The organism is Streptomyces sp. NPDC057099, from assembly GCF_042671245.1.
In the GTDB taxonomy this organism is placed as follows: domain Bacteria; phylum Actinomycetota; class Actinomycetes; order Streptomycetales; family Streptomycetaceae; genus Streptomyces; species Streptomyces purpurascens.
In genome coordinates this window covers 56889-151868 of record NZ_JBHUTX010000017.1, presented here as the reverse complement: position 1 = coordinate 151868, position 94980 = coordinate 56889, and the positions used below count along the sequence as shown (strand labels likewise).

The 94980-nt window shown below is 71.8% G+C and carries 86 protein-coding genes and 2 pseudogenes (1 of these 88 cut by a window edge); 43 read left to right on the top strand and 45 right to left on the bottom strand.

Annotated features, from left to right (window positions below):
* Positions 1-40 precede the first annotated feature (40 nt).
* Together ACFT4A_RS22515 and ACFT4A_RS22510 are read left to right on the top strand one after the other, a co-directional pair.
* Positions 41-805, top strand: coding sequence for an SDR family oxidoreductase (locus ACFT4A_RS22515; RefSeq protein ID WP_382832737.1), 765 nt, complete (start codon positions 41-43; stop codon positions 803-805).
* Positions 806-856: 51 nt separating this feature from the next.
* On the top strand, positions 857-1888 hold the full coding sequence (locus tag ACFT4A_RS22510) for an L-idonate 5-dehydrogenase (RefSeq protein ID WP_382832748.1): 1032 nt from the start codon (positions 857-859) through the stop codon (positions 1886-1888).
* Between the two features lie 60 nt (positions 1889-1948).
* On the opposite strand, the gene ACFT4A_RS22505 is transcribed toward ACFT4A_RS22510, so the two are convergent.
* The 4 genes from ACFT4A_RS22505 to ACFT4A_RS22490 form a co-directional block, all read right to left on the bottom strand.
* On the bottom strand, positions 1949-2566 hold the full coding sequence (locus ACFT4A_RS22505; RefSeq protein ID WP_382832736.1) for a cytochrome b/b6 domain-containing protein: 618 nt from the start codon (positions 2564-2566) through the stop codon (positions 1949-1951).
* Complete coding sequence (locus ACFT4A_RS22500) at positions 2550-3275, bottom strand: molybdopterin-dependent oxidoreductase (RefSeq protein ID WP_382832746.1); 726 nt, start codon at positions 3273-3275, stop codon at positions 2550-2552. Before ACFT4A_RS22500 ends, ACFT4A_RS22505 begins: the two co-directional genes overlap by 17 nt.
* A gap of 162 nt (positions 3276-3437) precedes the next feature.
* Complete coding sequence (locus ACFT4A_RS22495) at positions 3438-4976, bottom strand: APC family permease (RefSeq protein WP_382832735.1); 1539 nt, start codon at positions 4974-4976, stop codon at positions 3438-3440.
* A gap of 33 nt (positions 4977-5009) precedes the next feature.
* Positions 5010-5960 (bottom strand): hypothetical protein, encoded by a 951-nt coding sequence (locus tag ACFT4A_RS22490; protein WP_382832734.1) that lies wholly within the window; start codon positions 5958-5960, stop codon positions 5010-5012.
* A gap of 347 nt (positions 5961-6307) precedes the next feature.
* On the opposite strand from ACFT4A_RS22490, the gene ACFT4A_RS22485 reads away from it, so the two are divergent.
* Genes ACFT4A_RS22485 through ACFT4A_RS22470 form a run of 4 tightly spaced genes read left to right on the top strand, consistent with a single transcriptional unit; the run spans position 6308 to position 8550 of the window.
* Complete coding sequence (locus ACFT4A_RS22485; protein ID WP_382832732.1) at positions 6308-7231, top strand: DMT family transporter; 924 nt, start codon at positions 6308-6310, stop codon at positions 7229-7231.
* Between the two features lie 33 nt (positions 7232-7264).
* Positions 7265-7780 carry an NUDIX hydrolase gene (locus ACFT4A_RS22480; RefSeq protein ID WP_382832730.1) on the top strand — a complete coding sequence of 172 codons (516 nt, stop codon included), beginning with the start codon at positions 7265-7267 and terminating at the stop codon, positions 7778-7780.
* A gap of 45 nt (positions 7781-7825) precedes the next feature.
* The gene (locus ACFT4A_RS22475; protein WP_215122459.1) at positions 7826-8218 is read left to right on the top strand and encodes a YidH family protein; all 393 of its coding nucleotides are present in this window, start codon (positions 7826-7828) and stop codon (positions 8216-8218) included.
* Positions 8215-8550, top strand: coding sequence for a DUF202 domain-containing protein (locus ACFT4A_RS22470; RefSeq protein WP_382832728.1), 336 nt, complete (start codon positions 8215-8217; stop codon positions 8548-8550). The genes ACFT4A_RS22475 and ACFT4A_RS22470 overlap by 4 nt, the downstream gene beginning before the upstream one ends.
* Before the next feature lie 28 nt (positions 8551-8578).
* On the opposite strand, the gene ACFT4A_RS22465 is transcribed toward ACFT4A_RS22470, so the two are convergent.
* On the bottom strand, positions 8579-9523 hold the full coding sequence (locus ACFT4A_RS22465) for an NADP-dependent oxidoreductase (RefSeq protein ID WP_382832727.1): 945 nt from the start codon (positions 9521-9523) through the stop codon (positions 8579-8581).
* 200 nt (positions 9524-9723) lie between these two features.
* Here ACFT4A_RS22465 and ACFT4A_RS22460 point away from each other — a divergent pair, with 200 nt between their 5' ends.
* Together ACFT4A_RS22460 and ACFT4A_RS22455 are read left to right on the top strand one after the other, a co-directional pair.
* Positions 9724-10758, top strand: a complete 1035-nt coding sequence (locus ACFT4A_RS22460) for a phosphotransferase family protein (protein WP_382832725.1) — start codon at positions 9724-9726, stop codon at positions 10756-10758.
* A 5-nt stretch (positions 10759-10763) separates the two neighbouring features.
* Positions 10764-11978: an acyl-CoA dehydrogenase family protein gene (locus tag ACFT4A_RS22455; RefSeq protein WP_382832723.1), complete on the top strand. Its 1215-nt coding sequence runs from the start codon at positions 10764-10766 to the stop codon at positions 11976-11978.
* Positions 11979-12146: 168 nt separating this feature from the next.
* On the opposite strand, the gene ACFT4A_RS22450 is transcribed toward ACFT4A_RS22455, so the two are convergent.
* From ACFT4A_RS22450 to ACFT4A_RS22440, 3 genes are read right to left on the bottom strand one after another with little or no spacing between them, the layout of a single operon-like run.
* Positions 12147-12740 carry a TetR/AcrR family transcriptional regulator gene (locus ACFT4A_RS22450; protein ID WP_382832721.1) on the bottom strand — a complete coding sequence of 198 codons (594 nt, stop codon included), beginning with the start codon at positions 12738-12740 and terminating at the stop codon, positions 12147-12149.
* Between the two features lie 28 nt (positions 12741-12768).
* Positions 12769-14433, bottom strand: a complete 1665-nt coding sequence (locus ACFT4A_RS22445) for a class I adenylate-forming enzyme family protein (RefSeq protein ID WP_382832719.1) — start codon at positions 14431-14433, stop codon at positions 12769-12771.
* Positions 14430-15203, bottom strand: a complete 774-nt coding sequence (locus tag ACFT4A_RS22440; protein ID WP_382832717.1) for an SDR family oxidoreductase — start codon at positions 15201-15203, stop codon at positions 14430-14432. The genes ACFT4A_RS22445 and ACFT4A_RS22440 overlap by 4 nt, the downstream gene beginning before the upstream one ends.
* A 195-nt stretch (positions 15204-15398) precedes the next feature.
* Here ACFT4A_RS22440 and ACFT4A_RS22435 point away from each other — a divergent pair, with 195 nt between their 5' ends.
* Both ACFT4A_RS22435 and ACFT4A_RS22430 read left to right on the top strand, forming a co-directional pair.
* Positions 15399-16634 (top strand): exo-beta-N-acetylmuramidase NamZ domain-containing protein, encoded by a 1236-nt coding sequence (locus ACFT4A_RS22435; protein ID WP_382832716.1) that lies wholly within the window; start codon positions 15399-15401, stop codon positions 16632-16634.
* A 106-nt stretch (positions 16635-16740) separates the two neighbouring features.
* Positions 16741-18057 carry a serine-threonine protein kinase gene (locus ACFT4A_RS22430; RefSeq protein ID WP_382832714.1) on the top strand — a complete coding sequence of 439 codons (1317 nt, stop codon included), beginning with the start codon at positions 16741-16743 and terminating at the stop codon, positions 18055-18057.
* A 28-nt stretch (positions 18058-18085) separates the two neighbouring features.
* Here the strand turns inward: ACFT4A_RS22430 and ACFT4A_RS22425 are convergent, their stop codons facing one another.
* Positions 18086-20884 carry a penicillin acylase family protein gene (locus ACFT4A_RS22425; protein WP_382832712.1) on the bottom strand — a complete coding sequence of 933 codons (2799 nt, stop codon included), beginning with the start codon at positions 20882-20884 and terminating at the stop codon, positions 18086-18088.
* Positions 20885-21145: 261 nt separating this feature from the next.
* Here ACFT4A_RS22425 and ACFT4A_RS22420 point away from each other — a divergent pair, with 261 nt between their 5' ends.
* Positions 21146-21751 (top strand): hypothetical protein, encoded by a 606-nt coding sequence (locus ACFT4A_RS22420; protein ID WP_382832711.1) that lies wholly within the window; start codon positions 21146-21148, stop codon positions 21749-21751.
* Between the two features lie 93 nt (positions 21752-21844).
* On the top strand, positions 21845-22582 hold the full coding sequence (locus ACFT4A_RS22415; protein WP_382832709.1) for a 3-keto-5-aminohexanoate cleavage protein: 738 nt from the start codon (positions 21845-21847) through the stop codon (positions 22580-22582).
* A gap of 169 nt (positions 22583-22751) precedes the next feature.
* On the opposite strand, the gene soxR is transcribed toward ACFT4A_RS22415, so the two are convergent.
* Entirely contained in the window at positions 22752-23216 is a 465-nt protein-coding gene (gene soxR / locus ACFT4A_RS22410) for a redox-sensitive transcriptional activator SoxR (RefSeq protein WP_382832707.1), read from the bottom strand.
* Between the two features lie 101 nt (positions 23217-23317).
* Between soxR and ACFT4A_RS22405 the strand changes: the two genes are divergently transcribed.
* A complete protein-coding gene (locus ACFT4A_RS22405) occupies positions 23318-23779 on the top strand; it encodes a MaoC family dehydratase (protein ID WP_215122445.1) in 462 nt (153 codons plus the stop codon).
* Here the strand turns inward: ACFT4A_RS22405 and ACFT4A_RS22400 are convergent.
* From ACFT4A_RS22400 to ACFT4A_RS22390, 3 genes are all read right to left on the bottom strand, one after another.
* Complete coding sequence (locus tag ACFT4A_RS22400; RefSeq protein ID WP_382832705.1) at positions 23770-24414, bottom strand: TetR/AcrR family transcriptional regulator; 645 nt, start codon at positions 24412-24414, stop codon at positions 23770-23772. The two genes, ACFT4A_RS22405 and ACFT4A_RS22400, sit on opposite strands and share 10 nt — an antisense overlap.
* A 70-nt stretch (positions 24415-24484) precedes the next feature.
* Complete coding sequence (locus tag ACFT4A_RS22395) at positions 24485-24739, bottom strand: YiaA/YiaB family inner membrane protein (protein WP_382832704.1); 255 nt, start codon at positions 24737-24739, stop codon at positions 24485-24487.
* A 59-nt stretch (positions 24740-24798) separates the two neighbouring features.
* A complete protein-coding gene (locus ACFT4A_RS22390; protein ID WP_382832703.1) occupies positions 24799-25950 on the bottom strand; it encodes an acyl-CoA dehydrogenase family protein in 1152 nt (383 codons plus the stop codon).
* A gap of 93 nt (positions 25951-26043) precedes the next feature.
* Between ACFT4A_RS22390 and ACFT4A_RS22385 the strand changes: the two genes are divergently transcribed.
* From ACFT4A_RS22385 to ACFT4A_RS22375, 3 genes are all read left to right on the top strand, one after another.
* Entirely contained in the window at positions 26044-26685 is a 642-nt protein-coding gene (locus tag ACFT4A_RS22385; RefSeq protein ID WP_382832702.1) for a TetR/AcrR family transcriptional regulator, read from the top strand.
* Between the two features lie 46 nt (positions 26686-26731).
* Complete coding sequence (locus tag ACFT4A_RS22380; protein WP_382832701.1) at positions 26732-27445, top strand: ArsR/SmtB family transcription factor; 714 nt, start codon at positions 26732-26734, stop codon at positions 27443-27445.
* 106 nt (positions 27446-27551) lie between these two features.
* Positions 27552-28517: a DMT family transporter gene (locus ACFT4A_RS22375; protein WP_382832699.1), complete on the top strand. Its 966-nt coding sequence runs from the start codon at positions 27552-27554 to the stop codon at positions 28515-28517.
* Here ACFT4A_RS22375 and ACFT4A_RS22370 read toward each other — a convergent pair.
* The 11 genes and pseudogenes from ACFT4A_RS22370 to ACFT4A_RS22320 form a co-directional block, all read right to left on the bottom strand.
* Positions 28506-29879, bottom strand: a complete 1374-nt coding sequence (locus ACFT4A_RS22370; protein WP_382832698.1) for an MFS transporter — start codon at positions 29877-29879, stop codon at positions 28506-28508. The genes ACFT4A_RS22375 and ACFT4A_RS22370 overlap by 12 nt on opposite strands.
* A 191-nt stretch (positions 29880-30070) precedes the next feature.
* The gene (locus ACFT4A_RS22365; RefSeq protein ID WP_382832696.1) at positions 30071-31153 is read right to left on the bottom strand and encodes a Zn-dependent alcohol dehydrogenase; all 1083 of its coding nucleotides are present in this window, start codon (positions 31151-31153) and stop codon (positions 30071-30073) included.
* 22 nt (positions 31154-31175) lie between these two features.
* A complete protein-coding gene (locus ACFT4A_RS22360) occupies positions 31176-32564 on the bottom strand; it encodes an aldehyde dehydrogenase family protein (RefSeq protein WP_382832695.1) in 1389 nt (462 codons plus the stop codon).
* Between the two features lie 111 nt (positions 32565-32675).
* Positions 32676-33853 (bottom strand): annotated as a pseudogene (locus tag ACFT4A_RS22355) (ABC transporter ATP-binding protein).
* Positions 33854-34061: 208 nt separating this feature from the next.
* The gene (locus ACFT4A_RS22350) at positions 34062-34868 is read right to left on the bottom strand and encodes a class F sortase (protein ID WP_382832693.1); all 807 of its coding nucleotides are present in this window, start codon (positions 34866-34868) and stop codon (positions 34062-34064) included.
* Between the two features lie 841 nt (positions 34869-35709).
* Complete coding sequence (locus tag ACFT4A_RS22345; protein ID WP_382832691.1) at positions 35710-36291, bottom strand: hypothetical protein; 582 nt, start codon at positions 36289-36291, stop codon at positions 35710-35712.
* Between the two features lie 93 nt (positions 36292-36384).
* A complete protein-coding gene (locus tag ACFT4A_RS22340) occupies positions 36385-37626 on the bottom strand; it encodes an MFS transporter (RefSeq protein WP_382832690.1) in 1242 nt (413 codons plus the stop codon).
* Positions 37627-37654: 28 nt separating this feature from the next.
* A complete protein-coding gene (locus ACFT4A_RS22335) occupies positions 37655-39112 on the bottom strand; it encodes a CitMHS family transporter (RefSeq protein WP_382832688.1) in 1458 nt (485 codons plus the stop codon).
* A 135-nt stretch (positions 39113-39247) separates the two neighbouring features.
* Positions 39248-41491, bottom strand: a complete 2244-nt coding sequence (locus tag ACFT4A_RS22330; protein ID WP_382832687.1) for a molybdopterin oxidoreductase family protein — start codon at positions 41489-41491, stop codon at positions 39248-39250.
* A gap of 112 nt (positions 41492-41603) precedes the next feature.
* Entirely contained in the window at positions 41604-42221 is a 618-nt protein-coding gene (locus ACFT4A_RS22325; RefSeq protein ID WP_382832685.1) for a TetR family transcriptional regulator, read from the bottom strand.
* Complete coding sequence (locus ACFT4A_RS22320; protein WP_382832683.1) at positions 42218-42829, bottom strand: hypothetical protein; 612 nt, start codon at positions 42827-42829, stop codon at positions 42218-42220. The genes ACFT4A_RS22325 and ACFT4A_RS22320 overlap by 4 nt, the downstream gene beginning before the upstream one ends.
* 153 nt (positions 42830-42982) lie before the next feature.
* On the opposite strand from ACFT4A_RS22320, the gene hmgA reads away from it, so the two are divergent.
* From hmgA to ACFT4A_RS22305, 3 genes are read left to right on the top strand one after another with little or no spacing between them, the layout of a single operon-like run.
* Positions 42983-44299, top strand: a complete 1317-nt coding sequence (hmgA, locus tag ACFT4A_RS22315) for a homogentisate 1,2-dioxygenase (RefSeq protein WP_382832682.1) — start codon at positions 42983-42985, stop codon at positions 44297-44299.
* A gap of 26 nt (positions 44300-44325) precedes the next feature.
* Positions 44326-45072 carry a GntR family transcriptional regulator gene (locus ACFT4A_RS22310; protein WP_382832680.1) on the top strand — a complete coding sequence of 249 codons (747 nt, stop codon included), beginning with the start codon at positions 44326-44328 and terminating at the stop codon, positions 45070-45072.
* Between the two features lie 10 nt (positions 45073-45082).
* Positions 45083-46249 carry a type ISP restriction/modification enzyme gene (locus ACFT4A_RS22305; RefSeq protein ID WP_382832678.1) on the top strand — a complete coding sequence of 389 codons (1167 nt, stop codon included), beginning with the start codon at positions 45083-45085 and terminating at the stop codon, positions 46247-46249.
* Positions 46250-46260: 11 nt separating this feature from the next.
* Here ACFT4A_RS22305 and ACFT4A_RS22300 read toward each other — a convergent pair whose 3' ends face one another.
* Positions 46261-46992, bottom strand: coding sequence for a TetR/AcrR family transcriptional regulator (locus tag ACFT4A_RS22300; protein ID WP_382832676.1), 732 nt, complete (start codon positions 46990-46992; stop codon positions 46261-46263).
* Between the two features lie 63 nt (positions 46993-47055).
* Between ACFT4A_RS22300 and ACFT4A_RS22295 the strand changes: the two genes are divergently transcribed.
* Together ACFT4A_RS22295 and ACFT4A_RS22290 are read left to right on the top strand one after the other, a co-directional pair.
* Positions 47056-48012: an ATP-binding cassette domain-containing protein gene (locus ACFT4A_RS22295; protein ID WP_382832674.1), complete on the top strand. Its 957-nt coding sequence runs from the start codon at positions 47056-47058 to the stop codon at positions 48010-48012.
* Positions 48009-48791, top strand: a complete 783-nt coding sequence (locus ACFT4A_RS22290) for an ABC transporter permease (protein WP_382832672.1) — start codon at positions 48009-48011, stop codon at positions 48789-48791. Before ACFT4A_RS22295 ends, ACFT4A_RS22290 begins: the two co-directional genes overlap by 4 nt.
* 117 nt (positions 48792-48908) lie before the next feature.
* Here the strand turns inward: ACFT4A_RS22290 and ACFT4A_RS22285 are convergent, their stop codons facing one another.
* The 3 genes from ACFT4A_RS22285 to ACFT4A_RS22275 all read right to left on the bottom strand — a co-directional run bounded on the left by ACFT4A_RS22285 (position 48909) and on the right by ACFT4A_RS22275 (position 50659).
* A complete protein-coding gene (locus ACFT4A_RS22285) occupies positions 48909-49175 on the bottom strand; it encodes a hypothetical protein (RefSeq protein ID WP_184562045.1) in 267 nt (88 codons plus the stop codon).
* 126 nt (positions 49176-49301) lie between these two features.
* On the bottom strand, positions 49302-50120 hold the full coding sequence (locus tag ACFT4A_RS22280; protein WP_382832670.1) for an anti-sigma factor domain-containing protein: 819 nt from the start codon (positions 50118-50120) through the stop codon (positions 49302-49304).
* Positions 50117-50659, bottom strand: coding sequence for a sigma-70 family RNA polymerase sigma factor (locus ACFT4A_RS22275; RefSeq protein WP_184597574.1), 543 nt, complete (start codon positions 50657-50659; stop codon positions 50117-50119). Before ACFT4A_RS22275 ends, ACFT4A_RS22280 begins: the two co-directional genes overlap by 4 nt.
* A 227-nt stretch (positions 50660-50886) precedes the next feature.
* Between ACFT4A_RS22275 and ACFT4A_RS22270 the strand changes: the two genes are divergently transcribed.
* The 4 genes from ACFT4A_RS22270 (at position 50887) to ACFT4A_RS22255 (ending at position 57494) form a co-directional block, all read left to right on the top strand.
* Complete coding sequence (locus ACFT4A_RS22270) at positions 50887-52419, top strand: DUF4331 domain-containing protein (RefSeq protein WP_382832668.1); 1533 nt, start codon at positions 50887-50889, stop codon at positions 52417-52419.
* Positions 52420-52527: 108 nt separating this feature from the next.
* Positions 52528-54135 carry a tetratricopeptide repeat protein gene (locus tag ACFT4A_RS22265; RefSeq protein WP_382832666.1) on the top strand — a complete coding sequence of 536 codons (1608 nt, stop codon included), beginning with the start codon at positions 52528-52530 and terminating at the stop codon, positions 54133-54135.
* Complete coding sequence (locus ACFT4A_RS22260) at positions 54132-55730, top strand: nickel transporter (protein ID WP_382832664.1); 1599 nt, start codon at positions 54132-54134, stop codon at positions 55728-55730. The genes ACFT4A_RS22265 and ACFT4A_RS22260 overlap by 4 nt, the downstream gene beginning before the upstream one ends.
* A 114-nt stretch (positions 55731-55844) precedes the next feature.
* A complete protein-coding gene (locus ACFT4A_RS22255) occupies positions 55845-57494 on the top strand; it encodes a serine/threonine-protein kinase (RefSeq protein ID WP_382832663.1) in 1650 nt (549 codons plus the stop codon).
* 4 nt (positions 57495-57498) lie between these two features.
* On the opposite strand, the gene ACFT4A_RS22250 is transcribed toward ACFT4A_RS22255, so the two are convergent.
* On the bottom strand, positions 57499-58305 hold the full coding sequence (locus ACFT4A_RS22250) for an SGNH/GDSL hydrolase family protein (RefSeq protein ID WP_382832661.1): 807 nt from the start codon (positions 58303-58305) through the stop codon (positions 57499-57501).
* Positions 58306-58583: 278 nt separating this feature from the next.
* Here ACFT4A_RS22250 and ACFT4A_RS22245 point away from each other — a divergent pair, with 278 nt between their 5' ends.
* The 6 genes from ACFT4A_RS22245 (at position 58584) to ACFT4A_RS22220 (ending at position 64901) form a co-directional block, all read left to right on the top strand.
* Positions 58584-59789, top strand: a complete 1206-nt coding sequence (locus ACFT4A_RS22245) for a S8 family peptidase (RefSeq protein ID WP_382832659.1) — start codon at positions 58584-58586, stop codon at positions 59787-59789.
* Positions 59790-60282: 493 nt separating this feature from the next.
* Positions 60283-61104, top strand: a complete 822-nt coding sequence (locus ACFT4A_RS22240) for a glycosyltransferase family 2 protein (protein WP_382832657.1) — start codon at positions 60283-60285, stop codon at positions 61102-61104.
* Positions 61101-62108, top strand: coding sequence for a glycosyltransferase family 2 protein (locus ACFT4A_RS22235; RefSeq protein ID WP_382832656.1), 1008 nt, complete (start codon positions 61101-61103; stop codon positions 62106-62108). The genes ACFT4A_RS22240 and ACFT4A_RS22235 overlap by 4 nt, the downstream gene beginning before the upstream one ends.
* Positions 62101-62901 carry a polysaccharide deacetylase family protein gene (locus ACFT4A_RS22230; protein ID WP_382832654.1) on the top strand — a complete coding sequence of 267 codons (801 nt, stop codon included), beginning with the start codon at positions 62101-62103 and terminating at the stop codon, positions 62899-62901. Before ACFT4A_RS22235 ends, ACFT4A_RS22230 begins: the two co-directional genes overlap by 8 nt.
* Before the next feature lie 98 nt (positions 62902-62999).
* Positions 63000-64094 carry a DUF5925 domain-containing protein gene (locus tag ACFT4A_RS22225; RefSeq protein ID WP_382832652.1) on the top strand — a complete coding sequence of 365 codons (1095 nt, stop codon included), beginning with the start codon at positions 63000-63002 and terminating at the stop codon, positions 64092-64094.
* A gap of 33 nt (positions 64095-64127) precedes the next feature.
* On the top strand, positions 64128-64901 hold the full coding sequence (locus tag ACFT4A_RS22220; protein ID WP_382832650.1) for a DUF72 domain-containing protein: 774 nt from the start codon (positions 64128-64130) through the stop codon (positions 64899-64901).
* Between the two features lie 107 nt (positions 64902-65008).
* On the opposite strand, the gene ACFT4A_RS22215 is transcribed toward ACFT4A_RS22220, so the two are convergent.
* Positions 65009-65377, bottom strand: a complete 369-nt coding sequence (locus ACFT4A_RS22215; RefSeq protein WP_382832648.1) for a GntR family transcriptional regulator — start codon at positions 65375-65377, stop codon at positions 65009-65011.
* 71 nt (positions 65378-65448) lie between these two features.
* Between ACFT4A_RS22215 and ACFT4A_RS22210 the strand changes: the two genes are divergently transcribed.
* Both ACFT4A_RS22210 and ACFT4A_RS22205 read left to right on the top strand, forming a co-directional pair.
* Positions 65449-66375 carry a GNAT family N-acetyltransferase gene (locus ACFT4A_RS22210; RefSeq protein ID WP_382832646.1) on the top strand — a complete coding sequence of 309 codons (927 nt, stop codon included), beginning with the start codon at positions 65449-65451 and terminating at the stop codon, positions 66373-66375.
* Positions 66356-66856, top strand: a complete 501-nt coding sequence (locus ACFT4A_RS22205; protein ID WP_382832644.1) for a DUF402 domain-containing protein — start codon at positions 66356-66358, stop codon at positions 66854-66856. The genes ACFT4A_RS22210 and ACFT4A_RS22205 overlap by 20 nt, the downstream gene beginning before the upstream one ends.
* A gap of 19 nt (positions 66857-66875) precedes the next feature.
* Here the strand turns inward: ACFT4A_RS22205 and ACFT4A_RS22200 are convergent, their stop codons facing one another.
* Positions 66876-67508 carry a class I SAM-dependent methyltransferase gene (locus tag ACFT4A_RS22200; RefSeq protein ID WP_382832643.1) on the bottom strand — a complete coding sequence of 211 codons (633 nt, stop codon included), beginning with the start codon at positions 67506-67508 and terminating at the stop codon, positions 66876-66878.
* A 138-nt stretch (positions 67509-67646) separates the two neighbouring features.
* On the opposite strand from ACFT4A_RS22200, the gene ACFT4A_RS22195 reads away from it, so the two are divergent.
* Entirely contained in the window at positions 67647-67784 is a 138-nt protein-coding gene (locus ACFT4A_RS22195; protein ID WP_382832641.1) for a hypothetical protein, read from the top strand.
* Between the two features lie 27 nt (positions 67785-67811).
* Here the strand turns inward: ACFT4A_RS22195 and ACFT4A_RS22190 are convergent, their stop codons facing one another.
* Positions 67812-68261 carry a GNAT family N-acetyltransferase gene (locus ACFT4A_RS22190; protein WP_382832639.1) on the bottom strand — a complete coding sequence of 150 codons (450 nt, stop codon included), beginning with the start codon at positions 68259-68261 and terminating at the stop codon, positions 67812-67814.
* Between the two features lie 196 nt (positions 68262-68457).
* Between ACFT4A_RS22190 and ACFT4A_RS22185 the strand changes: the two genes are divergently transcribed.
* Entirely contained in the window at positions 68458-69477 is a 1020-nt protein-coding gene (locus ACFT4A_RS22185) for a lytic polysaccharide monooxygenase (protein WP_382832745.1), read from the top strand.
* 120 nt (positions 69478-69597) lie between these two features.
* Here the strand turns inward: ACFT4A_RS22185 and ACFT4A_RS22180 are convergent, their stop codons facing one another.
* Positions 69598-70458, bottom strand: coding sequence for an esterase/lipase family protein (locus ACFT4A_RS22180; protein WP_382832637.1), 861 nt, complete (start codon positions 70456-70458; stop codon positions 69598-69600).
* 174 nt (positions 70459-70632) lie between these two features.
* Positions 70633-71079, bottom strand: coding sequence for a MarR family winged helix-turn-helix transcriptional regulator (locus ACFT4A_RS22175; RefSeq protein ID WP_382832636.1), 447 nt, complete (start codon positions 71077-71079; stop codon positions 70633-70635).
* Between the two features lie 97 nt (positions 71080-71176).
* On the opposite strand from ACFT4A_RS22175, the gene ACFT4A_RS22170 reads away from it, so the two are divergent.
* Positions 71177-71551: a cupin domain-containing protein gene (locus ACFT4A_RS22170; RefSeq protein WP_382832634.1), complete on the top strand. Its 375-nt coding sequence runs from the start codon at positions 71177-71179 to the stop codon at positions 71549-71551.
* A gap of 16 nt (positions 71552-71567) precedes the next feature.
* Here the strand turns inward: ACFT4A_RS22170 and ACFT4A_RS22165 are convergent, their stop codons facing one another.
* A complete protein-coding gene (locus ACFT4A_RS22165; RefSeq protein ID WP_382832633.1) occupies positions 71568-72542 on the bottom strand; it encodes a hypothetical protein in 975 nt (324 codons plus the stop codon).
* The gene (locus tag ACFT4A_RS22160) at positions 72539-75997 is read right to left on the bottom strand and encodes a DNA polymerase III subunit alpha (RefSeq protein ID WP_382832743.1); all 3459 of its coding nucleotides are present in this window, start codon (positions 75995-75997) and stop codon (positions 72539-72541) included. The genes ACFT4A_RS22165 and ACFT4A_RS22160 overlap by 4 nt, the downstream gene beginning before the upstream one ends.
* 154 nt (positions 75998-76151) lie before the next feature.
* Here ACFT4A_RS22160 and ACFT4A_RS22155 point away from each other — a divergent pair, with 154 nt between their 5' ends.
* Positions 76152-77180, top strand: a complete 1029-nt coding sequence (locus ACFT4A_RS22155; protein WP_382832630.1) for a DUF3533 domain-containing protein — start codon at positions 76152-76154, stop codon at positions 77178-77180.
* A 57-nt stretch (positions 77181-77237) separates the two neighbouring features.
* Here the strand turns inward: ACFT4A_RS22155 and ACFT4A_RS22150 are convergent, their stop codons facing one another.
* The 3 genes from ACFT4A_RS22150 to ACFT4A_RS22140 all read right to left on the bottom strand — a co-directional run bounded on the left by ACFT4A_RS22150 (position 77238) and on the right by ACFT4A_RS22140 (position 81064).
* Positions 77238-78320 carry a S1 family peptidase gene (locus ACFT4A_RS22150; protein ID WP_382832628.1) on the bottom strand — a complete coding sequence of 361 codons (1083 nt, stop codon included), beginning with the start codon at positions 78318-78320 and terminating at the stop codon, positions 77238-77240.
* A 448-nt stretch (positions 78321-78768) separates the two neighbouring features.
* Positions 78769-79674 carry a S1 family peptidase gene (locus tag ACFT4A_RS22145; RefSeq protein ID WP_215122398.1) on the bottom strand — a complete coding sequence of 302 codons (906 nt, stop codon included), beginning with the start codon at positions 79672-79674 and terminating at the stop codon, positions 78769-78771.
* A gap of 187 nt (positions 79675-79861) precedes the next feature.
* Positions 79862-81064: a DUF5685 family protein gene (locus ACFT4A_RS22140; protein WP_382832626.1), complete on the bottom strand. Its 1203-nt coding sequence runs from the start codon at positions 81062-81064 to the stop codon at positions 79862-79864.
* A gap of 289 nt (positions 81065-81353) precedes the next feature.
* Here ACFT4A_RS22140 and ACFT4A_RS22135 point away from each other — a divergent pair, with 289 nt between their 5' ends.
* Positions 81354-81791, top strand: coding sequence for a cell division protein SepF (locus ACFT4A_RS22135; protein WP_184597617.1), 438 nt, complete (start codon positions 81354-81356; stop codon positions 81789-81791).
* A 51-nt stretch (positions 81792-81842) separates the two neighbouring features.
* Here ACFT4A_RS22135 and ACFT4A_RS22130 read toward each other — a convergent pair whose 3' ends face one another.
* Both ACFT4A_RS22130 and ACFT4A_RS22125 read right to left on the bottom strand, forming a co-directional pair.
* On the bottom strand, positions 81843-83033 hold the full coding sequence (locus ACFT4A_RS22130) for an acyl-CoA dehydrogenase family protein (RefSeq protein ID WP_382832624.1): 1191 nt from the start codon (positions 83031-83033) through the stop codon (positions 81843-81845).
* A 641-nt stretch (positions 83034-83674) separates the two neighbouring features.
* Positions 83675-85282, bottom strand: a complete 1608-nt coding sequence (locus tag ACFT4A_RS22125) for an MFS transporter (protein WP_382832623.1) — start codon at positions 85280-85282, stop codon at positions 83675-83677.
* Between the two features lie 273 nt (positions 85283-85555).
* On the opposite strand from ACFT4A_RS22125, the gene ACFT4A_RS22120 reads away from it, so the two are divergent.
* Positions 85556-86794, top strand: coding sequence for a glycosyltransferase family 39 protein (locus ACFT4A_RS22120; RefSeq protein WP_382832621.1), 1239 nt, complete (start codon positions 85556-85558; stop codon positions 86792-86794).
* Between the two features lie 227 nt (positions 86795-87021).
* The gene (locus tag ACFT4A_RS22115; RefSeq protein WP_382832619.1) at positions 87022-88005 is read left to right on the top strand and encodes a phosphatase PAP2 family protein; all 984 of its coding nucleotides are present in this window, start codon (positions 87022-87024) and stop codon (positions 88003-88005) included.
* Between the two features lie 52 nt (positions 88006-88057).
* Here ACFT4A_RS22115 and ACFT4A_RS22110 read toward each other — a convergent pair whose 3' ends face one another.
* Positions 88058-88273: an I78 family peptidase inhibitor gene (locus ACFT4A_RS22110; RefSeq protein WP_184597626.1), complete on the bottom strand. Its 216-nt coding sequence runs from the start codon at positions 88271-88273 to the stop codon at positions 88058-88060.
* Positions 88274-88677: 404 nt separating this feature from the next.
* Here ACFT4A_RS22110 and ctaD point away from each other — a divergent pair.
* Positions 88678-90204, top strand: a pseudogene (gene ctaD, locus ACFT4A_RS22105) (cytochrome c oxidase subunit I); the annotation flags it as partial.
* Positions 90205-90247: 43 nt separating this feature from the next.
* On the opposite strand, the gene ACFT4A_RS22100 reads toward ctaD, so the two are convergent.
* The 3 genes from ACFT4A_RS22100 to ACFT4A_RS22090 form a co-directional block, all read right to left on the bottom strand.
* Entirely contained in the window at positions 90248-91288 is a 1041-nt protein-coding gene (locus ACFT4A_RS22100; protein ID WP_382832617.1) for a helix-turn-helix transcriptional regulator, read from the bottom strand.
* Positions 91289-91377: 89 nt separating this feature from the next.
* On the bottom strand, positions 91378-92664 hold the full coding sequence (locus tag ACFT4A_RS22095; RefSeq protein WP_382832616.1) for an ABC transporter substrate-binding protein: 1287 nt from the start codon (positions 92662-92664) through the stop codon (positions 91378-91380).
* On the bottom strand, positions 92639-93202 hold the full coding sequence (locus tag ACFT4A_RS22090; protein WP_382832614.1) for a hypothetical protein: 564 nt from the start codon (positions 93200-93202) through the stop codon (positions 92639-92641). Before ACFT4A_RS22090 ends, ACFT4A_RS22095 begins: the two co-directional genes overlap by 26 nt.
* Positions 93203-93341: 139 nt before the next feature.
* Between ACFT4A_RS22090 and ACFT4A_RS22085 the strand changes: the two genes are divergently transcribed.
* Both ACFT4A_RS22085 and ACFT4A_RS22080 read left to right on the top strand, forming a co-directional pair.
* A complete protein-coding gene (locus tag ACFT4A_RS22085) occupies positions 93342-93827 on the top strand; it encodes a hypothetical protein (protein WP_382832612.1) in 486 nt (161 codons plus the stop codon).
* A 9-nt stretch (positions 93828-93836) separates the two neighbouring features.
* A protein-coding gene (locus ACFT4A_RS22080) for an ATP-binding cassette domain-containing protein (protein WP_382832610.1) crosses the window boundary here: on the top strand, positions 93837-94980 show its 5' portion. The gene runs 1538 nt beyond the window's last position; the window shows 1144 of its 2682 coding nt (coding positions 1-1144); it begins with the start codon at positions 93837-93839; the stop codon falls past the right edge of the window.

Sequence of the window (94980 nt, the reverse complement as noted above, 5' to 3'; positions counted from 1 at the left end):
GTCCTGCTGTTGTCCTTGGTGATCTAGGAGAGGTACGGCCATGACTGCTCACCCCCTGTTCGACATCGGCGGCCGCACGGCCCTGGTGACCGGCTCCAGCCGGGGCATCGGACTCGCCCTCGCCCGTGGTCTGGCGGAAGCCGGCTGCACGGTCGTCCTCAACGGACGCGACAAGGACCGCCTCGCCGAGGCCGCCGCCGGGCTGCCCGGCGACAAGGTGCACACGGCCTCGTTCGACGTGACCGACGGACCGTCCGTGGCGGACGGGATCGCCGACGTCGAGGAGCGGGTGGGCCCGCTCGACATCCTCGTCAACAACGCGGGCATGCAACTGCGCGCCCCGCTGCTGGAGTTCACCGACTCCGACTGGCACCGGATCCTGGACACCAACCTGACCAGTGCCTTCCTGACCGGCCGCGAGGCCGCGCGCCGGATGACGGAACGCGGCCACGGCAAGATCATCAACATCTGCTCGCTGCAGAGCGAGGTCGTACGGCCCGGGATCGCGCCGTACGCCGCCACCAAGGGCGCGCTGAAGATGCTCACCAAGGGCATGTGCGCGGACTGGGGCCCGAGCGGAGTGCAGGTCAACGGGCTCGGCCCGGGCTACATCGAGACCGAGCTGACCAAGCCCCTCGTCGACGACGAGGAGTTCAGCGCCTGGGTGCGGCGGCGTACCCCGGCCGGGCGCTGGGGCCGTACCGAGGACCTGGTGGGCGGGGTGCTGTTCCTCGCCTCCCCGGCCGCCGACTTCATCAGCGGGCAGGTGCTGTACGTCGACGGCGGTATGACGAGCGTGCTCTGACATCGCTGTGCCATCGCTGTCGCCATTGCTGTGACGATTCAGGAGGTTTTGATGCTGGGTTGTGTGATTCACGGTCAGGACGACCTCCGGGTCGCGCAGTTGCCGGTGCCGGAGCCCGGGCCGGGGCAGGCGCTGGTCGCCGTCCGGTACGGCGGGGTGTGCGGGTCCGATCTGCACTACTGGCGGCACGGCGGTGTGGGTGACTTCCGGCTCCGCGAGCCGATGGTGCTCGGGCACGAGGTCGTCGGGACGGTCCTCGGGTACGGGGACGGCGCCTCCGGTCCGGCTCCGGGTACGGCCGTGGCCGTGCACCCGGCGACCCCGTGCGGGGTGTGCCCGGAGTGCTCGGCCGGGCGGCGGAACGTGTGCCGGGACACCAGCTATCTGGGCAGTGCGGCACGTTTCCCGCATGTGCAGGGCGGGTTCGCGGCGCAGGTGGTCGTGCCGTGTGAGCAGTTGCGGGCGCTGCCGGAGGGTCTGGAGCTGCGCCGGGCCGCGCTCGCCGAGCCGCTGTCCGTCGCGCTGCACGCGGTGCGGCGGGCCGGGGACGTGGCCGGGCGGCATGTTCTGGTGACCGGGGCCGGGCCCATCGGGTGTCTGGTGGTCGCCGCGGCGAAGGCGGCGGGGGCGGCGCAGGTCACTGTGACGGATCTGCTGCCCGAGGCGTTGGAGTATGCCCGGGTCGCCGGTGCGAGCACTGTTGTCCGGGCCGACGATCCCGACGATGCCGGGTGGCCCGACGAGGTGGATGTGGCGATCGAGGCGTCCGGGGTGGCCGCGGGGCTCGACGCGTGTCTGCGGCGGGTGCGGCGGGGTGGGGTCGTCGTGCAGTTGGGGATGTTGCCGCCGGGGCAGAGTCCGTTTGCGGGGAACCTTGTGGTGAGCCGGGAGATCGAGCTTCGGGGGGCGTTCCGGTTCGATACGGAGTTTGATGCGGCGTTGGAGTTGTTGGCTGTGGAGCCGGCGTTTGATGGGCTGGTGAGTGCGGTGGTTCCTGTGGGGGATGCCGAGGTTGCTTTTGCCCTGGCCGCTGATCGGAGTCGGTCTTGCAAGGTGCTGTTGGATTTTGACGTCGCGCCGTAGGGGTGATGTCGGCGGGCGGCCAGCGGTGGTTCGTGGCTGGTCGCGCAGTTCCCCGCGCCCCTAAAAGCGCCGCCACAAAGGGTGCTGACGGTCCGACCACTCTCTGCTCACCCTGCCCGTTCTCATTCCCCTGCGCGCTTCCGGGTCCGCCATTGCCATGCCGATGTGGCCGGCCAGGACGATGCCGATGGTGAGGGCCAGCCAGTCGTGGACGAAAGTCGCGCTGGTGCGCCAGAGCAGGGGGGTGAGGTGGGTGAACCACATCATCAGGCCGGTGGCGAGCATGACGAGGGTGGCGCCTGCGATCCAGGCCGCGTAGATCTTCTGGCCGGCGTTGAACTTGGCGGCCGGGCGGGAGTCGGGGCGTTTGTCGCGGTGCAGGGCGGCGCGCAGCCAGGTGCGGTCGTGGGGGCCGAAGCGGTTGAGGTGGCCGAGGTCGGCTCGGAAGCCTCGGGAGGCGAGGCCTGCCAGGACCGGGAGGGGCAGGGCCAGGCCTGACCACTGGTGCAGGGTGACGACCAGGGCGCGGCGGCCTACGAGTTCGGCGAGCTGGGGGACGTAGAGGCAGGCCGCCGTCAGGACGCAGACGCCCATCAGGGCGGCCGTCGTGCGGTGGATCCAGCGCTCGGTCCGGGTGAAGCGGCTGACCTCGGCCGCGGTGTCAGCTCGTGGGGGCATCGTCGCGTCCGTTCGAGCGGCCCACCCAGGCGTCGATGTCGTAGCCGCGCTCCTCCCAGTAGCCCGGGTCGACCTCGTCGGTCAGGGTGATGCCGGAGAGCCACTTGGCGGACTTGTAGAAGTACATGGGCGCCACGTAGAGGCGGACCGGGCCGCCGTGGGAGTGGCCGAGGTCCTTGTCCTGCATGCGCAGGGCGACCAGGACGTCCGCGCGGCGGGCCTGGGCGAGGGTGAGGCTCTCGGTGTACGTGCCGTCGAAGCAGGTGAAGCGGATCGCCTTCGCGGTGGGGCGTACGCCGGCCGCGTCGAGGAGCCGGGAGAGGCGTACGCCTTCGAACGGTGTGTCCGGGACCCGCCAGCCGGTGACGCACTGGACGTCGCGGACCATGCGGGTCTGCGGCAGGGCCTTCAACGCGTCCAGCGTGTAGCTCGTGGGGCGGTCGACCAGACCGTCGATCTTGAGGCGGTAGGTGTCGGCGTTCTTGCGTGGGACGGACGAGGCGACCGAGTAGTAGCGGAAGCCGCCGCCGTTCGGGAGCAGTCCGGTCAGGCCGGTGGGGTCCTTGTCGGCGGCGCCGCCGAGGAAGCCCTCCAGGCCGCTCTGCAGCTTGGGCGCGGCGACGACACCCAGGGCGCCCGCGGCGAGGGTGCCGAGGAAGACACGGCGGCCGACCGGGGTGCCCCGCTCCTCGGGGTGTCCGTCGTTCACGCCGTCTTGTACGTCCTCGCGCACGCCCCCACTCACATCCTCGTCGCCCCTCTTCGCGTTCACGTTCTCATTCGAACACCCGCGGCCCCGGCAGGACAGGGATCGCGGGTGCTCGTCAGACTTCCGTAACCACTTCTTAGGCGGGTTCCTACGCGGGCCGCCTCAGGACGAGGCCGCCTTCTCCAGCTGGAACGCCTCGTTGCCGAGGCCGATCCGGGCGTGCTTCTCGGGGGCGCGGGCGCGCAGCACCAGGCCCAGGAGCAGGCCGGCGACCAGGGCGAGCCCGATGACGCCGGGCAGCACCCAGCTCAGCGAGGAGTCCGGGCCGGCGCCGACCAGCACCTCGAAGTCCTTCACCGTGTAGCCGGCGATCACGAGCAGGGCGAGGCCCGACAGCGCGGAGGTGACCAGCCGCCAGGCCTGGGCGCCGGCGGCGCCGCGGCGGACGAAGAAGACGACGACCGACAGGGAGGCCGCCGCCATCAGCAGGATCACGCCGAGGGCGCCGATGTTGCCGAGCCAGGTGAACAGCTGCAGGACGGGCGCGGTCGGGTCGCCGACCGGCTTGTCGTCGGCGATCGCGAAGGCGGCCACGACCACCAGGGCGATGACGGTCTGGAGCAGCGAGCCGGTGCCGGGGGCGCCGCTGGTGCCGCTGGTGCGGCCGAAGGCGGCGGGCAGCAGGCCCTCGCGGCCCATGGCGAAGGCGTACCGGGCGACGACGTTGTGGAAGCTGAGCAGGGCGGCGAACATGCCGGTGACGAACAGGACGTGCAGGACGTCGGTGAAGGTGCCGCCGAGGCGGGACTCGGTGAGGAAGAACAGCAGTCCGGCGCTCTGCTTCTGGGATGTGCCGACGATCGCGGAGGGGCCGGTGGCGACGGTCAGGGCCCAGCTGCTCAGCGCGAAGAAGACGGCGACCCCGCCGACGGCGAAGAACATCACGCGCGGCACCAGGACGTGCGGCCGGCTGGTCTCCTCGGCGTAGACGGGGGCCTGCTCGAAGCCGAGGAACGCGGCGATGCAGAAGCACAGCGCGGTGCCGACCCCCGCGCCGGTGAGCGTGTCGGGGTTGAAGGCGTGCAGCGACAGGCCTTCCTTGCCGGGGTCGGCGAGGGCGGCGATGTCGAAGATGACGACGAGGAGCACCTCGATGACCAGCAGCACACCGAGCACGCGCGCGTTGACGTCGATCTTCAGCCAGCCGAGCAGTCCGACGGCGAGTGCGGCCACCAGGGCCGGTATCCACCAGGCGATCTCCACGTCGGCGTAGGTGGCGAGGAGGCCGGAGACCTCGAAGCCGAAGATGCCGTAGATGCCGATCTGGAGCGCGTTGTAGGCGACGAGGGCGACCAGGGCGGCGCCCGCGCCGGCGGTACCGCCGAGGCCGCGGGAGATGTAGGCGTAGAAGGCGCCGGCGTTGTGGACGTGGCGGCTCATCTCGGCGTAGCCCACGCTGAACAGGATCAGGACGACGCCGAGGACCACGAAGAGCAGCGGCTGGCCGACGATGCCCATCACCGCGAATGTGGTGGGCATGACACCCGCGACCACCATGAGCGGGGCGGTCGCCGCGAGGACGGAGAGCAGCAGTCCCCCGGTGCCGAGGCGGTCGGCGCGCAGGGCGCGCTCCTGCCCCTTGAACGTGCTGATGCCGCCGCCTGCGGCGGACGTGCTCGTGCTCGAACTGTCCGTGGTCATCGGGAGAGCGTCCTCACTTCTGGGATGCGGGGGTCAGGCGGTGCCGAGCGCGCCGGCGCGGGCGGCGGCGAACGCGGTGTGCGGGTCGCGGTCCGGGTACGACCAGGGCGCCGGGGTGGCGTACCGGCCGATCCGGTGGAACAGGGCGGCGGCCTCGGCGCCCCGCCCCTCGCAGAACTTGGCGTGGGCGAGGAAGTTCAGGTCGATCAGCCGGCGCGGGTGGCCCTCCAGCTCCCACTCCAGCCACCAGTCGAAGGCGGTCTTCATCACCTGCCGGGCGCGGCGGCCGGCCCAGTGGCCCGAGACGGACGGGTCGGCGGGCTCGTACCCGGCGGCCGCCAGCACGCGGTAGCGCTCGGTGTGGGCGATGACGGGCAGGATCGCGAGCGGGGAGTCGGCCGGTGCCTGTTCGGCGGCCCAGTTGGCGAAGTCGTAGACCTCGTGCAGCGGGTCCGGGCCGGCCTCGGTGCGGCGTGCGGCGAGCCGGGCGACCATCAGGTGGTGGGCGTGGTGGTGGTCGGCGTACCGGCCGCGGACCGCCTCGAAGCGCCGGACCACATCCAGGTCGGTGCCGGTCGCGCACTCCAGCATGAGCAGGCCGAGCCAGGGGGTGGGGTCGGCCGGGGCGCGGGTGACGGCTCTCTCGCAGGCCTCGCGGGCGCGGACCGGCTTGCCCTTGCCGCGCAGCACCCGCCGGACCTCGGCGAGGGCGAGCAGGACGGAGGCGTCGGCGGACTCGGGTTCGGCGAGCAGCCACTCACGGGCCCAGGCGGCGCTGTAGGACTCCCCCGCGAGGACCGTGATCCGGTGGCCGCGGCGGTCCCAGTCGTCTCCGGTCCGCACCAGCAGGGAACGGACGTGCTGCCAGCGGCCCTGCGCCAGCGCGGCGCGCGCGGCCACGAGGTCGGCGTCGTCGAGGGCCTCGTCGAAGGCCTGTGCCGCACGTCTGCGGCCACGGCCGAGGGGAGGCGGGGGTGGGGACACCGCGGGACTTCCTCACGCGCTCTTCTGGTGTTTCGGCTCACGGCGGTCGATGGGGCGCGAGTGTGCGCAATGCCATGAACTGATCACGCACAGCCAACCCCCCGCCAACGGTTGACGTCAAGGGCCGTCTTCGCGTTACACGCGTCAAGTGGTGTTACTTGTGAGGTACTTGTGACCAGAGGGGAGCGGGAGGAGCGCGTGACCGGCATCCGATTTTCCCGTTTCACCCTTTGTGACGTACGTCATAGCGTTGGCCGGTTTTGACCCGGACCATGGCAGGACGTACGGGCGCGCCGGGCGGAGCCGGCCGGTACAGTCGGCCCCTACGCAACCGTGAACCCGACCTGATGATCGAGGTACACCGCGTGTCGGTTCTAGTTCTCGTGCTCGCCCTGAGTGCCGCCTGCTGTCTTGGCTTCGGCTTCGTTCTGCAGCAGAACGCGGCCCAGCGGGCCCCGCTGAGCGACTTCCTCTCCTTCCGCCTGCTGATCGACCTGGTGAAGGTGCCGCGCTGGCTCGGCGGCATCGCGCTGATGGTGGTCGGCATGGCGCTGGGCGCCGCCGCCCTGGGGCAGGGCGAGCTGTCACTGGTGGAGCCGCTGCTGGCGACGAACCTGCTGTTCGCGCTGGCGCTGTCCCGCAAGCAGACCAAGCAGCCACTGGGCCGCCAGGGCTGGGCGGGCCTCCTGCTGCTGGCCGGCGGCGTGACCGCGTTCATCGTGGCGGGCCAGCCGCAGGGCGGAGCCGCCACGGCCGATCCGGTGCGGCAGTGGCTGATCATCGGGGTCATGGTCGGGCTCGCGCTGCTGCTCACCACGCACGCCAAGCGCTCGCGGCTCAGCTCCGGGCCCGTGCTGCTGGCCCTGGCCGCCGGGCTGCTCTACGGCGTGCAGGACGCGCTGACCCGGGTGAGCGGGCAGAAGTTCTCCGAGGGCGGCTTCGCCGAGCTGCTGACCGGCTGGCAGCCGTACGCGGTCCTCGCGCTGGGCGTCACGGGGCTGGTCCTCGTGCAGAGCGCCTTCGAGACCGCCTCCCTGCGCAAGTCGCTGCCCGCCCTGACCGCGGCCCAGCCGCTCGCCGGGATCATCTGCGGCGTCGGCTTCCTGGGCGACCGGCTGCGCACCGACGCGGTGGCCCTGAGCTGGGAGGCCGGTGGTCTGCTGGCCGTGGTCGCCGGGATCGTGCTGCTCGGGCTGCATCCGGCGATGCCGCACGGATTGGCGGAGCGGGCCCGCGTGGGCAAGCTGCAGGCACAGCCGCAGCCGCAGTGATTCCGGCGCCGCCCCCCCTGCTTGGATGAGGGCATGAGCGCTGCTGACGAGATCCTCGACATCGTCGACGAGAACGACCAGGTCATCGGGCAGTTGCCCCGAGGCGAGGTCTACGCCGAGGGCCTGCGGCACCGCTGCGTGTTCATCCAGGCCCGGGACGCCGGGGGACGGATCTTCGTGCACCGGCGGACCCCGGCCAAGCTGGTCTTCCCTTCCCTCTACGACATGTTCGTCGGCGGTGTGGTCGGCGCGGGCGAGGCGTACGACACGGCGGCCCTGCGCGAGGCCGAGGAGGAGCTGGGCGTGACCGGCCTGCCGGAGCCGCGGTACCTCTTCAAGTTCCTCTACGACGACGGCGCCGGCCGGAGCTGGTGGTCGGCGGTGTACGAGGTCCGCTGCGAGCTTCCCGTGCGGCCGCAGGTCGAGGAGGTGGCCTGGCACGACTTCCTGCCCGAGGACGAGGTGGAGCGGCGCCTCGGGGACTGGGAGTGGGTGCCGGACGGGCTGGCGGCGTACGAACGCCTCAAGGCGTTTCGGTCGAGGCCCTAGCGGGCGACGGCGACCGTCGAGCAGCTCCCGGGTAGGGTCGCGCAGATGATCGAGTTCGTACGGAACGTCCGTTTGTGGTTCGCGCCCGCGGAGGTCCGGCAGGACGGCGAGACGCCCGACTACCGGTTCTCGCTGGCGAACGAACGCACCTTCCTGGCCTGGCTGCGCACCGCGCTGGCGCTGATCGGCGGCGGCTTCGCCGTGGACCAGTTCCTGCCGGACCTGCGCTGGGGCTGGCGGGTCGGGCTGGCCCTCGCGCTGCTCGCCGCGGGGGTGCTGTGCTCGCTGCGGGCGGTCAACCACTGGGTGCGCTGCGAACGGGCCATGCGCCGGGGCGAGGATCTGCCGGTGTCCCGGTTCCCGGCGTTGCTGAGCCTCGTCGTCGCGGTCGTCGCCGTGGCGATGGTGCTGGTGGTGCTCGTGGGGTGGGAGGGGTGAGCGCGGCTCACAGCGCGCCTCGGACCCCCGACCGCGACCCCGGGCTCCAGCCCGAGCGGACCCGGCTCGCGTGGCGGCGTACGACGCTCTCGGGCACGGTCGCCGCCGTGCTCGCCGTGAAGACCGCGCTGCACGGCGGCGCGTCGGTGGCCGGGGTCGTCGGATGCGCCCTGTGCTGTGTCCTGTGGCTGGGCTTCCTCGGCGTCGCCCACCGCCGTATCCGCACGCTCTCCGCCCCCGGCAGCCCCGCGGCGTTCGCACCCCGGCACGCCACGGCCGCCGTGCTGTGCACGGTGGCGATGGCGGTGTGCGGGGCAGCTCTCGTTCTCTAGTCCTCCGGGCGGAGCGCGAGGACGGCGGCTACGCGCCCTCCGTCTCCCAGTCCACCGTCACGACGATCTTGCCTCGGGTCCGGCCCTCCTGGTTCAGCAGGTGCGCGTCCGCCGCCCGCTCCAGCGGGAACGTCTCGGAGACGTGCACGCTCACCACGCCCTGTTCGGCCAGGTCGGTCAGCCGCTGGAGGTCCTCGGCGTCGGGGCGTACGAAGTAGTAGCGGCCGCCGTAGTTCACGACGTCGCCGTCGGCGATCGACACCAGGCGGCCCTCGGGGGCCAGCAGGTTCGCCGAGGCCTTCAGCGCGTCACCGCCGACCGTGTCGAACACCGCGTCCACACCCTCGGGCGCCAGCCCCCGCACCCGCTCGCCCAGGCCCTCGCCGTACGTCACCGGCTCGCCGCCGAGGCCCCGCACGAAGTCGTGGTTGGGCTCGCTCGCCGTGCCGATCACCCGGGCGCCGAGGTGGGTGCCGAGCTGGACGGCGATCGAGCCGACGCCGCCGGCCGCCGCGTGCACCAGGACGGTCTCGCCCCGCTTCACCTGGAGCACCTTGAGCAGCACCTGGTAGGCGGTGAGCCCGACCAGCGGCAGCCCGGCCGCCTCCTCGAAGGAGAAGTTGCGCGGCTTGCGGGCGAGGGTGCGCAGGGGCGCGGCCACGTACTCGGCGAAGGTGCCCCGGGAGAGGAAGTCCTCGCGTACGTACCCGATGACCTCGTCCCCGACGTCGAACTCCGAGACGGCCACGCCGGGCCGTACGACGACGCCCGAGACGTCCCAGCCGGGCACCACGGGGAAGACGGGTTCGAGGATGGCGTCGAGGTAGCCCTCACGGGCCTTCCAGTCGACGGGGTTCACGGACGCCGCCCGCACCTTCACCAGCACCGCGTCCGGGCCGACCTTGGGATCGCGGACCTCCCCGAACGCCAGCGCCTCGGGTCCGCCGTACCGTGAGTAGCTGATGGCCTTCATGGCTCCGACCTTCCGGGCTCCCCGCGCGGCACGCAAGCCGGATTCGCCTGAACGAAGCGGGCCGTGGCCTCCCCGGCGTCTCGCGCGAGGGGCCGTCGGCCTATCGTGGCTCCGATCACGTTTCGGCCCCCCTCTGGACGACATACCGACCGGTCGGCATCATGAGTCGGGAACCGTCCATCTCCCCGTAGGAGCGACGCATGAGCCCCGACCACCCGCCCGGACTCGATCTCGACCGGCTGCGCGGCCTGCTCGACCGGGAGCGCCCCGGCCTGGTGAACGGCCCGCTGTCCGGCCGGCTGATCGAGGGCGGACGGTCGAACCTCACGTACGCCGTGTCCGACGGCACCGCGCGCTGGGTCGTCCGGCGGCCTCCGCTCGGCCATGTGCTGGCCACCGCGCACGACATGAAGCGCGAACACCGGGTGATCAGCGGTCTGTACCCGACCGCCGTGCCGGTTCCGCGGCCGGTGCTGCTGTGCGAGGACGAGGAGGTGCTCGGGTCGCCCTTCTACGTCATGGAGTTCGTCGAGGGCACCCCCTACCGCACCGCCGACCAGCTGGTGCCGCTCGGTCCTGAGCGGACCCGGGGCGCGGTGCTGAACCTGGTGGACACGCTGGTGGAGCTGCACGCGGTGGACCCGGGCGAGGCGGGTCTCGCCGACTTCGGCCGGCCCGAGGGCTTCCTGGACCGGCAGCTGCGGCGCTGGGGCAAGCAGCTGGACGCCTCCCGCAACCGCGACCTGGACGGCATCGACGAACTGCACGCCGCCCTCGGCCGCGACCTGCCCCGCTCCCCCGCCCCGGCCGTCGTGCACGGCGACTACCGGCTCGACAACGTGCTGATCGGCGAGGACGACACCATCCGGGCGATCCTCGACTGGGAGATGTCGACGCTGGGCGACCCGCTCACCGACCTCGGCCTGCTGGTCATGTACAGCATGCCGCTGGGCATGCCCGACTCCCCCGTCTCCACCACCGCCGAGGCCCCCGGGCATCCGGCACCGTCCGAACTCATCGAGCGGTACGCCGCGCGCTCGGGGCGCGACGTCTCCGCGGTCTCCTGGTACACGGCGTTCGCCTGGTTCAAGCTCGCCGTGATCCTCGAGGGCATCCACTACCGCTACACGCTCGGCCAGACGGTCGGGCGCGGGTTCGACCGTATCGGCGACCTCGTGCCCGTCTTCGTCCGGCACGGGCTGACCACGCTTCACGAGGGCCTTCAGGAGGGCTGATCCGTATGGACTTCGCGTTCGACGCACGCACCGAGGAGCTGCGCGCCAAGCTGCTCACCTTCATGGACGAGTACGTCTATCCGGCCGAGGCGGTGGCGGAGGAGCAGCGCGCCCTGCTCGCCTCTCCGTGGGACACGCCGGCGGTGGTGGAGGAGCTGAAGGCCGAGGCCCGCAGGCAGGGGCTGTGGAACCTCTTCCTGCCGGACTCCGAGTACGGGGCCGGGCTCACCAACCTCCAGTACGCGCCGCTCGCCGAGATCATGGGCCGGTCCCCGCAGCTGGCGCCGACGGCGACGAACTGCGCGGCGCCCGACACCGGGAACATGGAGGTGCTGACCCAGTTCGGTGACGAGCAGCAGCGCAAGCAGTGGCTGGAGCCGCTGCTGGCGGGCGAGATCCGCTCGGCGTTCGCGATGACCGAGCCGGAGGTGGCCTCCTCTGACGCCACCAACATCACCACGCACATCCGGCGGGATGGTGACGAGTACGTCGTCACCGGCCGCAAGTGGTACATCTCCGGGGCGATGAACCCCGACTGCAAGATCTTCATCGTGATGGGCAAGACGGACCCGGACGGGGACGACATCCGCCGTCAGCAGTCCATGGTGCTGGTCCCCCGCGACACGCCGGGTGTGACCGTCAAGCGCGCGATGCGGGTGTTCGGCTACGAGGACCACTCCCACGGCGGCCACGCCGAGGTGATCTTCGACGACGCGCGCGTTCCTGCGTCGAACCTGATCGGCGAGGAGGGCGGTGGCTTCGCCATCGCGCAGGCGCGGCTCGGTCCCGGCCGGATCCACCACTGCATGCGGCTGATCGGCATGGCGGAGCGGGCGATCGAGCTGATGTGCCGGCGGGCCGTGGACCGTACGGCGTTCGGCAAGGCGCTGGCCCAGCAGGGTGTGGTGCACAACTGGATCGCGGACGCGCGGGTGACGGTGGAGCAGTTGCGGCTGCTGGTGCTGAAGACGGCGTGGCTGATGGACACGGTGGGGAACAAGGGGGCGCACACCGAGATCCAGTCGATCAAGATCGCTACGCCTCGGGCGGTGGTGGACATTCTCGACCGGGCGATCCAGTTGCACGGGGCGGGGGGTGTCAGTCAGGACTTCCCGTTGGCGGAGCTGTATGCGGGGGCGCGGACGCTGATGATCGCGGACGGGCCTGATGAGGTGCATCAGCGGTCGCTGGCTCGGCGGGAGTTGAAGAAGTACCTGTAGGTGAGGCCGGCGGTGGGGGTTTCCTCGCCCCCGCCGCCCCTACCCGTCCCATCTCCAGGGGCTCCGCCCCTTCGACCCCGCTGGGGGCTGCGCCCCCGGACCCCGCTTCGGCCTGGACGGCCTCGTCCTCAATCGCCGGCCGGGGATCCAGGGGACGGAGCACCTGGGTCAGGGGCGCAGGGCCCGCATCAGGAGGTCGGCCAGGTGGTCGGCTACCTGTTGGGGGCTCATCGGCCCATCCGGGCGGTACCACGTCGACAGGTGGTGGACCGAGCCGAAGTGGTAGTCGACGACCAGGTCCGCCGGGGTCGCCTTGGAGAAGATGCCCGACTCCTGGCCCTCCTCGACCAGCGCGCGGAAGCGCTCGTGGTAGCGGCGGCGCTCGGAGCGGACCTGCTTGTTCTTCTCGGGGCTGAGATGGTGCATCGACCGCCAGAAGATCATCGCGTCGTCGAGGTTCTCGATGGTCGTCACCACGACGTCCGCGGCCGCGGACCGCAGTCTCTTCTCGACCGGCTCGTCCGCGTCCGCGACGGCGTCCAGCCGCTCCTGCTGGATGCGCAGCACGCGCGCGTACACCTCGTGCAGAAGGTCGTCCTTGGAGCCGAAGTAGTGGTACAGCGCCCCCTTGGTGACGCCTGCCGCCTCGACGATCTCCTGCACCGAGGTGCGGTCGTAGCCCCGCTCGGCGAAGAGCCGGGTGGCGGCGGCCAGGAGCCGCTGAGGCACGGGGGTGCCGTCCGAGTCCGTCGTCCTGGGCACTGCCGCCACCTGCCTTTCCGTACTGCTGTCAGTTGTCTTGCGTACGGGAACGAAGTTCCCGACGGAGGATCTTCCCACTGGCCGTCTTCGGCAAGTCGGGCAGGATCTCCACTTGGCGCGGGTATTTGTAGGCGGCCAGTCTCTCCTTGCAGTAGGCGGCGAGTGCATCCGGGTCCGTCTCTGCGTCCGGACGCAGGCTGATGTACGCCTTGACGGTCTCCCCGCGATAGCCGTCGGGCACCCCGACGACGGCGGCCTCGCGCACCGCCGGGTGCGTGTAGAGCACGTCCTCGACCTCGCGCGGCCACACCTTGAAGCCGGACGCGTTGATCATGTCCTTCTTGCGGTCGACGACGTACAGCCAGCCCTGCTCGTCCATGAAGCCGATGTCGCCGGTGCGCAGTTCGGCGCCGGGGAACGTCTCGGCGGTGGCGTCGGCGCGCCGCCAGTAGCCGGGCACGACCTGCGGGCCGCGTACGGCGATCTCGCCCTGCTCACCGAAGGGCACCTCGTCGCCGTTGTCGTCGACGATCCGTACGACCGTGTCGGGGCCGGGCAGGCCCACGGCGAGCGTCCCGGAGGCCGGGTCGACGGGCGCCTCAAGACCGGGCGGCACGGAGGCGCAGGGCGCGGTGCACTCGGTCAGTCCGTAGCCGTTGCGGATGTACGGCCCGAAGCCCGCCCGGAACTTCTCCACCAGCGCGGGCGGCAGCGGGGCGCCGCCGGAGGAGATCACCCGGAAGGAGGAGAAGTGGTCGCGGGTGACCGAGGGGTGGGCGGCCAGCGCCATGAAGGCCGTGGAGGGGCCGACGGTGTAGTGCGGCGCGTGCTCGGCGAACGCGTCCAGCACCGTGCCCGCCTCGAAGCGGTAGGCCAGCACGAGCGTGCCCCCGCTGTTCAGACAGGCGCCGAACTGGCAGACCATGCCCGTGATGTGGAACAGCGGCGCCATCGCGAAGTACACGGGCCGCTCGGGCAGCCCCAGGCCGGTCCGCTGCCGCTCGGCGTTGTACATGATGTTGCCGTGCGTGTTGGTGGCGCCCTTGGGCGTGCCGCTCGTGCCGGAGGTGTAGCTGATCAGCGCGATGTCGGAGGGCCCGGGCACACGGTCCGCCGGCGCCTTGTTCCCGGCTCGCGCCGCCGTCACCAGGTCATCGGCGTCCGGGGCCTGCGGCAGCCGCTCGAAGGTCAGCACGCGCGCGTCGTCACGCGTCTGGAAGTCCAGCTCGCACCCGGTGAGCGCGATCCGCACGGGCGAGTCGGCGGCCGTCTCGCGCAGATACGACTCCCACGCCCGGTCCGAGCAGATCAGCGCGGCGACCTCGCCGTCCCGCAGGACGTGGGCCACCTCGCCCGACTTGTACATCGGGTTGACCGGCACGACGACCGCGCCCGCCTTCCACGCGCCGAGCACGGCGAGCACGAAGTACGGGGAGTTCTGGAGCAGCACCGCGACCCGGTCACCGCGCTCGAGGCCGCGCGCCACGAGATGCCCGGCGACGGAGTCGCTGAGCTCGTCGACCTCCCCGTAGGTCAGCCGGCCGTCGAAGTAGGCCAGGAAGTCGCTGTCCGGCGTCTCGGCCACCACCCGGCGCAGGGCGTGCACGAGGGAGCCGGCGGGGCTGATCGGGCCCTTCTGGGCCTCGCCGAGCAGGGCGAGCCAGGGTTTGGCCGCGTAGCGGGACTCGGTCACCGGGTCTCCTCCCACTGCTGCTGGATGCGGTTCATTCCGGTCAGCCACCGGTCGGGATCACCTGCCCGGGCCTGGTAGTAGGCGGCGACCTCCGGGTGCGGCAGGATCAGGAAACGGTCCTCCTCGATGCCCTTGAGCAGGGCGTCCGCGACGGCCTCCGGCTCGATCGCGGTCGGCTGCAGCACCAGGTCGCCCGCGCTGCCGGTGGCGGCGAGCATGTCGGTGCGGACGCCCTGCGGGCAGATCGCGTGGACCTTCACGCCCCGGTGCCGGTACGTCAGCGACAGCCACTCGGCGTAGGCGAGGGCGCCGTGCTTGGTGACGGCGTAGGGCGCGGCGCCGATCATGGTGAGCAGCCCGGCGGCGGACACGGTGGAGACGAACCGGCCGCTGCCGCGCTCCAGCCAGGCCGGCAGCAGCTGCTCGGCGGCCCGGACATGGGCCATGACGTTCACGTCCCAGGACGTCGACCACGCCTTCTCGTCCAGCGCCCGACCGGAATCGACGCCGTCGAAGGCGACACCGGCGTTGGCGCAGTACACGTCGACGGTCCCGCCGAGCGCGTCCCGGGCGTCCCCGACGATCGCCGAGGCGTCACCGGGCACGGCGATCCCCCCGACCTCGTCCGCGACGTGCTTGGCCCGCTCGGCATCCAGGTCGTTGACGACGACCCGGGCCCCCTCGGCGGCGAAGCGCCGGGCCAGCGCGGCCCCGATCCCGCCACCGGCCCCCGTGACAACGACTCCGGCCCCTTGAAAGGCTCCCACCATCGGTCTCCTTAGACGCGGCTCAGCAATGGCGCCAGACTAACCGGTCGGTATGTACCACGGAAGGGGTATCAGCAACGCCCCTCAAGGGGCGCGGGGAACTGCGCGATCGACCACAGACGGCCCGCAGCCTCCCCACAGCCCGCGGGAGCGCATACCGTGCCCATGCCGACCGTCCCCGCTCAAGGAGGTCACCGCATGCGCCCTTCCAGACGAGCCGTACTCACCACCGCCACGGCGGCAGCCGTAACAGCCACCTCCACCGCAGCCGCCGCCCAGCGCCGCAGGCAACTACGCACCGGCTTCGAACGACTCGCCCAGGACGGCTACGCCCTGCTCGACGGCCAAAGGGTCGGCATCGTCACCAACCCCACCGGCATCACCCGCGACGTCCGCCACATCGTCGACGTCATGCACGAGGACGACCGCGTCGACCTCACCGCCGTCTTCGGCCCCGAGCACGGCTTCCGGGGCACCGCCCAGGCCGGCGGCTCCGAGGGCCGCTACGACGACCCGGCGACCGGCCTGCCCGTCTACGACACGTACCTCAAGAGCGGCCGGCCTCTCGCCGACATCTTCACCGCGTCCGGCGTGGACACGGTCGTCTTCGACATCCAGGACGTCGGCGCCCGCTTCTACACGTACATCTGGACCCTGTACGACTGCATGGAGGCCGCACAGCTCGCCGGCAAGCGGTTCGTGGTGCTGGACCGGCCCAACCCGGTGACCGGCCGGACGGCACTGGGGCCCGTGCTGCACAAGGAGTTCGCCACGTTCGTCGGGCGGCAGCCCATCTCCCAGGCCCACGGGATGACCGTCGCGGAGCTGGCGCGGCTGTTCAACGGCGAGTTCCTGACCGCGCCCGTGCCGCTGGAGACCGTGCCGATGTCGGGCTGGAAGCGCTCGGAGTTCTACGACGCCTCCGGACTGCCCTGGGTGCCGCCGAGCCCGAACATGCCGACGCCGGAGACGGCCCTGGTGTACTCGGGGACGTGTCTGTTCGAGGGCACGAACCTGTCGGAGGGGCGCGGCACGACCCGGCCGTTCGAGCTGCTGGGCGCGGAGGGCGTCGACCGGCGCTGGGCGGCCGAGGCGAACGGACTCGGGCTGCCCGGCGTGCGGTTCAGGGAGGCGTACTTCGCGCCCACCTTCTCGAAGTTCCAGGGCAAGACGATCGGCGGCGTACAGCTCCATGTGCACGACCGGGCCGCGTTCGACCCCGTGCGCACGGGAATCGCCTTGCTCGTGACGGCCAAGCGGGTCTGGAGCGGTTTCGCCTGGCGCCCCGACCACTGGATCGACAAGCTCACCGGCTCCACGCGCGTGCGCACGATGATCGACGCGGGCGCGGACACCGACGAGGTCGTGGCGGGGTGGCAGAGCGAGCTGGCGGTGTTCCGGCGGACGCGGCGGGAGTACCTCGTCTACCGCTGAGCACGGCATACGGCCCCCAATGCGCCCGTGACGTATGGCCAATCGGCCCCGTTGGCGGGACGATGCGCCCAGATCGTGGCGTCACCCGGGGGCTAGGGGGCCTGTCATGGCGGATCCGGCGATGAGTGTGACTCCCTACTGGGAGCTGACCTTCGACGCGGACGGGGACCCGGCGGGCCGCCAGCGGGACCGGTTGCTCGCCGGGGTGGCGGAACGGAAGGTGCGCGACCTCATCGTCTTCGCCCACGGCTGGAACAACGACCGCTCGGGCGCGACCCGGCTCTACGACCGTTTCTTCGCGCCCTTCCCGCGACTGGCCCCGGCGGCCCGGATCGGGTACGTCGGGGTGCTGTGGCCGGCGATGCGGTTCTCCGACGAGCCGATCCCGGACCTGCCACGGGCCGTGGCGGCCGAGGCCCGCGGGCGTCCCGTGCTCGACAAGGACACGCGGCACGCGCTGCTGGAGACCTTCCCGGGCCGGGCGATCCTGGTCGACCAGATCGCGCGGCTGCTGGAGCAGCAGCCGCCGGAGGAGGCCGAGCTGGAGGAGTTCGGGCGGCTGGTGCGGCTGCTGGTGGAGGTGGTGGCACCCGGGCCGCAGGAGCTGTTCGCGGCGGACACGGTGGCGGAGGGCGTGCCGCAGAGCGAGCCGGAGATGTTCACCGGAGCCTCGGCGGCGGCCTGCGAGGAGTACGCGCAGGCGCTCGCGGAGCTCGAAGCGTCGGGCACGCGGCGGGACTTCAGGCTCCCGAACCCCTGGGACGGCGCGCACGAACTGCTGCGGCAGGCGACGTACTACGCGATGAAGCGGCGCGCCGGAACCGTCGGTGAGCGCGGTCTCGGCCGGGTCGTCGGGCAGCTCGCGGCGGCGGCGCCGGGCGTGCGCGTGCACCTGGTGGGGCACAGTTTCGGCGCGCGGCTGGTGTCGTTCGCGCTGCGCGGACTGCCCGAGGGCGTGCGCACGGTGAAGTCCGTGACGCTGCTCCAAGGGGCGTTCTCGCACTACGCGTTCGCGGCCCGGCTGCCGCACGACGCCCGCGCCGGAGGGGTGCTTCAGGGGCAGCAGAACCGTGTCGACGGTCCTGTGGTGTGCTGCCACTCCCGGCACGACACGGCCCTCGGCACGATCTATCCGCTGGCGTCACGGATGGCGGGCGACAGCCGCTCGGTCGCCGGCCTCGACCTGAGCCGGGTCCTGGGCGAGAAGTGGGGCGCCATGGGCTGCGGCGGGGTGCGGGCGGTGCCGGGCACGCGCGCGTACACCCTCACCAAGGCCCTCGCGGCGAAACTGCCCGCCTCGGGGTGCGTGAACGTCGACGTGGCGGCGGTGGTCAGACGCGGCGGGCCGCCGGCCGGGGCGCACAGCGACATCCTGCACGAGGAGCTGGCGCGGCTGGTGCTGGCGGCGGGCCGCGTGCGCTGACCCGCCGCCGGTTCTCGGAGCTGCCGGGTCACCGGTGCGAGGTGAACTCCACGACCTGCTGGTAGGTCGGCCGGTTCTGCCAGCTGATCTTGCCGTGCTTGATGCCGCCGAGGGTGCGATGGATGACCGAGTCGGCGCACCACTGGTCGCCCGCCGCGCACTGGTCGTCGCCGGGGTAGACCTGGGCGGCGGTCTTGCCGGCCGCCTCCTTCAGGGTGCTGACGAGGGTGTCGCGGCAGGCGCCGAGGCTGCCGTCGCCGCAGTACTTCCTGGCGAGCGGGCCCCGCACCTGCTCGCCGAGCACGGCCCGGATGTCCTTGTCGACATAGCTCCACCAGCCGTACTGGAAGGAGCTTCCGGCGTGCGAGCCGGTCGGTCCGTGGGCGGCCGACGGGGACTCGTCCACGGGCAGGTTGGCGGTCATGGCCTCGTACAGCTCGCTGCCGAGGCCCGGTTCGAACTCGGCCTTGACCAGTTGCGGCCACCAGGCGTCCAGGATGCGGATCGCGTCGGCGTCGGCGTACTTCTTGGAGCCGGCCGAGGTCTCCGTGCGCTTGCCGCCGGCCGCGACCCAGGCCTGGAGCTTGCCGACGGCGGCTGCGGTGGCGGGGTCGGTGACCGGTGAACTCGTGACGACCTTCAGCAGCTTGGGCAGGACGTCCTCCGCCCGCAGATCGGCCGTCGCCGCGTCGGCCATGGCCTTCACCAGCGAGGCCCGGGTCACCCCGCCCTGCTGGACCAGCTTCTTCACCCGGTCCTCCAGGAGGTTGCCGCGGTGCACGGACCCGTTGCCCCAGGGCGCGGTCGTGTAGTCCTTGGCCTGCTTGTTGTTCCAGGAGATGTAGTAGTCCTGGTCGATCGAGTTCGGGTGGGCGGAGGCCGGGGTGTAGTCGGCCGTGTTGGCCGCCGGGTCCCAGCCCCGCCACTCGTAGGCCGGCCGCGCCCACACCGGGAACTCGGCGTCGACGCCGTTCGCGCGCACCGGGTTGTCGCCGCTGTTGTAGTACGCGGTGTGCTCGGAGTCGGCGTAGAACCAGTTGAAGGTGTAGTTGATGTGCTGCACCGCCTTCTGGAAGGACTCCGGGCCCTTGACGTAGCCGGGGTCGTTCAGCATCTGGAAGCCGATGATGGAGTCGGCCTCGTGCATGAACGACGAGCGCAGGGTGGTGTAGGCGACCTTCTTGCCGCCGACCGTCGCGCGGTATTCGACGGGGCCGTACTTCGTGCGCCAGACGCGCATCGTGTACGAGCCGGCCGCGGTGCCGTCGGCGGTGGTGGGCTTCCACGCGTTCTTCTGCTCGATCTTCTCCATCGGCGTGCAGGTGCCGCGGTACAGGTAGTGGTGGTCGTCCTGGCACAGCTCGACGGCGTAGGTGTCGATGATGTCCTGGCCTGAGGTCGTGGCGCTCCAGGCGTAGTCCTGGCCGCGGCCGAGTTCCACGTACATGCTCAGGCCCGCGAAGGAGGCGCCGCGGGCGCTGATGCCCGGGCCCTGGATCTCCTGGAGCAGCAGCAACTGGGGGGCGAAGTAGCCGGTCTGGGGGCCGAACACGGCGACGGGGTGGCCGCTGGCGGTGTGCTCGCCGCCGACCACGAGGGCATTGGACATGCCACGCTTGGCGGACGACAGGGCCGTCTTCGCCGCCTCGCCGGAGGCTCCGGTGGCACCGGCCGTCGTGGCGCTGCCGGTGCGGTCGTACACGAGCGGCTCGGGCTGCACGGAACCGGCGTCGGGCAGGGCCGTGCCCTGCGGGTCGTCGGGCTTGGTCGCGTACGGGAAGCTGCCGTCGTGGACGGTGAGGACGGCCTCCGGGTCGTTGCGCTCACGGAAGGACTCCCAGACCTTGGTGCCCTCCGCCACGCCGTACTTCTCCTGGGCGGCGAGCAGCGACAGCGCGTTGTTGACCTCGCCGCCCCCGCCGGAACCGAACAGCGCGCCGATGACCGAGCCCAGCGCGACCAGGTCGGTGATCTTGAAGTGCTCGATCGTCCCGGCGTTGGTGACGGAGTCCTTGTGGCCGGTGAGGACGTACTCGCCGGGGAAGTAGCGGCCGCTGTCGGAGGCGTCGATGTAGGAGTTGATGCCGTCGAGATAGGCCGTGGCGTCGGCGAGGGCCTGCTTGCCGCGCTCGCCGTTGGTGGCGACGGCGTTGTCGATCTGCGCCTGCAGATCGGCCTCGGTGTACGGGGCGTGCCGCCAGAACTGCTGCTCCAGGCCCTGGTTGGAGGGCGCGCCGCCGGCGAAGGAGGTCAGCTGCCCGCGCCCGACGTGCCGGAAGACGTCCATCAGCCACAGCCGGTCCTGGGCGGCCGCGTAGCCGGCCCCGAACTCGGTGCCGTACCGCGTGGTGCCGGTGATGTGCGGCACGCCCGTCTTCTTGTCACGGACGATCGTCACGTCGCCGCGCCCGGCGGGCTTGACGGTGGAGGCGACCTGGTCCGCCGGAACTCCGAAGGACGCGTCGTTGAAGAAGTTGTTGATCTTGTCGTTGGTGAGGCCGGCGTAGCCCTTGGCGAGGTTCGCATAGGGCCCGAGCTGGTCCTCGGCGTGCTCGGGCTGGGTGCCGAAGGCCTGGTTGAGGAGGATCTGGGCGAGGGTGGCGTTGCCGTTCTGGCCGGGCGGGAGGATGTCCGAACACTGGTTGCCGCAGTAGTCGTTCGCCGCGGCCGCGACCTGCGCGGCCGGTGTTTCCGCGGCGGCCGCCGGGGCAAGCGGCGACAAAAGTCCTGCGATCAGGGCGCATACCGAAGCCGTCTTCAGGAACCCGGGGATTCCCCGGGGAGTTCTCATTCTGCCGAGAGCGGTGCGTGGGGTACGCCGTGGCATGGGGGCTCCTCGCGAGGGGGTGGCCGGATGTTACCGCCGGTATCCCCGGGTTTGAAGATGAACAAGCGTCACTTCTTGGAGTCAGCACAACAGGCACACGGACCACGGCAGTCGACTCGCGAGCCTCTTAGGACGGCTTATGGAGGGCATTTGAAATCGGATGGAGCCGATTCGCTTGTCGATACGTCTATTCGGCGACGTCCGTACGACGACGCCGAAGTGACCGGATTACAGGTGCAGGTGTGACGGAGGTGCAGGACGATGGCCGGTTTCCGGAGTCTGGCGAGACAGGTCCGCGATCCGCGGTGCGATCTGGCATTGCGGCGCTATTCGCTGCGCAAGTGCCTTGAGAGGTTCGCCCCTTACGGGCACAGGGCGACCTGGGACCATTTGTGCTCCCGGGCAGGGTTCGGTCCCGAGGACCGGTCCCCCGATCCAGTGCGGCTCGTGGCCGCACTGGACGAGCTGGAGGAGGCGCGGGCGGTCTGGCTGGCCTATGAGGTCGAGTTCGCCGAGCGCCGCAAGAAGGAGAAGCACGACGGACTGCGCCGGCCGGGCAGCGTGGACGACTGGCACCGGCTGACCTGGGGCGGCTTCGGCGTGGCGTGGTGCGACGATCCGGCGGTCCATCCCCGTGAACCGCTGGCCGAGGTGCTGCGCCGGCTGATCGCCGCGCTGGAGCGCGAACCGGGCTCGGCGTGCCCGGTGTGCGGCGGGGGGCAACTCGCCTGGAAGTACGACCTGGACCACGAACCATCGGCGGGTCCGGTCTGCACGGACTGCGGAATCCTGGTACCGCGTCCCGTGCTCTCGCCCGAGTCCCTGGCGTTCGCCAGGCGGACGAGGCCACTGTTGATGTCGGCTTGACGAACGCGGGTGCGCGGGGGGTGCGCCGGGGATGCCGCACCCCCACTGGCGTCGCGGGGACCGGCTGTCAGTGGTGACTGGCACCATCGGGACATGGTGCAGGTGTGTCTGAACGGGACGCGGGGAGCCGCCGACGGTGCGGCGGTGCCGCTGACGCCCGAGGCGATGGCCCAGTCGGCGGCGGAGGCCGTCACGGCCGGGGCCACGGATGTCCATGTCCATCCCAAGACGCCGTGCGGGCGGGACACGTTGTCGCCGCGGGTGCTCGCGATGACGCTGGAGGAGATTCGGGCGCGGGTGTCGGTGCCGGTCGGGGTGACGACGGGGGCGTGGGCGGAGCCGGATCCCGCCGCCAGGGTGGAGCGCGTCCGGGCGTGGACCGCGCTGCCCGACCACGCTTCGGTCAACTGGCATGAGCCGGGGGCGGAGGAGGTGGCCGCCGCGCTCCTCGATCTCGGGGTGGGGGTGGAGGCGGGGATCTGGTCGGGGACGGACGGGGCGGAGCGGTTTGCCGCGTCTTCGCTGGGGCCGAGGGTTTTGCGGGTGCTGGCCGAGGTGACGGACACGGATGCGGGGAGTGCCGTTTCCTCTGCGCGGGCGTTGTTGTCCGAGATCGGTTCCGCCCATGGTCGTCCTGTGTTGTTGCACGGGGAGGACGGGGGTGCTTGGCCTGTGCTGCGGCTTGCGGGGCGGTTGGGGGTGGGTGCGCGGGTCGGGTTGGAGGATGTGCTGGTGCTGCCGGATGGGAGGCGGGCCCGGTCCAATGCGGAGTTGGTTTTGGCGGGGTTGGGTGAGTACGCGCTTGGTCAGGCGGGGGGTACTCGGCGTTGATGCTGAGGCCGGGTGGGTGCGCAACCCGGCGGAGCGGGGTGCCTCCCCCACTCTCGGCTTCGCTCGAGCGGGGGGACCCCCACCGCCCACCCGTGCCGCCCTGGGGGCACCTCCCAGGCCCTTGAGGCACTGGGGGAGGCACGCATGCCCGCAGCTAGGCGGCTAGCGGCTACGCGCGGTTCTTGTCCACCATCAGGCGGGAGCCCGTGCGGCGTTCGCCGAAGGCGTCGTCCGGGTTGGAGAGGACGCAGCCTTCGAGGGAGAGGCAGCCGCAGCCGATGCAGTCGGTGAGGTGGTCGCGCAGGCGGTTCAGTTGCGCGATGCGTTCGTCCAGTTCGGAGCGCCAGGCCTCCGAGAGGTGCGCCCAGTCCTCCCTCGTCGGCGTCCGCTCCTCGGGGAGTTCCGCCAGCGCCTCGCGGATCGTCGCCAGCGGGATGCCGACCCGCTGCGCGGCCCTGATGAAGGCGACCCGGCGGAGCGTGTCACGGGAGTAGCGGCGCTGGTTGCCCGAGGTCCGGCGGCTGCCGATCAGGCCCCTGGACTCGTAGAAGTGCAGCGCGGAGACGGCCGCGCCGCTCCTAGCCGCGAGCTGGCCGACCGTGAGCTCATGGATCTGCTCTGGAATCTGGGGCACTCATCGAACCCTACCCAGTCCGTTGACACGACCCCCCGGGGCCGACCATGCTAAGCAGTCGCTTAGAGAAACAGCTTCCCTGACATGCGAGAGGCCGGGACATGGCAGAGCCGAGGATCTTCACGTCCGTCGACGACCTGAAGTCGGCGGTGGGCGAGCAGCTGGGGTACACCGACTGGCTCGACATCGACCAGAAGCGGGTCGACCTCTTCGCGGAGGCCACCGGTGACCACCAGTGGATCCACGTCGACCCCGAGAAGGCCGCCGCGGGCCCCTTCGGCACGACCATCGCGCACGGCTATCTGACCCTGTCGCTGCTCCCCCTCTTCGGGCCGCAGCTGATCGCCGTCGAGGGCGTGAAGATGGGCGTCAACTACGGGACGAACAAGGTGCGTTTCCCCGCGCCCGTGCCGGTCGGTTCCCGACTGCGCGCGACCGCCACGATCACCGGCGTCGAGGACGTGACCGGCGGTGTCCAGGTCACCGTCGCCTTCACCCTGGAGCGCGAGGGCGGCGACAAGCCCGTCTGCGTCGCCGAGTCCGTGGCGCGCTACTACTTCTGAGCCGGCGCCGGCTCCCCGGCTCCGACCATCCGCAGCACGAGGTCGGCGTACAGCGCGCCGACCTCGTCCGGGGTCCACGGCCCGTCGACGTTGAACCAGCGGGCCACGTCGATGCAGAGGGAGAGCACCGCGAGGGTGGTCCCCTTGACGTCGAGCACGTCGAACTCGCCCGACGCCACGCCGTCCACGATGACCGCGTGCACCTCGTCGTCGCACTGCCGGCGCAGCGCGAGGATCTCGGCCCGGGCGTCCGGCCCGAGCGAGTCCAGCTCGTACTGGACGACGCGGGCCGTGGTGCGCCCGCCGGCGTGCCAGCGGACGAAGGAGCTGACCGCGTCGGCCAGGCGCTCGCGGGCGCTGCCCTCGCGCCGGGACGCCGTCCGCAGGATCTCCAGGGCCTTCGTGTGCCCGATCCTGCTGATGCGGTGCAGCAGCTCTTCCTTGGTCTTGTAGTGGATGTAGAGCGCCGCCGGGCTCATCCCGGCGCGACCCGCGATGTCACGGGTCGTCGTGGCGTGGTACCCGCGCTCGGCGAAGGCCTCCACCGCGGCGATCAGCAGCCGCCGCGCCGCGTCGGGCGTGACCTCGCCCCACGCCTGCGCCTCGCCGCCGGCCGTATCCTCCGCCGTACCCATCACGTGCCCCTCTCCACTGGCAGGTGCACCACCATACCGCCGAAGGTGAGCGGTCGCTTAGTGCGGCCGCTCAGCGCTTCTCGAAGGGGGCGTACGCGGGCGCGGACGCGGACGCCCCGTCCTGCCGGTCCCGGATCACCTTGGCCAGCGTGAAGGCGGAGGTGACCAGGTACAGGACGGCGATGGCGAGGAAGCCCCGGACCCAGGCGTCGGCGCTCAGCTGGTAGATGCCGATGGCGGTGGCCGCCATGGCGACGGCGAAGGAGGCGACGGCCTGGCCGTAGAAGGCGGCCGTGTTCTGCTGCTTGCCCGGTGTGTCACTCATGAGGGCAAGCTTCGGCCGAAGTGGCCCGTACCACATCCGCCGACGTACTCAGAAGGTACTCAGAATGCCGAAACGCCCGTCAGCGCACGCCCGATGACCAGCTTCTGGATCTGGCTGGTGCCCTCGTAGAGGGTCATCACTCGGGCGTCCCGCAGCAGCTTGCCCGCCGGGTACTCGTCGATGTAGCCGTACCCGCCGAAGACCTGGAGCGCGTTGTTCGCGGCGCGGACGGCCGCCTCCGAGGCGAACAGCTTGGCCTTGGACGACTCGACGGCGAACGGCTGCCCCCGGTCGATCAGATCGGCGACCCGCCACGTCAGCAGCCGGGCGGCGTCGACGTCCACGGCGATGTCGCTGATGAGTTCCTGGACCAGCTGGTGCCCGGCGATGGGCTTCCCGAACTGCTCGCGTTCGCCCGCGTAGCGCACCGCCGCGTCCAGCGCGGCCTGGGCTATGCCGACACAGCCCGCGGCGACCGACATCCGGCCCTTGGCGAGGGCGGACATGGCGACGGAGAAACCCTTGCCCTCCTCCCCCAGCAGCGCCGAGGCGGGCACGCGTACGTCCTCCAGCACCAGTTCGGCCGTGGCCTGGCCGCGCAGCCCCAGCTTCCCGTGGATCGTGCGGCGCGTCAGGCCGGGAGTGTCGGTGGGGACGAGGAAGGCGGAGACGCCCTTGTGGCCCGGGGCGTCCACGGAGCGGGCGAAGAGCAGGACGACATCGGCCCAGGTGCCGTTGGTGATGAACATCTTGGTGCCGTTGATGACGTAGTCGTCGCCGTCCCGTACGGCCCGGGTCGCGAGGTTGCCCGCGTCCGAGCCCGTGCCCGGCTCGGTCAGGCCGAAGCAGCCGACCGCCTCGCCGGACGTGAGCCCCGGCAGCCAGCGGCGCTTCTGCGCCTCGCTCCCCCAGGCGGCGACGGTCTTGGCGACGAGCCCCAGCGAGACGGAGACGATGCCGCGCACGGACGAGTCGCCCCGGCCCAGTTCCTCCGTGACCAGGCAGTACGCGAGGTGGTCGCCGCCGGAGCCGCCGTACTCCTCGTCGATCGTCAGGCCCAGGAAGCCGACCTCGCCGAGCTTCTTGACGATCGCGCGGTCGACTTCCTCGGCGCGGTCCCAGGCGATGACGTTCGGGGTGATCTCCCGCTCCACGAAGTCCCGCGCGAGCCGCCGGACCGCGATCTGCTCCTCGCCGAGTTCCAGGTTCACCACACGTCACCCCAGGGAAAGCCGTACGCCGTTGAAAGCCGCACCTTTAAATTAGCAGTGCTAGTTTAAGGGCGCAGCCCTACTATGTGCGCCATGGCCCGACCGCGCAAGCCCTTGCTCTCCACCGACCGGATCGTCGAGACGGCCCGCGCGCTCGTGGACGCGGAGGGCCTGGCGGCCGTCTCCACCCGCCGGCTCGCCGCCGAACTCGGGGTCAGCGGGCCCTCGCTCTACAACCACTTCCGCACCAAGGACGAGATCCTGGAGGCGGTCGCCGACTCGGTGAGCGGTCAGGTGGACCTGACGATGTTCGAGGACGGCCGCGACTGGCGGACCGCGCTGCACGACTGGGCCGTCTCCTACCGGGCCGCGCTGCGCGACCACCCGAACATCGTCCCGGTGCTGGCCTGCGGCCCCGGCCGCCGCCCGGCGGGGCTGCGCCTCGCGGACGCGGTCTACGGCGCGATGGTCGCCGCGGGCTGGCCGCCGGCGCAGGCCACGTCCATCGGCGCGCTGATGCGGTACTTCGTGATGGGCTCCGCGCTCGGCTCCTTCGCCGGGGGCTTCGTGGACGACGCGAGCGCCTACGACCCCGCCGACTACCCCCATCTCCAGCAGGCCCATCTCCTCGCCGAGCAGCAGGAGAAGATCGACGAGCGGGCCTTCGAGACGGGGCTGACGGCCCTGCTGGACGGGCTTGCAGGGCAGTACGAGCAGGTGCGGCGGACCGCGTAGGGACACTTCGGCCGCGGCCGAACGGTCCGTGTCCCATGCTGGGGCCATGACGACGAGGGATCCGCGGGCCACGGGCCTGGCACGGCTCGCCGGGCTGTTCGCGGACGAGACCCGGGCCGCGTGTCTGCTGGCGCTGCTCGACGGGCGGGCCTGGACCGCGAGCGAGCTGGCGCGGCACGCGGGGGTCGCCGCGTCGACGCTGAGCGAGCACCTGAGCAGGCTCGTCGCGGGCGGGCTGCTCACCGAGGAGCGGCAGGGCCGGCACCGGTACGTCCGGCTGGCCGACGCGCGGGTCGCGCAGCTGCTGGAGGACCTGGCCGCGCAGGTCGCGCCGGGCACGGCCGCCGTACGGCCGCGGAGCCTTCGGGAGTCGAGCGCGGGTTCGGCGATGGCCCGGGGGCGCACCTGCTACGACCATCTCGCCGGGCGGCTCGGCATCGCGGTCACCGACGCGTTGACGGCGCGCGGGCTGCTGGAACAGGAGGCCGGGTTCGCGCTCACCGATACGGGACTGGCGTGGTTCGCGTCGGCCGGTATCGGCCTCGAACGGCGTGGCCGGCGTCCCCTGGCACGCGCCTGCCTGGACTGGACCGAACGCCGCCCCCATCTCGCGGGCGTCGCGGGCGCGGCCCTGTGCCGGCACGCCCTCGACACGGGCTGGTGCGTGCGCATCGGCTCCGAGCGGGCCGTGAAGGTGACGGCGGCCGGCGAACGGGCCCTCTTCGAGCTGCTGGGCGTGCAAGCGGCGGCGCTGCGCTGACCTCGAGGCCTGGCCGGACAACCCCTGACACACCGCCCGAAAGACCTCAACGCCCGGTCCGAAAACCGCGAGCGTCCGTCCCTCCGTCCCTTCTAGCCTCTGGAGCATGATGAACTCCCCCTCCCCGCCCGCCCGCCGGGCGGAGCTGCTGGCCGCTGGTGCTGCCGCGGTCACCGTCGTCTTGTGGGCGTCGGCCTTCGTCTCGATCCGCAGTGCGGGGGACGCGTACTCGCCGGGTGCGCTGGCGCTGGGGCGGCTGCTGGCCGGGGTGCTGGCGCTGGGGGTGATCTGTCTGGTGCGGCGGGAGGGCTGGCCGCCGCGCCCGGCCTGGCGCGGGATCGCGATATCGGGGGTGCTCTGGTTCGGCTTCTACATGGTCGCCCTCAACTGGGGCGAGCAGCAGGTCGACGCGGGCACGGCCGCCCTGGTCGTGAACACCGGGCCGATCCTGATCGCGCTGCTCGGTGCCCGGCTGCTCGGGGACCCGATGCCGCCGCGGCTGCTGGCGGGGATGGCGGTGTCGTTCGCCGGCGCGGTGACGGTGGGGCTGTCGATGTCGGGCGAGGGCGGATCCTCCGTGCTCGGGGTGGTGTTGTGCCTGCTGGCGGCGGTCGCGTACGCCGGTGGTGTCGTGGCGCAGAAGCCGGCGCTGGGCTCGGCGAGTCCCTTGCAGGTGACGACGTTCGGCTGCCTGGTCGGCGCGGTGCTGTGTCTGCCGTTCGCCGGGCAGCTGGTCCAGGAGGCCGCCGCCGCACCGGCCTCCGCGACGCTCAACATGGTGTACCTGGGCGTCTTCCCGACCGCCCTCGCCTTCACGACCTGGGCGTACGCCCTGTCCCGGACGACCGCGAGCAGGATGGGCGCGACGACGTACGCGGCGCCCGCGCTGGTCGTCCTGATGTCCTGGCTCTTCCTCGGCGAGGTGCCGGGGCTGCTCACCCTGGTCGGCGGTGTGCTGTGCCTGGCGGGTGTCGCGGTGTCCCGGTCGCGGTCGCGGGCGGCGGCTCGGGCCGGGGCTCCGGGAGCGGCTCCGGAGCCCCGGCCCGAGGAGGCCGCGGACTCAGCCCGCTGACTCGGCCTCCGTCGCCGGCTCGGTGGCGGGTTCCGCCGCTTTTTCCGCCGCACGCGCCCGGTCCGCGAGGACCTTGATCGAGACCAGCGCGATCACCGAGAGCACGATGATGTAGCCGGACACGGCCATCGACGTGCCCGTGGCCTCCAGCAGCAGCACCATGACGAAGGGCGCGAGCCCGCCGCCGGCGACGGCCGCGATCTGGTAGCCGAGGGAGGCGCCGGTGTAGCGCATCTCGGGGGTGAACAGCTCGGCGAACAGGGCGGCCTGGGGGCCGTACATGATGCTCAGGAAACAGCTGGCGACGAACGTGCCGACCGCGAGCCACAGCAGCGAGCCGGTGTCGATCAGCAGGAAGAGCGGTACGGCCCACAGCGCGATGCCGACCGCGCCGAGGGCGTAGATCCGGATGCGGCCGACACGGTCGGAGAGCGCGGCGGCGGCCGGGATCAGCACGAGCTGGGTGAGGCTGACGCAGAGCGAGACGGTGAGCACCGCGCTCTTCTTCATGTCCAGCTCGCGGGTGGTGTAGTCGAGGACGCCGGTGATCAGGATGTAGAAGGTCGCGGTGTTGACGGCGAAGGAGCCGCCGGCGAGGAGCACCGTGCCGAGGTGACCGCGCAGGATCGTGCGCAGCGGCGAGCTCTGCTCGGTCTTTTCCTTCTCCGCGAGGGCGCGTTCGGCCTCCCGGAACGCGGGGGTCTCCTCGACCTTGGTGTGGATGTACCAGGCGAGTCCGAGCACCAGCAGGCCGACCAGGAACGGCACGCGCCAGCCCCAGGCGGCGAACGCCGAGTCGGTGGTGAGGGCGCCGGCGGCCAGGAAGACCGTGTTGGCGGTCACCACGCCGATGGGGACGCCGAGCTGGACGACGCTGCCGTAGACACCGCGCTTGCCCTCCGGGGCGTACTCGGTGGCCAGGAGCATCGCGCCGCCCCACTGGGCGCCGACGGCGACGCCCTGGGCGACGCGGAGCAGGACCAGCAGGATCGGGGCCGCGACGCCGATCGTGTCGTACGTCGGCAGCAGGCCGATACCGGTGGTGGCCACGCCCATCAGGGTGAGGGCGAGGACCAGCATCGGCTTGCGGCCGCGCTTGTCGCCGAGGTGGCCGGCGACGATGCCGCCGATGGGGCGGGCGAGGAAGCCGACGGCGAAGGTGGCGAACGAGGCCAGGACGCCGGCGGTGGGGCTGCCCGCGGGGAAGTAGAGGTCGCCGAGGACGAGGGCGGCGGCGATGCCGAAGACGAAGTAGTCGTACCACTCGACGGCGGAGGCGAGCGCTGCCGCGGTGGCGACCCGGCGGCGGTTGCCGGCGGCCGGGGTGGTGGAGGCGGGCTGAGCGGAAGGTGCCGTGTCCATGCGGTGCACGCTCCGGTGGGTGCGGGGACGGAACGGGGGATGGCTCGGGTCCCGGGAACGTACTGACCGGACGGTATGTACGTCAACGGGTCGCGCACCAGGACTTTTACCTGTACTTGGCACCGACTGTGCGTGCGGGCATGCCTGAGGCCCCGGCCTCGCGCGGAGGCCGGGGTGGCGGGAGAGCCGGGCTAGAAGACGACCAGGGCCCGGCCGCCCTTGCCCGCCAGCATGTTCTCGAACGCGGCCGGGATGCCCTCCAGGGAGATCCGCTCCGTCACCAGCGCGCTCAGGTCGAGGCGGCCCGCCCGGATGTGTTCGGCGAGCACCGGGAGGTCCTCGGCCGGGTCGGAGTTGCCGTAGACGCAGCCGGAGAGGGTGCGGCCCCAGTGGAAGATCTCCAGGGCGTTGAAGGTGACCTGCTGGTCCTTGCCGCCGATGCCGACGACCGTGGTGCGGCCGCCGCGCCGGGTGGAGTCCCAGGCGGTGCGGATGGTGACCGCGCGGCCGGCGCACTCCACGGCGACGTCGACGCCCTGTTTGGCGGTGAGGGCGCGGATCTCGCGTGCGGTGTTCTCGGAGGCGATGACGTAGTCGGTGGCGCCGGCCGCCCGGGCCAGTTCCTCCTTCTCGGCGGAGACATCGACCGCGACGATCTTCGAGGCGCCCGCGATCCGGGCCGCCTGGAGGGCGGAGAGGCCCACTCCCCCGACGCCGAACACCGCGACCGTCTCGCCCGGCCGGACCTGGGCCGAGTGGTGGACGGCGCCGTAGCCGGTGAGGACGGCGCAGCCGAGGAGGGCGGCGTCGGTGAGCGGGACACCGTCGGGCACGGGCAGGACGCATGCGGCGGACACGACCGTCTCCTCGGCGAACGCGGCGACGTTCAGGCCGGGGTGGAGGTCGGTGCCCCCGGTGGTGCGGGCATAGACGTCGCCGGTGCCCTTCAGGGCGTTGGCGCACAGCCAGACCTCGCCGAGCGAGCAGGCGTGGCAGGCGCCGCAGGACGGGGCCCAGTTGAGGACGACCCCGTCGCCGGGCGCGAGGTGACCGACGCCCTCGCCGACGGCGACGACCGTTCCGGCGCCCTCGTGGCCGAGGACGGCGGGGACGGGGACGCGCATGGTCCCGTCGGACAGGGAGAGGTCGGAGTGGCAGACCCCGGCGGCGGCGAGCCGGACGCGGACCTGTCCGGGTCCGGGGTCCGGCAGGTCGATGCCGGTGATCTCCAGCGGGGAGCCGACGGCGGGCAGAACGGCGGCGCGGACAGCCATGGCGGTAGGGACTCCCCTGGTTCTAGAACTGGAGGGACTTGGTCTGGAGGTACTCGGCCAGGCCGTGCACGCCGAGTTCGCGGCCGACGCCCGACTGCTTGTAACCGCCGAAGGGCGCGAGGGGGTTGAACCGGCCGCCGTTGATGTCGACCTGGCCGGTCTCCATCCGGCGCGCGAAGGCCACCGCCTCGGACTCGTCACCGGCCCAGACGGCGCCGGCCAGGCCGTAGACCGTGCCGTTGGCGATGCGCAGGGCGTCCTCCTCGTCGTCGTAGGGGAGGATCGACAGGACCGGGCCGAAGATCTCCTCCTGGGCGATGGTCATGTCCTCGGTGACGTCGGCGAAGACGGTCGGGCTGACGAAGTAGCCCGTCTCGCGCGGGGATTCGGGGCCGCCGGCGACCAGGCGGGCGCCTTCCGCGACGCCCTTCTCGATGTAGCCGCGCACCCGTGCCCGCTGCTTGGCGTTGACGACCGGGCCGATGCGGTCGCCGTACTTGGCGGCGGCCGCGGCGGCGAGTTCCACGGCCTCGTCGTACCGGTCGCGGTGGACGAGCATGCGGGTCCAGGCGCTGCACGTCTGCCCGGAGTTGGACATCACGTTGGCGACCCCGACGTTGACCGCCTTGGCCAGGTCGGCGCTCGGGAGGATGACGTTGGCGGACTTGCCGCCGAGTTCGAGGGCGACCTTCTTGACCTGCCCGGCGGCGATCGCGGCGATCTGCCGGCCGACGGCGGTGGAGCCGGTGAAGGAGACCAGGTCGACGCCGGGGTGTTCGGCGAGGGCCTGGCCGGCGACCGGGCCGAGGCCGGTGACCAGGTTGAAGACGCCTGCCGGGATCCCGGCCTCGTGCACCGCGTCGGCGAAGAGACGGGCGACCAGCGGGGTGTCCTCGGCGGGCTTCACGACGACCGTGCAGCCCGCCGCGAGGGCCGGGGCGACCTTGGCGACGATCTGGTGCAGGGGGTAGTTCCAGGGGGTGATGGCGCCGACGACGCCGACCGGCTCGTGGTGCACGACCGAGTTGCCGGTCTTCTCCTCGAAGGCGTACGTCGCCGCCAGCTCGGCATAGGAGCCCGCGACCGCGATCGGCACGCCCGCGTGGACGGCCTGCGAGAACTTCTGGGGCGAACCGAGTTCGGCCGTCACCGTCTCGGCGATCTCGTCGGCACGGGCCACGAGCACGTCCCGGAGGGCGGCCAGGCGCGCCGCACGCTCGGCGGGCGGGGTCGCGGCCCAGTCCGCGAGGGAGGCGCGGGCGGCCCGTACGGCGGTGTCGACGTCCTCGGCGGTGCCCGCCGGGACCGTGCCGATGACCTGCTCGTCGACCGGGTTCACGACCTCGATCACGTCCTGGCCGGCGGCCGGGCGCCAGGCGCCCCCGATGTACATGCCGTCGTATGCCTTCATCGCGCTTCCTCCGGGGGCGGGGCGTCGTCGTCCGGCACATAAACTAGCGACGATAGTTTTCTGACGCCAGACGTCCCGGTCGCGGGTACCCGGTCATGGGTGTGCGGCTGCTCACCTTTCCAGGTCGGGCAGGCGCGCCGGATGCGGACAGATGCGGTCGCCGTTCTGGTCGAAGACGAACAGGTGGGCGAGGTCGACGAGGAGCGGCACCTGCATGCCGTGGCGGAGGGCCAGGTCCGGGGTGGTGCGGACGATGAGGTCCCCGGGCAGGCGGGGTTCGGCGGGGGCGGGGGCCGCGGCCTCGGGGTGGTCCAGAGCGACCACGGGTCCGGCCCGGCGGGGCGGGAGCCGGTGGTGAAGTGGACGAGGATCTCGTGCCCCTGGAACTCCATATGCTCGACCAGGCCGGTGATCGGCACCTCGCCGGGGCGGGCCGAGGAGTGCGATGGGGGTCCCCCCTGTTCGAGCGAAGCCGAGAACTTGGGGGAGATCCGGACGGCTTCGGAGCGCAGGCCCACGATGACCTCGCGGCCCTGCTGGACCCGCAGCAACTGGTGGTCCGGGGAGAGCGGTTCGGGCAGGCGCAGGAACTGCTTGCCCAGGCTGATGGTCATCGCGCCGTCCAGCGGGGCACGCACCAGGCCGCGCAGGAGGTTGATGCGCGGGGTGCCGATGAACGCGGCGACGAAGACGTTGCTGGGCAGCGCGTACACGACGCGCGGGCTGTCGGCCTGCAGGAGCACACCGCCGCGCAGCACGGCGACCCGGTCGCCGAGCGACATGGCCTCGGCCTGGTCGTGGGTGACGTAGACCGTGGTGACGCCCAGCTCCCCGGTGAGCTGGGCTATCTCGGCGCGCAGGTGGGTGCGGAGCTTGGCGTCGAGGTTGGACAGCGGCTCGTCCATCAGGAAGGCGGAGGGGTGGCGGGCGATGGCCCGGCCCATGGCGACCCTCCCCCAGTGCCTGAACGGCCTGGGGGCACCCCCAGGCGTTCGCCGCCGGAGAGCTGGGCGGGCAGGCGGTCGAGGAGGTCCTCGATGCCCAGCATGCGGGCGGTGGCGTACACACGGGGGCGGGGGTCCGTGCCGGCCGGGCGGCGGCAGGTCGTTGGCGTACTCGCCGTCGAGCAGCAGCTCGCCCTCGTCGATCTCCTCCAGCCCGGCGATCATCCTGAGCACGGTCGACTTGCCGCAGCCGGACGGGCCGAGCAGCACGAGGAACTCGCCCGGGGTGATGTCCAGCGACAGCCGGTCCACCACGCGGGAGCCGCGCGTGTAGGCCTTGCTCACGTCGTGCAGGGAGATGGCGCGTGTCCTGCGTGCCCCCGAGGGGTCTACCGGGCGCTGGTGCTCCGCGGGTCGGAAGCCCCGTGCGGGTCGTACGGGGCTGTGGGTCACGGGAGTTAACGGAATGTGTGCGGCCGGGGGAAGACACCGGGCGGGATCGGGGGCTCCGGTCCAGTTGGTGAGAAGGCGGACGGCCTGATTCGGCCAGGGGTCAGCGGACGGCGGTGAGGTGGGCGAAGACCACGACGTTCCCGGAGTAGCCCTTCCTGCGGTCGTAGGCGCCGCCGCAGGTGATCAGGCGCAGCTCGGGGCGGCCCCGGGAGCCGTAGACCTCCTGGCTCGGGAATCGCGACTTCTCGTACGACTTGATCGCGTCGATCGTGTAGACGGCGATCCGCCCGTCGGCGCGGCGGGCCTTGAGGACCCGGCCGCGCTCCAGCTCCGTCAGCCCCGCGAAGACGGCGGGACCGCGGTCCGTGTCGAGATGCCCGACGGCGACGGCGGTGCCCTGCTCGCCGGGTGAGGCGCCGTGCCGGTACCAGCCGACCAGTTTCGGCTTGTCCTCCGGGGGCGCGGTGAGACGGCGTTCGCGGTCGAGGCCCAGGGGCATGATCGGGGCGTCGATGCGGAGGTAGGGGATGAGGAGGCGGGTGGCTCGGGAGGGGGGCAGGGGGTCGGGGGCCGGGGGTCGGGTGCGGGTCGGCTCGGGGGTGCCGGCTGTGGGGCTCTGGGGCGGTGCGGTACGGCTGGCGGTACGGGATGCGGCTCGAGAGGGGCCGGGCCGGGCGGACGGGGAGGCGGAGGAGGTGCCCGGGAGGGCAGAGGACGCGGCGGAGTTCTTGGGCCGGGCAGTGGTGGTGCCGGCGTCGCCCGAGGGGGTGGCCGGGGCGGTGCCGAAGTCGCTCGGCAGGGCTGCCGCGGCGGCTCCGGCGGAGCCGGTCGGGAGGGCCGTGACCGTACGGCCGGGCACGTCGCCCGGGTCCCAGCAGACACCGAGCAACAGCAACGAGAAGGCCACGGCGATCGTCCGCGTCAGCCGATAGGCACGCGTCCGGTACCAGGGCCTGCGCGGCCGCCGGGGCCATCCCGCATGGCCGCTCCCGGCCCCGCCCCGGCCTCCGGCGCCACCGGCCCCACGCCGACCCCTCGGCTCGCCCCTTCGCAGGCCCACCGGCATGGGGGCAGCACCAGCCCCGGCCCCACGCCGGGCAGAGGTGGCGACGGATCCGGAACCAGCCCCACGCCGAACCCCTGGAGCGGCAACGGATCCAGACCCGCTCCCACGCCGGGACACCGAGGAGGCCGCAGCCCCCGGCCCAGCACCACGCCACCCCACCGGCCCAGCACCGGAACCGGACCGTCGAACCCCCGGCTCAGCCGACCCCGCCCCGGCCCCACGCCGCCGCCCCGCCGAGCCCGCACCATCGCCCGCCCCGGCCCCACGCCGCCGCGCCACCGAGCCCGCACCATCGCCCGCCCCGGCCCCACGCCGCCCCACCGGAGCACCGCCGGAACGGGAACCGGCCCCACGCCGTACCCCGGGCTCAACCACAGACCTCGCCCCAGCCCCGCGCCGAACCTCCGAGGCAGCCCCAGACCCCGACCCCGCTCCACGCCGAACCCCGGGCTCAGCCACAGACTTCACCCCAGCCCCGCGCCGAACCTCCGAAGCAGCCTCAGGCCTCGCCCCAGCCCCGCGCCCAACCCCCGACTCAGCCACAGACCCCGACCCAGCCCTCCGCCGAGCCCCGGGGGCGGCCCCAGGCCCACCCCCGCCCCGCCCCACCGAACCCGCACCACCGCCCGCCCCGGACTCGCGCCGCCCCGCAGAAGGGGCGGCGCGATACGCGGAAGGTGTCCTACGCCGCGCCATCAGTGCGGCGGCGGAGGCGGAACCAGACCGCTCCGGCGACGGCGGCCAGGCCGACGGCGGCGGCGCCGGCGACCGGGGTGAAGGCCTCGGCACGGGCGATGCCGCCACCGCCCGCCGGCGCACCGCCGTTCGGGGTGATGGTGGCCTTGGAGTCCGGGCAGGAGACCTGGAACACCTTGAACTTGCCCGCGCCGTGGGCCCGGTCGGTGAGCCACGTCAGCTTGTACTGCCCGTTGGGCAGGTCGATGAGCGGGCTGCGGCCCGCGCCGGCCGCGTCGAGGGTGACCGAGCCGCTCTTGGCCGGTACCTCGGGCAGCGCCTGGATGGTCCAGTTGACCGTCTCGCCCGCCTCGAAGTCGAACGCGGCGAGGTAGAAGTCGCAGACCTTCGGATCGTTGCGCCGATCACCGGCGGCCGTCTCGGTGGCGTGGATCTTGACGTCCCCGTTGTCCCCCGGAGCGGCGACAGCGGGCACCCCGCTCAGGGTGGTCCCGGCGAGGGTGAGAGCGGCGAGGACGGCGGTGCGGGTGCCGGCACGGCGTGCGAGGGGTACGACGGGCATGAACATGCCTCCAAGTCAGATGATTTTCATACAAACACCTCGTCACCTGACTATCTGCCACATGTCACCCGGAAACGCCGGAGCAGCGCCCACGACGCGTCAGATGTCGCTCTTCCGGCCCAACGGCATCCCGTTCCGGCGGGATTCGGAATCCTCCCCGCCAACCTCCTCCGGCTCCCGCGGCGACCGCACCGCGACCCCCGCCGACAGCAGCAACAGCACCCCCAGCATCACGAACGGCGCCGCCACCCCCGCGACCCCGGCGATCAGCCCGGCCGCGGCGGGCGCGGCGACCTGGCCGAGCCGGTTGCCGGTCAGTCGCAGGGCGAGGGCCGTGGAACGGGCCTCGTCGGGTGCGGCCTGGACGACCGTCGTCATGGACAGCGGCTGCCCGACGCCCAGGCAGAAGCCGAGCAGCACGAGCAGCAGGCCGAGCGCCCACACCGGCACCGGCAGGGCGATGCCCGCGCACAGCAGGGCCGCCAGCAGACACGTCACGGTGAGCAGCATGGTCCGGCCGAGCAGCCGCAGCAGGGGCGTCAGCACCATGCGGCAGGCGATGGTGGCCGCCGCGCGCAGGCTGAGCAGGACGCCGATCACGGACGGCGCGATGCCCCGGTGCTCGCCGACCACCGGGAGGTACGCGGTGAGGATGTCGGTCGCGGACAGCACGGCGAGGCTGATGAGGATGCCCGCGGGCACGCCCCGGGTGCGCAGGATGCTCCGGACCGGGACGCGGTCGCCCTTGTCCGCGCGGGACGTGGCCGACGTAGGGCGGTGCTCGATGCGCCACAGCGAGGTGAACGAGACGGCCGCGACCCCGCCCGCCACGACCAGGGCGAGCGCGCTGGTGCCCGCCATGTCCCCGCCGCCGATCAGCGCGCCCGCCGCGATGGGCCCGACCAGTTGGCCGAGCGCGGCGCCGATGGTGAAGTGCCCGAAGTTGCGGTCCTGCTCGTGCGGCGCGGACTGGCGGGCGACCAGGGACTGGGAGCCGATGACGAAGCAGAGGTGGCCGAGGCCCATCACCCCGCTCCACAGGGCCATCGTCCCCAGGGAGTCGGCGACGCCGCTGAGGGCGCAGCCGCCGGAGATGAGGACCACGCCGAAGGGCAGCAGGGGCGCGCAGCGGCCGTGGTCGGTACGGCGGCCCAGGGGGACGGCGGCGAACAGCGGAAGCAGCGCGTACACACCGGCGATCACACCGACGGCGCGTTCGTCCGCGCCCAGCGCGAGGGCCCGGTAGGAGACGGCGGGCCGGGCCATCGACACCGCCGCCTGCGCGAAGCTGAAGGCGATGACGAGGCGGAGCAGCCAGCCGCGGTTCCCACCGGGCCTCACGATGTACTCCAACGGGGATCGGACAAGGTCAGATGATCCCGAACAGGATGCCCGCCCCGAGGATGACCAGGCAGGTGAGGGCGGCCCACTTCACGACGAACTTGGTGTGGTCGCCGAACTCGACCTTGGCCATGCCGACCAGGACGTAGACGGCCGGGACGAGCGGGCTCGACATGTGCAGCGGCTGGCCGACCAGCGAGGCGCGGGCCATCTCCACCGGGGAGACGCCGTGCGCGGCACCGGCCTCGGCGAGGACCGGCAGGACACCGAAGTAGAAGCCGTCGTTCGACATGAAGTACGTCAGCGGCAGGCTCAGCACACCGGTGACGATGGCCATGTGCGGGCCCATGCCCGCGGGGATGACGTCCACCATCCACTTGGCCATGTTGTCGACCATGCCGGTGCCCTGGAGGACGCCGGTGAAGACGGCGGCGGCGAAGACCATGCCGGAGACGTTCAGGACGTTGTCGGCATGGGCGGCGAGGCGCGCCTTCTGGTCGGGGATGTGCGGGAAGTTCACGGTGAGGGCCAGCGCGGCACCGATCAGGAACAGCACCGGGATCGGCAGCCACTCCATGATCATGGCGGTGAGCAGGGCGACCGTGAGCAGCGCGTTGAACCAGTAGAGCTTGGGGCGCAGGGTGGCCCGGTCGGGGTCGAGCCCCTGGAAGCCGTCGTCCTCGGAGTCGTCCTCGGTGTCGTCCTCGGCGTCGGCGCCACTGCCGGAGCCCGCGCCCGCGTCGGTGCCGGCACCCGAGCCGCCGCCCTTGCGCATGGAGACCTTGCCGTCGCCGGAGTCACCGGAACCGCCGGAGCCCACGAGGACCGTCTCGCTCTCCTTCTCCTCCTCCAGCACCTCGTCCAGCGTCAGCATGCCGAGCCGCCGGCGCTCACGGACACCGAGCACATAGGAGAGGCCGAAGACGAAGAGCAGGCCCACCAGGAGCGCCGGGATCATCGGGACGAAGATCTCGCTGGCGTCGAGCTTGAGCGCGGTCGCGGCGCGGGCGGTCGGGCCGCCCCAGGGGAGGGTGTTCATCACGCCGTTGGCCATCGCGGCGACACCGGTCATCACGACCAGGCTCATCTTCAGGCGCTTGTACAGCGGGTACATCGCCGAGACGGTGATCATGAAGGTGGTGGACCCGTCGCCGTCCAGCGAGACGATCGCCGCGAGCAGGGCGGTGCCCACGACGATCCGCATCGGGTCCGCTTTACAGAATTTGAGGATCCCGCGGACGATCGGGTCGAAGAGACCGACGTCGATCATCACACCGAAGTAGACGATCGCGAACATGAGCATCGCCGCGGTGGGGGCGAGGTCGGTCACGCCGTCGAGGACGTAGTCGCCGAGCTTGGCGCCCTTGCCGACGAACACGCAGAAGAGAGCGGGAATCAGCACGAGCGCCGCGATCGGCGACATCTTCTTCATCATGATCAGGACCAGGAAGGTCGCGATCATGGCGAAGCCGAGGATGGTCAGCATGAGTGGGTACCTAACGTTCGCCCTTGAACATTCCACCAGGGCCGGCGGTTCCCGAGACGTTAGGGCCCGTCAAGCAGCGTTAACAAGACGTTGACGTGCGAGCAATAAGCGCAGAACTGCTGGTCACAGCTTTGCTCAGGTCAGCGGCATGAGCTTTTCGGCCGCCGGGGCGCATTCGACGGGCACTCCGTTGAGGACCGCGTTGCCCGACAGCGGGTCGAGCAGACGGCCGTCGAGAAGCTGGTTGACGTTGACGCCGGGGTCGGTCGAGGCGTGCCCGAGGCGGGTGCCGGGCCGGTCGTGACCCCAGCCGTGCGGGAGGCTCACCACGCCCTTGCGGACGGCGTCCGTGACCTCGGCGGGTGCGGTGACCTCTCCCCCGGCGCCCTTCACCCGTACCGGCGCCCCGTCCTCGACGCCCAGCCGTTCGGCGTCCTCGGGGTGGATGTGCAGGGTGCAGCGGTTGGAGCCGCCGGTGAGGGCGGGCACGTTGTGCATCCAGCTGTTGTTGGAGCGCAGATGACGACGGCCGACCAGGACGAGTCCCTCGGGGCGTTCGGCCAGGGCCGCGCGAAGGCGGGGCAGGTCCCGCGCGATCGGCTCCGGCAGCAGCTCCACCAGGCCGCTGCGGGTCTTCAGCGGCTGCGGGAGCCGGGACCGCAGCGGGCCGAGGTCGATGCCGTGCGGATGCGCGAGCAGCTTCTCCAGGGAGAGCCCGTCCGGTCGTACGCCGAAGCCGTCGCCGTAGGGGCCGAGGCGCAGCATCATGTCCAGCCGCCGTTCGGGGCCGGTGTCGCCGGTGAGCTGTGCGGCGAGTTCGCGGGGGTCACGGCCGTATACGGGCGAGTGGGGTTCCGTGACCGCCTTGCCGAGGGTCTGGTCGATGACCATCCGGTCCACGGCGGCGGGGTCGGCCCCGTGCATGCCCGTCGCGGCGAGGATCAGCCGGGCCAGGATCTCCGTCTCCGCCATCCGGCCGGGTTCCAGCGGGACCGCGGGGCGGGTGTAGCGGACCTGGTTGCGGACGGCGAGGGTGTTGAAGGCGAAGTCGTGGTGCGGGCTCTGGGAGGGCGGGGGCGGGGGCAGCACGACATGGGCGTGGCGTGAGGTCTCGTTGAGGTACGGGTCGACGCTGACCATGAAGTCGAGCGAGTCGAGCGCCTTGTCGAGCCGGTCGCCGTCGGGCGCGGACAGCACGGGGTTGGCGGCGACGGCGACGATCGCGCGGACCGGCTCGCCTTCCTCGGTGGCGGTGTCGATCTCCTCGGCGAGGGCCGACAGGGGCAGCTCGCCCTTCGCTTCGGGGTGCCTGCTCACCCGGGAGAGCCAGCGCCCGAGGGCGAAGCCCCGGCCCGGTCCCGCGGGGCGCGGGGTCTTGTCGGTGGCGGCCTGCGGGAAGAGCGCGCCGCCCGGCCGGTCGAGGTTGCCGGTGAGGATGTTCAGGACGTCGACGAGCCAGCTGGCCAGGGTGCCGTGCGGGACGGTGCAGCTGCCGATGCGGCCGTACACGGCGGCGGTGGGGGCGCCGGCGAGTTCACGGGCGAGGGTGCGGATGAGGCCGGCGTCGACGTCACAGGCCGGTGCCACGGCCTCGGGGGTGAACTCCCGCAGGGCGTCGGCCAGTTCCTCGACGCCCTGGACGTGCGGGGTGGGCTCGACGAGGCCCTCGGCGTAGAGCACCTGCGCCATCGCCGCCAGCAGCAGCGCGTCGGTGCCGGGCCGCACGGCGATGTGCCGGTCGGCGAGCTTGGCGGTCCGGGTGCGCCGCGGGTCGATCACGACGAGGGTGCCGCCACGGGCCTTGAGCGCCTTGAGCCTGCCCGGGAAGTCGGGGGCGGTGCACAGACTGCCGTTGGACTCCAGCGGGTTGGCACCGATGAGGAGCAGATGGTCGGTGTGGTCGAGGTCGGGCACGGGGATGGCGTTCGCGTCGCCGTAGAGCAGTCCGCTGGAGACGTGCTTGGGCATCTGGTCGACCGTGGAGGCGGTGAAGACGCTGCGGGTGCCGAGCCCGGCGAGCAGCAGCGTCGGGTAGAGGGCGCCGGCCATGGTGTGCACATTGGGGTTGCCGAGGACGACGCCGACGGAGTTCGGGCCGTACCGCTCGACGACCGGGCGGATACCGGCGGCGACGGCGTCGAAGGCCTCCTCCCAGGTGGCCTCGCACAGCTCGCCGTCCCGGCGCACCAGCGGGGTGCGCAGCCGGTCGGGGTCGGAGTCGACGGCTCCGAAGGAGGCGCCCTTGGGGCAGACGAACCCCTCGCTGAACACGTCGTCGCGATCACCTCGGGCACGGGTGACGCGCGTCCCCTCGATGGTGAGGGTCAGGCCACAGGTGGCCTCGCACAGGGGACAGATACGCAGGGCGGTGCGGGACACGGGTCCTCCCGGGGGCGGCGGCTACGGTGACGCGCGAACCCGCCCGAGCATACCGACCGGTATGCATGGTGGGGAGGGTCTGACGGCACCGGATCACCCGACGGCACGGGGGTCAGTCGAGCACCCGGGACAGATACGCCCGCAGCATCTCCCGCATCTCCTCGATGATCTTCGGGTCCCCTTCCGGCGCGACCCGGAACGCCAGGTGCACGAGCGTGTCGGCGGTCTCCACGGCGATGAGGAACACCCGGCTCAGCTCCTCGTCGGGCTCGCGGTCGAGGTAGCCGGAGAGGAGTTCGGTGAGGCGGTCGGCGACGCGGTGGTTGGGTTCGCTGTGGCGGGCGCCGACCGGGATCTGGTTGCCGAAGTCGACGAGGGAGAAGCCGGGCGCGGTGCGCTTCATCTCCAGGTACTCGTCGAGCACGACGTCCATGGCCACGCGCCAGCCCCCGTCGCCCGTCTCCCCCAGTCGCTCGGTGACACGGGCGGAGTACCGCTCGAGGTTGCGCTGGGCCAGGGCGTCGGCCATCTGGCGTTTGTTGCCGAAGAAGCGGTAGACCGAGCCGATGGGGACACCGGCCCGCTGGGCGACGGCGCGGGTGCTCAGGTCGTCGTAGCCGACCTCGTCGAGGAGGTCGGCGCAGGCGTCGAGGATCCTGGTCAGGCGTTCGGCACTGCGCCGCTGCACGGGCGCACGACGGAGCGATGTCGCGTGGGGCACGGGCTTCATGATGCCTTTCCGGCGCGGTCGGGTGAACCTCGCCCCCCGATCCGGGACCGGGTGTCCGTCGCATGCGTCCGCGCTTCCCCCGGGGCGCTCGCACTCGGCTTCGCGCCCGGGCCGGGCTCCGACGCGGTGATGTCGGCCGTGCTCTCCACGGGTCTGCCGTCCACCGCCCAGGCGGTGCCGTCGTCGGCGTAGAGGCGGGCCGTGACGTGGTGCGTGCCGCGCGGTACGAGGTGGGCGGCCAGCCGGTACCCGGAGGTGCGGAGCCTGGCGACGAGGCGGCCGTCCACATAGAGGTGCGCGAGGCCGTGCCCGGCCACCGCCGCACCGGCCGCACCGGCCCGCGAGAAGCGGAACTTGCGGACGGCCAGACGGACGTCCCAGCCGCCGGCCGCGTCCGGCTGCACCTCGATGCCGACATCGGGGGCGTCCCGCCGGGCCACCTGCCGATAGGGCCGCCCCTCCGTGTCCCGGTCCTCCAGGAGCGTCCCCACCGGCGTGGGCGAGGCGCCGCTCCCCCGCTCCCGCGCGTCATCGGAGCCGCAGCCCGCGGCTCCGGCCAGCAGAACGCAGACCGCGAGCAGGGTGAAAGGTCCACGTGTCCACGACATGTCCGCGAGCGTAGAACGCGCGTACGGCCCGGCGGATCGTCCTCAAGTCGGGTTCAGGTCATCCGCCAAGAGGAGGGCGCGTGTCCCTCTTGCGCCGGGGAAAACGCAATCCTACGGTGTTACATAGGAATCGGACGCAAGGAGCAGTGATCCATGGGTGCGGACACGCGGAAGACCGCCGAAGGGCTGACCTATCTCTCCGGCTTCGGCAACGAGCACAGCTCCGAGGCCGTCCCGGGCGCGCTGCCCGAGGGCCGCAACTCGCCGCAGCGGGCTCCGCTCGGGCTGTACGCGGAGCAGCTGAGCGGCACGGCCTTCACCGAGCCGCGGTCCCACAACCGCCGCTCCTGGCTGTACCGGATCCGCCCGTCGGCCGCGCACCCGGCGTTCACCCGGACCCACAACGGCTCGGTGGGTACCGCTCCCTTCACCCAGACCGCGCCCGACCCGAACCGTCTGCGCTGGAACCCGCTTCCCGACCCGGCCCCCGAGACCGACTTCCTGGCCGGACTGTGGACGCTGGGCGGTAACGGCGACGCCGCCCAGCGCACCGGCGTCGCCGTGCACCTCTATGCCGCCAACGCCTCGATGGAGCGGGTGTTCAGCGACGCCGACGGCGAGCTGCTGATCGTCCCGGAGCGCGGCGGGCTGCTGCTGCGCACCGAGTTCGGTCTGCTCCATGTGGAGCCGGGCCATGTCGCGCTCGTCCCCCGTGGGGTCCGCTTCCGTGTGGAGCTGCTGGACGGATCCGCCCGCGGATATGTGTGCGAGAACTACGGCGCGCCCTTCCGCCTCCCCGACCTGGGCCCGATCGGCGCCAACGGGCTCGCCCATCCCCGGGACTTCCGCGCCCCGGTCGCCGCGTACGAGGACGTCGAGGGCCCGGTGGAGGTGGTGAACAAGTTCTGCGGCAACCTCTGGACGGCCACCTACGACCACTCCCCGCTCGATGTGGTCGCCTGGCACGGCAACCATGTGCCGTACGTCTACGACCTGCGCCGTTTCAACGCGCTCGGCACCATCACGTACGACCACCCGGACCCGTCGATCTTCACGGTGCTGACGTCCCCGTCGGACACCCCGGGCCTGGCCGGTGTCGACTTCGTGGTGTTCGCGCCGCGCTGGCTGGTGGGTGAGGACACCTTCCGGCCGCCGTACTTCCACCGGAACGTGATGAGCGAGTACATGGGCCTGATCGAGGGCGCGTACGACGCGAAAGCGGAAGGCTTCGTACCGGGCGGCGGTTCGCTGCACAACATGATGTCGGCGCACGGCCCGGACCGGGAGACCTTCGACCGGGCGAGCGCCGCCGAGCTGAAGCCGCAGAAGATCGACGACGGACTGGCGTTCATGTTCGAGACCCGCTGGCCGCTGACCCTCACACCGCACGCGGCCCGGGCGGAACACCTCCAACAGCGTTACGACGATGTCTGGCAGGGCCTGGAGCGGCACTTCCGTCCCTTGCACTGAACCCCCCTGACCGGTACGGATGGCCCGTGACCTCCTTCGCTCCGGACTCGATCGTCCTGAACCGCAAGCTGCCGCTCTGGTACCAGGTGTCGCAGTCCCTGCGCGCCTCGATCCTCGGCCGCTCGCCCCGGGACCCGCTGCGCCTGCCCACCGAGGAGCAGCTGGCCGGGCATTACGGCGTGAGCGTGCTGACCATGCGGCAGGCGCTGAAGGAGCTGGAGGACGAGGGGCTGATCACCCGCCACCGCCGGCGGGGCACCTTCATCGAGCCGCACGCGCGCAGGGGTTCCCCGGTCCGTCTGCTCGGCTCGGTGGACGCGATCGTGGCCCAGCAGTCCGGCATGACGTCCGAACTGCTGGACCACGGCACGATCCCCGTGCCGGGCGAACTCGCCGAGTTCTTCGGGGAGGTGCGGGAGGTCTCGACGTACCACCGGCTGCGCAGCGACGAGAAGACGGGTGAGCCGACGAATCACGCCCGGAACTACGTCCGTCCCGAACTGGCCGCGCGGATCGACCTGGACGACCTCGTCCGGTGGCCCATGACCAAGGTGCTGCGGGATGTCGTCGGGGTGGACATCAGCCGCATCACGGACACGGTGGAGGCCCGGCTGGCCGACCCCGAGACGGCGAAGCTGCTCCAAGTGCCGCTGCTCAGCCCGATCCTGCACTACACGGGCATCACGTACGGCACCGACGGCCGGCCGCTGGACGTGGCCGTCATCCAGTACCGGGGCGACCGGTTCTCCTTCACGGTGACCCTGGACGCATAGCGGTCGTACGATGCCCTGCGTGACGCACGACGACGCTCCGCCGCTGGCGGACCTCATGCCGTGGTCCGTCGCACCGCCCCGGCTCGGCCGGGGCTGGCCGGCGGCCCCCGACGCGGCGTCCCTGAAGGCCCGCTGGGACGCCTTGGTGAAGGCCGAGGGACCCGACCGCGAGACCCTGTTCGAGCCGACCCGCTCGCGCACGCTGCACTCGGCGGTCGGCCAGTTGCCCGGCCGGACGGGCGGCACGGAGAAGCTGCTCCGCGCCTCGGGCCCGTGCCCGGAGCCGGTGCGCGTGCTGCAGGCGCCCTTCGACGAGCAGTGGCTGATTCCCGACCAGCGGCTGATCGACGCGGCCCGCCCGGAGCTGTGGCGGGTGGCGGACGAACGGCAGGTCTTCGTGGTGGAGGCGCCCGGGGCCCTCGCCCCTCCCCTCCTCGCCACCTCACTGGTCCCGCTGCTCCGCCCCGGCCGTGTCCGCCCGCTGTTCCGCCGGCCGGGCGGGCGGGAACCCAACCTGGCCCCCGGCCTGCTGGAGCACCTCGGCACCCGCCTGGGCGACACCCCCGCACCACTGGACGTGCTGGCCTGGATCACGGCCACGGCGCGCCCGGACCTCACCGTCCCGCTCACCGGTGACGCCGACGCGTGGGCGCGGGGCGTGGAGCTGGGCCACCGCCTGCTGTGGCTGATGCGCCGCGACGGCGCCCGCCCGAAGCTCCCCGGCGGCCGCCGCCCCTACGTCCGCGCCCCGCTGCCCTCGCGGCCCCTGACCCTGGACTACGACAGGGACGAGGAGGCCCTGCTGCTGGGCGAGGGCCGCATCTCCCCGGTGCCGCCGGAGGCCTGGGACTTCGAGGCGGGCGGGGTCCGCGTCCTGGACCAGTGGTTCGCGGCGCGCGTCACCGAGGCCGAGCCGGGCACGCTCGCGGCGATCCGCCCCGCGACCTGGACGCAGACCTGGACGTCGGAGCTGCTCGAACTGATCACGGTCCTCGCCCTGCTGGCCGAACTGCGCCCCCTGGACGAGCCGGCCGATGAGCCGGCGCTCCCCGACCCGATCACGACGGCCGAACTCCGCGCGGCGGGCCTCCTCCCGGTGCCGGCGACGGCCCGCCGGCCGGCCTCGGTGCTGGACGGCCCCGAGGAGGGCCCGGAGGGCCAGCTCGCACTGCTCTAGCTCGCACTGCTCTAGCGCGCGCCGCTCTGGCGCGGCTCGGGGTCGTAGGCGTCCAGTACGCGCTCCAGCGCCCGCTTGAACACCGCGTCCAGATCGACCGGCCCGCTCTGCTCCATGAAGGCCGCCGCCAGTCGCGGATACGCCCCGGTGGCCACCTGGCCGCCCAGATAGGCCATGCGCACCGCGTTCTCCTCCTCATCGGACCACGGCATGGAGCGAGCGCGTTCGACGGTCGCGATGTCGTTCGCGGTGTAGGTCGTCACGATGCCGTTGAGCAGCGCGATCAGCTCCGTCTTCGTGCCGGCCGGGGCGTCGAGGGGTTCGAGGCAGGCCAGGCAGTGCTCCAGATAGCGCAGGGTGTTGGGGCTGAAGCCGTAGACGCCCGACATCAGGCGCGGCACCCAGGTGTGGCGGTACATGATGGCCCGCGTCTCCTCCGCGTTGCGGAGCATGTCGGCGCGCCAGTCGCCCGTGGGCTCGAAGATCTCGTGCTCGGCACCGACGGCGTCCACCATCAGCTCGTACAGATCCTCCTTTCGGGGGACGTAGTTGTACAGCGACATCGTGCCGCAGCCCAACTCCGCGGCGACATGCCGCATGGACACCCCGTCGAGCCCCTCCGCGTCGGCGATCCGCACCGCCGCCGCCGCGATGCCGGCGCGGGTGAACGCCGGTTTCGGCCCACGGCCGGTGCGCTCGGGGCGCGCCCAGATCACTTCGGGTACGGCCGCTCGGCCCGCCATCGATCATCACCTCGGCCACCATCCTAGTTACGTACAGCGTACGTAGTGCGCTATGGTCGAGCCATGACTTCTACGTACGCTGTACTTAGTGAGGGTCTGGAGAAGCGATTCGGGGAGGTCCGTGCCGTGCGCGGACTGGACCTCGCGGTGGCCGAGGGCACGGTGTGCGGGGTCCTCGGGCCGAACGGGGCGGGCAAGACCACGGCCGTGCGGCTGCTGACCACACTGCTGCGGCCGGACGCGGGCTCCGCGCGGGTCGCCGGGCACGACCTCGTCCGCGAGGCCGCCGCCGTACGGAGCCGGATCGGTGTCACGGGGCAGGACACCTCGATCGACGGGGACCTGACCGGGCGCCAGAACCTCCAGCTCTTCGGCCGGCTGCACCGGGTGCGCGGTCCGGCCGGCCGGACCGCGGAACTCCTCGACCGCTTCGGCCTGACGGAGGCCGCCGACCGGCCCGCGTCCACCTACTCCGGCGGCATGCGCCGCCGCCTGGACCTGGCGGCGAGCCTGATCCGCCGCCCCGACGTGCTGTTCCTGGACGAGCCGACCACCGGCCTCGACCCGGCCAGCCGCAACCTCATCTGGGACGCCGTGCGCGAGCTGACCGCCGAGGGCACGACCGTGCTCCTCACCACCCAGTACCTGGAGGAGGCCGACCAGCTCGCCGACGACATCGCCCTGGTGGACCGGGGCCGGGTCGCGCACACCGGGTCGCCGGCACAGCTCAAGGCGCTCGTCGGGGCGCACGCCGAGGTCGTCGTGACGGACGCGGACGTGCTCGTGAGGGCGGCGGGCGTGCTCGACCGGCTCACGGGAGCGCAGCCGTCGTTCGACCACGAGCGCAACGCCGTCGGCGCGGTCAGCAAGGACCCGACCCTCACCCTCCCGCTGCTGGTACGCGCCCTGGACACGGCGGGCGTACCGCTGCTCGACGTGAGCCTGCGGCCACCGACGCTGGACGACGTGTTCCTGCGCCTGACCGAGACCACCGGCGAGGAAAGGAAGGCTGCCGCATGAGCATGCTGGCGTACGACGGGACCGCGATGCTGGGCCGCCAGTTGCTGCGGATGCGGAACAACCCGGGGCTGCTGATCCTCACCCAGACGATGCCGATCAGCATGCTGCTGTTCTTCGGCTACGTCTTCGGCAGCGCGCTGGCGGTGCCGGGCGAGGCGTACCGGTCGTTCCTCGTGCCGGGTCTGCTGGTGGCGACCGCCGCGGGCGGCCTCATGACCGGCATGTTCCAGGCAGCCCAGGACACGCACCGGGGCGTGACGAACCGCTTCCGTACGCTGCCGATGAGCCGGGCTGCCGTACCGCTCGGACAGGCCGCGGCGGACGTGGTGGTCACGGCCGTCGGGACGGTGCCGTTCCTGCTGGTGGGGCTCGCGGTGGGCTGGCGGATCGAGGGCGGCCCGCTCGAAGCGGCGGGGGCCGTCGGACTGTTGTTGCTGTTCCGCTTCGCGTGCACCTGGGCCGGGATCTACCTCGGCCTGCTCACCCGGAACGAGGAGGCGGCCGGTCAGCTGGGCGGGGCGACCTTCCTGCTGCCGCTGCTGTCCAGCGCGTACATCCCGACGACGGGACTGCCCGGGTGGCTGCGGACGGTCGCCGAGTGGAATCCGATCAGCGCGGTGGCGACGGCCCTGCGGGACCTGTTCGGCAACGCGCCCGTGCCCGACGAAGCGGCCTGGCCGGTGGCCCACCCCGTCGCGGGGTCGCTCATGTGGTGCGCGGTACTGCTGGGGATCTTCGTGCCGCTGGCCGTGCGTCAGTACGCGCACGGGGAGAGGTGAACGGGGGGACGTACCGCGCTCGGGAACACACCTGGCGTTGCTGCGTGCCGTGGGGATGACGGACGACGAGTGCGCAGCGTGACGCCGGGGGCGGTGTGACCGCCCGAGCGCGGGCCCCTACCTGCCGCCGAACAGCGAGCGGCGCAGTCGGCGCAGCGGTGCGAAGAGCGAGACGCGGCGTACGCGTGCTCCCCTGCCACTGCGGTCGTGCGGCTGACGCGCGGTCAGTTCACGCATCAGCGAGGTCGCCTCGACCGTCTCCCGCTGCGGGACGGCAGGACCGCCCAGCACCGACAGATGGCGGTCGAGGCGCGAACTGGTCGCGCTGCTCCCGCAGGTGATCGCAGGGACCCTCGCCCTGCTGCGCACTGTTATCTGTTCCATGTCACTCCCCACCCGTACGAGTCCACCCGGCCCGGGCAGGTTAACCCTATCGCCCCGCCCGGGCACTCGTGTATCGCGGTCACAGGATTCACCTTCCCCGTAAGGGGGTTGACGATGTATCTCCGATTACTCTCCGAATCCAACAGATTTCAGGGCGAGTTGGACGATGGGCTGGGTGGTGGGCTGCGGTGAGCCGCCGGCGGGCTCGACGGTCACGGCCAGTGACGTCGCCGAGGAGCCGAGACGGGTCGCGACCAGGGGCGTGTCGCCTTTGAGGAGCCCCAGGGAGCGCGGTTGCGCGCCCGGGCGCATGAGCCACAACTGGTGCACGCGGCCGCCCGGCGGGGTGCTGTATCCGCCGAGGGTGACCACCGCACTCCCCTCCGTCGCGGAAGCGATCACTCCGATGGTGCGGCCCCGCCCGTCCCGGCCGCTGCTCGCACGGGCGTCCGGAGCCGACAGAACGTGGGCGATCTCACGCGACCGGTCCCGCTCGGCGGTCAGTTCGCCCTGGGTCCGGTTCGCCTGGACGGCGAACAGCGCGGCGACGACGAGGGCCGCGGCGGCGGTGGCCGTGGCGAAGGGCACGAACAGCGGGATCCGGCGCCGCACCCGCTGTCTCGGCGGCGGCTGGGTGCCCCACACATGTGGCGGCAGCTGGGTCGCACGCGCGCGTGCCGGCTCACGCGCCGCCTCCTGGGGCGCCGGGTCCTGCGGAGTCGTCCGTACGGCGGCCATGACCCGGTCGCGCAGGGCGGCCGGGGCCGGGGCGGCCGTGGACCAGGCGAGCCGGACGGCGTCCTCGGACAGGGCGCGCACCTCGGCGGCGCAGCGGTCGCAGTCCTTCATATGCCTCTCGAAGCGGACCCGCTCCGGGGGTTCCAGGGCGTCGAGCGCGTAGGGCGCGGCGAGCGAGTGCGGGTCCTCGCGGCGGAAGAGGCTCATGCCACGCCTCCCAGGCACTCGCGCATCCGGGTCAGCCCGTCGCGCATACGCGTCTTGACGGTGCCCAGCGGCAGGGAGAGCCGCTCGGCCACTTCACGGTAGGTGTAGCCCTCGTAGTAGGCGAGGGTGACGGACTGGCGCTGGAGGTCGGTGAGGCGGTCCAGGCAGCGGCGTACCCACTCGCGTTCGAGTCCCGCCTCGACCTCCTCGGTGACCTGGTCGAAGGCCGGGAAGTGGGCGCGCCAGGCCTCGCGCTGCTCGCGCTCCCCCGCCGCGCGGGCGCTGCGCACCCGGTCGACGGCACGGCGGTGGGCGAGGGTGAGGATCCAGGACAGCGCGCTCCCCCGGCCCGGGTCGAACTTCGCGGCGGACCGCCACAGTTCGAGCAGCACCTCCTGAGCCACCTCCTCCGACTGCGCCGGGTCGCGCACCACACGCCGTACCAGACCGAACACCGGGCCGGACACCAGTCCGTACAGCTCCTCGAAGGCCTGGTGGTTCCCGCCCGCCACGAGCAGCAGCAGCTCGTCCGCCTCCACTCGTTCCCCCTCTCCGAGGCCGCATCGGGCCTGTCCCCTCACACGAGGTATTCGCAACGCACACACCTCCGGATGGGGTTACGGATCAACTCGCCGAAAACGCGGGTCGCCTGGCGATGAAACAACTTTTCAATCGCTCCGTAAGAACGTTTGAGATTCGACCAATCCGCTCTGCCGGCCGCTCCGAATGGCGTGTGTCAGGCAAGTTGGCACTGAGGACGGACGGCATGACACCTATCTCCAGGACCGGTGCGGGACGCACCAGCATCGCGACCGTGGTCTGTGGTGCACTGGCCGCCGGCGGGCTCGCAGCCGCTGGTGTGACCGCGCTGGAACCTGAGGCGGCCTCCGCCTCCAGTCACCGCGAGGCCCCGCTGATCTCGGGGACACCGCAGTACGACAACACCGACGTGTACGCGTTCGTCAGCCCGGACAAGCCGGACACGACGACCATCATCGCGAACTGGATCCCGTTCGAGGAACCGGCCGGCGGGCCCAACTTCTTCACGTTCGCCGAGGACGCCCAGTACGACCTGCGCATCGACAACAACGGTGACGCGCAGGAGGACCTGCTGTTCCGGTACACGTTCAAGACGCACACCAAGAACGACAAGACGTTCCTCTACAACACGGGTCCGGTCGAGAGCCTGGACGACCCCGACCTCAACATCACGCAGACGTACGACCTCGAGCTGATCAAGCTGCGCGATCTGAAGGCGGTGTCGAAGACCAAGGTCGCCGACGACGTGCCGGTGGCGCCGTCGAACGTCGGCAAGGCATCGATGCCGGACTACAACACCCTGCGCAAGCAGGCGGTCCACAAGCTCGCCGGGGGTGCCCAGACGTTCGCCGGGCAGGCCGACGACCCGTTCTTCCTGGACCTCAGGGTCTTCGACCTGCTGTACGGCGGGAACCTCTCCGAGGTCGGCAACGACACCCTCAAGGGCTACAACGTCAACTCGGTCGCCCTCCAGGTCCCCAACAGCTTCCTCGCCGAGTCGCACGAGCAGCCGGTCGTCGGCATCTGGTCGACGACGCAGCGCGAGAACGCCAAGGGCTACTACTCGCAGGTCTCGCGCCTCGGCATGCCGCTGGTGAACGAGGTCGTCAACCCGCTGAAGGACAAGGACAAGTTCAACGCGTCCACGCCGCGGGACGACGCCCAGTTCCTGGAGAACGTCACCAACCCGGAGCTGCCCAAGCTCATCGAGGGGATCTACAAGATCCCGGCGCCCGACGAGCCGCGCAACGACCTGGTCGACGTGTTCCTCAAGGGGGTCAAGGACCTCAACCAGCCGCCGCATGTGACGCCGTCGGAGCAGCTGCGGCTCAACACGTCCATCAAGCCGGCCGCCAAGCCCAAGCGGCTGGGTGTCCTGGACGGTGACACCGCGGGCTTCCCGAACGGACGGCGGCTGACCGACGACGTGATCGACGCGTCGCTCCAGGTCGTCGAGGGTGAGCTGCTCGGCGCCAAGAACGACCTCGGCGACGCGGTGAACGAGAACGACAAGAAGTTCGGCAAGTCCTTCCCGTACCTGGCCAACCCGACCGAGGGCTCGCGCGGCCCGCTCGCCAAGGGCGTGGACGGCGGCAACGACGTCCGCAGCCAGCTGGGCGACGCGCTGCAGCCGGCCGAGGCGCAGAGCTCGGACGACATGCGCCTGATCGCCGCGTCCGCCGGGGCCGGCGCGGGCGGCATAGTCCTGATCGGCGCGGCCCTGATGTGGTGGCGCCGTATGCGGAACCGGGCGTACTGACCCGTTCCGCTCCCCCTACTGGCGCGGCCCGTTCCCACCCATCCCCCACGGCACGGGCCGCGCCTTCTGTTCCCGCACCCGCACCCGCACAGCCGACTGAGGAGACCCATGCCTCCGCGTACGACGGACAGCGCACCGGAGAGGCGCGACGACGACCGCCCACGCCCGGACAACGAGCCGGCCACAGAGCCTGAGGCCGATGCCGCGGCCGGGCGTGACGGGGAGGCCGACGAGGCACGGGCTGATGAGACACAGGCCGAAGAGGCACAGGCCGATGCGGAGGGCGCCCGGCCGGACAGCGACAGCACACCTTCCGCAGGCAAGGACGTCGCCCAGCGCGTGGCCGCGATGCGGCGGACCGCCGACGGCGCGCGGCGCTGGCGGGCGGCTCATCTGGCCGGGTGCGCCGCGCTGCTGGCTGTCGCGCTGACCGGTGGGGCCATCGCCTTCGGGGGTGCGGGAAACGGCCGGGCAGGCGGCGACGTCGCCGCCGTGTCCGCGGCCGGGGCGTTGTCGCCGGGCGCGCTGGCCCGGGGGGATCTCGACGCGGGGATCGCCTCCCTGCAGAAACATCTCCGCGCCCAGCCGAGGGACTACGGCAGTTGGGCCACCCTCGGTGTCGCCTACGTCGAACAGGCCCGGACGAAGGGCGACCCCTCGCGCTATCCGCAGGCCGAGCGCGCGCTGAAGCGGTCGCTGGAACTGGAGCCCGGCAACGACCCGGCCCTGGCCGGCCGGGCCGCCCTCGCCGCGGCCCGGCATGACTTCCCCGGCGCCCTGAAGTACGCCGACCGGGCCCTGAAGCAGAACCCCTACAACGAACGTGCCCTGTGCACCCGTGTCGACGCCCTCGTCGAACTCGGCCGGTACGACGAAGCCGAGAAGGCCGCCGACACCGCCGACACCAAGCGTCCCGGCGTACCCGTCTTCACGCGGTACGCGTATGTGCGGGAGCTGCGCGGCGACGTCCGCACGGCCCGTGAGGTGCTGGAACGCGCCCTGGACGCCGCCGACTCGCCCGCCGACGTCGCGTACGTCGCCACCGCTCTCGGGCAACTCGCCTGGAACCAGGGCGACTACGAGGCGGCCCTCGGCCACTACGCCCGCGCGCTCGCCGCCGACGACTCCTATCTGCCCGCCCTGGAGGGCCGCGCCCGTGCGCAGGCGGCGGACGGTGACCGTGCGGCCGCGGTGAAGGGACTGGAGCAGGTCGTCGCCCGCTTCCCGCTGCCCGGCCCGCTCGTCGCCCTCGGCGAGCTGTACGAGGACCGCGGCGCCGACGGCGACCGGGCGAAGGCCGGCGACCAGTACGCCCTGGTCGACGCCTGGACGGCTCTGGCCCGGGCCGGCGGTGTCAACGCCGACCTCGACTCGGCCATGGCCGCCGCCGACCACGGCGACAAGAAGGAGGCCCTGCGCGCCGCCCGTGCCGAGTGGGACCGCCGCCACAGCGTGCACACGGCCGACGCCCTCGCCTGGGCCCTGCACGTCAACGGCCGCGACGAGGAGGCCCTGCCGTACGCGCGCCGGGCCACCGCCACCGGCTACCGCAACGCCGCCTTCCTCTTCCACCGCGGGATCATCGAGCGTGCCACCGGTGACGAGCGCGAGGCCCGCGACCACCTGAAGGCCGCGCTCGACCTGAACCCCGGCTTCTCGCCCCTCGGCGCCCGCGAGGCCCGTACCGCGCTCAAGGACCTGGAGAAGAACCGGTGACCCTGCGCCGACTGTTCGCGTCCGGCGCCGCCGTCCTCACGGCCGCCTGCGCGCTCACTCTGCTGCCCGCCGCCACGGCGAGCGCCCACCCGCTGGGCAACTTCACCGTCAACCGCTACGACGGTCTCGTCGCCGCGCCCGGCGAACTCCGGGTCCAGCACGTCGAGGACCTCGCCGAGATCCCGGCGACCCAGGCGAAGCCGGACGTCGAGCGGCTGGGCATCGCCCTGTGGGCCCGCGAGCGGTGCGCCGCGGCCGCCGCGGACAGCAGGGTGACCGTCGACGGCCGTACCGCCGCCCTCACCGCCGAGCGCAGCCGCGCCCGCGTGCGGCCCGGGCAGGCGGGGCTCGACACCCTCCGCGTGGAGTGCGAGCTGACCGCTCCCCTCCCGTCGGACAAGGAGAGCGTGTCCCTCGGCTTCCGCGGCGCGGGCGCGTCCTCCGGCCCGGGCTGGCGGGAGGTCACGGCCCGTGGCGACCGTATGACGCTCACCGCGTCGGACGTGCCCGAGAAGTCGATATCGGCCGAACTGACCAAGTACCCCGAGGAGTTGCTCTCCTCTCCGGCCGACACCGCGTCGGCCGCCCTGCGGGTGCGCCCCGGCGGGGCGGCTCTGGCCGAGGAGGAGTCGGACGCCCCGGCCGCCTCCGTGCTGCCGCGCGGCGCCGACCGGTGGACGCGCGCCCTGGACGAACTGGTCGCCCGGCACGACCTCACCGCGGGGTTCGCCGCGCTGGCGCTCGGCATCGCCGTCGTCCTCGGCGCGATGCACGCGATCGCCCCGGGCCACGGCAAGACCATCATGGCCGCGACGGCGGCGGCCCGGGGCGGCCAGGCCCGGATGAAGGACGTCCTGCCGATGGCCGCCTCGGTGACGGTCACCCACACCCTGGGCGTGGTCGCCCTGGGCCTCCTGGTCACGGCCGGTTCGGCGGCGGCCCCGTCGGTGATCGCCTGGCTCGGCGTCGCCAGTGGCCTGCTGGTGACCCTGGCCGGCGCGAGCCTGGTCCGCCGCGCGCTGCGCAGCCGCGCGCCGCACCCCCACCCCCATCGCCACCCCCACCCGCACAAACACGACCACGATCACGACCACGACCACGACCACCCGCACGAGCACACCGGCCACAGCCACACGCACGACCACCACCATCACGACCACGACCACCCGCACGACCACGCCCACCCCCACTCCCATCCGCACACGGTCGTGCACACCCACGGCGGCTTCACCCACTCGCACCCCGTCGCCCCCACCCTCCGCGGCACGATCCTCATGGGCTTCGCGGGCGGACTCGTGCCCAGCCCGTCCGCCGTGGTGGTGCTCGTGGGGGCCGCGGCCCTCGGGCAGGCCTGGTTCGGTCTGCTGCTCGTCGTCGCGTACGGCGTCGGGCTGGCGCTCACCCTGACGGCCTGCGGGTACGCCGTCGTCAAGGCGGGCAGCGGGATGACGCGGCTCCTGGACCGGCGCCCCCGCTGGACGGCGGGCCCGATGGCGGCCCTGATACGCCGCACCGCGCCGCTCGGTTCGGCCTTCGCCGTGGTGGTACTCGGCGCCGGACTGGTGTTCAAGGGGGCGGCATCCGCACTCGGCTGAGTTACGTTCGTGAGAAAACAGGCGTCAAAGGGAAAGCGGACGTCGTGAGGAAAACCGACCCCGTGGGGAAAACAGACCTCGTGGAGATTTCGCCCGGCTGCGAATGGGGGCTCCGTGTCCGAAGAACCGGGCCATGAGCGTGTGATCGCGGGCCGCTACCGGCTCCTGGCGCCGCTGGGCGAGGGCGGCATGGGGACGGTGTGGCGCGCCCGCGACGAGGTGCTGCACCGCGAGGTAGCCGTCAAGGAGGTGCGCGCCCCTGCCGGGCTGGCCGGCGACGACGTGCAGCGGATGTACGCCCGGCTGGAGCGGGAGGCGTGGGCGGCCGCCCGGGTCGCCAGCGGGAACGTGGTGACGGTCTACGACGTGGCGACGGACGGGGGCCGGCCGTGGATCGTCATGGAGCTGGTCCGCGGGCTCTCGCTGGCGGAGGTGCTGGACGCCGAGGGCCCGATGCCCCCGCAGCGGGCCGCGCACATCGGCGCCGAGGTGCTGGCCGCGCTGCGGGTCGCGCACGAGGCCGGGGTGCTGCACCGGGACGTGAAACCGGCCAACGTGCTGATCTCGAACGACGGCCGGATCGTGCTCACCGACTTCGGGATCGCCATGGTCGAGGGCAGCTCCGCGCTGACCATGACCGGGGAGGTCATCGGCTCGCCCGAGTTCCTCTCCCCGGAGCGGGCGCTCGGCCGCACGCCGGGTCCGGAGTCCGACCTGTGGTCGCTCGGGGTGCTGCTGTACGCGGCGGTCGAGGGCCACTCCCCCTTCCGCCACGACACGCCGCTGAGCACGCTGCGCGCGATCGTCGACGAGGAGTTGCCGCCGCCGTACCGGGCCGGGCCGCTCGCCCCGGTCATCGAGGGACTGCTGCGCAAGGATGCCGAGCAGCGGCTGCCGGCCGAGCGGGCCGAGCAGGACCTGCGGGTCATCGCCGCGGGTGGCGCGCCGGACGCGGACACCACCCGGGCGGTCCCGTACCCGCCGATGGCCGCGGCCCGCGAGCCCGCCGCCACGCCCCCGATGCCCTTCCCGGGGCAGTCGGCGCCCTCCGGCTCGGGCGGGACGACGACGGCCACCCGTCAGCGCGGCGACCGCCGGACCGGCCGGGTGCTGGTCGCGGGCGTGGTCGCCCTGGCCCTCGCGGTGGGCGGGCTGACGTACGCGCTGCTGAACCTCGGGGGCGGCGACGGCTCCGGGGACAACGACCGGGGTGCCGGGGCGAGCACTCCGGCTGAGACCGGCCCGAAGGAGAACACCGGGAGCGGGAAGTCGAGCCCCTCCCCGACGCCGAGCGAGAGCGAGACCGAGAAGAGCAGTCCGCCGCCGCAGTCGGTACGGGTGGCTCTGGAGGGCAGGCGCACGGACTACTCGGGCCCCTGCCCGCCGCAGAACGCCCAGGCGCCGCAGTTCACGGCGACGTTCACGGTGGGCAGGCTGCCGGCCGAGGTGCGCTACCGCTGGCTGACGCAGGACGGCTCCGAGCTCGACGGGGGCTGGAAGACGCTGTCGTTCCCGGAGGGCGGCGGGCGTACGAAGCAGGACGCGGTGACCGTGACGACGGACGCGGAGAGCGGGGCGTTCGAGAACGAGATCAGCGTCGAGGTACGGGAGCCGGTGCGGACGACGTCCGAGGGGGTGCCGTTCTCGGTGACGTGCGAGACGGAGACCCCGACGGACGGGGCCTCCCCTTCTCCTTCGGGCACGGACACGGACACGGGTTCGGACTCGGGTTCGGGTTCGGACTCCGACTCCGACTCCGGGTGACCGGTCAGTCGTTGGCGTTGAGCACCGGCAGATAGCCACCCGACTGGCCGGGGGCCTTCGGGTGGTAGGACTCGCCGATGTTGAGCCAGCTGACGCTGTGCAGCCAGGAGTCGCCGGAGCAGATCTCGTGGCCGGTGAAGGTGGTGCGTACGTCGCCGAAGGTGAAGCCGTGGTCGGCGGCGCGCTTGGCGACGGCGGTGTTGAGGTGGTCGGATGCGTCGTTGATGGCCTTGCGCTTGGTCTCGGAGAGGCCGAGACAGGTCGTGCCGAGCTGGTAGAAGCGGGGGTAGCCGAGGACGACGACGCGTGCGTCGGGTGCCTTGGAGCGGATCGCCGAGTACACGCCGTCGAGCTTGCCGGGCAGCGTGGAGTCGACGTACGCGCGGGCGGTGTTGATACGGGAGACGCAGGAGCTGTCGGACTGGGTCACACAGGTCGTCATGACGTCGGCGAATCCGGCGTCGTTGCCGCCGACGCTGAGGGAGACGAGGGCGGTGGCACTGTTGAGCGGGCCGAGCTGACCGGACAGAACATCACCCGTTCGGGCACCCGAGCAGGCCGTGAAGTCGAACGTCGAGGGTGAGTGGGCGGCTGCCCAGAGGTAGGGGAATGCCTTCGTGCTGCGCTTGCAGTCGCCGCTGGAGCCGATGTAGCTGCCGGCGCCCACTCCGGAGGAGTAGGAGTCACCGAGCGCCACATAGCCGCCAGTTGCTGCGAGTGAGGACGCCTGCGCCGTCGCGGCCCCGGTGAGGGCGGTGCCGACGGCGAGGAGGAGCGAGCTCACGAGGACGATAAGTCGGGAACGTCTCATGGAACCTCCCTTTAGTAGGATCTCTGCCATAACCGTCGTAGCAGCTACGCGTGTTGACAGGAAGTGTCCATGCCAAGTCTGTTGATTTATTTCGTGCTCATGACAGGTTTGTTGACTAGTGCTCAACTCTCTTGTTCTACGCCGGTAGATGGCCGACGCTTTACTCCGGCAGCGAGCGGAACGCGACGCTCCTGGCCGTGTGCGCGAGCCCGCGCACCACCCCCACATGACGCGCGCCCCACCCAGGCGCGCGCCGCCTAGAGGAGGACTCCCTCGTAATGGCACAACTGCGTAGCAAGAGACTCGGACTCGCCGCGATCACCTCTCTGGCGACCGCCGCCCTCGTGGGCGGGTTCACCGCCCTGCCCGCCCAGGCCGCTCCCGCCGAGGGCCGGGTGCTCGCGGCGGACTCCCCGACCGCGATCAAGGACAGCTACATCGTCACGCTCAAGAAGAGCGCGGGGCTGAAGGCGTCCTCGGCCGCGGGCAAGGACCTGGTGAAGGAGTACGGCGGCACGGTCACGCGGACCTTCGGCAAGGCGCTGAACGGCTACTCCGCCGCTCTCTCCGCCACCGAGGCCAAGCGGCTCGCCGCCGACCCGGCCGTGGCCGCGGTGGAGCAGAACCAGCGCGTCCAGGCCGACGCCACCCAGACCAGCGCTCCCTGGGGTCTGGACCGGATCGACCAGACCTCGCTCCCGCTCTCCGGGACCTACACCTACCCGGACAGCGCGGGCAGCGGCGTGACGGTCTATGTGATCGACACCGGTGTGCGCGTCACCCACCAGCAGATCAGCGGCCGTGCCGCGCACGGTTACGACGCCGTCGACGGCGACAACGACGCTTCCGACGGCAACGGCCACGGCACCCATGTGGCCACCACGATCGCGGGCACGACCTACGGTGTCGCCAAGAAGGCGAAGATCGTGGGCGTCCGGGTGCTGAACAACAGCGGCTCCGGCACCACGGCCGGCGTGATCGCGGGCATCGACTGGGTGACCCAGAACCACTCCGGCCCCTCGGTCGCCAACATGTCGCTCGGCGGCGGCGCCTCGGCCTCGCTGGACACGGCGGTCCGCAACTCCATAGCCGGCGGCGTCACCTACGCCGTCGCCGCGGGCAACAGCAGCACCACCGCCTCCTCGTCCTCCCCGGCCCGGGTCACCGAGGCCATCACCGTCGGCGCCACCACCAACACCGACGCCAAGGCGAGCTACTCCAACTACGGCTCGGTCCTGGACATCTTCGCGCCCGGCTCGTCCATCACGGCCGGCTGGCACACCAGCGACACCGCGACCAACACCATCTCCGGCACCTCGATGGCGACCCCGCACGTCGCGGGCGCGGCTGCGGTCTACCTGGCGGGCCACACCTCCTCCACCCCGGCCCAGGTCGCCTCGGCCCTGGTCGCCGGCGCCACCACCGGCAAGGTCACCAGCGCGGGTACGGGTTCGCCGAACCGGCTGCTGAAGCTCGTGCAGTAACTCGTGCAGTAACCGGCGCTTACGCCGGAATCTGAAGAACCGTTCCCCGCAGGCTCGGCCGAGCCTGCGGGGAACGGCTGTTTCCGTGACCGGAACCGTTCAACTCAGGACTCATAAAACACATCACGTAACGACCAAACCAACAAAAACGTGAGGGGCCGTTCCAGGTCTTGCCATACGGGTTCAATCGTCAATACCGTCATACATCTCACCCGCATCGGTCCGTCAGTAAGCGGCTCTAGGGGAGGGCTCAAGGACCGCGACGTACCGGCGCGGGGCGCGGTAGGGGGGTGCCGTGCTCGGTGACCGCACTTGGTGGCCGGGCCGTGCCGCGCGGTCGGCTGCCGTTTTCGCGGCCGGCCAGCTTTGCCAGCTCACCCGGCGTGCCCGAAGCTCCATCTCGGCGTGCCACGGGTGAGAACCCCCCTTTCGAACCGGACTGGATCCGGACTGCCCTGGGGGGGCGGTCCACCGGACGAGAGGGACCAGACTCATGAGCTCAGTTCTGCAGCCGGCCGCCGCGGAGCAGCATCCGCCGACCGCCTCCAAGTACCGACCCGTCTCCTCTCACCTGGCCATCGCGCCGCCGGTGAGCGTGGTGATTCCGGCCATGAACGAGGCGGAGAATCTTCCGTACGTCTTCAAGACCCTGCCCGACTGGATACACGAAGTGGTCCTGGTCGACGGGAACTCCACCGACGACACCGTCCAGGTGGCCCGCGAACTGTGGCCCGAGGTCAAGGTCGTCGAGCAGCGCGGCAAGGGCAAGGGCGACGCCCTGATCACCGGTTTCCAGGCCTGCACCGGCGACATCATCGTGATGGTCGACGCGGACGGCTCGGCCGACGGGGGCGAGATCCTGTCGTACGTCTCCGCCCTGGTCTCCGGCGCGGACTTCGCCAAGGGCTCCCGCTTCGCCAACGGCGGCGGCACCGACGACATGACCTTCATCCGCAAGCTCGGCAACTGGGCGCTGTGCTCGGTCGTCAACCGCAAGTTCGGCGCCCGCTACACCGATCTGTGCTACGGCTACAACGCGTTCTGGCGGCACTGCCTCGACAAGATCGACCTCGACTGCACCGGCTTCGAGGTCGAGACCCTGATGAACATCCGGGTCGTCAAGGCCGGGCTCAAGGTGCAGGAGATCCCGAGCCACGAGTATCTGCGCATCCATGGCACCAGCAATCTGCGGGCCGTGCGGGACGGGCTGCGCGTGCTGCGGGTGATCCTCCAGGAGCGCTCCAACCGCCGTGCGCTGCGCCGCCGTGCGCCCCAGTCGCCGATGGTGGATGCCCTGCGGGGAGAGGTGTCTTGAGCGGTCCCGGCATCTCCGTCGTGATCTGCGCGTACACCGAGGACCGCTGGGAGGACATCCTCGCGGCGGTCTCCTCGGTGCGGGCGCAGTCACGGCCGGCCCTGGAGACGCTGCTGGTCGTCGATCACAACGACACGCTCCGGGAGCGGCTGGCCAAGGAGTACAAGGAGTACGAGGAGCCCTCCGAGGGCGCCGTGGTGCGGGTGCTCGCCAACGCGGGCCCCCGCGGCCTGTCCGCGGGCCGCAACACCGGGATCGCGGCGGCCCGCGGCGAGATCGTCGCCTTCCTCGACGACGACGCCGTGGCCGAGCGCGACTGGCTGCGGCACTTCGCCGAGGCGTACACCGACCCGCTGGTGATGGCGGTCGGCGGGCGCACGGTGCCGGTCTGGGCGTCGGGGCGGCGGCCAGAGTGGTTCCCGGAGGAGTTCGACTGGGTGGTGGGCTGCACCTACCGGGGTCTGCCGCGCGGCCGGGTCCGGGTGCGCAATGTGCTCGGCGGCAACGCCTCGTTCCGCCGCAGCGCCTTCGACGCGGCGGGCGGCTTCGCCACCGGCATCGGCAGGGACGGCGACAAACGCCCGCTGGGCTGCGAGGAGACGGAACTGTGCATCCGGCTCAGCCGCGCCCGGCCCGACGCGGTGCTGCTGATCGACGACCGGGCGGTGATCCATCACCGGGTGCCCGAGGTCCGCGAGCACTTCCGGTACTTCCGTACGCGCACCTACGCCGAGGGCCTGTCCAAGGCCCTGGTGGCCCGAAGTGTCGGCGCCGGGAAGGGACTCGAGTCGGAGCGCCGGTATACGACCCGGGTGCTGCCGGCCGGGGTGGCCCGGGGCTTGCGGGACGCCCTGCTGGCCCGGCCGGGCGGCGTGGGGCGGGCGGGCGCGATCGTCGCCGGGGTGCTCACGGCGGCGGGCGGGTACGTGGTGGGGAGCGTGCGGGCCCGCCGGGGCGGGGCGACGTTCTCGGTGCCCGCGGTGGAGGAGGCGGTTCGTGAGTGACGCAGCCGTACCCATCCTCATGTACCACGCGGTCGCGACCGATCCGAACGACGCGACCCGCGCCCTGTCCGTGACCCCGGAGGCGTTCGCCGAGCAGATGGCGGTGCTCGCGGACCGGGGTCTGACGCCGCTCACCACGGCCGGACTCGCCGCGTGCTGGCGCTCCGGCCGCCCGCTGCCCGCGCGGCCGGTCCTCATCACGTTCGACGACGGCTACGAGGGCGTGCACCGGCACGCGCTGCCCGTGCTCGCCAAGCACGGCTTCCCGGCCACGCTGTTCGTCTCGACCGGGTGGCTGAAGGGGCCGTACGACACCGGCGGCGGCCTGGACACCATGCTGGACTGGGACCAGGTCCGTGAGCTCGGCGCGGCGGGCGTCGAGATCGGCGGGCACAGCCACAGCCATCCCCAGCTCGACCAGGTCTCCGACGCCACACTGCGGTTCGAGCTGATCCACTGCAAGGAGATCGTCGCGGACCAGCTGGGCACCGTCCCGGCCTCGTTCGCCTACCCCTACGGCTACTCCAGCCGCCGGGTCCGGCGGGCGGTGCGCGAGACGGGGTACGCCCAGGCACTCGCCGTGGGCAACGGCCTCGCGCGCCGCACGCAGGGGCCGTACGCCCTGCGGCGCGTGACGGTGCGCCGCGGCACGGGCATCGACGAGTTCGAGCGGCTGGTCGAGGGCCGCGCGATCGCCCGTACGTTCGCCGGGGACCGTGCCCTGACCAAGGGGTACGCCCTGGTCCGCAGGACCCGGCAGGCACGCCGGCTGGTGTCCCGCTCCGGGGTCTGACCTGCGCGGGCCTCAGGGCCTGACCCGCGCAGGGGGAACCCGCCGTGTGCACCGGGAAACCGGGTGCACACGGCGTCCCCGTGCCGGATCATGGCGGCATGTCTGGAAACCCGCACGAGGCGCTGCCGATCCGGCTCAACGTCGACGACTCCGACTCCCCGTCCGATGTCGTCGACGCGCTGTTCCTCGGCCGCTTCGCGACGGGCGAGCAGCCGTACTCCCACGCGGCGAACATCGACCGCGTACGGTCCGGGGCCACGCTGATGCCGTCCGGCGCGCGGGTGCTGCGCGTCGCCCGGGACGACGACCGCAGCGCCACGCTGGCGGAGGGCGACGGCTGGACGCTGCTGGTCTCCCGCTGGAACCGGGGCGCCGACGTCACGGTCACGGCGACCAGCGCGGAGCTGGCGCAGAAGGTGCTCGACCAGGCCACGGACGGCGCGGCGGACGAACCCGAACCGCAGCCGGAGAACGTCACGATGGGCTTCTGGTACGTCTCCCCGCGCCGCGGCCCGCACCGCACGACCCGCCAGATCGCTGCGGGCACCTGGGACGAGGTGCGGTCCAACTACACCGCGCCGGTGGCGGACGCCATGGACCGGCTGATGAAGACGACCCCGGAGGACATCGCGGGCCGGCTGCTCCTGCTGCACGGCCCGCCGGGCACCGGCAAGACGTCCGCGCTGCGCACCCTGGCCCGTTCCTGGCGGGACTGGTGCCAGGTGGACTGCGTCCTGGACCCCGAGCGGCTCTTCTCCGACGTCGGCTATCTCATGGACATCGCCATCGGCGAGGAGGACTCCACGGGCAAGGGCCGCTGGCGGCTGCTCCTGCTGGAGGACTGCGACGAGCTGATCCGCGGCGAGGCCAAGCACACGGCGGGCCAGGCGCTGTCGAGGCTGCTGAACCTGACGGACGGACTGCTCGGCCAGGGCCGCAACGTCCTGGTCGGTGTCACGACCAACGAGGACCTGGAGCGCCTGCACCCCGCCGTCGTCCGCCCCGGGCGCTGCCTCGCCCGGATCGAGGTGGGTCCGCTGACCCGCCCGGAGGCGGTGGGCTGGCTGGGCCACGAGGACGGCGTCGGCCGCGAGGGCGCGACCCTGGCCGAGCTGTACGCGCTGCGCCGGGGCACGTCCCCGACGGCGCTGCCGGAGCCGCGCGGGGACGCCGACGCGGGGCTGTATCTGTAGGAGGTCCCCGCCGGCCGGTGTTTTGATGGGGTTATGACCCTGTTCGTCGGTACGTCCGGGTGGCAGTACAAGGACTGGCGGGAGGTCCTGTACCCGGCCGGGCTGCCGATGCGGCTCTGGCTGGAGGAGTACGCCGGGCACTTCGCGACCGTCGAGATCAACAACGCCTTCTACCGGCTGCCGGCGCGGGAGACCTTCGAGGACTGGCGGGGGCGGGTGCCCGGGGACTTCGTCGTCGCGGTCAAGGCGAGCCGCTATCTGACCCACATCAAGCGGCTCAAGGATCCCGAGGAGCCGGTGCACCGTCTGATGAGCCACGCGGCGGGCCTGGGGAGCCGTCTCGGCCCGGTCCTCCTCCAGCTGCCGCCCAACCTGCGCGCCGACCCGGGCCTGCTGGACGCCTGCCTGGCCTGTTTCCCCGCCTCGACCCGGGTGGCGGTGGAGCCCCGCCATGACTCCTGGTGGACACCGGAGGTCCGCGCGGTCCTGCGGTCCCGGGGCGCCGCCCTGTGCTGGGCCGACGTCCTGGCCCGTCCCGCGACACCGCTGTGGCGCACCACCGACTGGGGCTACGTCCGCTTCCACCAGGGCCGCGCCCACCCCTGGCCCCGCTACGGCCGGCGCTCCCTCGCCACCTGGCTCGACCGCGTCGCCACGACCTGGCCCGACGGCGAGGACGTCTACGCGTACTTCAACAACGACCCGGGCGGCGCGGCGGTGGAGGACGCGAGGACGTTCGCGCGGGTGGGGAGGTCGGCGGGCCTGGAGATCACCCGCACGCCGGGGCGTCTGGCGCGGACCGGCTGAACCGACCTTCTTCGCCATTGTGGCCGGGCGACGCCCTCAAGGGGCGCGGGGAACTGCGCGAACAACCCCCACCGGCCCGCACCCGGCCGACAGCCCGACCCAACGCTCTACTCCCCGTAAGCCGCCCGCAGGGCATCCCGTACCGCCGCCAGTGCGTCGGCTTCCGTGAGCCCGAGCCGCCTGGCCCGCTCCACGTAGGCCTGGGCGGCAGCCGCCAGCTCCCGGTCCGCCGCCGCACCGGCGGCGGCCACGAACGTGCCGTTGCGCCCCCGCGTCTCGATCACGCCGTCCGCCTCCAGCGCCCGGTACGCCTTGGCGACCGTGTTCGCGGCGAGCCCCAGCGACTCGGCCAGCCCTCGCACGGTCGGCAGCCGGTACCCCACCGGCAGCGCCCCCGACCGGGCCTGCTCGGAGATCCGCGCCCGCACCTGCTCGTACGGCGGACCGCTGTCATCGATGTCGATCTTCAAGGTCACAGGCCGATTGTCCCGTACCCGGCGGAAAATAAGAGGCACCCGGGGTGCGCCCCCACGTAACGTCCGCCTCCATGACTGTGATCGTGCGCGACCTGCGACCCGACGTCCGAGCCGACGCCGAGGGGTTCTCCGACACCCGCCGCCTCGCCCTTCCCTACATGTTGTCCACCCCCGAGTCGGTGGTGCACACCCTGACGCACGTCCATCCGGACGCCCACTTCGGCCAGCTCATCGCCGAGGAGGACGGCGAGATCATCGGCACGGCCCAGATCAGCGTCGCCCACGACAGCCCGGAACCCGGCCAGGGCTCCGCCAACATCTACGTGCGCCCCGACCGGACGCGCCGCGGTGCCGGTTCGCTGCTGCTGCGCACCGCCGAGGAACGCCTGGCCGCACTGGGCGTCACCAAGCTGTTCGCCTGGGTGCTGGACGAGCCGGAGAACCACGCCTTCGCCGAGCGGAACGGCTTCCGGGCCAGCCGCTCCGCCTACTTCCTGCGCCTGGACCTGACCGGCGCGCTGCCGCCCCGCCAGGACCCGCCGGCGGGCGTCGAGCTGCGTACGGCCGCCGACTTCGCGGACGACCCGCGCCCGGTGTTCGAACTGGACGCGGTGACGTCGTCCGACGAACCGAGCGACATCGAGACCGAGTTCACGGACTACGAGGCCTGGATCGAGGAGCACTGGAAGCACCCGCTCCTCGACCGTGAGCTGACCACGGTCGCGCTGGTCGACGGCCGCCCCGCCGCCTTCAGCGTGGCGTACACCGACGGCGGGGCCCGCTACGGCACGGCCATGACCGGGACCGCCCGGGAGTTCCGCGGCCGGGGGCTGGCCAAGCTCGCCAAGAACGACTCCCTGCACCGGGCCCGCGCCGCCGGGTGCACGGAGGCCTTCACCGGCAACGACACCGGCAACGAGCCGATGATCGCCATCAACAAGTGGTTCGGCTACGAGATCTGCGCGAAGGAAGTGCGCTATGTCCGTGAACTCGGCTGACCGGCCCGACGAGGTGGACGTCGTACTCGTCAAGGCGGGCCGTACGAAGATCCGTTACACCGGCGAGCTCCTGGCGGACGACGGCACGCGTGTCACGGTCCGCGCCCCGTGGGCGGGCAACGGCGTACGCGACTTCGGGTTCGTCCGATTCGAGCCCGGGGACGTCTTCACGGAGTACTACTGGCGTGACCGCTGGTACGCGGTGAAAGAGGTCCGCACCGCCACGGGCACGCTGAAGGGCTGGTACTGCGACATCACCCGCCCCGCCGTCCGGTCCGGCCCGGAGCTGGTCGTCGAGGACCTCGACCTGGACCTGTGGCGCTCCGCCGACGGCTCGGACGTACGACGTCTGGACGAGGACGAGTTCGCCGACAGCGGCCTCGCCGGGACGGACCCGGAGGCCGCCCACGCCGCCCTGTCCACACTCGACGAACTGGAGACCCTGGCCCGCGGCGGGGACTTCGCCGCGCTCCTGGCCTGATCCCCCGCCGTCCCCCGCGTCAGCCCGTCAGCGCGACCACCGCGTACCGCTCGTCCGTCACCTCCCCGCCCCACAGCAGCGGATCGTCCGACAGCCGCTCCACCCGCACCTGCCCGGCGACCGGGGCGAGGAGGGCGGTGAGCCGCTCCGCCGGTATACCGACCGGATCGAGCGTCCCCCACACTCCCTCGACCAGCACGAGCCGCCCTCCCGGCCGCAGCAGCCCGGCCCAGTGCCGCAGGGCGCGGCCGGGGTCGGGCAGGGCCCACAGGACATGCCGTACGAGAACGACGTCGAAGCGCTGCCCCCCGATGGGCGGGGCCATGGCATCACCGACGAGGAACACCGCGTCACGCCCGGCCAGTTTCTCCCGGGCGAGCGCCACCATCGCCGGCGAGAGGTCCACGCCCGTCACCCGGTGTCCCTGCTCGGACGCGAGGAGCGACAGACTTCCGGTACCGCAGCCGAGATCGAGGAGGTCACCCGCGCGCCCGGGCAGCCAGCCGCGCAGCCGCCCGGCCCAGGCGCGGCGCACCCCGGGGTCGCGCAGCCCGTGGTCCGGCTCCGTGTCGAAGGAAGCGGCCCGCGCGTCCCAGTCCACGCCCGGGCAGGGGGTGTTCGCCGAGGTCACGGGTTCACCGTCGTTGGTCATGGGCCCAAGAGTGACACCCGCCACTGACAGTCGAATGGTGACAGCCGCCACAGACAGACCGGGAGCGATGAGGAACTCTCCCCCGAAAGGTCTACCTCCGTGAGAACGCGGAACCCGGTAGCCCCCAAGGAGGCAGCCATGCGCCGTGTGACCGTGCAGAAGCCCCTGAAGAAGTCGGACGTTCGCGGCAAGCTCCGCGAGGAGGCCGACGAGTGCCCCGGCGGGCGCCCGGAAGTCCGCAAGGACATCGCACGCACGTGGTGGCCGGACAGCTGACCGGCCGGTGCCGATCATGAGACCCGTTCAGAGCAGCCGCTTGCGGTAGTGGACGCGGTCGTAGGGCCCTTCCACACGGCGCTCCACGAGCTCGTAGCCGTACCTCGGGTAGATCTTCTGGTTCTCCCACATCATCGCGTTCGTGTAGAGCCTGATCTCGGGCAGGCCCAGCGCACGCGCGCGTGACTCGACGAACCGGAGCAGCCGTCGCCCCACTCCGCTGCCGTGCGCGGTGGGGTGGACGGCGATGGTGTCGAGGAAGAGATGGTCCTCGAAGGCCTCGACCACGACGAGGCCGGTCACGGGCTCGCCCGTCACGAACACCTTCCCCGCGGCCACGTTCGCCGCGTGGTCCTCCTCCATGGGTTGCGGCACCCGGCCGATGCGCTCGATGTAGGGGCGGAAGGCCGCGTCGATCACGCTCTCGACGACCGGTACGTCGGCGGCTCCGGCCGGCCGGATCTCCTCGTCTGCCATGCCGCGACGGTACCTACCTGATGCCAGTCTGAGCACTCCCTTAACGCGGCCATAAGGATCTCCTCCACCCGTCCCCAGCAGGCGATTTCACGGTTCTCTGGGGCTAGCTTCGGATCACCCCACGGGATCCGGCCCACTCGGGCCCGGACCTGTCCCCTGAACCGTTTCGAGGAGTTCCCGCATGCCCGCACGCCGCATGCCCGCACGCCGCGCCGCAGCCACCGTCTTCGCCCTCGGCGGCCTTCCGCTCGCCCTGACGGCACTGACCGCCACGTCGGCGGCCGCGCACGGTTCGATGGGCGACCCGGTCAGCCGGGTCTCGCAGTGCTACGCCGAGGGCCCCGAGAGCCCGAAGTCGGCGGCGTGCAAGGCGGCCGTCGCGGCGGGCGGCACGCAGGCCCTCTACGACTGGAACGGCATCCGCATCGGCGAGGCGGGCGGACGGCATCAGCAACTCATCCCGGACGGCAAGCTGTGCAGCGCGAACAACGCGCAGTTCAAGGGGCTCGACCTGCCCCGCGCCGACTGGCCCGCGACCTCCGTACGCAGCGGCTCGCACACCTTCAAGTACCGCGTGACAGCGCCCCACAAGGGCACCTTCAAGGTGTACCTCACCAAGTCCGGCTACAACCCGGCCAAGCCGCTGGCCTGGAAGGACCTGGATCTGAAGAACCCGGTGGCGACGTCCACCGATCCGGCCGCCAAGGGCGGTTTCTACACCTTCTCCGGCACCCTGCCCAAGCGTTCGGGCAGACATCTGCTGTACGCGGTGTGGCAGCGGTCGGACAGCCCGGAGGCGTTCTACTCCTGCTCGGACGTCTCCTTCGGCGGCGGTGGCACCGCGAAGGGTGGCACGGCCCCGGCCCCGACCGCCTCGGCTCCCACAAAGAAGCAGATCGAGGACGGCACCGACAAGTCGACCGTCGAGAACCACGGCCACGGCGACCTCCCCCACTCTCGAACAAGCTCGAGCGGGGGGACCCCCATCGCCAAGACATCGGCAAAGCCGGCCGCGGCCCCGGAGAACACCCCGAACGCAGCCCCGAACCGGCCTAAGGCGGCGGCCGGTGCCACCGAGAACCTCGCCGAGACCGGCGGCGACACCAGCACGACATACCTCGCGATCGGCGGCGCCGCAGCACTGGCGCTCGGCTCGTCGGCCCTGTTCCTCACCACCCGGCGCCGGGCGATGAGCAGCGGCCGCCACGGCCGCTGACCAGCACCCGCCCCTGACTCGGGGCCTGTCCGGCGGCTCAGGCCGGACAGGCCCCGAAACGTTTCCCCTACACGTGTCAACAGACACGTGTCAGTGGTAACCGCGTCAGCGTTACACGTGTCATTCGAACGCCGAAGCACAAGTAGTGGGCCGAGCCCGCCCCGGATCCAGCGCGTTGGCCACCTCATGGAAGGCGATCCGGTCGAGCAGCCCGATGGCCACATGCTCGGACAGATCCAGCGGGCACAGATCCTGGAGCAGGACGTTGCGCACGTCCGGCCCGCTCAGGTACTGGCTGCGCCACGGCGTGACCACCTCGTCGTACTTGGTGGCGATGACGGTGTAGCGCACGCCGGGCACGGTGTCGCCGCCCGCGTTGAGCCGCTCGAGGAAGTCGGAGCCGACGACCTGGTCGGCGAGAGCGGGAGTGTTCTTCGCCAACAGGTCCGCCGCGCCCGGGAAGTAGGGCAGCAGGCTGGTGAAGCCGCTCAGGGTGGTGCCGTGGTTGGAGGGTGCGATGCCGACCAGGGCGTTCACCTTGGCAGCTCCGCCGAGGAACCGCAGGTACCAGCGGGGCATCATGCCGCCCTGCGAGTGTCCGACGACGTCGGTCTCGGCGGCGCCGGTCGCGGCGAGCACCTTGTCGACGAACTCCTTCAGCTGTCCGGCGGACCTCTCGACGGGGCCGAGGCCGTGGAAGAAGGGGACGCCCTCGAGCTGGCCGTAGTCGAGGGAGAAGACGCAGTAGCCGCGGACCTTCAGATAGGGGGCGAGGCCCAGCCAGTTGTCGACGGAGTTCCCGAGGGTGCCGTGGACCAGGACGACGGGACGGGGATGGGCGGCGGACGGCTTGCAGGAGTAGTCGTTCCAGCCGGCGCTGGGAGCGGCGGCGGCCTGGGCGGTGGTGGCGGGGACGGTGACGGCCGCGGCGGTCAGCAGCAGCGCGGCCAGGGGTCTGAGCACTCGTTTCCAGGGCAGCATCGAGTGATCTCCTTGCGGGTCAAGGGAAGTGCGACGGCACGACGCCTGTGATCCGGATCACGAGGATGCTGTTCACTCGTCAAGTTACGAGCGAGTAGCCAACCTGGGAAGTTACGCGTCAGTAAAAACTTCCGGCGGTAACCGGCACCGCCCGCCCCGCCCCCGCCACCGCCCTCACCAGGCGGGCCGCACAGGCCCCTGGGGCGCGATCCGCAGCAACTGCTCCCGCAGCACCCGCACTTCCCCCTCCCCCAGCACCGCGCCCCACTCCCGCACCGCCTCCGCGGCCGCCTCCTCGGCCGCCCGCGTACAGGCCCACCCCCGCTCGGTGAGCACGACCAGCCGCGCCCGCGCATCCTCGGGATGCGCCCGCCGCTCGGCATACCCCTTGCGCACCATCTCGTCGACGAGCTGACTGGCGGCCTGCTTGGTCACCCCGAGATGGACGGCGAGGTCGGTGGCCGTCGCGCCGTCCGGAGCGAGCCGGGCGAAGGCGAAGCCGTGCGCGGGCCGCAGCCCCTCGAAGCCGCGCGCGACCACGCCCTCGTGGATGCGGTGCGTGAGCCCGCCGGCGGCGGCGAGCAGGGCGGCGGACAGGGCCATGGCCTCGGAGTTCTGCACGCATGCATTGAAACACCCTTGACGTGACGGTCAAGTAGCTTGACCATATAGTCAAGTTGCTTGACCATCTCACCCAGCCAGTAGACCGGAGGCAGCCATGCCCGTCATCCGCTCCTCGGAAGCCGTCACACACGAGATCCACGGCGCCCGTTTCGTCTCGTACGCCACACCGCTGAGCGGGAGCAAGGAGTTGTGCGCCTGGCGCGGTGAGATTCCCGCCGGTCTCAAGGCTCCCGCGCACACGGTCAGCCGGGAGGAGATCTTCCATCTGCTCGACGGCGAGCTGCTGATCACCCTCGACGGCCGCACCGACCGGATCACGGCGGGCGACACGGTGATCATCAACCCCGGCGCCACCCTGACCGTCGAGAACCCGACCGGCCGGACCGCGTACTCCTGGGTCACCACCTCCATCGGCCTGGAGGCACGCCTGGCCGACGGCACCCGCATCGCGCCGCCGTGGGCCAACTGACGTCACGCGGAGGGACCTACGCCGCCAGTCCCCCGGGCATCACCGCCCGTGGCCCGAACTTGGCTCGCGCGCGGTCCGCGACCTCCTCGATACGGCGGACCCGCTCGTCCACGGGGTCGAAGGTCAGCTGGTAGGAGGCCTGGTCGGCGGGGTCGAGCCCCTCGGCGCGCAGGACGATCGCGCGCACCCGGGCGCGCTGCAGACCGAGCGCCTCGTACATGCCGTACGCGGTCCTGGTCAGCGCCGGTGAGTGTGCGGTCGGTTCGGTCAGGGTGCGGCTGCGGGTGGTGGCCGACCGGTCGGCGTAGCGCACGGTGAGGGTGAGTGTGCGGCAGACCTTGTCCAGGGCGCGCAGCCGGGCGCCGATCTCCTCGGCGGCGGACAGCAGTGCCCGGCGGTGCCGGTCCGGGTCCAGTTCGTCGCGCTCGAAGGGGCGTTCCGTCGCGAGCGAGCGGGAGACGGCGTTCGGGACGACCCGGCCGCGGTCGACGCCGTTCGCCTTCTCGCGCAGCTCGCGGCCGGCCTTGGCGCCGATCAGCCGCTGGAGTGTGGACAGCGGCGCGGCGGCGACCAGGCCGAGGGTGTCGAGGCCGTAGTCGCCCAGCGTACGGGCGGTTCTGGTGCCGATGCCGGGCAGCGCGGCGACGGGCTTGTCCGCGAGGAACTCCGCAATGGCGTCCCGTCCCTCGGGCACCGCGGACGTCACCCCGGGCACGGCGTCGCCCAGCGCGACCCGGGCCAGCATCGGCCCGGGCCCGGCGCCGATCACGCAGTCGACGCCGTACAGCGCGAGCGAGCGCACCCGGATCACCGAGGCCAGTTCGACGGCGTCCCGCCCGAAGTACCGCTCGGCGCCCCGCAGGTCGGCCAGCGCCCCGTCCGGTGGCAGGGCCTGGACGACGGGCGTGAACTCCTCGAGCATCCCGAGCAGCCGGGGCAGATCGGCCTCGCGCGTCGGAGGCAGCTGGAAACGTACGCAGAGGATGGTCATCCCGCACTCCCCGGACTCTGGTGCCACAACTTCCGTCCCACCGCGGGTCCTTCGCCCGCGGGACGCAGATCGGCCCAGGGGTGCATCTCGTACCCCGTGGGCATGCGGATCTTCCGCTGGTCCGTCGGCTCCTCGTCGGCGGAGCCGGCCGGTCCGGGCGCTCCCTCACCGTCGCCATCGAAGACGCCGGTGCCGGCCAGCCGGGCGGCGACCCCCTCCAGCCCCTCCTCCCGGCGCACCTCCAGCAGTTCCGCGAGGTTCCAGGCGGCGGCGCCCACCACGCTGAGGCTGCGCGGGCCGCGCCGCTGCACCACCCCGCGCACCAGCAGCAGCCAGGAGTGGAAGACGGTGTGGGCGCAGGCGTCGTGGGAGTCGTCGAAGAAGGCGAGGTCGACCAGGCCCGTGCCGTCGTCCAGGGTGGAGAAGATGACCCGCTTGCCGGACCGGATCGGCGGTGTCTGGGTGGCCGCCTTGGCGCCCGCGACCAGCACCGTCTCCCCGTGCCGGGCCTCGCGCAGCCGCCGTGCCGAGACCACGCCCAGCTCGTCGAGGAACTTCCGGTGGTCGTCCATCAGATGGCGCGAGGCGTCCATGGACAGCACGCCCAGTTCGGCGCTGAGCCGCTCCGCCGAGGAGAGGTCGGGCAGCCCGGCCGGGGCGGTCTTCCGCCCTCCGGCCATCGGGAGCTGGCCGCCGCCCGCGCCCCGCGCGCCCCGGTGCAGTTCGGTCAGATGCAGTTGCAGATCACGGCGGTTGGCGCCGAACGCGTCCAGCGCTCCCACCTGCGCGAGCCGCTGGGCCAGCGGACGACTGGGCCGGCCGCGCTCCCAGAAGTCGAGCAGCGAGGCGTACGGCTGCCCCTCGGCGATCCGTGCCGCCTCGGCCTCGCTGATGCCGTGCACATCGGAGAGAGCCAGCCGCAGCCCCCAGTTACCGGACACCAGTTCGATACGGTGTGCGATACCCGACGTATTCACATCCAACGGCAGTACCGGCACCCCCCGCCGCCGCGCGTCCGCCAGCAGCAGCCGCTTGGGATACATCCCGGGATCGTGCGTCAGCAGCCCGGCATAGAAGGCGGCGGGATGATGCGCTTTCAGCCACGCCGACTGGTACGTCGGCACGGCGAAGGCGACCGCGTGCGCCTTGCAGAAGCCGTACGACCCGAAGGCCTCGACGATCTCCCAGGTCCGCTGAATCGTTTCCGCGTCATAGCCCCGGGCCGCCGCGTGCTGCGCGAACCACACCTTGATCCGCCCCTGCGACTCCGGATCCGACAACCCCCGCCGCACCCGGTCCGCCTCACCGCGCCCGCACCTGGTCATGATGTCGACGATGTCGATGATCTGCTCATGGAAGACGACGACCCCGTACGTCTCCTTCAGCGGCCCCTCCAGATCCGGATGCGGATAACGGATCGGCGCCCGCCCGTGCCGCGCCTCGATGAACGGCCGCACCATGTCGGCGGCGACCGGCCCGGGCCGGAACAGCGAGATGTCGACGACGAGATCGTGGAAGGTGGCCGGCTGGAGCCGCCCGACCAGGTCCCGCTGGCCCGGCGACTCGATCTGGAAGCACCCGAGCGTCTCGGCGGATCGCACCAGCCGGTACGTCTCCGGATCCCCCGGCGGCAGGGCGTCCAGATCGACCCGGACACCCGACGCCCGCCCCACTTCCGCCACCGCGTGCGCCATCGCCGACTGCATCCGCACACCCAGCACGTCCAGCTTCAGCAGCCCGAGGTCCTCGACGTCGTCCTTGTCGAACTGCGACATCGGAAAACCCTCGCCGCTGGTCGGCATGACCGGCGTACGCGCGAGCAGCGAGGCGTCCGACAGCAGCACCCCGCACGGATGCATGGCCACCCCGCGCGGCAGGGCGTCCAGCCCCTCGACCAGCTCCCACAGCCTCCCGTACTTCTCCTTCTCCCCGGCCAGCGCGCGCAGCTCGGGCAGTTCCTCCAGGGCCGCACGGGCGTCCCGCGCCCGGATATGCGGGAAGGACTTGGCGACCCGGTCGATCTCGGCCGGGTCCATGGACAGGGCGGCCCCCACATCCCGGATGGCGTGCCGCACGCGATACGTCTCCGGCATCGCGACCGTGGCGACCCGCTCGGTGCCGAACCGGCCGATGATCGCGCGGTAGACCTCCAGCCGGCGCGCGGACTCCACGTCGATGTCGATGTCGGGCAGCACGACCCGCTCCTTCGACAGGAACCGCTCCATCAGCAGCCGGTGCTCGATCGGGTCGGCGTGCGCGATCCCGAGCAGATGGTTGACCAGCGACCCCGCCCCGGACCCCCGGGCGGCGACCCGGATCCCCATCCCCCGCACATCGTCGACCACCTGGGCGACGGTCAGAAAGTAGGAAGCGAAGCCATGGTGGGCGATGATGTCCAGCTCATGGTGCATCCGCTCCCAGTACTCCCGCCGCCGGTCGTACCCGCGCAGCACCATCCCCGCCACCACCCGCGAGGCCAGCGTCCGCTGGGCGGTACGACGCCCGGCGCCCACCAGATGCGGCTCGGGGAAGTGGACGGTGCCGATCCCGAGATCGTCCTCGGGGTCGACCAGACACTCGGCGGCCGCGGCCTCGGTCTGCTCCACCAGCCGGTGAGCGATGTCCCGCCGGAACCCCGCGGCCTCCACGATCCGCTCCGCCGCCCCGAACATGGCCCCCGCGCCCTTGAGCCAGGCCTCGCCGGAGTCCAGCTCCTTGGTCGGGTCGATGGGCACCAGCCGCCGGGCGGAGTCCAGGACGTCGGCGACCGGCCCCAGCCCCGAGTCGGCGTACCGTACGGCGTTGCTGAGCACGGGCCGGATCCGCTGCTCGGCGGCGAACCCGACGGTACGGGCGGCCAGCCGCAGGGACCCCGGACCCGTACCTTTTCGGCCATGCCAGACGGCCTCCAGCCGCAGGTCGTCGCCGTAGACCTCCCGCCAGGGCACGAGCAGCCGCGCCGCACGGTCGGGACGCCCCGCGGCCAGGGCACGCCCGACATCCGACTCGGGCCCGAGCAGCACGGTCAGCCCCTCGGCCCGATGGTGCTCCCAGGGCAGCAGAGGCGTGGGCCCCTCCCCCGCATGCGCCGCCGAGACGAGCCGGCACAGCTCGGCCCACCCCCGGGCACCGTCCCGGGCGAGAAAGATCACGCGGGGAGCCGACTCGTCGACGAAGGCACCGCCCCGCACCGGAGTCCGGCGCCGCCCCCGCCGGTCGTCGCCCTGGGAAGCCTGGGCGCCCGCCACCGCCAGATCCGCCCCGAACACCGGACGGACCCCGGCCTTCGCGCAGGCCTTCGAGAACCGGACGGCACCGGCGAGCGTGTCGCGATCGGTGAGGGCCAGGGCGTCCATGCCCCGCTCGGAGGCGCGCTCGGCCAGCCGCTCCGGATGCGAGGCTCCATATCGCGACGAGAATCCGGAGACGGTGTGCAGATGCGTGAACCCCGGCACACGCACCTCCCGCACTCGTGAGCCGTACCAGCTCTCGAACATCTGTTCCCAGCTACCTCACCCCCACCATAGACCAATTTTCGAATGTGTGTGCGACATCCATTCGGCCCCGTCCCACCTGCGGAAACACCCGGCCGCCCCCGACCGTGGAGGCATGCCGCACAGCTCGTTCCTCAGCGAGGTGAAGGACGCCGTCACCCCCCGGGCCACCCTGCTCATCCTCGGCGTGATCGCCCTCCAGCTGCTGTTCATCGCCTCGTACGTGGGGGCACTGCACGACCCGAGACTCAAGGACGTGCCCTTCGGGGTGGTCGCCCCACAGGCCGCCTCCGCACAAGCGGTGACCCGACTGGAACGACTGCCCGGCTCCCCGCTGGACCCCCGCGCACTGCCCGACGCGGCCACGGCCCGGGACCAGATCACGAACCGGGACATCGACGCCGCCCTGATCATCAACCCGGCGGGCACCGACACCCTGCTCGTGGCCTCCGGCGGCGGCAGGGTCCTCGCCAACACCCTGACGGCCCTCGTCACCACCCTGGAGAGGTCGGAGAAGCGCACCTTCCGCACCGTCGACGTCATCCCGTCCGCCGCCCACGACCCCAACGGGCTCTCGTCCTTCTACCTGGTGGTCGGCTGGTGCGTGGGCGGCTACCTGGGCGCCGCGGCCCTGGCCATCAGCGCGGGAGCGAAACCGTCCAACCCCGAGCGCGCCGCGATCCGCCTGGCGGTCATGGCCCTGGTCGCGATCACCGGCGGCCTCGGCGGAGCCCTCATCACCGGCCCGGTCCTGGACGCCCTCCCCGGCAGCACAGCGGCCCTCTGGGGCCTGGGCGCCCTGATCATCTTCGCCGTGGGCGCGGCCACCCTCGCCCTCCAGGGCGTCTTCGGCACGATCGGCATCGGCCTGGTGATCCTGCTGGTGGTGATCCTCGGCAACCCGAGCGCCGGCGGCGCCCTTCCCCCGCCCCTGCTCCCGCCCTTCTGGAAGGCGATCGGCCCGGCACTGCCCCCGGGAGCGGGCACCTGGGCCACCCGCTCGATCGCCTACTTCGAGAACAACGCCATGACCGCGTCGCTCCTGGTGCTGGCGGCCTGGGCGGTGGCGGGAGCGGCCATCACCCTGGTGGCCGCCGCAATGCGGAAGCGAGTCGCCACCCCACCCCCGGCGCACACACCGTAGGACGCATGCAAAAGCCCCGCCCCTCACACAAGGGGCGGGACTTCACAGGGCTACGAGTCAGCCGATCTCGGTACCGGTCGCCGACAGCGCCTCGGTCACCGGCTGGAAGAACGTCTCGCCACCGGAGGTGCAGTCACCGCTGCCACCGGAGGTGAGCCCGACCGCCTTGTCGCTCGAGAAGAGCGCGCCGCCGCTGTCACCGGGCTCGGCGCAGACGTCGGTCTGGATCAGACCGTTCACGATGTCGCCGTTGCCGTAGTTCACGGTGGCGTCGAGGCCCGTGACCTTGCCGTCGTGCACCTGGGTCGTCGACCCGCTGCGGGTGACCGCCATGCCGACGGTCGCCTCGGCGGCACCCGAGATCTTCTGGGTGGAGCCGTTGTAGAGGTTCACCTCGCTCGGGTGAGCCACCTCGGCGGTGTACTTGACCAGCCCGTAGTCGTTGTCCGGGAAGCTGGAGTCCGCGTTGGTGCCGATCTCCTTGCCGCTGGAGTCCGACCAGGTGGAGATGCCCTCGGTGCAGTGACCGGCGGTCAGGAAGAACGGCTCGCCGCCCTTGACGACGTTGAAGCCGAGCGAGCAGCGGCCGCTGCCACCGGTGATCGCGTCGCCACCGGCGATGAAGGGCTTGTACTCCCCCTTCGACCTCTTCAGCTCCGCCTTCGCGCCGAGCCCGTCGACGACCTTCGTCAGCGTCGCCCACTCGGCCTTGGAGACCGTACGGTCGGCGGTCACGACGACCTTGTTCGTGGTCGGGTCGGTCACCCAGGCGGTGCCGGGGATCGTCGCGTCCGCCTTCAGCGTGCCGCGGGCGCTCTTCAGCTCGGCGAGGGAGTTCGCCACGACTCTCGCCTTGGCGCCGGCCTTCTCGACGGCCTTGGCCGCGGCCTCGTCGAGCACGTTCACCACGAGGTTCTTGCTCTTCGTGTCGTAGTACGTACCCGCCGAGTCGGCGCCCAGGTCCTTGGCCAGCGTCGAGGCGAGCTTTCCGGCCGCGGAGACCGACAGGGTCTCGGGCTCACTGACCTTCGCAGGCTCGCTGGCGTTCGCAGACTGGAAGGTCACTCCGGCGGCGACCAGTGCGGCGACACCCGCACCTGCCAGGGCTGCACGCCGCTTGGGTATGCGTCGGTGCTTCAACTCACGTCCTCCTGTGGGGGGTCGGCCCTGGAGGTTGTGGGGACCTCGCGGGCCGGAAGGCCTTGTTGACGAGCGCCCACTATTCCGAGGACCACAGGGAGCACACAAGGTCGAGTTCAGGACGCGCGTAGATCACGGGCCCCACTCCCCCACATTTTGACCGCGCACGGTCAAATCGGACCCAACTCGCACCCGCTTCACACGCGTTCACACTGCAAACATTACGCGCGAGTAATGTGCGCGCACTCTGCGAGGTCTGGCCATGGCTGAAAATCGCCCAACCAACCGCCCCCAATCGGCATCCGAGGGGCGGACATTGACACATCTTTACGTGCACTCTCCATAAGCCATGACAAGAAGCCACAAACCGCCCCAGCCGACAAAGGAAAGCCCCCGCACGCATTGCGTGCGGGGGCACAGAACGCTGCCTGCTGCTGCCCGGTAGGGCCTAGTACACGCTGACCCCGTAGGCGCTCAGGGCCTCCGTGACGGGCTGGAAGAACGTCGTACCACCGGAGGAGCAGTTGCCGCTGCCGCCGGAGGTCAGACCGTACGCGGTGCCGTTGCTGCCGTAGAGCGAGCCGCCGGAGTCGCCGGGCTCGGCGCAGACCGTGGTCTGGATCAGGCCGGAGACGATGTCGCCGCCGCCGTAGTTGACGGTGGCGTTGAGGGCGGTGACCCGGCCGCTGTGCGTACCGGTCGTGGAGCCGTCGCGGATGACGGTGGTGCCCACGCTCGGGGTGGCCGCGCGCGTGATGTCCACGCCGTTCGCGGTGCCGGGCCGCGCGACGGACCCGCTGTAGCGCACCAGGCCGTAGTCGTTGCCCGGGAAGCTGGAGCCGGCGGTGGAGCCGATGACCGTGGTGCGGCCGGAGTTGGAGTACCAGGTGCCCGCGCCGTCGGTGCAGTGACCGGCGGTCAGGAAGAACTGCTGGCCGCTGCTGTTCTGGACGTTGAAGCCGAGGGAGCAGCGCCAGCTACTCGCATAGATGGCGTCGCCGCCCTGGATGAGCTTGTTGAACTGGCCGGGGGTGCGCTTGATCGTGAGCGCGTCGGCGTTGGCGCCGGCCTGCTGCTTGATCTTCGCGATCTCGGCCTGGGTGACCGTGCTGTCGACGGTGACGAGCACACGGTCGGTCTTGCTGTCGACGGCCCAGGCGGTGCCCGGGATGTCGGCCTTCAGGATCGAGCCGCTCGCACTCTTGAGCTCGGCGGCGCTGAAGGTGGTGGGGGTGTCGGACGCGTTCGCGCTGGGGATCGCGATCGCTGCGGCGGCGACGAGGCCGGTGGAAACGGCGATCAGCCGGGTCCGTCTCGAGATGCCGCTGCGGGGGGTGGTGCGCTTGATCCTCACTTTTCGTTCCTCCACAGGGGAAGTAGGGGGCCCTCGTGGGGTCTCGGGCCCGTGAGGCGCAGCCCGGGACCGCGCGTCCGGTTCCCGAACACGCCGTGCCCCTGACAAGCGCTGTGGGGGAGTATTCGGCCGAACGGCCGGTAGGCGCAAGAGGGCCTTTCAGCCGTCAACCTTTCCTGACAGCGCCTCAGCAGTTGCAGCCGCAGTCGCAGCCGTCGCAGCCGCAGTTGTCACAGCAGTTGCCGCAACAGTCGCAGCAGCTGCAGCAGTCCCCGCATCCGCTGCAGTCGCAGTTGCCGCACTGCCCTTCCTTGCGCTCGCCCGTCCACGGGTCCTGGTACGTGCCGCAGCACATCTGACACGTACAGGCGAGTCCGAGCCACACCGCGCACCCGGCGAGCAGCCCGCGCCGGTTGCCGCGCGGCGGCTCCGGCGGCGGAGCGCCGGGACCGCCCGGTGCGCCGGTACCGGGCGGCGCATGGGGGCCGGCCGCCTCGGGAGCGGCGGTGTGAGCACAGGCGGCCGTACCGAAGGCGCGGTCGACGGAGGTGCGCAGCTCATGCACGAGGAGCCGGTGCACCAACCGCCCGTCGGTGAACTCCGCCTCCCGCAGCGCCAGCCGGATGCCGTGCACCGCGTCGTCGGCGAGCCGCCGGGCCTCCGGGAGAGAGGTGCCGGTCGCGGTGATCGGGTTCCAGGCGCCTGACGCGGCGTCAGCGTGCCGGTCCTCCACGGCGTCCAGCAGGTGGGCGAGGCGCCCGAAGAGCCGTCCGGCCTCGGCGAGCGGCCCGGCGTTGTGCGGCCGGCCGGCGAGGACCGTCGTGTGCGCGAAGGCGGCGGCGGTCGCGGTCTCGGTCGGTTCGGTCACCGTCAGGATCGGCGTCCCGAGCCCGGCGAGCGCCTCGATGCCGCCCTGCCGGTCCACGGCATCGACCAGGACGGCCGTGTCGAACCCGACGGCGGAGCCGGTCCGTGCCCCGGCCCGGTCCCAGCCCTTCGCGACCCGGCGCGCGGCGCGCGCCACCGGCGCCCGGGCCAGCAGCCCGTCTCCGTCGGCGACATGGTCGCGCACCTTGGCGGAGGCGAGCACCAGCGACACGGCCGCAGCGAGCCGCGCTCCCTCACCGTGCGCGACGGACGCGGTGCGCATCCCGCGCAGCGGACAGGGACCCGCCGTACGCCGTCCCACACCACTCGACGCGCCGGTCGCGAGGCCCGTCTGAGCCTCCGTCAATACAGAGACGAGAAGCCCGTCATAGTTCGTGACGATCCGCGCGAGCTGCCCGTGGTCCCCGCGCAACGCGAGACACAGCCCACACAAATGCGCCATCCAGTGGGCGGTGAGACTCTCACCGAGTCGATGCCGACAGGGCCTGACCATTCCGAACACGACGTTCCCCCGCGCTCCGTACGACGTTTGAGCGCCGCATGATATCGGCCAACCCGTTCACCCGTACGCACTGTCCATCACCCAAACGCCGTGAAGAATCATATTTCACTCACAGTCAGCAGTCGTTTACGACAAGGCCCTTGGGAAACACGGACTCTCGACGGAATCGCTGTGCACCAGTACCGTCACAAACCCCCCGTGCGGCGTCTATCCACTTGGCGCGCCATCCGCATCATGGACGACCATAGGGATGCGGAAAGCAGAAAGACCGCTGTGAGAGGAGGCGTCCATGGGATCGGTACGCAAGGCAAGTGCCTGGCTTGGCCTCGTCGACGACAACGAAGACGAGCGTTACTACGACGACGACTACTCCGACGGGACCGAGTCCGGGGAGGCCTGGGTCACCGATCCGCGTGTCAAGGTGGCCTCGGACGTCGCCGAGGAGAGAGGCCGCCGCATCGGCACGGTGACCCCGGACAGCTTCCGGGACGCCCGCGCCATCGGTGAGCTGTTCCGCGAGGGCGTGCCGGTCATCATGAACCTCACGGCCATGGACGCCGCCGACGCCAAGCGCGTGGTCGACTTCGCGGCCGGGCTGATCTTCGGGCTGCGGGGTTCGATCGAACGGGTGTCGACGCGGGTGTTCCTGTTGACCCCCGCCAACACGGAGATCGTGAACGGCGACCCGGCCGGGCACCGCACGGACGGCTTCTTCAACCAGAGCTGAGGCAGGGCCGCTCACCGGCCCTGCCCCCGCGCAGGGTTCACCGGACGGCGTCTAGCGAAAGGCGTCGAGTCCGGTGAGCGCCTTGCCCAGCACGAGCTGGTGCATCTCGACGGTGCCCTCGTAGGTGAGCACCGATTCGAGGTTGGTCGCGTGCCGCATCACGGGGTATTCGAGCGAGATCCCGTTGGCGCCGAGAATGGTGCGGGCCGTGCGGCAGATCTCGATCGCTTCCCGGACGTTGTTGAGCTTGCCGAAGCTGACCTGCTCGGGACGCAGGCGGCCGGCGTCCATACGCCGCCCCAGATGATGGGCGAGCAGAATCCCCTTGTGCAGTTCGACCGCCATGTCGGCGAGTTTGGCCTGGGTGAGCTGGAAGCCGCCGATGGGCCGCCCGAACTGCTCCCGCGACTTCGCGTAGTCGACCGCGGCCTCGAACGAACTGCGGGCCGCGCCCATGGCGCCCCAGACGATTCCGTACCGGGCGTGGGACAGACAGCTGAGCGGTCCGCGCAGGCCGGTGCCCTCCGGGAGTACGGCGTCGGCGGGCAGTCGTACGTCGTCGAGGACGAGTTCGCTGGTCACCGAGGCGCGCAGGGACCACTTGTGCTTGATCTCCGGCGCGGAGAACCCGCTGCTGCCGGCCGGCACGACGAACCCTCGGATCCCGTCCTCGGTCTGCGCCCATACGACGGCGACACCGGCGACCGAGCCGTTGGTGATCCACATCTTGCGCCCGTTGAGCACCCAGTCGGAGCCGTCGCGCTTGGCGTACGTCCGCATGGAGGCGGGGTCGGAGCCGTGGTCGGGCTCGGTGAGCCCGAAACAGCCGATGACCTCGCCGGAGGCCATCCTCGGCAGCCACTCCTGCTTCTGCGCCTCGCTCCCGAAGCGGTGGATGGCGTACATGGCGAGGGAGCCCTGCACCGAGACGAGGGAACGGATGCCGGAGTCGGCGGCCTCCAGTTCCAGGCAGGCGAGCCCGTACTGCACGGCGGAGGCGCCGGCGCACCCGTATCCGCTCAGCGACATCCCGAGCGCGCCGAGCCCGCCGAGCTCCCTCGCCAGCTCCCTGATCTCGGGCAGCTCCCCCTTCTCGTACCAGTCGGCCACATACGGCAGCACCCGGTCCGCGGCCCAGGCCCTGACCGTGTCCCTGATGCCGAGGTCCTCCGGATCCAGCAGGTCGTCAAGACCGAGCGGGTCACCGGGGTCGAAGGGAGGAATCCTGGACGACTCGGACATGCTGACACCCTCCGAAGCTCTTTAACTAGCACCGCTAATCAAGACGCTACGACGCCTGCCCACCCACGCACCACCCGTAGCTCCCAACTGAGGGGTCGAGGTCGCCGGCGGGGGCCAAGCACCATCGGCGCCCGCGGCCCCGATTCCTACGATCCACCAAGCACCAACGGCAGGGCCAGCAAGCCTCCAGCTCAGACATTCCCCCGGGCGCAGCCCGGGACCACCGACTCCGCACCACCGGGGCAAAGAGCTACCGGGGACCGGCCACCGGGCGGCGGGGCCACCAGGGTGCGGGCGCTGCGGGGCCACCAGGTCACCGCACCACCAGGCTGCGAGGCCATCAGGGTGCGGGGGGTGCAGGCTACCTGGCCGCCGCACCACCGGGCTGCGGAGCCACCGGGCTACGGAGCCACCGGGCTACGGAGCCACCGGGGCGCCGGGCCGCCACACCACCGAGTTGCGGGCCACCTGGCCGCCTCACCACCGGCCCCCGGCCCCCGGCCACCACAGCGGCAAGCCCTCCGGACCCAGCCCCCAATGCCCTCACCCAAGACCACCCGCAAGCCGCCGACGGCGCCCCGCCCCCACGGGCGACCCGGACCCCTCGGTCGGCAGTTACGGGCGGTGCGTGGGTGGGCGATTCACACCGAGACGCGCGACTCCGTCGCGTCCCTCTGGGCGGGTACCTCCACCGCACCCGCCTCCTCCTCACACTGCATGGTCCGCGGCAACCGCAACGCCATCACCGCGCCGAGCAGCAACAACCCCGCACTCACCAGCAACGTCACATGCAGCCCGTGCACGAACGCGTCCCGGGCGGCATGCCGCAGAGCGGCCCCGGCCGCCCCGCCCAGCTGCGCGGCGACCTCGTAGGCCTCCCCCAGCGAATGCCCCGCCGAGGAGGACGCCGACTCCGGCACCCCCGACACACCCGACAGTCCAGGCGCGTACGCCGCGTTCATCACGCTGCCGAGCAACGCGATCCCGATCCCGGCCCCGAGCTGGTACGACGTCTCACCGATCGCCGCGGCCCCACCCGCCTGCTCCTGCGGCGCCTCGCTCAGCATCGACTCGTACGCCCCGAACAGCGTCGTCTCCAGCCCGAAGCCCAGCAGCACGAACGCGGCCAGCATCAGCGGCCAGTCGTCCGTCCGGCCCAGCGCCGTCAGCAGCAGCACCGCGACGGCCGTGAGGCAGAACCCGACGCTCACCATCCGCCGCGGCCCGAACCGCCGCAGCATCCGCGCACCGGCCAGCCCGGCCGCCATCGCGGCGAACGTCAGCGGCAACAGCCGCAGCCCCGTCTCCAGGGGCGACAGCGCCAGCACCAGCTGGAGGTACTGCGCCGCGATCAGCTCGAGGCCGACCAAGGCCAGCATCGCCAGCACGATGCAGCCGACGGACGTACTGAACGCCGGCCGCGCGAACATCTTCAGATCGACCAGCGGATGCGCCCGCCGCCTCTGCCGTCGTACGAACGCCACCAGCAGCCCCGCGCCCGCCACCAACGGCAGCACGGTGAGCAGGCTCTCCACCGGCTCCCCGCCGCCGAGTCTCTTGACGCCCAGCACCATGCCGAACAGCCCGGCCGCCGCCATCAGGGCCCCGACGACGTCCCAGGGACCGGTGCCGTCGCCCTTCGACTCGGGCAGCAGCAGCCGCCCCACCGGAAGGCTGACCAGCATCAACGGAATGTTGACGAGAAAGACCGAACCCCACCAGAAGTGCTCCAGCAGGAAGCCGCCCAGCAGCGGCCCGACCGCCGCGCCCACCGCGGCCACGGCGCTCCAGATACCGATCGCGAGCGCCCGTTCACGCCGGTCCGGGAAGACCTGGCGCAGGATCGACAGGGTCGCGGGCATGATCATCGCGCCGCCCACACCGAGCAGCGCCCGCGCCACGATCAGTACCGGGGCGTTGTCCGCCAGGGCCGCCATCCCGGAGGCCACGCCGAACAGCGCGTACCCGAGGAGCAGGACCCTTCGGCGGCCGACGCGGTCGCCCAGCGTGCCGAACAGGATCAGCAGCGAGGCGCAGACCAGCGGGTAGATGTCGACGATCCAGAGCAGCTCGATGCCGCCGGGCCTCAGATCCTCGGTGACGGCGGGGACGGCTACATGGAGCACGGTGGCGTCCACGGCGACCAGCAGCAGGCTGACGCAGAGGACGACGAGAACCACCCAGCGGTTGGCACCGGCCCCGGCCGCCCGACGGCGCAGCGCAGCGGCGGCCGTGGTCGTCCCGGACATGTACGTACCTCCCAGATGTTCCTCGCGATCGGCGGGCTCACGGGGTGGGGGACGCCCCCGCGACTCGGCCGGAGAGGAGCGGTGGTCTCCGGCCCGCGCAAACGAAAAGCGAGTGACACGTCAGCGTACGCGAGTCCCCGCCGGAGCCTAGTGGCGGACCTCTCACAGTTCCGGCCGAACGATGTGGCGTACGCCACTCCCCGCCGCCCCCCCTCTGTCTCGACCACGCCCCGGCCGGCCGCCCGGTTCCGCCCCGGGTCGATAATCGGGCCCGTGACCGATCTCGAGACGCGCGTGACCCCGTCGTCCCGCGCCGGGGCGCTGCGCCGGGCGGCCCCGGCGCTGCTGGGGTACGCGGCCGTGCGTGCCCTGGGCCTCGTCGCCCTGGCCGTGTGGAGCGCGGCCCGGGACAAGAGCGCGTACACGCTGCTGACCGCCCGCTGGGACGCGCTCTGGTACACCCGGGTCGCCGAGCTCGGCTACGGCTACGAGGTGCGCCTGGCGAACGGGGACGTGCACTCGAATCTCGCGTTCTTCCCGCTGCTGCCCTGGCTGGAGCGGCTGGTGGCGGCGGTGTCCCCGCTGTCGTACGCGGACGGGGGTTTCCTCGTCAGTCTGCTCGCCTCGCTCGCCGCGGCCTGGGGGATCTTCGCGGTGGCCGACCATGTGTACGGCCGCCGGGCCGGGGTGTGCGCGGTGCTGCTGTGGGCCGTCCTCCCGGTCGGGATCGTGCAGTCGATGGCGTACAGCGAGTCCCTCTTCACGGCGCTCGCCGCGTGGGCGCTGTACGCGGTCCTGACCGGCCGCTGGCCGGTGGCGGGCGTGCTGGCCCTGCTGGCGGGGCTGACCCGTCCGGTGGGGTTGGCGGTGGTGGCTGCGGTGTGGGTGACGGCCCTTGCCTCTTTCGTGCGGGACCGACGCGCGGGCGAGCCGGACGGCGCACGGATCACGCCAAGCGCCCCCACTCCCGCCCCCGCTCCCACTTCCGCTTCCATCTCCCTCCACGCCTCCCCCGACGCCTCTCGCGTCCTCGGCATGCTCCTGGCCCCCCTCGGCACCGCCGCCTACGTGCTGTGGGTCGGCCACCACACCGGCAAGGGGCCGCTCGGCTATCTCGACGTGCAGGCCGGGTGGCGCAACGGCTTCGACGGCGGTTACGCCTTCGCCCGCTTCGTCGCCGAAAAGTTCACGTCGTTCCCCTCGGCCCTGGCCGGCGTCGGGCTGATCGTCGGGGTCGCGTCAGTCGTCTGGCTGTATGTGGTCGGGGTACGTCAGCGCCAGCCGCTGCCGCTGCTGGTCTACACCGGGGTCGTCACCGCGCTCGCGCTCTGCGCGTCGAGCTACTTCGGCTCGAAACCGCGCCTGCTGGTGCCCGCCTTCCCCCTGCTGCTGCCCCTTGCACTGGCCCTGGCCCGGCTGCGTACGCGCAGGTCAGCGCTGGTGCTCGGGTCCGTCGCCGTGGCCTCCGCGGTGTACGGGGCGTTCTGGCTGAACGGCTCCGGTCCGCCCTGACCCGCTGTGAGCGCAGGGGGAATTCCGCGCCATGCTCCGGTGAACGAATTCAAAAGCGCAATAAAACCCCCATCCGGAATGATCAAAGGAATTGAAGGCCGCAGCGGCCGACGATTGCAGATTCGGTGGAAATAAACCTCCTCCTGAGAGGAATCCCACATCACATCGTCATCACAAAGCCGTTGATTCGCCCGGGATCAGAGCTCACTCGCTGTAACGTCGATTGGGTGCGTACCGAACCGAAGCTCACCCGTCTGGACCGGGTGTTCGCCCGGCTGGATCGTGAGCCGGAACGACCCGCCCACATCGATGTGCCGAAGATGAGCAGGCACCGCATCGTGCTCGTCGCCGCCACCGCGGCGTTCTACGGCGCGATCGTGTGGGCTGTGGTGATCACGTCCTGGCTGGTCCGGCTCGACTGGCAGGTCATGTTCTTCCGGCCGTACCAGCAGTGGTCGGAGATCCACTGGTTCGTCGACTACTACGTGGTGCTCGGCCAGCGCGGCCCGACCGCGGTGATGGTCTCGGCCTGGCTGGGCTGGCGCTCCTGGCGGCAGCACACCCTGCGTCCGCTGCTCGCCCTCGGCGTCTCACTGCTGCTGCTGAACATCACGGTCGGCGCCGCCAAGTACGGCATGGGCCGCCTGGGGCCGCACTACGCGACCATCATCGGCTCGAACGAGATGGGCCTGGGCGGCGATATATTTCCGAGCGGTCACACCGCGAACGCCGTGGTGACCTGGGGAATCCTGGCCTATCTGGCCTCCACCCCCAGAGCGCGCCGCTGGCTGTCCGCCGTGTCCGCCGTGACCTCGCTCGGGGTCGGGCTGGCCACCGTCTACCTCGGTACGCACTGGCTGAGCGATGTGCTCCTCGGCTGGGTCGCGGGCCTGCTGATCATGCTCGCCCTGCCCTGGTTCGAGCCGCTGATCGCCCGTGCCGAGGCCAGGATCTTCGACCTGCGCGACCGCTGGCGGTCCCGCCGGAGCGGTACGGCCTCCGCCCCGGTCAGCGCGCCGCCCGTGGTGGTCACGCCGCTGCCCGCCGACCGGGAGGACGTCGCGGCCCGTACGCCCCGGGCCCCGGCCTATCTGGCCCCGGGTCCGCACACGGCCCGCTCGGAGCGCACCCCGGTCACCCCGGCCGGCAGCCGCCGACCACCGCACCCGGAGCGGCACCCGCGCGGCTCGACCTCCTCGGCCCACCCCTGACGGGCACACGAAGGCCCCGGTTCCGGAGCGGAACCGGGGCCTTCGCCGTGTCTCAGCCCTTCCAGGCGCGCGCCACGCGGCCGCCCTTCACCTCGAAGTTCAGCCGTCCCACGCGGTACTCCATCGTGATGATCGCCCCCGGCGGCAACGAGCGCACCGTCGGCCAGCCGCGCTCACGCGCGAGGTGTTCGGCCCGGTCGGCCGCCAGGCCGACATAGGTGTCCGGGCTGTCGTCGGGTTCCGCGGAAGGTGTCGGAATCGGTGCCATGCCGCCACGCTACCTCCGGTGGCTGTCCGGCCCCGGTCACACTTCTGTCACAAGATCACGACAGCCGTTTCCCGCGATGTCCGTCACACGGACGAGCGGTTCCGTAGGCCTTCTGTAGGCCTTCCGCAGGCATTCGATCGTAATTCCCGCGTGTCACATGAGCTCATGGAAAAGCCCGGCGGAAAGTGCCGGGAGAAGTACCCCCGGAGCTCCATTCCATTCCGGCGCCGCCATCGGTCCGGCCGAGCCGGCGCCGCACAGGAAATGCGTGGATCGGGCACGGAGAGGCCGATACGCCCCTGTCGGAGCGCGCGGTGACCCGAGCATCATGACGTGAGCTCGCGGGCACGTACGGCGCGGGCTTCGGCGGGCCCGGTACGCGATGGCGAAGGGGCGAGCGAGCGATGGGGACGCAGACCGTACAGGCGACGGCGCCGACCGTTCCGAGGACGCGGCACGGGCGGGTGGTGGTCGACTGGCTGACGACGACGGACCACAAGAAGATCGGCCATCTCTACCTGATCACGTCGTTCCTCTTCTTCCTGGTCGCCGGTGTGATGGCGCTGCTGATGCGCGCCGAGCTGGCCCGCCCGGGACTCCAGATCATCGACAACACCCAGTTCAACCAGGCGTTCACGCTGCACGGCACGATCATGCTGCTGCTGTTCGCGACGCCGACCTTCGCGGGCTTCGCCAATGAGCTGATGCCGCTCCAGATCGGCGCGCCCGATGTCGCCTTCCCCCGGCTGAACATGCTCTCGTACTGGCTGTTCCTGTTCGGCGGGCTGATCGTGCTCGGCTCACTGCTGGTGCCCTCGGGGCCGGCGGACTTCGGGTGGACCGCCTACGCCCCGCTCAACAGCCTGGAGCGCACGCCGGGTCTCGGAGCCGATCTGTGGATCATGGGGCTGGCGCTGTCCGGCTTCGGCACGATCCTCGGCGCGGTCAACTTCATCACCACCATCATCGGGATGCGCGCCCCCGGGATGACGATGTTCCGGATGCCGATCTTCGTCTGGAACACGCTGTTCACGTCGATCCTGATCCTGATGGCGTTCCCGGTGCTGGCGGCGGCGCTGCTGGTGCTGGAGGCGGACCGGCGGTTCGGCGCGCAGGTCTTCGACGCGGCCAACGGCGGGGCGATCCTGTGGCAGCACCTGTTCTGGTTCTTCGGGCATCCCGAGGTGTACATCATCGCGCTGCCGTTCTTCGGGATCATCACGGAGATCATCCCGGTCTTCAGCCGCAAGCCGATGTTCGGCTATCTGACGCTGGTCGGCGCGACGATGGCGATCACGGGCCTCTCGGTGGTGGTGTGGGCGCACCACATGTTCGTCACCGGCGCGGTGCTGCTGCCGTTCTTCTCCTTCATGAGCTTCCTGATCGCGGTGCCGACGGGCGTGAAGTTCTTCAACTGGACCGGCACGATGCTCAAGGGCTCGCTGTCCTTCGAGACCCCGATGCTGTGGGCGACGGGCTTCCTGGTGACGTTCCTGTTCGGCGGGCTGACCGGGGTGATCCTGGCGTCGCCGCCGATGGACTTCCAGGTGACGGACTCGTACTTCGTGGTCGCGCACTTCCACTACGTCGTCTTCGGCACCGTCGTCTTCGCGATCTTCGGCGGGTTCTACTTCTGGTGGCCCAAGTTCACCGGGAAGATGCTCGACGAACGGCTCGGCAAGATCCAGTTCTGGGTGCTCTTCGTCGGCTTCCACACCACGTTCCTGGTGCAGCACTGGCTGGGCGCCGAGGGCATGCCCCGCCGGTACGCGGACTACCTGGCCGCGGACGGGTTCACCGCGCTCAACACCGTCTCGACGATCGGCGCGTTCCTGCTGGGCATGTCGACGCTGCCGTTCCTCTACAACGTGTGGAAGACCGCGAAGTACGGCGAGAAGGTCGAGGTCGACGACCCCTGGGGCTACGGCCGCTCCCTGGAGTGGGCGACGTCCTGCCCGCCGCCCCGGCACAATTTCACGGCGCTGCCCCGGATCCGGTCCGAGTCGCCGGCGTTCGACCTGCACCATCCGGAGTACGCGGCGGTGACTGCGCAGCCCGAGCCAAAGCGCCATCAAGCCGGTCGCGAGTCCTCCTGACCGCCTCGACCAGCTCCACCGGCTCCAGCACCTCGAACTCGAAGCCCAGCATCACCACGTGGATGACCATCACGTCGAGGCTCCCGGCGCCGCAGCGCAGCAGGCAGCTGTCGGGGCCCTCGGCCTCCAGTACCCCGGCGGAGGGTGAGATGTGGGCGGCGGCCTCCTCCAGGGGCGCCAGGAGCCGCACCACGGCGTGGGTGGCGTACACGCGCGTGGAGACGCCCTGGGAGACGTAGGCGGCGAGGTCCTCGGCGGGCGGCTCGCGCGGTACGAAGCGCGGGCCGTGCGGCGGCCTGGGCGTGACGCGGTCCACGCGGAAGGTGCGCCAGTCCTCCCGCTCCAGGTCCCAGGCGACCAGGTACCAGCGGCGCTCGGTGCACACCAGGCGGTGCGGTTCGACGCTGCGGCGGCTGAGGGTGCCGTCGTGGCCGCGGTACTCGAAGCGCAGCCGCTCGGCGTCCCGGCAGAGGTGGGCGAGTTCGGTCAGCACGACGGGGTCGACGGCGTCGGGCACGGGGCCGCGCAGCATCGGCACGGTGAAGGCGTTGAGGGCGCCCACCCGGCGGCGCAGCCGGTTCGGCAGCACCTGTTCCAGCTTGGCGAGGGCCCGTACGGAGGTCTCGCCGATGCCCTCGATGCCCTGCCCGGCGGCCGTGCGCAGCCCGACCGCCACGGCCACGGCCTCGTCGTCGTCCAGCAGCAGCGGCGGCAGTTCGGCGCCGGCGCCCAGCTGGTAGCCGCCGCCCGTGCCGGGGCTGGCGTTGACCGGGTAGCCGAGCTCGCGCAGCCGGTCGACGTCGCGGCGCAGGGTGCGGGCGCTGACGCCGAGCCGCTCGGACAGGTCGGCGCCGGACCACTCGCGGTGGGCCTGGAGCAGGGACAGCAGACGCAGCAGGCGTGCCGAGGTCTCCAACATGGGGCGAGTCTGCCAGCCCTTGCGGACAACTTCTGTCCTCAAGGCCCTGCTGTCCTCAAGGCCCTGCTGTCCTCAAGGCCCTGCTGTCCTCAAGGCTCGTACGCCAGCTGCGGTACGTCGAAGCAGGTGCGGTTCATGTCGCCCTGGCCGACCCAGCCCTCGCCGTCCTGCCAGCGGGCCACCGACAGGCAGGTATCCCGGGTCTTCGGGGGCTCGGCGAGCCGCCTGAACTCGACGGGCAGGAGCAGTCCGCCCGCCGTGTAGCCCTGGCTGCGGTTCATGAACGCGTCGACGCACGCGCGCGTGACGCCGCTCTTCGCGCAGGACTTCGCCGCGTCCGTGAACCAGCGTGCGGCGGCCCATCCCTCCAGCTGCCACTGGGAGTGCGTCTCCAGGTCTTTCGTCGCCTCGCGGAACTCCCGTACGGCCGGGTGGCCGGTGTCGTCGAAGTCGCGGCTCGCGCCGGTCGCCCAGAGGGCGTTGCGGCAGCGCGGGGCGTCCTCGTAGTCGTCGGGGACGGTGGACGTCCAGTTCTGCACGTTGGTCACCTTGGCGGTGACGTCGGTGCCGACCTGGTCCATGGCCTGGCAGAGCCGGGCGTTGCCGTGGCTGTCGATGGCGTCGAAGACCAGGTCGGCGCCCTGTTCCTTCAGATCGGCGGCGACGGCCCGGAAGTTGGGCAGGGCGAAGTCGACCTGCTCGGTGACGACCTTGTAGCCCTCGGCGCGCAGGCCCCGCTCGACGAGCCGGGCGTAGGCGGCGGAAGCGGACTGGTTGTAGGAGACGACGGCCGCGGTACGGGCGCCGTGCTCCCGTTTGAAGTAGCGGTAGACCTCGGTCCCCCCGTACAGCTTGCCGTCCCAGCCGGTGGTGCCGTCACGGGGCGCGAGGCTGCCGTAGATGCCGTAGAGGTGCGGGTAGGTGTCGTAGGCGCCGCCGATGGGCTGGCCGCCGATGTCGGGCACGCGCGCGCGGGAGACACGGGAGGCGCCCGCGTAGTCCAGGGCGGTGGTGGCGACCAGGGCGACGACGTCGTCCTCCTCGACCAGCTTGTGGACGCACTCGTTGTTGCCGACGCCGCTGCCGCCGTCGTCGCACAGGAGCACCTCGACGCGGCGGCCGTCGATGCCGCCGCGCGCGTTGAGCCGGTCGAACCAGGCCTTGGCGCCGTCGCGCGGGCCGGTGAAGGCGTTGCCGCCGACCGGGCTGGTGGCGCTGGTGATGATGCCGACCCGCAGGGACGCGGAGTCCCGGGGCGCCGGGGTGCGGTCGTCACGCTCGAAGTCGCTCTCCGGGAGCCGGCTGCCGCAGGCCGCGCTCAGGGCGAGCAGCAGCACCGCGGCGAGGATCTCAGCAGCCCGGGACCGGCGACCCATTGCCGCTCATCTGCACCAGCGAGCACAGCGTCTTGACGGACACCTTCCAGGTGCCGTCCTGCTCGACGGCCGTCCCGGAGGCGTCCGGCAGGGCGGTGGCCCCCTTCAGAGTGAGCGTGTACGTCACGTCCGCCCCGGTCGCCGAGGTGAACTCGACCTTGGTGACCTGCGCCTCGACCTGCCCGCCGCGTTCGTCACCGCTGAAGGCCTGCAGCACCGGGCCCATCCGGTCGCCGTTCTCCAGGACGGCCTGTTTGTCCTCGGTCGAGGTCTGCGGGTCGAAGAACGTCTCCCAGTTCTGCTTGATCTCCTTCTCGGCCGCGGTCCGGTCCGCCGGCGCGCTGGCCGGGGCGCTCGTGGTCCGCTCCGCGGTCGGTGTGGGCGGCGTGCTCTCGCTGCCGCCGCCGCTGTCGTCACTGCACGCCGCGAGGGCCGGGGCGAGGGCCAGGACCAGGGCGGCCGCGATCGCCGTACCCCGTCCCGCGGCTCGCGGGCCCTCTTTCGCTCTACCCCGCCTGAGGTCGCTGCCGAGAACCATCTGGCTCACCACCGGGTGTCGGTCCGGGCCATGTGCGCCCGGTGCTTTCAGGGTCAGCTTCCACGGGGCATAGTGCAAGCGATCGCCGGACTTGAACAGGCAGCCAGCACACAGCCGAACCGACGTGTGGGAGCCAGCGATGCGAACAAGCCGACTGCGGACCGTGCATCCCGTCCTGTGGACCGGCTGGGCCGCGCTGGCCGCGGGCGCGGTGCTGTGCGTCGTCGGCTGGTACGGCGTCTCCGGTGAGCGCTTCGCGGAACGGCAGCTGCCCTATCTCGCCTCCTGCACGGTCCCCGGCGCGGCGCTGATCGTCTCCGGGGCGGTGCTGCTGGCCCACGGCCGGGGCTCGATCGCCGCCGCGCGCGTGGAGGAGCTGTACGGCCTGCTGGTGGCCGCCGGACCCGACGGCCCGCAGGGGCGCACCGAGACCGGGCAGGCCTCGCTCGCGCCGCTCGCGGTCAGCGGCGAGCAGCTGATGGTGCCGGGCGGCACGCTGTGGCACCGCGCGGACTGTCCGCTGGTCGCGGGCAGGGCGGAGGCGGTCCCGGTGGACTCCGAGCTGGTGGCGAGCGGTGAACTGGGCCCCTGCCCGATCTGCGAGCCCACCGGGGAAACCGACTGAGCCCGGCCGATGTCCTCGCTGACGTACGACCTCACCCTGGCCGGTCTCTCGGTCGGCAGCGCGGCGGCGCTGACCGGGATCGGCCTGATCGTGACGTACCGCGCGACCGGCGTGCTCAACTTCGCGCACGGCGCGATCGCGATGGTGTGCGCGTATGTGCTGCGGCAGTGCGTGGTCGAGTGGGGCTGGCCGCTGTGGCTCGGGGCGACGGTGACCCTGCTGGTGCTGGCGCCGGGTCTGGGGGTCGTGCTGGAGCGGTTCGTCTTCCGGCCGCTGGCCGTCCTCGGGGGTGACCCGGCGCAGACGCTGGTGGCGTCCATCGGGGTGTTCGTGCTGCTGGTGGGCGGCGCGGCGCTGCTGTGGGGGCAGGGGGCGCGGGAGGACGCGCCGGAGCTGGTGCCGGACGAGCCGTGGGGGCAGCTGGCGGTGGTGCTGGTGCTGGCCGCCGGGGTCGCGGTGGTGGTCAGCCGGACGCGGTTCGGGCGGGAGCTGCGGGCGGTGGTCGACGACCGGCAGCTCGCCGTGCTGGGCGGCATCGACGCGGACCGGGTCGCGGCGGCGGGCTGGGCGTTCGGCTCCTTCACGGCCGGCCTGACGGGCGTGCTGCTGGCGCCGTACGTGCGTCTCGACCCGTACGGGCTGCCGCTGCTCGTGATGGAGGTCGTGGCGGTCGCGGTGGCGGCGCGGATGCGGAGCCTGCCGGTCGCGGTGGTGGTGGCGCTGGCCATCGGGGTGGCGCAGAGCCAGCTGACGCGGCTGCATCCCTCGGGCTGGGGTGAGCCGCTGCTCCAGGCCGTCGGCACGAACCTGTTCGTCGTCGCGCTGCTGATCGCGGCCCTGGTGCTGCCGGGCGTGGGCACCCGGGACGCGCTGCCGCGCACCGCCACCGCCCGGGTCCCGACACCGCCCGGCGCGTGGATCGTGGCGGCCGTGCTGTTCCTGCTGCCGCTGGGCCTGGCCGGCCGGGACCTGCACACCTCGGTCCAGGTGCCGGCGCTGGCCGTGATCCTGCTGTCCCTGGTGGTGGTCACCGGCCGGGGCGGCCAGATCTCGCTGGGGCAGGCGGCGTACGCGGGTCTGGGCGCCCTGTTCACCGCGCTGCTGGCGGCCGGCCGCTTCCCGGGGCTGCCCCGGCTGCCGGAGCTGGCGGCCC

Coding starts and splice junctions, on each gene's coding strand:
- ACFT4A_RS22095 (WP_382832616.1), bottom strand. CDS start 92,664: ATGGGTCGCCGGTCCCGGGCTGCTGAGATCCTCGCCGCGGTGCTGCTG.
- ACFT4A_RS22415 (WP_382832709.1), top strand. CDS start 21,845: ATGGTGCAGGTGTGTCTGAACGGGACGCGGGGAGCCGCCGACGGTGCG.
- ACFT4A_RS22090 (WP_382832614.1), bottom strand. CDS start 93,202: ATGGTTCTCGGCAGCGACCTCAGGCGGGGTAGAGCGAAAGAGGGCCCG.
- ACFT4A_RS22270 (WP_382832668.1), top strand. CDS start 50,887: ATGACACCTATCTCCAGGACCGGTGCGGGACGCACCAGCATCGCGACC.
- ACFT4A_RS22430 (WP_382832714.1), top strand. CDS start 16,741: ATGGCGGATCCGGCGATGAGTGTGACTCCCTACTGGGAGCTGACCTTC.
- ACFT4A_RS22265 (WP_382832666.1), top strand. CDS start 52,528: ATGCCTCCGCGTACGACGGACAGCGCACCGGAGAGGCGCGACGACGAC.
- ACFT4A_RS22360 (WP_382832695.1), bottom strand. CDS start 32,564: ATGAAGGCATACGACGGCATGTACATCGGGGGCGCCTGGCGCCCGGCC.
- ACFT4A_RS22130 (WP_382832624.1), bottom strand. CDS start 83,033: ATGTCCGAGTCGTCCAGGATTCCTCCCTTCGACCCCGGTGACCCGCTC.
- ACFT4A_RS22375 (WP_382832699.1), top strand. CDS start 27,552: ATGATGAACTCCCCCTCCCCGCCCGCCCGCCGGGCGGAGCTGCTGGCC.
- ACFT4A_RS22475 (WP_215122459.1), top strand. CDS start 7,826: ATGATCGAGTTCGTACGGAACGTCCGTTTGTGGTTCGCGCCCGCGGAG.
- ACFT4A_RS22245 (WP_382832659.1), top strand. CDS start 58,584: ATGGCACAACTGCGTAGCAAGAGACTCGGACTCGCCGCGATCACCTCT.
- ACFT4A_RS22305 (WP_382832678.1), top strand. CDS start 45,083: ATGCCCTGCGTGACGCACGACGACGCTCCGCCGCTGGCGGACCTCATG.
- ACFT4A_RS22440 (WP_382832717.1), bottom strand. CDS start 15,203: ATGGTGGGAGCCTTTCAAGGGGCCGGAGTCGTTGTCACGGGGGCCGGT.
- ACFT4A_RS22300 (WP_382832676.1), bottom strand. CDS start 46,992: ATGGCGGGCCGAGCGGCCGTACCCGAAGTGATCTGGGCGCGCCCCGAG.
- ACFT4A_RS22180 (WP_382832637.1), bottom strand. CDS start 70,458: ATGCTGCCCTGGAAACGAGTGCTCAGACCCCTGGCCGCGCTGCTGCTG.
- ACFT4A_RS22480 (WP_382832730.1), top strand. CDS start 7,265: ATGAGCGCTGCTGACGAGATCCTCGACATCGTCGACGAGAACGACCAG.
- ACFT4A_RS22380 (WP_382832701.1), top strand. CDS start 26,732: ATGACGACGAGGGATCCGCGGGCCACGGGCCTGGCACGGCTCGCCGGG.
- ACFT4A_RS22505 (WP_382832736.1), bottom strand. CDS start 2,566: ATGCCCCCACGAGCTGACACCGCGGCCGAGGTCAGCCGCTTCACCCGG.
- ACFT4A_RS22250 (WP_382832661.1), bottom strand. CDS start 58,305: ATGAGACGTTCCCGACTTATCGTCCTCGTGAGCTCGCTCCTCCTCGCC.
- ACFT4A_RS22395 (WP_382832704.1), bottom strand. CDS start 24,739: ATGAGTGACACACCGGGCAAGCAGCAGAACACGGCCGCCTTCTACGGC.
- ACFT4A_RS22195 (WP_382832641.1), top strand. CDS start 67,647: ATGCGCCGTGTGACCGTGCAGAAGCCCCTGAAGAAGTCGGACGTTCGC.
- ACFT4A_RS22190 (WP_382832639.1), bottom strand. CDS start 68,261: ATGGCAGACGAGGAGATCCGGCCGGCCGGAGCCGCCGACGTACCGGTC.
- ACFT4A_RS22345 (WP_382832691.1), bottom strand. CDS start 36,291: ATGTTCATGCCCGTCGTACCCCTCGCACGCCGTGCCGGCACCCGCACC.
- ACFT4A_RS22385 (WP_382832702.1), top strand. CDS start 26,044: ATGGCCCGACCGCGCAAGCCCTTGCTCTCCACCGACCGGATCGTCGAG.
- ACFT4A_RS22200 (WP_382832643.1), bottom strand. CDS start 67,508: ATGACCAACGACGGTGAACCCGTGACCTCGGCGAACACCCCCTGCCCG.
- ACFT4A_RS22085 (WP_382832612.1), top strand. CDS start 93,342: ATGCGAACAAGCCGACTGCGGACCGTGCATCCCGTCCTGTGGACCGGC.
- ACFT4A_RS22225 (WP_382832652.1), top strand. CDS start 63,000: ATGTCTGGAAACCCGCACGAGGCGCTGCCGATCCGGCTCAACGTCGAC.
- ACFT4A_RS22290 (WP_382832672.1), top strand. CDS start 48,009: ATGAGCATGCTGGCGTACGACGGGACCGCGATGCTGGGCCGCCAGTTG.
- ACFT4A_RS22420 (WP_382832711.1), top strand. CDS start 21,146: ATGGCCGGTTTCCGGAGTCTGGCGAGACAGGTCCGCGATCCGCGGTGC.
- ACFT4A_RS22325 (WP_382832685.1), bottom strand. CDS start 42,221: ATGAAGCCCGTGCCCCACGCGACATCGCTCCGTCGTGCGCCCGTGCAG.
- ACFT4A_RS22110 (WP_184597626.1), bottom strand. CDS start 88,273: ATGGCACCGATTCCGACACCTTCCGCGGAACCCGACGACAGCCCGGAC.
- ACFT4A_RS22155 (WP_382832630.1), top strand. CDS start 76,152: ATGCCGCACAGCTCGTTCCTCAGCGAGGTGAAGGACGCCGTCACCCCC.
- ACFT4A_RS22510 (WP_382832748.1), top strand. CDS start 857: ATGCTGGGTTGTGTGATTCACGGTCAGGACGACCTCCGGGTCGCGCAG.
- ACFT4A_RS22405 (WP_215122445.1), top strand. CDS start 23,318: ATGGCAGAGCCGAGGATCTTCACGTCCGTCGACGACCTGAAGTCGGCG.
- ACFT4A_RS22125 (WP_382832623.1), bottom strand. CDS start 85,282: ATGTCCGGGACGACCACGGCCGCCGCTGCGCTGCGCCGTCGGGCGGCC.
- ACFT4A_RS22455 (WP_382832723.1), top strand. CDS start 10,764: ATGGACTTCGCGTTCGACGCACGCACCGAGGAGCTGCGCGCCAAGCTG.
- ACFT4A_RS22435 (WP_382832716.1), top strand. CDS start 15,399: ATGCGCCCTTCCAGACGAGCCGTACTCACCACCGCCACGGCGGCAGCC.
- ACFT4A_RS22365 (WP_382832696.1), bottom strand. CDS start 31,153: ATGGCTGTCCGCGCCGCCGTTCTGCCCGCCGTCGGCTCCCCGCTGGAG.
- ACFT4A_RS22465 (WP_382832727.1), bottom strand. CDS start 9,523: ATGAAGGCCATCAGCTACTCACGGTACGGCGGACCCGAGGCGCTGGCG.
- ACFT4A_RS22210 (WP_382832646.1), top strand. CDS start 65,449: ATGACTGTGATCGTGCGCGACCTGCGACCCGACGTCCGAGCCGACGCC.
- ACFT4A_RS22240 (WP_382832657.1), top strand. CDS start 60,283: ATGAGCTCAGTTCTGCAGCCGGCCGCCGCGGAGCAGCATCCGCCGACC.
- ACFT4A_RS22280 (WP_382832670.1), bottom strand. CDS start 50,120: ATGAGCCTCTTCCGCCGCGAGGACCCGCACTCGCTCGCCGCGCCCTAC.
- ACFT4A_RS22205 (WP_382832644.1), top strand. CDS start 66,356: ATGTCCGTGAACTCGGCTGACCGGCCCGACGAGGTGGACGTCGTACTC.
- ACFT4A_RS22295 (WP_382832674.1), top strand. CDS start 47,056: ATGACTTCTACGTACGCTGTACTTAGTGAGGGTCTGGAGAAGCGATTC.
- ACFT4A_RS22220 (WP_382832650.1), top strand. CDS start 64,128: ATGACCCTGTTCGTCGGTACGTCCGGGTGGCAGTACAAGGACTGGCGG.
- ACFT4A_RS22320 (WP_382832683.1), bottom strand. CDS start 42,829: ATGTCGTGGACACGTGGACCTTTCACCCTGCTCGCGGTCTGCGTTCTG.
- ACFT4A_RS22400 (WP_382832705.1), bottom strand. CDS start 24,414: ATGGGTACGGCGGAGGATACGGCCGGCGGCGAGGCGCAGGCGTGGGGC.
- ACFT4A_RS22335 (WP_382832688.1), bottom strand. CDS start 39,112: ATGCTGACCATCCTCGGCTTCGCCATGATCGCGACCTTCCTGGTCCTG.
- ACFT4A_RS22285 (WP_184562045.1), bottom strand. CDS start 49,175: ATGGAACAGATAACAGTGCGCAGCAGGGCGAGGGTCCCTGCGATCACC.
- ACFT4A_RS22170 (WP_382832634.1), top strand. CDS start 71,177: ATGCCCGTCATCCGCTCCTCGGAAGCCGTCACACACGAGATCCACGGC.
- ACFT4A_RS22100 (WP_382832617.1), bottom strand. CDS start 91,288: ATGTTGGAGACCTCGGCACGCCTGCTGCGTCTGCTGTCCCTGCTCCAG.
- hmgA (WP_382832682.1), top strand. CDS start 42,983: ATGGGTGCGGACACGCGGAAGACCGCCGAAGGGCTGACCTATCTCTCC.
- ACFT4A_RS22185 (WP_382832745.1), top strand. CDS start 68,458: ATGCCCGCACGCCGCGCCGCAGCCACCGTCTTCGCCCTCGGCGGCCTT.
- ACFT4A_RS22370 (WP_382832698.1), bottom strand. CDS start 29,879: ATGGACACGGCACCTTCCGCTCAGCCCGCCTCCACCACCCCGGCCGCC.
- ACFT4A_RS22425 (WP_382832712.1), bottom strand. CDS start 20,884: ATGCCACGGCGTACCCCACGCACCGCTCTCGGCAGAATGAGAACTCCC.
- ACFT4A_RS22135 (WP_184597617.1), top strand. CDS start 81,354: ATGGGATCGGTACGCAAGGCAAGTGCCTGGCTTGGCCTCGTCGACGAC.
- ACFT4A_RS22495 (WP_382832735.1), bottom strand. CDS start 4,976: ATGACCACGGACAGTTCGAGCACGAGCACGTCCGCCGCAGGCGGCGGC.
- ACFT4A_RS22460 (WP_382832725.1), top strand. CDS start 9,724: ATGAGCCCCGACCACCCGCCCGGACTCGATCTCGACCGGCTGCGCGGC.
- ACFT4A_RS22165 (WP_382832633.1), bottom strand. CDS start 72,542: ATGACCATCCTCTGCGTACGTTTCCAGCTGCCTCCGACGCGCGAGGCC.
- ACFT4A_RS22515 (WP_382832737.1), top strand. CDS start 41: ATGACTGCTCACCCCCTGTTCGACATCGGCGGCCGCACGGCCCTGGTG.
- ACFT4A_RS22485 (WP_382832732.1), top strand. CDS start 6,308: ATGATCGAGGTACACCGCGTGTCGGTTCTAGTTCTCGTGCTCGCCCTG.